This is a genomic window from Nostoc sp. 'Peltigera membranacea cyanobiont' 210A, from assembly GCF_002246015.1.
In the GTDB taxonomy this organism is placed as follows: Bacteria; Cyanobacteriota; Cyanobacteriia; order Cyanobacteriales; family Nostocaceae; genus Nostoc.
This window is the reverse complement of record NZ_NOLJ01000005.1, coordinates 355,813-471,155: the sequence shown is the minus strand read 5'-3', so window position 1 is coordinate 471,155 and position 115,343 is coordinate 355,813. Positions and strand designations below refer to the sequence as shown.

Annotated in this window: 82 protein-coding genes, 1 other RNA gene and 1 pseudogene; 46 read left to right on the top strand and 38 right to left on the bottom strand. The window is 41.2% G+C overall.

Features of this window, described 5'->3' with window-relative positions:
• Nucleotides 1-110: 110 nt before the first annotated feature.
• Nucleotides 111-6,776 (top strand): HAMP domain-containing protein, encoded by a 6,666-nt coding sequence (locus CDG76_RS18095; protein ID WP_094350344.1) that lies wholly within the window; start codon nt 111-113, stop codon nt 6,774-6,776.
• Nucleotides 6,777-6,922: 146 nt separating this feature from the next.
• Here CDG76_RS18095 and CDG76_RS18090 read toward each other — a convergent pair whose 3' ends face one another.
• Nucleotides 6,923-14,047, bottom strand: a complete 7,125-nt coding sequence (locus tag CDG76_RS18090) for an AAA family ATPase (RefSeq protein WP_094350343.1) — start codon at nt 14,045-14,047, stop codon at nt 6,923-6,925.
• Between the two features lie 182 nt (nt 14,048-14,229).
• On the opposite strand from CDG76_RS18090, the gene CDG76_RS18085 reads away from it, so the two are divergent.
• From CDG76_RS18085 to pstS, 3 genes are all read left to right on the top strand, one after another.
• Nucleotides 14,230-14,970, top strand: a complete 741-nt coding sequence (locus tag CDG76_RS18085) for a cytochrome c biogenesis protein CcdA (protein WP_094350342.1) — start codon at nt 14,230-14,232, stop codon at nt 14,968-14,970.
• Nucleotides 14,971-15,000: 30 nt separating this feature from the next.
• Nucleotides 15,001-16,398 (top strand): cytochrome c biogenesis protein, encoded by a 1,398-nt coding sequence (locus CDG76_RS18080; protein WP_094350341.1) that lies wholly within the window; start codon nt 15,001-15,003, stop codon nt 16,396-16,398.
• Nucleotides 16,399-16,625: 227 nt separating this feature from the next.
• Nucleotides 16,626-17,705, top strand: coding sequence for a phosphate ABC transporter substrate-binding protein PstS (gene pstS, locus CDG76_RS18075; protein ID WP_190240888.1), 1,080 nt, complete (start codon nt 16,626-16,628; stop codon nt 17,703-17,705).
• 37 nt (nt 17,706-17,742) lie between these two features.
• Here pstS and queF read toward each other — a convergent pair whose 3' ends face one another.
• From queF to CDG76_RS18050, 5 genes are all read right to left on the bottom strand, one after another.
• Entirely contained in the window at nt 17,743-18,156 is a 414-nt protein-coding gene (queF, locus tag CDG76_RS18070) for a preQ(1) synthase (RefSeq protein WP_094350339.1), read from the bottom strand.
• A 205-nt stretch (nt 18,157-18,361) separates the two neighbouring features.
• Nucleotides 18,362-18,763 (bottom strand): hypothetical protein, encoded by a 402-nt coding sequence (locus CDG76_RS18065; RefSeq protein WP_094350338.1) that lies wholly within the window; start codon nt 18,761-18,763, stop codon nt 18,362-18,364.
• Nucleotides 18,764-18,919: 156 nt separating this feature from the next.
• Entirely contained in the window at nt 18,920-19,306 is a 387-nt protein-coding gene (locus CDG76_RS18060) for a phasin family protein (RefSeq protein ID WP_094350337.1), read from the bottom strand.
• A 25-nt stretch (nt 19,307-19,331) separates the two neighbouring features.
• Nucleotides 19,332-19,428: signal recognition particle sRNA small type (gene ffs / locus CDG76_RS18055), an RNA gene on the bottom strand.
• A 37-nt stretch (nt 19,429-19,465) separates the two neighbouring features.
• On the bottom strand, nt 19,466-19,732 hold the full coding sequence (locus CDG76_RS18050) for a YciI family protein (protein ID WP_094350336.1): 267 nt from the start codon (nt 19,730-19,732) through the stop codon (nt 19,466-19,468).
• Nucleotides 19,733-19,845: 113 nt separating this feature from the next.
• Between CDG76_RS18050 and CDG76_RS18045 the strand changes: the two genes are divergently transcribed.
• Nucleotides 19,846-20,397 (top strand): 2'-5' RNA ligase family protein, encoded by a 552-nt coding sequence (locus CDG76_RS18045; RefSeq protein WP_094350335.1) that lies wholly within the window; start codon nt 19,846-19,848, stop codon nt 20,395-20,397.
• Between the two features lie 266 nt (nt 20,398-20,663).
• On the top strand, nt 20,664-21,494 hold the full coding sequence (locus CDG76_RS18040; protein ID WP_094350334.1) for a peptidoglycan-binding domain-containing protein: 831 nt from the start codon (nt 20,664-20,666) through the stop codon (nt 21,492-21,494).
• Between the two features lie 293 nt (nt 21,495-21,787).
• Here CDG76_RS18040 and cobO read toward each other — a convergent pair whose 3' ends face one another.
• The 3 genes from cobO to CDG76_RS18025 form a co-directional block, all read right to left on the bottom strand.
• On the bottom strand, nt 21,788-22,465 hold the full coding sequence (cobO, locus tag CDG76_RS18035) for a cob(I)yrinic acid a,c-diamide adenosyltransferase (protein ID WP_094350333.1): 678 nt from the start codon (nt 22,463-22,465) through the stop codon (nt 21,788-21,790).
• 341 nt (nt 22,466-22,806) lie between these two features.
• Nucleotides 22,807-23,262 carry a GFA family protein gene (locus tag CDG76_RS18030; protein ID WP_094350332.1) on the bottom strand — a complete coding sequence of 152 codons (456 nt, stop codon included), beginning with the start codon at nt 23,260-23,262 and terminating at the stop codon, nt 22,807-22,809.
• A gap of 138 nt (nt 23,263-23,400) precedes the next feature.
• Complete coding sequence (locus CDG76_RS18025; protein ID WP_094350331.1) at nt 23,401-24,669, bottom strand: plasmid pRiA4b ORF-3 family protein; 1,269 nt, start codon at nt 24,667-24,669, stop codon at nt 23,401-23,403.
• 296 nt (nt 24,670-24,965) lie between these two features.
• Between CDG76_RS18025 and CDG76_RS18020 the strand changes: the two genes are divergently transcribed.
• The 3 genes from CDG76_RS18020 to CDG76_RS18010 all read left to right on the top strand — a co-directional run bounded on the left by CDG76_RS18020 (nt 24,966) and on the right by CDG76_RS18010 (nt 32,214).
• Entirely contained in the window at nt 24,966-25,502 is a 537-nt protein-coding gene (locus CDG76_RS18020) for a nucleotidyltransferase family protein (RefSeq protein WP_094350330.1), read from the top strand.
• 185 nt (nt 25,503-25,687) lie between these two features.
• The gene (locus CDG76_RS18015; RefSeq protein WP_094350329.1) at nt 25,688-31,114 is read left to right on the top strand and encodes a trifunctional serine/threonine-protein kinase/ATP-binding protein/sensor histidine kinase; all 5,427 of its coding nucleotides are present in this window, start codon (nt 25,688-25,690) and stop codon (nt 31,112-31,114) included.
• Between the two features lie 437 nt (nt 31,115-31,551).
• Nucleotides 31,552-32,214: a nuclear transport factor 2 family protein gene (locus CDG76_RS18010; protein WP_094350328.1), complete on the top strand. Its 663-nt coding sequence runs from the start codon at nt 31,552-31,554 to the stop codon at nt 32,212-32,214.
• Between the two features lie 127 nt (nt 32,215-32,341).
• On the opposite strand, the gene CDG76_RS18005 is transcribed toward CDG76_RS18010, so the two are convergent.
• Nucleotides 32,342-32,758 carry a (2Fe-2S) ferredoxin domain-containing protein gene (locus CDG76_RS18005; RefSeq protein ID WP_094350327.1) on the bottom strand — a complete coding sequence of 139 codons (417 nt, stop codon included), beginning with the start codon at nt 32,756-32,758 and terminating at the stop codon, nt 32,342-32,344.
• 222 nt (nt 32,759-32,980) lie between these two features.
• On the opposite strand from CDG76_RS18005, the gene CDG76_RS18000 reads away from it, so the two are divergent.
• On the top strand, nt 32,981-33,373 hold the full coding sequence (locus tag CDG76_RS18000; RefSeq protein WP_094350326.1) for a carboxymuconolactone decarboxylase family protein: 393 nt from the start codon (nt 32,981-32,983) through the stop codon (nt 33,371-33,373).
• 55 nt (nt 33,374-33,428) lie between these two features.
• Nucleotides 33,429-34,244: an alpha/beta fold hydrolase gene (locus CDG76_RS17995; protein ID WP_094350325.1), complete on the top strand. Its 816-nt coding sequence runs from the start codon at nt 33,429-33,431 to the stop codon at nt 34,242-34,244.
• Nucleotides 34,245-34,248: 4 nt separating this feature from the next.
• On the opposite strand, the gene CDG76_RS17990 is transcribed toward CDG76_RS17995, so the two are convergent.
• From CDG76_RS17990 to CDG76_RS17975, 4 genes are all read right to left on the bottom strand, one after another.
• Nucleotides 34,249-35,814, bottom strand: a complete 1,566-nt coding sequence (locus tag CDG76_RS17990) for a hydantoinase B/oxoprolinase family protein (RefSeq protein ID WP_094350324.1) — start codon at nt 35,812-35,814, stop codon at nt 34,249-34,251.
• A gap of 187 nt (nt 35,815-36,001) precedes the next feature.
• On the bottom strand, nt 36,002-38,095 hold the full coding sequence (locus CDG76_RS17985) for a hydantoinase/oxoprolinase family protein (RefSeq protein WP_094350323.1): 2,094 nt from the start codon (nt 38,093-38,095) through the stop codon (nt 36,002-36,004).
• A gap of 237 nt (nt 38,096-38,332) precedes the next feature.
• Complete coding sequence (locus tag CDG76_RS17980; protein ID WP_094350322.1) at nt 38,333-41,986, bottom strand: leucine-rich repeat domain-containing protein; 3,654 nt, start codon at nt 41,984-41,986, stop codon at nt 38,333-38,335.
• Between the two features lie 167 nt (nt 41,987-42,153).
• Nucleotides 42,154-44,964, bottom strand: coding sequence for an ATP-binding protein (locus tag CDG76_RS17975; protein WP_190240886.1), 2,811 nt, complete (start codon nt 44,962-44,964; stop codon nt 42,154-42,156).
• Between the two features lie 331 nt (nt 44,965-45,295).
• On the opposite strand from CDG76_RS17975, the gene CDG76_RS17970 reads away from it, so the two are divergent.
• A complete protein-coding gene (locus CDG76_RS17970; protein ID WP_094350320.1) occupies nt 45,296-47,932 on the top strand; it encodes a sensor histidine kinase in 2,637 nt (878 codons plus the stop codon).
• A 244-nt stretch (nt 47,933-48,176) separates the two neighbouring features.
• Here the strand turns inward: CDG76_RS17970 and CDG76_RS17965 are convergent, their stop codons facing one another.
• From CDG76_RS17965 to CDG76_RS37415, 4 genes are all read right to left on the bottom strand, one after another.
• Nucleotides 48,177-48,881: a helix-hairpin-helix domain-containing protein gene (locus CDG76_RS17965; RefSeq protein WP_223265270.1), complete on the bottom strand. Its 705-nt coding sequence runs from the start codon at nt 48,879-48,881 to the stop codon at nt 48,177-48,179.
• 21 nt (nt 48,882-48,902) lie between these two features.
• Complete coding sequence (locus tag CDG76_RS17960) at nt 48,903-49,301, bottom strand: NINE protein (RefSeq protein ID WP_223265269.1); 399 nt, start codon at nt 49,299-49,301, stop codon at nt 48,903-48,905.
• A 619-nt stretch (nt 49,302-49,920) separates the two neighbouring features.
• The gene (locus CDG76_RS17950) at nt 49,921-50,316 is read right to left on the bottom strand and encodes a hypothetical protein (protein WP_094350316.1); all 396 of its coding nucleotides are present in this window, start codon (nt 50,314-50,316) and stop codon (nt 49,921-49,923) included.
• Between the two features lie 625 nt (nt 50,317-50,941).
• Nucleotides 50,942-51,100 (bottom strand): hypothetical protein, encoded by a 159-nt coding sequence (locus tag CDG76_RS37415; RefSeq protein WP_190240885.1) that lies wholly within the window; start codon nt 51,098-51,100, stop codon nt 50,942-50,944.
• A 169-nt stretch (nt 51,101-51,269) separates the two neighbouring features.
• Between CDG76_RS37415 and CDG76_RS17940 the strand changes: the two genes are divergently transcribed.
• From CDG76_RS17940 to CDG76_RS17930, 3 genes are all read left to right on the top strand, one after another.
• Nucleotides 51,270-51,626 (top strand): hypothetical protein, encoded by a 357-nt coding sequence (locus CDG76_RS17940; RefSeq protein ID WP_094350314.1) that lies wholly within the window; start codon nt 51,270-51,272, stop codon nt 51,624-51,626.
• A 391-nt stretch (nt 51,627-52,017) separates the two neighbouring features.
• Nucleotides 52,018-53,370 carry a histidine phosphatase family protein gene (locus tag CDG76_RS17935; RefSeq protein WP_094350313.1) on the top strand — a complete coding sequence of 451 codons (1,353 nt, stop codon included), beginning with the start codon at nt 52,018-52,020 and terminating at the stop codon, nt 53,368-53,370.
• Between the two features lie 238 nt (nt 53,371-53,608).
• Nucleotides 53,609-55,003, top strand: coding sequence for a dihydroorotase (locus CDG76_RS17930; RefSeq protein ID WP_094350312.1), 1,395 nt, complete (start codon nt 53,609-53,611; stop codon nt 55,001-55,003).
• Nucleotides 55,004-55,127: 124 nt separating this feature from the next.
• Here CDG76_RS17930 and CDG76_RS17925 read toward each other — a convergent pair whose 3' ends face one another.
• Both CDG76_RS17925 and CDG76_RS39410 read right to left on the bottom strand, forming a co-directional pair.
• Nucleotides 55,128-55,985 (bottom strand): ATP-binding response regulator, encoded by an 858-nt coding sequence (locus tag CDG76_RS17925; RefSeq protein ID WP_094350311.1) that lies wholly within the window; start codon nt 55,983-55,985, stop codon nt 55,128-55,130.
• A complete protein-coding gene (locus CDG76_RS39410; protein ID WP_094350310.1) occupies nt 55,969-56,286 on the bottom strand; it encodes a response regulator transcription factor in 318 nt (105 codons plus the stop codon). The genes CDG76_RS17925 and CDG76_RS39410 overlap by 17 nt, the downstream gene beginning before the upstream one ends.
• 47 nt (nt 56,287-56,333) lie before the next feature.
• Between CDG76_RS39410 and CDG76_RS17915 the strand changes: the two genes are divergently transcribed.
• Entirely contained in the window at nt 56,334-57,413 is a 1,080-nt protein-coding gene (locus tag CDG76_RS17915; RefSeq protein ID WP_094350309.1) for a hybrid sensor histidine kinase/response regulator, read from the top strand.
• A 249-nt stretch (nt 57,414-57,662) separates the two neighbouring features.
• Here CDG76_RS17915 and CDG76_RS39645 read toward each other — a convergent pair.
• From CDG76_RS39645 to CDG76_RS17895, 3 genes and pseudogenes are all read right to left on the bottom strand, one after another.
• Nucleotides 57,663-58,921, bottom strand: a pseudogene (locus tag CDG76_RS39645) (DUF6745 domain-containing protein).
• A 63-nt stretch (nt 58,922-58,984) separates the two neighbouring features.
• Complete coding sequence (locus CDG76_RS17900; protein WP_094350308.1) at nt 58,985-60,022, bottom strand: DUF6745 domain-containing protein; 1,038 nt, start codon at nt 60,020-60,022, stop codon at nt 58,985-58,987.
• Nucleotides 60,009-60,302, bottom strand: a complete 294-nt coding sequence (locus CDG76_RS17895; RefSeq protein ID WP_094350307.1) for a hypothetical protein — start codon at nt 60,300-60,302, stop codon at nt 60,009-60,011. Before CDG76_RS17895 ends, CDG76_RS17900 begins: the two co-directional genes overlap by 14 nt.
• Nucleotides 60,303-60,822: 520 nt before the next feature.
• Here CDG76_RS17895 and topA point away from each other — a divergent pair.
• The 7 genes from topA (at nt 60,823) to CDG76_RS17860 (ending at nt 69,346) form a co-directional block, all read left to right on the top strand.
• On the top strand, nt 60,823-63,474 hold the full coding sequence (gene topA, locus CDG76_RS17885) for a type I DNA topoisomerase (RefSeq protein ID WP_094350305.1): 2,652 nt from the start codon (nt 60,823-60,825) through the stop codon (nt 63,472-63,474).
• A 562-nt stretch (nt 63,475-64,036) separates the two neighbouring features.
• Nucleotides 64,037-64,177, top strand: coding sequence for a hypothetical protein (locus CDG76_RS37410; RefSeq protein ID WP_012410890.1), 141 nt, complete (start codon nt 64,037-64,039; stop codon nt 64,175-64,177).
• Nucleotides 64,178-64,199: 22 nt separating this feature from the next.
• Nucleotides 64,200-64,649: a type II 3-dehydroquinate dehydratase gene (gene aroQ / locus CDG76_RS17880; RefSeq protein ID WP_094350304.1), complete on the top strand. Its 450-nt coding sequence runs from the start codon at nt 64,200-64,202 to the stop codon at nt 64,647-64,649.
• A gap of 79 nt (nt 64,650-64,728) precedes the next feature.
• A complete protein-coding gene (locus CDG76_RS17875; RefSeq protein WP_094350303.1) occupies nt 64,729-65,673 on the top strand; it encodes an ADP-ribosylglycohydrolase family protein in 945 nt (314 codons plus the stop codon).
• A gap of 229 nt (nt 65,674-65,902) precedes the next feature.
• Nucleotides 65,903-68,599 carry an HD family phosphohydrolase gene (locus CDG76_RS17870; protein ID WP_190240884.1) on the top strand — a complete coding sequence of 899 codons (2,697 nt, stop codon included), beginning with the start codon at nt 65,903-65,905 and terminating at the stop codon, nt 68,597-68,599.
• A gap of 99 nt (nt 68,600-68,698) precedes the next feature.
• Nucleotides 68,699-69,121 carry a putative toxin-antitoxin system toxin component, PIN family gene (locus CDG76_RS17865; protein ID WP_094350302.1) on the top strand — a complete coding sequence of 141 codons (423 nt, stop codon included), beginning with the start codon at nt 68,699-68,701 and terminating at the stop codon, nt 69,119-69,121.
• Between the two features lie 6 nt (nt 69,122-69,127).
• Complete coding sequence (locus tag CDG76_RS17860) at nt 69,128-69,346, top strand: toxin-antitoxin system HicB family antitoxin (RefSeq protein ID WP_094350301.1); 219 nt, start codon at nt 69,128-69,130, stop codon at nt 69,344-69,346.
• A gap of 93 nt (nt 69,347-69,439) precedes the next feature.
• On the opposite strand, the gene CDG76_RS17855 is transcribed toward CDG76_RS17860, so the two are convergent.
• The 3 genes from CDG76_RS17855 to CDG76_RS17840 all read right to left on the bottom strand — a co-directional run bounded on the left by CDG76_RS17855 (nt 69,440) and on the right by CDG76_RS17840 (nt 71,770).
• A complete protein-coding gene (locus CDG76_RS17855) occupies nt 69,440-70,129 on the bottom strand; it encodes a DUF4145 domain-containing protein (RefSeq protein ID WP_094350300.1) in 690 nt (229 codons plus the stop codon).
• 474 nt (nt 70,130-70,603) lie between these two features.
• On the bottom strand, nt 70,604-70,966 hold the full coding sequence (locus tag CDG76_RS17845; RefSeq protein ID WP_094350298.1) for a DUF2442 domain-containing protein: 363 nt from the start codon (nt 70,964-70,966) through the stop codon (nt 70,604-70,606).
• Between the two features lie 147 nt (nt 70,967-71,113).
• Complete coding sequence (locus CDG76_RS17840; protein ID WP_094350297.1) at nt 71,114-71,770, bottom strand: TetR/AcrR family transcriptional regulator; 657 nt, start codon at nt 71,768-71,770, stop codon at nt 71,114-71,116.
• A 300-nt stretch (nt 71,771-72,070) separates the two neighbouring features.
• Between CDG76_RS17840 and CDG76_RS17835 the strand changes: the two genes are divergently transcribed.
• Both CDG76_RS17835 and CDG76_RS17830 read left to right on the top strand, forming a co-directional pair.
• Entirely contained in the window at nt 72,071-73,024 is a 954-nt protein-coding gene (locus CDG76_RS17835; protein WP_094350527.1) for a Rieske 2Fe-2S domain-containing protein, read from the top strand.
• 70 nt (nt 73,025-73,094) lie between these two features.
• Complete coding sequence (locus tag CDG76_RS17830) at nt 73,095-74,459, top strand: cytochrome P450 (RefSeq protein WP_094350296.1); 1,365 nt, start codon at nt 73,095-73,097, stop codon at nt 74,457-74,459.
• On the opposite strand, the gene CDG76_RS17825 is transcribed toward CDG76_RS17830, so the two are convergent.
• The gene (locus CDG76_RS17825) at nt 74,450-76,855 is read right to left on the bottom strand and encodes a hypothetical protein (protein ID WP_094350295.1); all 2,406 of its coding nucleotides are present in this window, start codon (nt 76,853-76,855) and stop codon (nt 74,450-74,452) included. The genes CDG76_RS17830 and CDG76_RS17825 overlap by 10 nt on opposite strands.
• Before the next feature lie 420 nt (nt 76,856-77,275).
• On the opposite strand from CDG76_RS17825, the gene CDG76_RS17820 reads away from it, so the two are divergent.
• Together CDG76_RS17820 and CDG76_RS17815 are read left to right on the top strand one after the other, a co-directional pair.
• A complete protein-coding gene (locus CDG76_RS17820; RefSeq protein WP_094350294.1) occupies nt 77,276-77,851 on the top strand; it encodes a Uma2 family endonuclease in 576 nt (191 codons plus the stop codon).
• Between the two features lie 97 nt (nt 77,852-77,948).
• Nucleotides 77,949-78,740, top strand: a complete 792-nt coding sequence (locus CDG76_RS17815; RefSeq protein ID WP_094350293.1) for an Rpn family recombination-promoting nuclease/putative transposase — start codon at nt 77,949-77,951, stop codon at nt 78,738-78,740.
• A 212-nt stretch (nt 78,741-78,952) separates the two neighbouring features.
• Here the strand turns inward: CDG76_RS17815 and CDG76_RS17810 are convergent, their stop codons facing one another.
• The 3 genes from CDG76_RS17810 to CDG76_RS17800 form a co-directional block, all read right to left on the bottom strand.
• Nucleotides 78,953-80,188 (bottom strand): DUF445 domain-containing protein, encoded by a 1,236-nt coding sequence (locus tag CDG76_RS17810; protein WP_094350292.1) that lies wholly within the window; start codon nt 80,186-80,188, stop codon nt 78,953-78,955.
• A 162-nt stretch (nt 80,189-80,350) separates the two neighbouring features.
• Nucleotides 80,351-81,055: a bifunctional demethylmenaquinone methyltransferase/2-methoxy-6-polyprenyl-1,4-benzoquinol methylase UbiE gene (gene ubiE, locus CDG76_RS17805; RefSeq protein ID WP_094350291.1), complete on the bottom strand. Its 705-nt coding sequence runs from the start codon at nt 81,053-81,055 to the stop codon at nt 80,351-80,353.
• Nucleotides 81,056-81,137: 82 nt separating this feature from the next.
• Nucleotides 81,138-82,082: a response regulator gene (locus CDG76_RS17800; RefSeq protein ID WP_094350290.1), complete on the bottom strand. Its 945-nt coding sequence runs from the start codon at nt 82,080-82,082 to the stop codon at nt 81,138-81,140.
• Between the two features lie 309 nt (nt 82,083-82,391).
• Here CDG76_RS17800 and CDG76_RS17795 point away from each other — a divergent pair, with 309 nt between their 5' ends.
• From CDG76_RS17795 to CDG76_RS17780, 4 genes are all read left to right on the top strand, one after another.
• Complete coding sequence (locus tag CDG76_RS17795) at nt 82,392-83,480, top strand: RuBisCO accumulation factor 1 (protein WP_094350289.1); 1,089 nt, start codon at nt 82,392-82,394, stop codon at nt 83,478-83,480.
• Between the two features lie 502 nt (nt 83,481-83,982).
• Nucleotides 83,983-86,400, top strand: coding sequence for an ATP-dependent helicase (locus tag CDG76_RS17790; RefSeq protein ID WP_094350288.1), 2,418 nt, complete (start codon nt 83,983-83,985; stop codon nt 86,398-86,400).
• A gap of 277 nt (nt 86,401-86,677) precedes the next feature.
• A complete protein-coding gene (locus CDG76_RS17785) occupies nt 86,678-87,400 on the top strand; it encodes a hypothetical protein (RefSeq protein WP_094350287.1) in 723 nt (240 codons plus the stop codon).
• Between the two features lie 266 nt (nt 87,401-87,666).
• Nucleotides 87,667-87,993 carry a hypothetical protein gene (locus CDG76_RS17780; RefSeq protein WP_094350286.1) on the top strand — a complete coding sequence of 109 codons (327 nt, stop codon included), beginning with the start codon at nt 87,667-87,669 and terminating at the stop codon, nt 87,991-87,993.
• Between the two features lie 283 nt (nt 87,994-88,276).
• Here CDG76_RS17780 and CDG76_RS17775 read toward each other — a convergent pair whose 3' ends face one another.
• Complete coding sequence (locus CDG76_RS17775) at nt 88,277-88,516, bottom strand: GrpB family protein (RefSeq protein ID WP_094350285.1); 240 nt, start codon at nt 88,514-88,516, stop codon at nt 88,277-88,279.
• A 115-nt stretch (nt 88,517-88,631) separates the two neighbouring features.
• Here CDG76_RS17775 and rpmI point away from each other — a divergent pair, with 115 nt between their 5' ends.
• The 6 genes from rpmI (at nt 88,632) to CDG76_RS17745 (ending at nt 93,585) form a co-directional block, all read left to right on the top strand.
• Nucleotides 88,632-88,829, top strand: a complete 198-nt coding sequence (gene rpmI / locus CDG76_RS17770) for a 50S ribosomal protein L35 (protein ID WP_094350284.1) — start codon at nt 88,632-88,634, stop codon at nt 88,827-88,829.
• A gap of 19 nt (nt 88,830-88,848) precedes the next feature.
• Nucleotides 88,849-89,205: a 50S ribosomal protein L20 gene (gene rplT / locus CDG76_RS17765; protein WP_094350283.1), complete on the top strand. Its 357-nt coding sequence runs from the start codon at nt 88,849-88,851 to the stop codon at nt 89,203-89,205.
• A 12-nt stretch (nt 89,206-89,217) separates the two neighbouring features.
• Nucleotides 89,218-90,033: a transporter substrate-binding domain-containing protein gene (locus tag CDG76_RS17760; RefSeq protein ID WP_094350282.1), complete on the top strand. Its 816-nt coding sequence runs from the start codon at nt 89,218-89,220 to the stop codon at nt 90,031-90,033.
• An 83-nt stretch (nt 90,034-90,116) separates the two neighbouring features.
• Nucleotides 90,117-90,641 carry a tetratricopeptide repeat protein gene (locus CDG76_RS17755; protein ID WP_094350281.1) on the top strand — a complete coding sequence of 175 codons (525 nt, stop codon included), beginning with the start codon at nt 90,117-90,119 and terminating at the stop codon, nt 90,639-90,641.
• Nucleotides 90,642-90,913: 272 nt separating this feature from the next.
• The gene (locus CDG76_RS17750; protein WP_094350280.1) at nt 90,914-92,896 is read left to right on the top strand and encodes a primary-amine oxidase; all 1,983 of its coding nucleotides are present in this window, start codon (nt 90,914-90,916) and stop codon (nt 92,894-92,896) included.
• 119 nt (nt 92,897-93,015) lie between these two features.
• On the top strand, nt 93,016-93,585 hold the full coding sequence (locus CDG76_RS17745; RefSeq protein WP_094350279.1) for a peptidylprolyl isomerase: 570 nt from the start codon (nt 93,016-93,018) through the stop codon (nt 93,583-93,585).
• A 72-nt stretch (nt 93,586-93,657) separates the two neighbouring features.
• Here the strand turns inward: CDG76_RS17745 and mutS are convergent, their stop codons facing one another.
• From mutS to CDG76_RS36260, 6 genes are all read right to left on the bottom strand, one after another.
• Entirely contained in the window at nt 93,658-96,279 is a 2,622-nt protein-coding gene (gene mutS / locus CDG76_RS17740) for a DNA mismatch repair protein MutS (protein ID WP_094350278.1), read from the bottom strand.
• A 250-nt stretch (nt 96,280-96,529) separates the two neighbouring features.
• On the bottom strand, nt 96,530-97,000 hold the full coding sequence (locus tag CDG76_RS17735) for a tellurite resistance TerB family protein (protein WP_094350277.1): 471 nt from the start codon (nt 96,998-97,000) through the stop codon (nt 96,530-96,532).
• 268 nt (nt 97,001-97,268) lie between these two features.
• Entirely contained in the window at nt 97,269-98,660 is a 1,392-nt protein-coding gene (locus tag CDG76_RS17730; RefSeq protein ID WP_094350276.1) for a hypothetical protein, read from the bottom strand.
• Between the two features lie 307 nt (nt 98,661-98,967).
• Nucleotides 98,968-99,345 (bottom strand): hypothetical protein, encoded by a 378-nt coding sequence (locus tag CDG76_RS17725; protein WP_094350275.1) that lies wholly within the window; start codon nt 99,343-99,345, stop codon nt 98,968-98,970.
• Nucleotides 99,346-99,348: 3 nt separating this feature from the next.
• Nucleotides 99,349-103,857: a CHAT domain-containing tetratricopeptide repeat protein gene (locus CDG76_RS17720; RefSeq protein WP_094350274.1), complete on the bottom strand. Its 4,509-nt coding sequence runs from the start codon at nt 103,855-103,857 to the stop codon at nt 99,349-99,351.
• A 402-nt stretch (nt 103,858-104,259) separates the two neighbouring features.
• Nucleotides 104,260-104,508, bottom strand: coding sequence for a hypothetical protein (locus CDG76_RS36260; RefSeq protein WP_143854111.1), 249 nt, complete (start codon nt 104,506-104,508; stop codon nt 104,260-104,262).
• A gap of 177 nt (nt 104,509-104,685) precedes the next feature.
• On the opposite strand from CDG76_RS36260, the gene CDG76_RS17710 reads away from it, so the two are divergent.
• From CDG76_RS17710 to CDG76_RS17690, 6 genes are all read left to right on the top strand, one after another.
• On the top strand, nt 104,686-105,123 hold the full coding sequence (locus tag CDG76_RS17710) for a hypothetical protein (protein WP_094350272.1): 438 nt from the start codon (nt 104,686-104,688) through the stop codon (nt 105,121-105,123).
• Between the two features lie 84 nt (nt 105,124-105,207).
• Nucleotides 105,208-105,342 carry a hypothetical protein gene (locus tag CDG76_RS39115; RefSeq protein ID WP_262984342.1) on the top strand — a complete coding sequence of 45 codons (135 nt, stop codon included), beginning with the start codon at nt 105,208-105,210 and terminating at the stop codon, nt 105,340-105,342.
• Between the two features lie 95 nt (nt 105,343-105,437).
• On the top strand, nt 105,438-106,304 hold the full coding sequence (locus CDG76_RS17705; protein ID WP_094350526.1) for a DUF4351 domain-containing protein: 867 nt from the start codon (nt 105,438-105,440) through the stop codon (nt 106,302-106,304).
• A gap of 8 nt (nt 106,305-106,312) precedes the next feature.
• Complete coding sequence (locus CDG76_RS17700) at nt 106,313-106,573, top strand: DUF4351 domain-containing protein (RefSeq protein ID WP_094350271.1); 261 nt, start codon at nt 106,313-106,315, stop codon at nt 106,571-106,573.
• A gap of 376 nt (nt 106,574-106,949) precedes the next feature.
• Nucleotides 106,950-108,242: a hypothetical protein gene (locus CDG76_RS17695; RefSeq protein ID WP_094350270.1), complete on the top strand. Its 1,293-nt coding sequence runs from the start codon at nt 106,950-106,952 to the stop codon at nt 108,240-108,242.
• A gap of 1,198 nt (nt 108,243-109,440) precedes the next feature.
• Nucleotides 109,441-110,628, top strand: coding sequence for a PAS domain S-box protein (locus tag CDG76_RS17690; protein WP_094350269.1), 1,188 nt, complete (start codon nt 109,441-109,443; stop codon nt 110,626-110,628).
• Between the two features lie 30 nt (nt 110,629-110,658).
• On the opposite strand, the gene CDG76_RS17685 is transcribed toward CDG76_RS17690, so the two are convergent.
• The gene (locus CDG76_RS17685) at nt 110,659-111,348 is read right to left on the bottom strand and encodes a CPBP family intramembrane glutamic endopeptidase (protein ID WP_094350268.1); all 690 of its coding nucleotides are present in this window, start codon (nt 111,346-111,348) and stop codon (nt 110,659-110,661) included.
• A gap of 663 nt (nt 111,349-112,011) precedes the next feature.
• On the opposite strand from CDG76_RS17685, the gene glpK reads away from it, so the two are divergent.
• From glpK to argC, 3 genes are all read left to right on the top strand, one after another.
• Complete coding sequence (gene glpK, locus CDG76_RS17680) at nt 112,012-113,547, top strand: glycerol kinase GlpK (protein WP_094350525.1); 1,536 nt, start codon at nt 112,012-112,014, stop codon at nt 113,545-113,547.
• A 105-nt stretch (nt 113,548-113,652) separates the two neighbouring features.
• A complete protein-coding gene (locus CDG76_RS17675; RefSeq protein ID WP_094350267.1) occupies nt 113,653-114,255 on the top strand; it encodes a hypothetical protein in 603 nt (200 codons plus the stop codon).
• A 71-nt stretch (nt 114,256-114,326) separates the two neighbouring features.
• A complete protein-coding gene (gene argC, locus CDG76_RS17670; RefSeq protein WP_094350266.1) occupies nt 114,327-115,301 on the top strand; it encodes an N-acetyl-gamma-glutamyl-phosphate reductase in 975 nt (324 codons plus the stop codon).
• The last annotated feature ends 42 nt before the right edge of the window (nt 115,302-115,343 follow it).

Here is a 115,343-nt window from a genome sequence, read left to right as displayed (position 1 = left end):
TCTATTCCCTGCTCTTTATTGTGATACGCATTGGCTAAAAGTACTCTAAATAAGTACGGGGTGCAAAAAATACAAAAAATTATTCAAGGATTAAGATTAAGGATAAGGCTATGACAACCGAACAGTTAACTAGAGACAGCGACAATCTAGATTTAAATCAGCTACTAAGAACGCTGAATGCTGTTAAACAGGGTGACTTCTCGGCTCGGATGCCCATAGATCATACTGGTGTAGCAGGTAAAATAGCTGACACGCTCAATGATATTATTGACCAGAATGAGCGGATGGCGGCCGAACTACAACGGATTGGTAACGTTGTCGGCAAAGAAGGCAAAATTGCCGATCGCGCCTCTCTCGGAGATGTTCGAGGTTCTTGGTCAGATTGTGTTATTTCTGTCAATACTCTAATTACAGATTTAGTTCAACCAACAGCTGAAACAACCCGTGTAATTCGGTCGGTCGCCAATGGTGACTTATCCCAAACGATCGCCACAGAAATTGATGGCAGACCCCTCCAAGGTGAGTTTCTCCAAACTGCTAATATCGTCAACACGATGGTAGAACGGCTTGGTTCCTTTGCCAGTGAAGTAACCAGGGTTGCCCGTGAGGTGGGAACCGAAGGGAAGTTGGGTGTCCAAGCTGAAGTGCAAGGTGTGGCTGGTACTTGGAAAGATTTGACTGATAACGTTAACTTGATGGCGGGTAATCTCACCGGACAAGTTCGCAACATTGCCGAAGTTGCCACTGCGATCGCAAATGGTGACTTATCCAAAAAAATCACCGTTAATGTTAAAGGCGAAATTCTCGAACTAAAAAACACCGTCAACACGATGGTGGATCAATTGAATTCTTTTGCTAGTGAAGTGACGCGAGTTGCCCGTGAAGTCGGAACTGAAGGGAAGTTGGGCGTACAAGCAGAAGTTAAAGGAGTGGCAGGAACTTGGAAGGATTTAACTGATAACGTTAATTTGATGGCAGGGAATTTAACTGCCCAAGTCCGTAATATTGCTGAAGTAACAACGGCGGTAGCGAATGGCGACCTTTCCAAGAAAATCACTGTTGATGTCAAAGGCGAAATTTTAGAGTTGAAAAACACCGTCAACATCATGGTGGATCAACTTAATTCTTTTGCATCGGAAGTAACAAGAGTTGCGCGTGAGGTGGGTGCTGAAGGTAAATTGGGCGGTCAAGCAGAAGTTCGCGGGGTAGCGGGTACGTGGAAAGACCTTACCGATAGTGTGAATTTCATGGCGGGAAGCTTGACGGCACAGGTGCGGAATATTGCCGAAGTGACAACGGCTGTGGCAAATGGCGACTTATCTAAGAAAATCACTGTCGATGTCAAAGGCGAAATTCTGGAACTCAAGAATACCATTAACACAATGGTGGATCAGCTTAATTCTTTTGCAAGTGAAGTGACAAGAGTTGCGCGTGAGGTGGGAACTGAAGGGAAGTTAGGCGTACAAGCAGAAGTGCGGGGAGTTGCGGGTACTTGGAAAGATTTAACGGACAACGTTAACTTAATGGCGGGTAATCTTACCGGACAAGTGCGAAATATTGCCGAAGTTGCTACTGCGATCGCAAATGGCGATCTATCCAAAAAAATTACCGTCGATGTCAGAGGTGAAATTCTGGAACTCAAGAATACCATCAATATAATGGTGGATCAACTCAGTTCCTTTGCAAGTGAAGTAACACGGGTTGCGCGTGAGGTGGGAAGTGAAGGTAAACTGGGTGTGCAAGCCGATGTGCGCGGTGTGGCTGGAACTTGGAAAGATTTAACTGACAGCGTGAACTTCATGGCAGGAAGTTTGACGGCACAAGTGCGGAATATTGCCGAAGTGACTACGGCAGTTGCAACAGGCGACTTATCCAAGAAAATCACCGTCGATGTCAAAGGTGAAATTCTGGAACTCAAAAATACCATCAACACAATGGTGGATCAACTTAATTCCTTTGCATCAGAAGTAACAAGGGTTGCCCGTGAAGTGGGAAGCGAGGGTAAACTGGGCGTGCAAGCAGAAGTACGCGGTGTGGCTGGCACTTGGAAAGATTTAACCGACAGCGTGAATTTCATGGCGGGAAGTTTGACGGCACAGGTACGGAATATTGCCGAAGTGACTACGGCGGTTGCAACAGGCGACTTATCCAAGAAAATCACGGTTGATGTGAAAGGTGAAATTCTGGAGTTGAAAAACACCATCAACACGATGGTAGATCAACTTAGTTCCTTTGCAAGTGAAGTGACGCGAGTTGCCCGTGAGGTGGGAACTGAAGGGAAATTGGGCGTACAAGCGGAGGTGAAAGACGTTGCCGGCACTTGGAAAGATTTAACCGACAGTGTGAACTTCATGGCGGGAAGCTTGACGGCACAGGTGCGGAACATTGCCGAAGTTACGACTGCGATCGCAAATGGTGATTTATCTAAGAAAATTACTGTTGCTGTCAAAGGCGAAATTCTCGAACTCAAGAATACCATCAATATAATGGTGGATCAACTCAACTCCTTTGCAAGTGAAGTAACGCGGGTGGCGCGGGAAGTGGGAAGCGAAGGTAAATTAGGCGTACAAGCAGATGTGCGTGGCGTGGCTGGAACTTGGAAAGATTTAACTGACAGCGTAAACTTCATGGCGGGAAGTTTAACGGCACAGGTACGAAACATTGCCGCCGTGACAACCGCCGTAGCTAATGGCGACTTATCTAAGAAAATCTCTGTTGATGTTAAAGGTGAAATTTTAGAGTTGAAAAACACCGTCAACACAATGGTAGATCAACTCAATTCCTTTGCAAGTGAAGTAACGCGGGTTGCCCGTGAGGTGGGAACTGAAGGTAAGCTGGGCGTACAAGCCGAAGTTAAAGGTGTAGCCGGAACTTGGAAAGATTTAACCGACAGCGTAAACTTCATGGCGGGAAGTTTAACGGCACAGGTGCGAAACATTGCCGAAGTTACCACAGCCGTAGCAAATGGCGACTTATCTAAGAAAATCACTGTCGATGTGAAAGGCGAAATTCAGGAACTTAAAAACACCATTAATACAATGGTGGATCAGCTAAATTCCTTTGCATCGGAAGTTACAAGGGTTGCGCGTGAGGTGGGAACCGAAGGGAAATTGGGCGTGCAAGCTTACGTCAGAGGAGTTGCAGGCACTTGGAAAGATTTAACAGACAATGTAAACTCGATGGCGGGGAACCTCACCGGACAAGTTCGCAACATCGCGGAAGTTACGAAAGCGGTAGCTAATGGCGACTTATCTAAGAAAATTACCGTCGATGCCAAAGGCGAAATTTTAGACTTGAAGAACACCACCAACACAATGGTGGATCAACTTAGTTCCTTTGCAAGTGAAGTAACGCGGGTGGCGCGGGAAGTGGGAACTGAAGGGAAGTTAGGCGGACAAGCGCAAGTCCAAGGTGTCGCGGGTACTTGGAAAGATTTAACAGATAACGTGAACTCGATGGCGGGTAACTTAACGGCACAAGTACGGGGTATTGCCAGAGTTGTAACGGCAGTTGCTAACGGTGACTTGAAACGGAAACTAATGTTAGATGCCAAGGGAGAAATTGAAACCTTGGCAGAGACAATCAACGAGATGATTGATACCCTGGCAACCTTTGCCAATCAAGTAACCACAGTAGCGCGGGAAGTGGGAATTGAAGGGAAGTTAGGCGGACAAGCAAGAGTCCCTGGCGCGGCTGGAACTTGGAAAGATTTGACAGATAACGTGAATGAACTTGCTGCTACACTGACAACTCAGTTGCGAGCGATCGCAGAAGTTGCTACAGCTGTAACTAAGGGTGATTTAACTCGTTCAATTGCCGTCGAAGCACTAGGGGAAGTAGCGATACTCAAAGACAACATCAACCAGATGATTGCCAATCTGCGGGAGACAACGCAGAAAAACACCGAACAAGACTGGTTGAAAACTAACTTAGCCAAGTTTACCAGAATGCTCCAAGGGCAGCGAGACTTGGAAACCGTATCTAAACTCATTCTCTCAGAACTAGCACCCTTGGTAGGAGCGCAACACGGCGTATTCTTCCTCATGGAGTCTGTTGAAAATACACCGTATTTGAAACTAATCAGTAGCTACGCTTACCGCGAACGCAGACATCTAGCTAACCGCTTCCAATTGGGTGAAGGTTTGGTGGGACAATGCGCTTTAGAAAAAGAGCGAATACTGCTGACGGAAGTACCGAACGATTATGTCAAAATTTCCTCTGGTTTAGGAGAAGCCACGCCACTCAATGCCGTAGTCTTACCTGTACTCTTTGAAGGACAGGTGACAGCAGTGATTGAATTAGCATCCTTCCGCCGCTTTAGCGAAATTCATCTGACATTCTTCGACCAGCTTACCGAAAGTATAGCGATCGTCCTCAACACGATCGCAGCATCGATGCGAACTGAAGAATTACTCAAGCAGTCGCAATCTTTAGCTGAAGAACTCCAAACCCAGCAAAGTGAACTCCGCGAAACCAACAAGCGTTTAGAACAACAAGCCCAATCACTCAAAACTTCCGAGGATTTACTTAAAGGACAGCAAGAGGAACTGCAACAAACCAACGCCGAATTAGAAGAAAAAGCAGAGTTGTTGGCGATGCAGAAGAAAGAAGTCGAGCGCAAAAATCGCGAAATTGAGCAAGCAAGACTGTCTTTAGAAGACAAGGCTGAACAACTCGCCCTTTCCTCAAAATACAAGTCAGAATTTCTCGCCAATATGTCCCATGAACTGCGGACACCGCTGAATAGCTTGTTAATTTTGGCGAAATTGTTGACAGATAATATCGATCAAAATCTCACCAGCAAGCAAGTCGAATACAGCCAAACAATTTATTCAGCCGGTACTGATTTGTTGACGTTAATCAATGACATTCTGGATCTCGCTAAAATTGAATCTGGAACAATGTCCATTGACATGATTCCAATGCCATTGGCAGAGTTGGGTGATGTGATTGAGCGCACCTTCCGGCAAATTGCTCAGAGCAAAGGACTTGCCTTTACAATTGAATTCACTCCCGAATTGCCAAACACCATCTACTCAGATGTCAAACGCTTACAACAGGTATTGAAAAATCTCCTCTCCAACGCTTTTAAATTTACAGAACATGGGGAAGTACGCTTACGGATTGCGGTGGCGAAGCTAGGATGGAGCAACGACAACGAAACCTTAAATCGTGCCCAGCTTGTAATTGCCTTCTCAGTCAGCGATACAGGCATTGGTATTGCCCCCGAAAAACAGAAAGTGATTTTTGAAGCATTTCAACAAGCCGATGGCTCTACCAGTCGCAGATACGGCGGTACCGGATTGGGCTTATCAATTAGTCGCGAAATCGCCCGTCTCTTCGGCGGCGAAATTAAACTAATCAGTCAACCCGGTGAAGGTAGCACCTTTACATTCTACTTACCACAATTGAGTCCTGAGTTCCGAGTGCTGAGTGCTGAGTCAACATCAAAACCACTCCCCACTTCCCACTCTTTATTCCTCACTCCCCACTCCCCACGGGCTGAACGCCCCGCTACCGCTAACAGCACTCAGCACGGGCTAAACCCTAGCTATCCGCTAACAGCACTCATAACTGACGATCGCACGACTATAGAAAGAGGCGATCGCGTGTTATTAATTGTCGAAGATGATGTTAATTTTGCCCGTATCCTTCTAGAGATGGCGCAACAACAAGGATTTAAGGTGATAGCTGCCCAAACTGGCAGTACAGGTTTGATGCTAGCGCAGCAATTCCAGCCTTCAGCCATTTTGCTAGATATCCGGCTGCCAGAAATGGATGGTTGGACGGTATTAGATCGTCTCAAACATGATCCAAATACCCGTCACATTCCCGTACATATCATGACTGTTGAGGAAGGCAGACAACGCGGTTTGCAACTAGGTGCGATCGCATATCTGCAAAAACCTTTAACCAGCGAGACAATATCTGAGGCATTGACCAAAATTAAAGGTTTTGTTGAGCGCCAAGTGAAAAATTTATTGGTAGTCGAAGACGATGATACTCAACGGCTGAGTATTGTTGAGTTGATTGGTAACAGCGATGTTTCGACCACTGCTGTGGCTGACGGTGCAACTGCTCTAGAAGCTATTCGCACCCAGCATTTTGATTGCCTCGTCCTCGATTTAGGGCTACCTGACATGACCGGGTTTGAACTGATCGAGCAGATAAAACTTTTACCTAACGGCAAAACTTTACCAATTATTGTCTACACAGGTAGAGAAATTAGCAAAGCTCAAGAAACAGAACTCAGACGGATTGCCGAGACAATCATTATTAAAGATGTGCGATCGCCCGAACGTCTCCTCGATGAAACAGCATTATTTTTACACCGAGTCCAAGCAAATTTACCTGAACCCAAGCGCCAAATACTCGAACAACTGCATTCACAAGACTACTTACTCACTGGCAAAAAAGCCCTAATTGTAGACGATGATATGCGGAATATCTTCGCCCTGACCAGTATGCTGGAGCGTTATCAAATCCAGGTTTTATATGCTGAAAATGGCAGAGAAGGAATTACCCTGTTAGAAAATACACCAGATATTGATGTGGTGTTGATGGACGTAATGATGCCAGAAATGGATGGTTACGAAACAACACGCACGATCCGCCAAAACGAGCAATTTAAGTCTTTGCCGATTATTGCACTCACCGCTAAAGCTATGCAAGGCGATCGCGAGAAGTGTATTGAAGCCGGTGCATCAGACTACATTACTAAACCCGTAGATACTGAGCAATTGCTGTCACTGTTGCGTGTTTGGCTATATCGTTGATACTACTGTAAAACCTTTACTGCATTTTTGAATTAACAGCCAACGGTCAGAATAAAGAATAAAGACGCGATAAATCGCCGTCTCTACAATATCTTTTGTAGAGACGGCGATTCATCGCGTCTCTTGTCTTAACCTATATTTCACCATCATGCCAAATCGGGAACCAATGACGCGATCGCTTTCACCAATTCCTCTGGATCTACAGGCTTAGAAATATGCTGTTGAAATCCGACAGCGATCGCTTGCTGATGATCCATCTCACCAGCATAAGCAGTTAAAGCGATCGCGGGAATTGTCCCTCCTTGCTCTGGTTCCAAACTTCTCACCTGTCGCATCAGCATATAGCCATCCATTTCTGGCATCCCAATATCGCTGATAATTAGATTTGGCTGGGATTGACTCAAGGCAGTTAAAGCTTCAATGGCTGAGGCGACAACAGTAACAGTTGCACCATATTGCTCCAGCATGAAGGGCAAAAATTCTCGCATATCTGCATCATCATCCACCACCAGAATCTCTAAGCCAGACAGGGGCGAGGACTGAGCCGCCACCAGTGAAGAATTATCTTTTGCATTCTTGATTTTTTTGCTTTCATCCTGTAAGCATGGAAGTCTGACGATGAAAGTTGCTCCTTGTCCTTCGCCCAGACTTTCTGCTTGCACAGTTCCCCCGTGAAGTTCGACGAGATGGCGGACGATCGCTAATCCTAGACCTAAACCGCCAAATTTTCGAGTTGTCGCACCATCTGCTTGACGAAAATAATCAAAGACATAAGGTAAGAACTCAGGTGCAATTCCCTTCCCTGTGTCAGTGACGCAGACTTGTACCTGTGAGCCAACTTGCTCTAATTTAATTTTTACCTGTCCACCGATGGGAGTAAATTTAATCGCATTAGAAAGGATATTCCAAATGATTTGTTGTAGTCGATTGGCATCGCCTAAAACTTCCCCAACACCAGATTTAAGAATTGTCTGAATCTGGATAGACTTAGCCTCCGCCGATAAACGCACTGTCTCAATGGCAGCTTCAATGACTGATACCAAATTAATCCGGTAAAAGTTGAGGTTAAGTTTACCCTGAAGGATGCGGGAAACATCGAGCAAATCTTCAATTAATTGGGTTTGTAACTTGGCATTACGCTCAATGGTTTCTAGGGCGCGGGCGGTTGTTGCTTGATCGAGCTTGCGGCTTCGCATTAGTTTTGCCCAACCCAGAATCGGGTTGAGTGGTGTTCTCAATTCATGAGACAGCACAGCTAAAAATTCATCTTTAATGCGATTTGCCCTTTCAGCAGCACTTCGTGCTGTTCGTTCGGCTTCGTAGAGATGGGCGCGAGCGATCGCTTGGGCGCATTGTTGAGCAATAGCCAAAATAAATGCTTGATCTTCTCCACTAAGTTGTTGAGGCTGGGTAAATCCCAAACTTATACCGCCAACTGCCCAACCTTCTACCATCAATGGAATAGAAATCCAGGCATTAAAATCATATTGGGCGTAAATTTCTGCTAAATGTGGGTAACGAGCTACTCGATTTTCTGTTACTTGTGCCCAAATAGGTTTCCCAGTCCGCACCGCTTCTGCTAGGGGAGAGGGTGAATCGATGGCAAAAGTACGCCAAGCGTCTATCAAATCCTGCTTATAGCCAACCGCCCGCACAATTTCCAGTTCAGTTTTACTTTCATTCACCAAGGCGACAAGGGCAGAACTGGCTCCCAAGGCAGCCATGCTCTGCTCTACAATCACATCAGAGACTTGGGCTGGTGTTAGGGATTCTGAAAGAGCAGCCGTGATCGATTGAAGACGGGCAATGCGCTCCAATGCTCGTTCTGCCGTTTTTTGTGCTTGTTGCGCCTCTTGGTAAAGGCGGGCATTATCAATGGCGATGGCCGCTCGATGCGCAATATCCTCCGCTAGTGACAAGTCAGCCGTGCTGTAACGACGTTCTGATTCAGCGTTTACAAAGGAAATAGCACCAAAAATTCTTCCACGTGCCATTAAGGGCAAAATTATACAGGAATTCAAACCAAGTTCACGTACAATACGCAGATGTTCTGGATCTGGGATGGCTTCTGCTAGAAGTGCGTCTGAAATTTCAGCGATGATTTCAGTTTGTCCGGTACGCAAAACTTTAGGCACGCCTTCATCTGCATTTAACTTTCTCGGATAACGTTGATAAAGTTCCCAGCCTAGTTTCACTTTCTCTGGATCGCGGTGAGCAACTGCTACCCGATTAATTGATTGGTTGTCTTGCAGCAGATCAACGCCGCACCAATCGGCGAAGTAAGGCACAACCAGGTTGGCCACGCTTGCTAGGGTGCTTTCGTAATCAAGGGAAGAAGCGAGTGTTGCACTGACTTGAGCTAAAAACCCGGCTCGTTGTTGATTGGCTTCTGCTTCCAGGCGGGCGGTTTGCTCTTGAATCAGTTGAATACGTTCAGCTTCAGATTGTTTGCGATCGGTGATATCAAGCACAACACCACTCATGTGTGTAGCTTTACCAGCTTCATTGAAAAAGGCTTTTCCCCGACAGGCTGCGTAGCGAATACTGCCGTCATCTTGAATAATTCGATATTCTAAATTATGCTCCACGCCTTGGTTAATCGCTCGACTCAACGATTGAGCCAGCAATCCCCGATCGTTTGGATGCAGACGAGCGAGGATTGCTTCAGAAGTGCCAGCAAAGGTTTCCGGTGTTAACCCAAATAGTTGATAAATCTGCTCATCCCAATCAAAGCGATCGCTGGCAATATCCCAACTCCAAACACCGATTTGAGAAGATTTTAACGCCAAGCTGAGTTTTGCTTGGCTGTCTTCTAAACCTTGATAAAGACGAGCATTTTCTAGAGAGATGGCAATTTGAACTGTCAATATTTCCAGTACAGAAAGTTTTTCCTGTGTAAAGGCACTGGAGATCAGATTGTTTTCTAAATATAAAATACCAAGTAATTTTGACTGACGAGCGATCGGCAAACAAAGTACAGATTTAGGTTGCTTTTGAATTACATATTCGTCTTTAGAAAACAAATTTTGCTCAGTGGCATTCTCTAAAATCACTGTCTCGTGAGTTCGCTGAACATAATTCAGTATTGATTGAGGAATTACCTGTGAAATTTCACCCTCTAATACAAGTCGAGAAACATTGAGCTTTTCTGCTTGGGGATTAACTTTAGCTTCTACTTCAATCACCAGATTTTCATCGTGTTCCAGCAACAAATAACCAATTTCTGCTCCTGCTTGCTCGATGACAATTTGCATTAATGTCTTCAACAAACGCGAAAAAACAATTTCACTAGATATAGTTTGAGAGGCTTTAACTACTGACAAAAAGTCTAAATGCTCACCTGTGGTAATAAACGTTCCGTTAGAGACAAGCTGTTGTTGTGGCAATAGCTGAGGATAGGATTCTTCTAAGTGCTTGACTTTAGCAAATGCCTCCCAACGCATATAGGCATTTTTAGCTGCTTCCAAGTAGGTTTTGGCAATTAGTTCAAAATCTCGCTCTAAGTAAAACTTAGCAGCTAGTTCATTAGCTAAAGCTTCGTATTGTACAAATCCCTGCTCATGGGCTGAAGCAATTGATTGCTCATACAGACGCATTGCTTCCAATTCTCTACCTTCGATGCAAGCTATTTCGGCAGCTACTAACTGAGACTTATGTAAAAAGTTTTCAGGGCAATGATTAGACCAATATTGCAATCGCTGCTGATGACATTCTAGGGTTTGCAAAAACTGTTCTTGCTCTTGAAAAGATACTGTTGGATAAAGAGCCGTTAGAGTTAATGAGTAATACAAAACATAATCTGTTTCAATTGGTAATGCCAGTGTTGTCACCGGAAAATTTGTTAATTCTAAGGCACAATTCAGCGCCTCTGTATACTGTCGATATGTAAAAGATATGATTAACTTGATAATATGATAAAAAATAATTCCACTGACAAAACCTGCATCTGTAATAATAGATAACGCCTGTGATTCATCAAACTTATCACTACTTAGAGTCATATTATGGTGAGTCAATCCCCGCAGATTCATCAGTAGCATTTGCTCTAGTCTGATTGTCTGATAGACGGCATCATGTTTAGACTGACGGGCGAATGCAGTGTATTTTTCTAGAGATTTGTATGTTTCTGCAAGTGGATAGCCTAACTGGATAATTTGCCACGAGCCTTGATAGCCGTTATAGTTTGCCATCGTCACATCACCCGCTTCCACGCAGCCGATAAATCCCCGCTCTAAAAATGGAATATCGGTAGCAATATGGTTACACCAAACGTTAATATGACTTCCATGAATGTGTAGAACAACTCCTCTAAGTTTCAAGTCATGCAACTTTTCATTCAATTGAATTGTCATCTCAGAAAATGCGTAACCTGTAGGAATATCATGAAAGATGGAAACCAATAACATGGCATACATACTATAGGCAAAACAGGAGTCTTCCGTATTCCCAAATTTGAGTGAGTAGTTAACTGCTTTAAGTACGACTAAGGGAAAGAGATCGGGTCTACCGAGATAAGTAGGTGGCCCCAAAGTTGTCAACAGACTAATAACTGTTTTAATATTTGGATCTTGGATTACTATAGAATTAATTAAATCCGAGACTTGTCTATTACCTAGATTGGTCAATACTTGTTTTTTTTCAATTGCGATCGCACCTTCTACTTCCTCATTTGTATCAGGTAATATCACCCCAAAAAGTTTTAAAGCTTTTAATCCTAATATCAGTGCCTCTTCATATCTACCTGCAACTTGGTAGAGTCTGATTTGCAGCATATAAATATTTGATTTTTCTAGATGAGATTTTGCTTTCAGCAATAATAACTCAAATAATTCTTCGGCTTGTTCTAAATTCCCTGTTAAAAATTCACACTCAGCCTGTTCCCTAAATAAAGTAAATGTTTGGTGATATTGTTCCATCCAGGCATTTTCAGCCAAAAGATTTATGGCAACACTAAAAAATATTTTCGCAGGAGTGTAAGCTGTGGAAGCTTTTGCCTTTTTGCCAGCGATTAAATTTAATTGTACTAATTCATCCTTTTCTGTTTGTTCAATAATTAGATCCACGGCGAGATTTAGTTGATTCACTAGATCAAAAATTTGCTCGTTCACTTGTTCAGCATTCGCATTCTTCAGCAAAAGCTGCCCAATCTTCAGATGAACAGCCGATTTTGATTCATCGACAATTAAGGCATAAGCCGCTTGTTGAACTCGGTCATGGTAAAAACGATAGTTTTTATCAACACTTTCATCTGACTCGATAGAAATAATTAATCCTCTTAAAATTGCTTCAAAAAGTGCATTTGCCGTTTCTTCAATAGATTGTTCGCCAACAAGTGCCAAAACTTCTAAATCAAAGCGATTACCGATGCAGGAGGCTAATTTAAGCACCTGTTGAGTTGCAAGTGGCAGTTTTTGCATCCGCTCAATTATTAGACTGACAATATTATCTGTAATCCCTTGGGCTTGAATCTCAGGTAGATTCCATTGCCACCCTCCTTTTACCCCCCTCTGTCCCCCCTTACCAAGAGTGGATAGAAGAGGGTCAAAATTCAGCAAATTCTCTTGATGGAGTGTTTTGAGAAATTCATTGACAAAGAAAGGATTACCATCAGTTTTTTGGATAATCAATTGAGCAAGGGATTCTACTTGCTCTGCTGAACTATGTAAGGTATCAGCAATCAACTGATTGACATAAACAAGATTCAACGGTGTAAGCAGAATTTCAGTCGTTCTTGCTCCATACTGGCGAACCTTCTCTATCATTAAACTAAAGGGATGTACAACATCTACTTCGTTATCTCGATAGGCTAAGATGAAGCAGAGATATTGGATATTAGAGCCAGCAATAATAGTTTGAATTAAATTCAAAGTAGCGGTGTCTGCCCACTGCATATCATCTAAAAAAACAGTGAGTGGATGCTCTTTTTGAGCAAAGATGCTGATAAAGTTTTGAAACACCAAGTTGAAGCGATTTTGAGATTCGGCAGGCCCCAACTCTGGTATAGGAGACTGTTCTCCAACAATTAGTTCAACTTCTGGAATTACATCTGTGATTAGCTTACCATTGTTCCCTAATGCTGCTTCTATTCGCTTTTTCCAGCTAGCAAGTTGATCTTCCGGCTCAGTTAAAATTTGTCGTGCGAGTGTTTGAAAAGCTTGAACAATTGTGGAATAAGGAATATCTCGTTTATACTGATCGAATTTACCAGAGATAAAAACCCCACGTTCTCTAACAATGGGCTTGTGAATCTCCTTCACAAGAGTTGATTTACCAACGCCAGCATAGCCAGAAACTAACACAATTTCTGCTTTACCTTGATTAACAACTCGCTCAAATGCTTGTAAAAGCTTGGCAATCTCTGGTTCTCGCCCATACAATTTTTGAGGAATTTGAAAGCGTTCTGAGATATCTTGCTCACCCAAAATAAAGGATGGGATTTGTCCAGTTGTCTCCAATTGTTTTAAGCATTTTTCCAAATCAAATTGCAAACCTAAAGCGCTCTGATACCTCTGTTCTGCAACCTTCGACAGCAATTTCATGATAATCTCACAGAGCGTTTGGGGAATATCAGAGTTTAGCTTGCTTGGGAATAGTGGAGATTTGGCAATATGACAATGCACCCACTCTAAGGGGTCTTTGCCTTGAAATGGTAGCTGACCTGTGAGCATCTCATAAAAGGTGATTCCCAGCGAATACAAATCGCTGCGATGGTCAATTCCTCGATTCATCCGCCCGGTTTGCTCAGGTGACAAATAAGGTAGACTTCCTTCAATGCGACTGGAACTGCTAACTATTTGCTGCTGGTATGGAATGAAGGCAGCAATTCCAAAATCGGCAATTTTGACCTGATTAGTTTCGAGGTTAATTAAAATATTTTGCGGCTTAATATCCTTGTGGACAATGTGATGAGTGTGGATTTGTGCAAGTTTGCTAGTAATTTCAATCGCAATCTTCAGAAACGGCACAGGCTGTTGAAATTGGTCTAGCAATTGGTCTAGCGATCGCGCCTGAAAATCCTCCATAATTAAATAAGGGATTCCCTGGTGTATCTCTAAGGCGTAGGCTTTGACTGCTGCTGCGGTATTTAACCTTTGTGCGATCGCATACTCATGTTTGAGTTGTTCGATATTATTGGGTGTACACTGTTCTGGACGTAGCCCTTTGATAATTACCGGATACTGGTCTTTAACCTTAATTCCACGGTATATGACTGCTTTTATCCCTGCTTTTAACAAAGTGACAATCTGAAATCCGGGTAATGCAATCATCATGCCAAACACTCCAGCCGTGCATCTTCAGGGATAATCCGAGCTTAATTGTATTTTAAATACATTTCTTTGGGCAGATGAAATTTAGATGATATTAAGTTTGGATAATTTGGTTATCCTGACTCAAAAACCAAAACTAAGCTACAATTCAAGCAGAGTAAGCATTTCCCGCTCAGAGACTCCCCATGTTTGATAACCTGCAAACCCAAATTTACCAACTAGAACAATTTGCCAATAGCCTCGTTTCTAACCAACTGACACATCTTAGCGTAGTAAGCGTTGGTATTATCTTTGCCGCTGGCTTGCTCACCAGTCTCACCCCCTGTATGCTTTCGATGCTGCCAATTACCATTGGTTACATCGGTGGTTATGAAGCTAAAAGTCGCTTGCAAGCTGCTGCCCAATCAACTTGGTTTGCTTTAGGTTTAGCAACTACATTGGCGGGGATGGGTATTATAGCAGGTTTAGTTGGAAAAGTCTACGGTCAAGTGGGAATTGGTTTGCCGATTATCGTCAGCATTATCGCTATTCTCATGGGGCTGAACTTATTAGAAGCACTGCCTATACAATTTCCATCCTTGAATGAAACGAATTGGATTTCGCCAGATTTGCCAACAGGATTGCGTTCCTATTTGCTGGGGCTGACTTTCGGCTTAGTCGCATCCCCTTGTAGCACACCTGTTTTAGCGAGTTTGTTAAGTTGGATTGCTAGTACACAAGACTTAATTTTAGGTGCTGTTTTGCTACTTTCTTATACAGCCGGTTATGTAGCACCATTGATTTTGGCGGGTACTTTTACAGCTTCAATTAAAAAATTACTAGAATTGCGTCGCTGGTCTGGTTGGATTAACCCAGTTAGCGGGGCGCTATTGGTAGGATTCGGTGTATTTTCCTTAATTTCTCGAATTCCCCTCGGCAGTCTTTAATATCAATAACTTTGTTAGCTTTTACACATAATGACTTTAGAAGATTCAGCTGCAAAAGAATTAAAATGGTGGGCGATACCTGGGCAGTTCTTACGCCAAGAGCTTTTGCCTATACTGACTAACTTACGACTAGCGATCGCACTACTGCTATTGATTGCAATTTTTAGCTCTACTGGTACTGTCATTGAGCAAGGTCAGTCACCCGCATTTTACCAAGCCAACTACCCAGAACATCCAGCTTTATTTGGTTTCTTAACTTGGAAAGTAATTCAAGTAGTTGGATTAGACCACGTATATCGTACCTGGTGGTTTCTGGCATTACTGATCTTATTTGGCACTAGTTTAACTGCTTGTTCATTTACCCGTCAGTTACCAGCCTTAAAAGCCGCCCAACGCTGGAAATATTACGAAGAGCCACGGCAATTTCAAAAATTAGCTTTAAGTGCAGAACTAGATACTGGTTCCCTAGATTCTTTAAACCAGATATTACAGAAACACCGCTATAAAATTTTTCAAGATCAAGAAAAAGAAAATCTCCTTTACGCCCGCAAAGGAATAGTCGGACGCATCGGCCCAATTATCGTTCATATTGGCATTGTCGGTATTCTACTAGGGGGAATTTGGGGAGCGATGACTGGGTTTCTCGCTCAGGAAATGGTTGCCAGTGGCGATACATTTCAAGTGACAAATATTGTCGATGCTGGGCCTTTAGCCGCAAAAATCTCGAAAGATTGGTCTGTGCGAGTCAATCGTTTTTGGATTGATTACACTCCATCTGGCGGCATCGATCAATTTTATTCAGATATGTCTGTCTTGAATAATCAGGGAAAGGAAATTGACCACAAGAAGATTTTTGTCAACGAGCCTCTGCGCTATCATGGCATAACTTTCTATCAAACTGATTGGGGAATTGCAGGTGTTCGCGTCCAATTTAACAACAGCCCAATTTTTCAGCTGCCGATGGCGCAATTGAACACCAACGGTAACGGGCGCATTTGGGGAACCTGGGTTCCGACTAAACCGGATTTGAGTGAGGGTGTCTCCCTGTTAGCCAAAGACTTGCAAGGGATGGTATTAATTTATGATGCCACTGGCAAACTTGTTGATACAGTCCGCGCGGGGATGTTCACCGAAGTTAATGGCGTGAAGCTGAAAATTTTGGATGTTATTGGTAGCACTGGCTTACAAATTAAAGCCGATCCAGGTATACCAATTGTTTACACAGGGTTTGGTTTGCTCATGCTGGGTGTGGTGATGAGTTACTTTTCCCACTCGCAAATCTGGGCATTGCAAAAAGGCGATCGCCTCTATGTGGGTGGCAAAACTAATCGTGCCCAAGTTGCTTTTGAACAAGAGGTTTTAGAGATTTTAGATCGGCTGAGTTCACAGCCACAAGGTGAAGAGAAAGAGACGGCGATTGAAGTTTAAACGCAGAGGGGCGCATTCGCATTAGCGAAGCGGTAGCGACGTTAGGAGCGTCAGCGTCTCGCAGAGAAGGAAATCGCAGAGGTACGCAGAGGATTACTTTGCGTACCTTTGCGTTAACCTCCGCGTCCCTCTGCGTTTCAAAGTTATTTACAATTAATTACGCCCACACGCCTACAAATTAGGAAATTACTAGAGGTATTTATTAAACATTGGAACAAAAAATTTCTATGTCTGCTAAACTTCAATCTCAGGGACGGGTTTGCCTTCTACCTTTAATCGCTATCTTGTTGAGTATTGCTTCTTGCACTGCCGAGCAGACAAACATAAAGCGTGTTTCCCTTGTTGGTACTGGGGCAAGTTTTCCCGCACCTTTGTATGAACGTTGGCTTTCAGATTACAACCAGCAAAATCCCAATATAGAAATTAACTATCAAGCTATAGGAAGCAGTGCTGGAGTGCAACAACTCATCGACGGTACTGTAGATTTTGCAGCTAGTGATGTGGGAATTACAAGAGAACAAGCAGCCAAAATAAAACGGGGAGTCATTGCTTTGCCAATAACTGCCGGTTCTATTGTGCTGGCTTATAACCTCACACCAGTTTCACAGCAATCGCCTCAAGTGAATGTGCCACCTGCTCTCAGGCTACCACGCCAAGTTTACGTAGATATCTTTCTCGGAAAAATTACGAATTGGAATCATCCTAAAATAGCCGCAGCTAATCCAGGTGTAAATTTGCCCGATTTACCAATTCAAGTTGTACACCGAACTGATGGTAGTGGAACTACAAGCGTGTTCACGCAACACCTAAGCTCCATAAGTCCAGAATGGAAAAACAAAATTGGGGCTGGTAAATCGATAGCATGGCAAGTGGGAGTTGGTGGAAAGGGTAACGAAGGTGTTACCGCCCTGATTCAACAGATACCAGGAGCTATTGGCTATGTAGAATACATTTACGCCAAACAAAATAAGCTTCCTGTGGCTGCTTTAGAAAATAAATCTGGTAATTATATTACGCCGACACCAGAATCTGTAGCACAAACTTTAGAAGCAGTGAAATTACCAGGTGATAACTTGATTGCTTTTATCACCGATCCTACAGGTGCCCAGTCTTATCCCATCGTCACTTACAGCTGGCTTTTAACTTATCGCCAATATCCAAACCGAGTCAAAGCTCAAGCACTGAAAAACTTTGTGAATTGGGCTGTGATTGACGGGCAAAAATCCAGTTTGGAACTTGGATATATTCCTTTATCAAAAAGAGTTGTGCTTCAAGTGCAATCTGCCGTGCAGAAAATTGCTGAATGAAGCCGATTAATCCCATCTGCACTTATCAGCAATGATGTTACTTTTGGTGACGCACTTCAACTACAGTATGTACATTACCGCGAGGCGTGAAATCTGCTTTCACCGTGACTTCCAACGGATCGCAAGCAGCCACAAAATCATCTAAAATTTGATTGGCAGATTCTTCGTGGGAAATGTAGCGATCGCGGTAACTATTAATATAAAGTTTGAGCGCCTTCAATTCCACTACCCGTTCATCAGGCACATAGCTAACATAAATTGTTGCAAAGTCAGGATAGCCGGAAAACGGACATTTACAAGTAAATTCCGGCAAAGTAATGTTAATGTCATATCGCCTCCCCACACGCGGATTCGGAAAGGTAATTAATTTACCTTCTGCAATGTCGCGTTCGCCATACTTCATTTCTTGGTTTGACTGGGATGCACTTTCAGGTAATTTATCAGTTGTCATTTCTTATTTGTCACTTGTCACTTGTCACTTGTACTGAGCGTAGCCGAAGTATTTGTCACTTGTACTGAGTTTCGACTGCGCTCAACTACCGCGAAGTCGTTGGCGTAGCCTCTCGTAGAGAAGTATTTGTCATTAGTTATTCTACTTATCTTTACGTCCTTTTAGTAATTTTGTAGCTTGTTAACTCCTAACTCCTAACTCCCACTCAATACTCTTCCTTCTCCCAGTCTGGACAATTTTCATCTTCACAACCGTGGGGATGCATAGCACAAACTAATAAATTACCACCATAAACTTGACCGTGGTAATGACTACAACCAATACAGGCAGGATTTTTTTCAGATGTAGGTTCAACTGAATAAGGAAAACCCGGATCGACATCTGCTACAATGTCTTCCAGTTCCCAGTAAGCTTCTAACATCGGTTCAGCCAAATCCTGTAGATACTGATCGACTTCCGTAACAATATTATTGTGTACTTGCTCGCTGACTTCTTCCGTTAGCTCAAAAAATGCGTCTACTACTTCACTCATTCCCAGGAAGAAGCGCTCTACTTCATCAGCCACTGTTTCGACGATTTCTACTAAATCTTTTTGCCACTGTTCCATAAACTTGACACCTTTGCAGGCTATAAACAGGACGCTTTGTGTTATCTGGCTTGAAGCACTAAAATACACACTAGGCAATGTATCTTATCAAGTTTTTATCCAAAGTGTCATGTCAAAATGCCACTTTTTCCTGATATGTCGATCAAACAATGCTTTTTATCTATCGCGTTGCAATCGTTTTAACTCGTCTTGCAGCTTTAGCACTTCATCGCGCAATTTATCTACATTCTCATCATTTGACGCCTCTTTGACCGTTGGCTCTTCATCATCCTCTAAAATTTCAATGCGGCGAGGTTGAGAAGGGGGCGTTTCTGGTGAGGTTTCAACAGATGGTTGGGCTTGTTGGGCTTGCTTCATCATATCTTCAACGAAGCGGCGGGCTTCTTCTGTGTTCATTTCGCCCTTTGCCACCATTTCATCTGCCAGTTTTTGGACTTGCGATCGCACTTCGGCTAATTTTCCCCCTGCTTTCTCACCCGCGTAAGAAGCTAACCCAACACCGAGGTAAAAAGCTTTTTGAACAATATCTCCAAAACCAGGCATGGTTGCTAACGGCTCCTAAAAATAGGGCGACCCGGAGACTACGCCTACCACAAGCCTCCCGTGTTGCTGCTACCTTCCGGTTCTGACAAGATTTGGGTGTTGCGATCGCATAGATCCAGGTCTTCAATAACCATAACATGAAAAGTCAGTAAGTGTGTGTCATTCCATAACAATTCGCCATTCATAAAGCTGATAGTTGACGCAGCCGTGTTTTACCAAGGGATCATCAGCTACAATCGTTTCTGCTTCCTCCTTTGAGGCAGCCTCAAATAGTAACATTCCGCCTCTTTGTTCTACCCAATAGCCTGTTCGCGCTTTGTGTCCTTTAGTAATTAATTCCCGAATGTAGGCTTTGTGAGCAGGTACATATTGGTCAAAGGTAGGTTTATCAACTTTCCCCTCTTCAATTTTTACAAACCACGGCATTGGCTTCTTAACTCCAGTTACAACAACATCCTGCTTTAGTTATGACTATTTTTGAGTACCATTTGAGTAGCAATATACACGAACTATAGTGATTTACTAATTAATATAGATATATGAGTCGTTTTTTTGTCGCCCTCATACCACCGCAAGATATTCAAGACTACGCCAACGAGATTAAGCAGTATTTTGCCGATCGGTATACTAGTAGCGGAGCGCTAAAGTCTCCGCCTCATATTACCGTGCAACCGCCCTTTGAATGGGCAGATGATAACTTGCCAGTGTTAGAAGCATCCTTGAAGGAGTTTGCCAGTGAACAACAGCAAGTAGCAATTACACTAAAAGGGTTTAATGCCTTTGCACCTCGTGTCATATACATTAATGTCGTCAGAAGTCAAGAGCTTTTAACTTTGCAAGCTGATTTAATGGCTTATACAGAAAGCAACTTGAGAATTGTTGACAAGGTTTCTAAAACCCGCCCTTTTGCACCCCATTTAACGGTTGCATTTCGGGATTTAACAAAGCAGAATTTTAAAGCTGCTTGGCCAGAATTTGAAAATCGTCAGTTGCATTTTGAGTTTACTGCTGACAAATTAACCTTGCTGCTTCACGACGGGAAGCGCTGGAATATTAAACGGGAGTTTGCTTTTTTCTCTGGTAGTAATTGAGCGATGTTTTTGCGATGGTCGCTGGCGCTGTTTGATATTGGAGCTACCTTGACGATAATATCCAATATTATATTTACCTGAACCCTTTTGTAAAATTGTCTGCGCACATCTGTGTGTCCCTAACACGTAGTATCATTAATAGTTGAGAATAAGCGATCGCATCTCTTTCTTTTTGACTCTCTGTAGTCGCATACATCGAACGTCTCAAAGAGTTGCAGCTTGTCGTCACACATCGCTTAAGCTTCGGAACGCCTTGCAAATAAGAAATGTTAGATTTATTTATTTCTACTTACCTAATTTTTGTAAAACAAGATACATTAAATGGTAGTCTAATCGCAAAGGAACCAAAAAGTATGGCCGTTAGTAGCCCTGAAGCGATCCGTCATATATTGATCGGATTGGGATATTTAGCTCCTGAGATTGATCCTAAGCCGGATCTCACTAAATTTGCTCCCTGGAAGCGGAATAACAACTCTTTGACAGATGATCCTACTGAAGAAGCTATTAAAAAGTTTCAGAAACAGTACTCACAAAAACTTGTGGTTAATGGTAATGCTGATGCAGAGACTCGAACTGTCATGGAAGATACAGTGAAAGGGCTTCAGAATAGATTGAAGTTTCACGGTTTTGCAACCAATGCCGAAATTCCAAAAGACTTGCCTTTTTATGGGCCAGCTACTTATACAGCAGTCAAGAAATTTCAGAAATCTCAGGGTTTAACTGAAAATGGGATTGCTACTATTGAACAGCGGCAAATTCTACAGCAACCAAGTCTCACAGATAAACCGCAGACTCCTCCTCAGTCACAACTAAAGCTGATAGATTTGTGCTTTCAATTCAAAAAAAATCCTCAAAATCCTTCTTACATTGCAGCGTTAAATAACTTACAACAAAATCTACCCAAGGACGTTTTACACAAAGTTACTAACAAATGGAGGGGGACAAACGATCAAAATCCTGAGATTGTGAAGCTGACGAATCTTTTTACTTATTATGATGACAATAATGCAAACCATCGTGATGCACTAAATCACTTACAAAGTCAGATTACCCCAGCCATCTCTCAAGCATTTTTAAGCCTTTGGAATAAGAAGTAACAAATGGAACTTACAGCAGAATTCAGAATTCAGAATTCAGAACTAAAACTTTGTCTCTCATAATTAGTTATGCTAACCACAGTCATTACACCCCACCCCCAACCCCTCCCCGCTTGCGGGGAGGGGAGACAAAGCGTAGCTTTGGCGGGGTGGGGTTCTTTGGGTTTAATAAGCAATCAAGCGGACATGATATGACATACGAGAATTAAAAACCACGTTTCTGATCTCTGCTGAGTCGGAAACCTGGTTTTTTAACAATTCTGAGTTCTGAGTTCTGAGTTGTGAATTCTGATTTAATATTCAATTCCCGGTTGTGCTTTCACACCTTGATCGCGGAAAGGGTGCTTAACTAGAGTCATTTCAGTTACTAAGTCAGCACGCTCAATTAAAGCAGGTGGTGCGCCTCTACCTGTGAGAATAACGTGTTTGTTAGCGGGTTTTTGTGCCAAACCGGCTAAAACGTCTTCTACTGGTAAGTAAGCCATTTTGAGGGCGATATTGATTTCGTCTAACAACACTAGATGAAAGTCTGGGTTGCGGATGTATTCTAATGATTTCTCCCATGCGGCGCTAGCTTTGTCAAGATCGCGATCGCGATCTTGAGTCTCCCAGGTAAAGCCTTCGCCCATTGCGTGAAATTCTATCTGGTCTTCCCAATAACTAAAAACTCTTTTTTCGGAAGGTTCCCAGCTACCTTTGATGAATTGAACGATCGCTACTTTATACCCATGACCGAGCGATCGCAACACCATCCCCAAAGCCGCAGTGGTTTTACCCTTACCGTTACCAGTATTTACAATAATTAACCCTTTTTCTGGTACAGCTTCTGCTATGCGCTTGTCTTGCACTTCTTTGCGTCGCTGCATCTTTTTGCGGTACTGTTCATCAGTCAGAGATGAAGACATTACCTCATCAATCAAGCGTCCAATTTCTTGGTCTGGTTTCAATTCTTGCGGTGTATCGTTTTTCATCAAGCTTGTCTAGAAATAACTGTTAAAAGTGTTGAAAATGAACCAAAATCGCCTTACTTATCCAATTTCACTTACATTACTTGATTGAAAATATCCAGTAAGTTTTCATGTGAAATATTAATAGTGTGTTAGCTTTATTAATGATTCTCAGACAAGTGGAACTATATATGATACACAAGCTGAACTTATAATTTGAGTTTACTATTACTGTTTTAAATAATTTAATATGTTTATTAAAGCACTTTACCACTAAAAATTTATTATTATCTCCTTTAATACAGTCATGAGTTCGATAATTTAAGTGTTAGGTGTATGATGTCTAAATATCAGGAGTTATGCATTTATGGATGTTGTTGTTTCCATTTTTCCCATAAAGCCTGCGTATCCTCTGGTTGCCCATCATAGTTGAGCAATTGGTCTGAAATTATCACCCATGATTGGGCACTGCGTGTCCAAATGTTACCCACTGGGCGTAACCAACTTGTATCATCTAAGGTTCCAGCTTTGACATTGATAGTATTTGAATTGTAAGTCCTTTCATGGAACAATCGCGTTCCGCAGTCGCCACAGAACAGGTTATTTACTTCACGCCCGCTATCATTTTTTCGAGTCCAAGCTTTCGGTTTTCCCTGAACAATCACAACAGCGTCTCTTAATACTGTAAGAGACATACCAAAGGCACTAGACGATTGTTTCTGACACTCCTTGCAGTGGCATAGATAAAGTGTTAACGGTTGGGCATTAATTTCATAACGAATCTGTCCACATTGACAACCTCCAGTATATGGAATATTCACAGATTTTATCTCCTAACAATTTGTATTGTTTTATTGTAACTAAAACTATCTCAATCTTAAAGCTGGTTTTAATATACACAAACAGAAGACATGAGAATACGAGAAACTTTTGATTATCTACACTTCCCTAAATCTCCCTCATCCCTCATCTTCATCCGATTCATCATCCTCACTCCAATACTGTTGAGGTGCATTTCCGTGAACTTCTAAAATCTTCGGTTTTTTGATTTTGTTATCAGGTGGATTAATTGCTTCTAACTGCAAATCAAATTTCCAGTTGTCACCAAAATCATAAAGATAGGTCATTTTACCACCCGGTTCTAGAGATAAATCACCAATCTGCACTTGGTCGGCAAATGGGGGAGTTTCCATGTAGGCATGACCGATTTTTATGATGCGACCAAAATGGTCTTTATAACTAAACTCGTACAGGTGATCGTAATCAAAGTCAAAAGCATCGAGAATTATCTCTGCTAGCCAGCTTAATGGTTTTTTTGCTGGTATGGCAATGCGTCGCCAAGCCTTAAAAAGGGATACTTTAAAAATATAAATACCATCAGTGAAGCCTTGCTTGGGAACAAGTAAATTATGCTCCCATTCTGGAAAAAATGGTTGGAAATGTGACTGCAATTTTCCAAAAGTCACATTCACATCATCCTGTAATTCTCCTCGTATACCCAGTGGAAAAAGTAATTGCAACAGAGCATCACCAAAGGGCAAGCGTTGTAAACCAGTAATGCGCCACCCCTTACCTTCTTGTGGTTTACCATGTTTGATAGATAACAATCCAAATAACTCTAACAGTGCAACATTATGCAGTCCGGGGTAATAACTAATATTGTTTTGATCTTCATATTTAGGAAATTTTAAACCTTTATCTGGGACGCGGGGCCAAAGTTGAATACATCTAAATAAGTTCCCTAATGAATCTTGATGTTCGCCCAAAACTTCGTTATTTCCCCAAATCAACCAAGCTTCTAATAAGTTGAAATAGCGTTCTGTTAGATTGAGGCTTAACCATGATTGCAAAGTTGCTGCATCTAAAACTAAAACCTGCTTCTTCCCTTGGGATTTAATTTGGGCTATTCCAGAACTGCGTAATAACAGATATAGTCCATTAATGTAGGGGTATGATTTCTGTACAGGGCGTTTGAGTTTGGTTTCAATTGGGTGACTTAACCGAGAATTAACTTCTGATAGGACTTTTAGCGGTAGAAGGTTATTAATACTACTAACTTCCACTCCGTTTGGTTGTAAGAAATCTATCAGGGTTTGAAAGTCATGCAAAATCGTACCGGGTTGATTTTCCTCAATAGTGAGTTCTTGGAGGAGTTGTTGTTGTGACTCTGCAAGAGTTGGCAATTCAGGATTGAGTGTGCGTTCTAGTCGCGCAAATAAATCTTCCATAAATAAAAATTCTAAATTCTAAATTCACAATTTAACCTTCTGTTTAACCTGTTTTCTTTATACTATGACTACAGAAGTTCTCCTGATAAACATTGACCTGCCAAGTGTCACAACAGGACTATAGGAATCCGGTTTGAATTTTGAAAACATACTGAGACTTAAATGCATATCCAGCAAGGATTTATCTCTAAAATCCGTTCAAAAATCAAATAGGAGTCCTATATCAACACCGTAAGTTTAATGAAATGTGAATGATAATATTTTCACCTTCTACTTGACAATCCCAGAAATTTGATATGAATAGTAACACTCGCCTACAGATGATTTTAGCTGATACACGTATTAATACAGTATTACCTGCGATCGCTCAACTAAATCTACCTAACTGGTGGTTAGCAGGGGGTGCAGTCCGAAACACCGTTTGGTCTTCAATTTTTGGCAATGACTGTGGCTTAGGTATTAAAGATTTTGATATTGCATTCTTTGACATAGAGGGGAACCGTTCCCAAGAACTAGCAGCAAAAGCTACTCTCACAGAACAATTTCCTGATGACGAGTTTGATGTTAAAAATCAAGCCAGTTTTGCTCGTTGGCGTCTTGGTAGCAGACCTTATACTAGTACAGAGGATGGCATCACACATTGGCTGCACACCGCTACTGCTGTGGGAGTTCGACTAAATGCTCAAGGACAATGGCAATTTTTTACACCCTACGGGTTGGATGACCTATTTGGTGGCATTATTCGACCTACGCCAACGCATACTCATAATTTGGATGCCCATAACAAGGCATCTGGATTTTTACAGAAGTGTCCTTATCTGCGGTTGGCGTAAAAGTTACAGTCAGATTTTAGCCGCTAGTTTCCGTTACCAGGAAATAATCGCTTTTTAATTTACAACCCTTGAATACTGAAGCGCAATGTTAATAATTTTCTACGTACTGGGAATAATTAAACTAGAATCCCTTTCACGATAGAACAGGGATGATGCTAATTTTATAACTTTATAATCAAAAATCAATGCCAAATCGTACTGGATACCAAATCAACTCGACTCTCCACGAAGGAATCCAAACAATTATTTATCAAGCACAAACGCCAAAGACGCAACAGCGAGTTATCCTCAAGCTGCTTAAAAATGAATATCCGACCCTTGAAGCCTTTACTCGCCTTAAAAATGAGTATCAAATTCAGCAAGGTTTAGACCATCCCAATATAGTTAAAGCTATCAGTCTAGAAACCTTTCAAAACCGTGTGGGATTATTGTTAGAAGACTTTGGTGGTCAGTCTTTATCTCAAATTCTAGAAACAAAAAAACTTGACTTAATTAACCATCTAAAGATTGCTATTCAACTAACTAAAGCTTTAGATTATTTGCATAATAATCAGATTATTCATAAAGATATCAAACCAAATAACATCATAATTAACTCCCAGACAGGTATTGTTAAACTCGCTGACTTTGGTATAGCCTCCCGTCTCAATAAAGAAAATCCCCAATTTAATAACCCTAACTGCGTTGAAGGCACACTTGCCTATATGTCTCCTGAACAAACTGGGAGAATGAATCGCATTCTTGATTATCGTACTGACTTTTATTCACTTGGTGTGACTTTATATGAAATGCTCACTGATAAAACACCATTTGTTAGCCAAGACCCCCTAGAAGTAGTTTATAGTCACATTGCAGTTCAAGCGAGAAACCCGCAATCATTAAATTCACAAATTCCTACCGCTATCTCTGAGATTGTGATGAAGCTGATGGCAAAAAATGCGGAAGACAGATATCAGAGTGCTACAGGATTATTAGCAGATTTAGAATCATGTCTCAAGCAGTTAGAAATTAAGGGAATCATTACTGATTTTGTGCCAGGTCGTTTGGATATATTGAGCCAGCTATTAATACCTCAAAAATTATATGGTCGTGAAGAACAAGTTAATGAACTTTTAGCTGCATTTGAGCGAGTTACATCTGGAACTAGTGAAATGATGCTAGTTTCTGGTTATTCTGGGATTGGCAAATCAGTTCTAGTCAATGAAGTTAATAAACCCATTACTCGCAGACAAGGGTACTTTATCTCTGGTAAATTTGACCAGTTAAAACGCAATATACCTTATGCTTCTTTAATTCAAGCATTTGCGTATTTAATGCGGTATTTGCTGACCGAGAATAATGAGAAAATAGAAACATGGCGTAATAAAATATTATCAGCTTTAGGAACAAATGGAAAAGTCATTACTGACGTAATTCCAGAAGTAGAATTAATCATCGGGACACAGCCGGAAGTTGCCCAAATTGGGGCAACAGAATCACAAAATCGTTTCAATCATGTTTTTAAAGAATTTATTCAAGTTTTTACTCAAAAAGAACACCCATTAGTCATATTTTTAGATGATTTACAATGGGCAGATTCAGCTACTTTAAATCTAATTCAACTGCTCATAACTGATACCGATAGCAAATACTTTTTATTTATTGGTGCATATAGAGATAATGAAGTTAGTTCAACACATCCTTTAATCCAAAAGATAGAAGAGATTAAGAATAGTGGCACGGTTGTTAATAATCTTGTATTGCAACCCTTGAATTTAGGCAATGTAACTCAGCTAGTTGCCGAAACTCTTCAAAAAATAGAGGTGAAGCAGGATGAACAAACAGGAGTCTTTAATCAAGAAATTATTAAACTAGCTGAGTTGATTTGTAACAAAACAGGTGGAAATCCATTTTTCATCACACAACTAATTCAGGCACTTCATCAAGAAAAACTGTTAACCTTTGACTTTGCTAATGCTAAATGGCAATGGAGTCTAGAGGATATTCAAGCGATTGGAATTACCGACAAGAATGTAGTTGAATTAGTTGCCAGCCGAGTTGAAAAACTACCACAGTTCACTCAAGATGTTTTAAAATTAGCAGCTTGTGTGGGTGACAGATTTAGTTTGGATGTTTTATCGATAGTCAATGAAAAATCACCTTCTTTGACAGCAAATGATTTACACTCAGCTTTGCAAGCGGGATTAATTCTGCCTTTAAGTGAAGCTTACCGCATTCCTTTAGTTTTTAATCAAGAAGAAGCGGTTAATTTAAATTTTGACACTTCACGGGTGGGTTACAAGTTCTTGCATGACAGAGTACAACAAGCAGCATATTCGTTGATTCCAGAAGAACTAAAGAAATCTACTCACCTGAAAATTGGGCAATTGCTTCTCCAAAATATACCTAAAGAGGAAATAGAAGCTAATATTTTTGATATTGTCAATCAGTTGAATGTAGGTATTGTTAACCTGATAGAGCAATCTGAAAAAACTGAATTGGCACGATTAAATTTAATTGCAGGACGAAAAGCTAAAGCTTCTACAGCTTACGAAGCTGCTCTTAAATACTTCACAAATGGGATAGAACTTTTAAATATAGATGCTTGGCAAACTGAATATACCTTAACCATCGGTTTATATGAAGGAGCCGCAGAGGCAGCTTATCTGGGTGGTGATTTTGAGCAGATGCAAAAATGGGCTGATGTGGTGCAGCAAGAAGCCAAAATTCTTTTAGATAAAGTGAAAGTCTATGAAGTACAAATTATCGCTTCTATCATTCAAAGCAAACAACTGGAAGCCATTCAAAAAGCAGTATCAATTCTGCAATTGTTAGGAATAAGTTTTCCCGATGAACCAACATCAACTGATATTCAACAGGGAATGGATGAAATTGCTGTTTCTTTGAAAGGGAAAGCCATCGCAGATTTAATTAATTTACCATTAATGACCGATCCTAACAAGATTGCAGCGATGAGAATCTTAATGGGAGTTCTCCCTGCGGCTTTTCAAACTGCTCCTGCAATGATGCCAATTATTGTCTGTAAAATGGTCAATTTGTCCTTAAGCTATGGAAATACAGCTGTATCTGCTTATGGTTATAGTCTTTATGGATTACTTCTTTGTGGAGTTCAAGGAGAAATTGATTCTGGCTATAAATTTGGGAAATTAGCTTCACGTCTGGTGTCACAATTTAATGCTGAAGAACTCAAGGCGAAAATTCTGACGGTTGTTAGTGCCCATGTTATGCATTGGAAAGAGCATATTAGAGAGACATTAACATCATCAATGTCAGGATATTCTAGTGGTCTGGAAACTGGAGATTTAGAATATGCTGGTTATTGTGGTTACATTTATCCCTATCATTCATTTTGGATGGGTAAGGAACTTTGGGTTTTAGAAAAAGAACTGATAGCTTATTGTGATTCACTGAAAAAAATCAAGCAACAAGTAGCCTTCACTTGGAACTCAGTGTATTTGCAAACAGTTTTGAACTTGAAAGGAAGTTTTGAAAATGTGGATTGTTTAATTGGAGAAGCTTACGACGAACAAAGTATGTTGCCAATTCATCAGCAAGTAAATGACCTTTACACAATTAACCATTTATTTGTTAATAAGTTAATGCTCTCTTATCTATTTGGGGAGTATTTTAAAGCTGTAGAAAATGCTGCGATCGCAGAAAAATCTTTAGGTGGTGTTACAGGCTTGTTTGTTGTTCCAGTGTTTTATTTTTACGATTCTTTAGCCCACTTAGGAATTTATCATACTGCTAAAGAGTCTCAGAAGCAAGCTATTCTAGAAAAAGTCCAAGCTAATCAGCAAAAGATGGAACTCTGGGCTATTCATGCTCCCACAAATCACTTACACAGATTTTATCTCGTGGAGGCAGAACGGTATCAGGTTTTGGGTCAAAAGCTAGAAGCAATGGACTATTATGAAAACTCGATTGCCAAATCTCAATTAAACGGTTTTCTTCAAGAAGAAGCTTTAGCATACGAGTTAGCTGGAAAATTCTATCAATCTTTAGGTAAAGAATTAATTCATCAAACTTATATAACTAAAGCTTATTATGCCTATATTCGTTGGGGTGCGATCGCCAAAGTTAAACACTTAGAATCAAAGTATGTATTTCTAGTAGGACAAACTACTACCATAGAGAACACTAGTTCAAAAATTGATACCACTCATATTACTACTAACACTACTACCAATAGTAGCTTGAGCGATTTTCTAGATTTTAATGCATTCATCAAGTTTTCACAAGCGATTACTAATGAAATTGTTTTAGAAAATCTATTGGGTAAGCTGATCCAAATTTTACTAGAAAATGCTGCCGCACAAAAAGCAGCACTACTCCTACTTAAAGATAATCATCTATATATTGAAGCTTCTGGAAATGCTACTGACGATGTGGTGACGGTTTTACGTTCTATTCCTGTTGAAACATATCAAGATTTACCGCTGTCTGTAATTAATTATGTTCTCAGAACTCAGCAATATATTGTGTTAAATGATGCAATAGCTACAGAGCCTTTTAATTTTGATATCTATATCCAAAAATCTCAAACAAAATCAATCTTTTGTTTGCCCATTATGTACCAATCACAGCTAACTGGTATTATTTATTTAGAAAACCAGTTATCATCAGGAGCTTTTGTTTTAGAAAGGGTAGAGGTATTAAAAGTCTTAGTTTCTCAAATGGCTATTGCCATAGAAAATGCCAGCTTGTACACAAAGGCGCAAGACAAATCTAAGGAATTAGAACAATCGATAACAGATTTACAAGAGGCACAACTACAACTTATCCAAAGTGAAAAAATGTCTTCTCTAGGAAATTTAGTTGCAGGCGTAGCACACGAAATAAACAACCCCATTGGTTTTATTACAGGTAGTATTGTCCAAGCAAAAGATAATGTTAAAGATTTAATAGACTATCTGCAACTGTACCGAGAAAAATTCCCCAATCCTGGCACTGAAATTGAAGAAAAAGCTGAAGAGATAGATATAGATTTTCTGCTAAAAGATTTACCAAAAATGATTGATGGCATGACGGTAGGCACACAGCGCATTCGTAATATTAGTACGTCTCTTCGTACTTTTTCTCGTGCTGATACTACCTCTAAAGTATTAGCTAATATCCATGAAGGTATTGATAGTACTTTGATGATTTTACAACATCGTCTGAAAGCCGATCATAATCGTCCTGCCATTCAAATTATTAAGAATTATGCAGATATCCCATCAGTAAAATGCTATTTGGGACAATTAAATCAGGTTTTTATGAATATTATTGCAAATGCAATTGATGCTTTAGAAGAAGCAAATATCGGTCGTGATTTTTTAGAAATTCAAGAAAAGCATCCGAATATTATTATTATTGAGACTTGTCTACAAGTAGATAATGACAAGGTGGTAATTAAGATTCAAGATAATGCCAAAGGAATGCCTGAAGCAGTTAAAGAATGCATTTTTGAAAATTTGTTTACTACCAAATGTGTAGGAAAAGGTACGGGATTAGGATTATCTATTAGTCGGCAAATTATAGTTGAAAATCATGCTGGAAATTTGACTTGTGAATCAGTTTTGGGACAAGGAACACAATTTATAATTTCTATTCCCATTTTGGGAGAATAAGGAACTTTTGATAGTTGTGGCCGCAGATACTCATCTCATCTTCTCTAAGAAGTTGAGTAGCTTATCATGAATCTTCCAGGATTGCTAGAGTAATTTTATTTAATTTCTGAAAATTGGCAAACTGAAATTCATTTTGCTGTTAATCAAACTATGTAAGTAGTAACTTTATTACTTAATCAAATCAACACAAACTTAGTTACAATTAACACTTGTATCTTATTAATTAACTGTTATAACTAATTGTATACATCAAATCTTGTACATACTAGCTTTGTTATTTACTAGAAAAGAGCTTTTCTAGCGGATATAAAACATAATTGCTAGCAACATCTGCAAGCATATTGCCAGTTTTCATAAGCTAAAAATGATTAGCCTAAACTTTAGTTTGTGGGAAAGTACAAGATGCGAAAATTGTAAATAATTAAGGAAGTCATCTTGTGGAAAAAAGAAGAGAAAATGGGGGAATAGTTTCAAAGGCTATTTCGTTTCTGTTAAATCGTATAACTTTGATTGTGCTTGCAGTTGCTCTTGTGCTGTTTATTGGAGGTAGGTTTGAAATAGCAAGTGCAACTCAACCTAATGCAGAACTAGAAATTCAAAAATTAACATCCTGTTACGCTCTGGGAACTGACGCTATTGGTAGAGGAAATCTCCAAGAAGGAAAGAATATTTATCGGGATTGTTTTACTCAAGATTCAGTTCTCACTGCCATTTTTCCTGATGGGGCAACTCAAACAAATTATGGGACAGATTCTTGGGCAGATTTTGTCTATTCAGTATTCCAAGGAAATGGTTATACAGCTACTCAACACTTGATGGGTACAATAAACATTTCAGTTCAAAATAATCAAGCAACGATGACTTCTTACCTCCATGCGACTCACAAACGCTCAGAAACCAGCATTGATGTTGCTAATGGCACTTATGAAGATCAAGTCGTTAACAGGAATGGGCGCTGGAAAATTCGTAATCGTACCCTTAAACTCATTGATTTCTTGAATCTCAGTTCGCCAACTACTGCTTCTTCAAGCACTAATGCTCGAAGTGCTAATTCCTCAGCCACCTTTGTCAGACCAAATATACCTCGTTTAAAAGAATAATTCTTTAGGTTGGATAAGTATTCTTTACCTCCCTGATGCCCTGAAAAAAGGGGTGAATTAAAATATTCACCCCCTTTTTTATTTGCCACTTGAGTAAAATATAGTGCAGGATAAACAACCTTTGGAGTCAGTCTTTATTCTGCTTGATATATGAATAGAGAAGTTCGCGATCGCTTCGAGGATTTACAATTAAGCATGGACTATTCCCGTGACTTCCATTACCTACAATAAATACGGTAATGCCCATGCGGGGACAAACTCCTAAACAACTGGTGCTAACCACCCGAAAATCACCCCATAATCCCTCAAACTTTAAACGAGATTTCAACCAATTCTCTAAATCTTCGGAAGCCGTTGAGCCTAACCGCTCGTTTGCACATTGCGAACACACAAGCACTAAACCAGATTCCCATCGGGGAGAAACGGTTGGAATAGAAGTTTCTAATCGAGTATTTATTAGAGGCGATGGTTGATGAGAATTGGATGCAGACTTCTTGAGGATACGTTTGAGTAATGCTTTAATACGCTGTAGGAATTTTTTCATGGACTACTCCACCTATTTCTCTGACAAGATAGTGTAAATTTCCTGTTTAGTCTGTTCTAGTAGAACGCCCAAGAAATGCTAGTCTATGCCAAGTCGTTTGTAGACGATGTAGAATTTTCACCTATGGACGCCAAGAGGACATGATATTACTATCTTTAATTGCAACTCAGTATTACAATCTAGGGGTTCCCACTCGCTGGGGAAACTATATGGAATTAAAACATGACTAAGCTGATCGAATACGAAGAAGCCAGCGACGAAGTACGTGCAGTGTATGACGACATCCGCGTTACACGTCAGAATGACTACATCAATAACTTCTGGAAAGCCATAGCCAACCATCCCCCCACTTTACAACGAACGTGGCAAGCGCTAAAGGAAGTGATGGTTAGCCCTGGTGAGATTGATCCACTGATGCGCGAACTGATTTATATTGCTGTGAGTGCAACCAATGGCTGTGAGTACTGCATCGCTTCCCATACAGCGGCAGCACGTGCCAAGGGTATGAATGATACTATGTTTGGGGAACTAATGGCGATCGCAGCCACTGCCAATATGACCAATCGCCTCGCCAATGGCTATCAGATTCCGGTGGACGAGAAATTCAAGACGTAGGAGTTGAGCCTTGTCTATCCCTACTTAAAAATAAGGTTTAGCCGAATTATTTACTATGCCCAAGGTTCAGATTAACGGGATTGATTTGTTCTACGACATTAAGGGAACGGGTGAGCCTTTGCTATTAATAGCTGGCTTTCTTTGCGATCATGCTTATTGGTCGCTAATTATGCCATCGCTGGTTTCGCAGTATCAAGTCATTCGCTTGGATAACCGAGGTATGGGGAGAAGTTCTGCTCCCGAAAACCCCTATAGTTTGAAACAGATGGCTAGTGATGTTGCAGCATTGCTTGATTGCATCGGAATTGATCAGGTACATCTAGCAGGCCATTCAATGGGTAGTCAGATAGCTCAAGAGTTAGTGTTAGCGCACCCTGAAAAGATAAAAAGTCTGATGCTACTCTCATCTTTGGCAAAGGGTGATGCATTATTCAACAGCATCATTGAAACGTGGGGCGAACTTCCTAGTAATGTAGACCTAAAACTTTACGAAAAAGTCATATTGCCCTGGATATTTACAGATGCCTTCTACTCAATTCCTGACATGATCGAAGGGCTGATTGAATTTGCGATCAGATATCCTTTCCCACCTGCAACTCATTCACTCTATCATCACAGCCAAGCCATCCTTAATAGTGACACAATAGACCGCCTCCAACAAATTCATTGTCCTACCTTAGTTATGGTTGGTAAACAAGATATTCTCACCCCGCTAAAGTTTTCCCAACAACTTGCTCAAGGTATTCCCAACGCTGAACTTGTAGTCATCGAACGTGGAGGTCACGGCTTCTTGATTGAGTCGCCGGATGCTGTGGTTTCGGCGATGCTCAATTTCCTGGGGAAGTTGAAGCTAGCTTATAGCAATTTTTGATTATTTAAGGGCATTTCCCAAAACCACCGCCACCAGGAGTTTCTATCACAAAAACATCTCCAGTTTTCATCTCTGCTGTTGCTGTACTATCTAAATTTTCTTCAATTCCATTCTGACGTTGTATCCAGTTGCGTCCTACTTTTCCTGCTTCCCCACCATTTAATCCAAAGGGAGGAACCAGCCGATGACCAGAGAGAATATTAGCTGTCATCGGTTCTAGAAATCGAATGCGGCGGACAACTCCATTACCACCCGAATATTTTCCTTCGCCACCGCTATCGGGACGAAGACTAAAGCTTTCTAAAAGTACAGGATAACGGGTTTCTAAAACTTCTGGATCGGTCAAACGGGAGTTAGTCATATGAGAATGAACACCATCAGTACCATCAAAATCAATTCCTGCGCCAGAGCCGCCGCAGATAGTTTCATAATATTGATATTGCTCATTACCAAAAGTAAAATTATTCATCGTTCCTTGAGAAGCAGCCATAACACCCAAAGCACCATATAAAGCATCAACAATAGTTTGAGAAGTCTCTACATTACCTGCGACTACTGCGGCTGGATAGGTTGGGTTGAGCATACAACCAACCGGGATAATAATTTCTAGAGGATTAAGACACCCGGCATTGAGAGGAATATTATCATCAACTAAAGTACGGAAGACATATAAGACTGCGGCTTGAGTTACACCTTTGGGAGCATTAAAATTACTATTTAGTTGTAGAGAAGTACCTGTAAAATCGATGGTAGCACTGCGGTTTTCTGGATTAATAGTTACTTTAACTTGAATTTGTGAACCATCATCCATTTTATAAGTAAATGAGCCATCCTTGAGAACTGCGATCGCACGTCTAACAGACTCCTCAGCATTAGCTTGCACAAATTTCATATAAGCTTGAACAGTATCAATCCCGTATTGTAAAACCATTTTACAAAGTTCTTGAACTCCCCATTCATTTGCGGCAATTTGGGCTTTGAAATCGGCTATATTTTGAGCGGGGTTACGAGCAGGATAAGTATGATTTGAGAGGTGCTGTCTGACTGCGGATTCTTGAAAATTGCCCTCTTCAACTAAGAGAAAATTATCAAAGAGAATTCCTTCTTCTTCTACTGTGGTACTGTGGGGAGGCATTGAACCGGGAGTAATTCCACCAATATCTGCTTGGTGTCCGCGAGAAGCAACGAAAAAGAGGGGAGCGGGAAATGGAGTATTTTCATAACTCTCTAAAAAAACAGGGGTAATTGCAGTTACATCAGGAAGGTGGGTTCCGCCGTTATAGGGGTTATTAGATAGATAAACATTTCCCGGTTTTAGGGTGTCGCCTTTATCGTTAATTAAACTGCGGACACTTTCACTCATTGAGCCTAAATGTACGGGAATATGGGGGGCATTTGCTACTAATAATCCCGATGAATCAAAAATAGCGCAGGAGAAATCCAGCCTTTCTTTGATATTCACGGATGTGGCTGTGTTTTGCAACACAATTCCCATTTGTTCGGCGATAAATTGATAGAGGTTTTTGAATATTTCTAAGCGGATGGGATCGGGTTTAGATGTTGTGTACATATTGAGATTTTATTTATATAGATGATTTCATAGCTAGATTTGCCCTATCAACAACAAATTTATTCATTTAAGGAAGGGTTTTAATAACCGGATAAACGTAAGGTGACATTTAACTTTTATTTAGGTTTACTACAAGGTACTTGATATTGATTATCCTGTAAATTACAGACTAATTCTGATAAATTAATTAATATTTACGGTCTAAAATTAGATGATTTTTTGTAGTTAATCTCGCTTGCCAGTTAGGCTCAACTACAATTGTGCTAATTTTTTCGATAATAATCGCAGGTCCATTAATACTATCTTCTGGTTGTAAATCTTCCCTTCGATAAACAGGAGTATTATACCATCCATCAGCAGTAAATATCCTTACTGTCTCAACAGATATGGGGTCTTTATCTAAAGGTCGAGTACAAATAATTAAAGGTTCTTCAGGAGTATCCATTTTCTGAATTACTTCCACTGAAGCAGATTCGACAATTAAGTTTTTATCTAATTGAATGAAACCATAGCGTGATTTATGTTCACTCTCAAATTCTTGTCGCATCACTACCACATCATCGGCAAAATTAACGGTCAAGATAGAGTTAGTACCCTCGTATTTTAAGTTAGCTTTTCGGATTACTTCTACTTGACTCAGTGCCTCATCTATTTGGCTTCTAGCTTGGGTTTGTAAATATCCCATTAAATGCTGGAGTTGAGGGATTAATCCTTGAGTTAAAGGTTGTTCAACTCCTCCTTCTCTAATCGCTCGTACATCAGCTAATCCCATTCCATAAGCAGATAGAACTCCAGCATAAGGATGTAAGAATATTGTTTTCATTCCCAAGGTATCGGCAATTAAACAAGCAACTTGCCCACCTGCACCGCCAAAACAACAAAGCACATATTGACTGACATCATAACCACGTTGCAGACTGATTTTTTTAATTGCATTCGCCATATTTTCCACTGCGATCGCAATAAATCCAGCAGCTACTTGTTCGGGAGTACAATCATTTAATGTAGCGGCTTGAATGTCTTGAGTTAATTGGGTAAATTTTTGAATAACAATATCTTTATCTAAAGGTAAATTCCCATCAATTCCAAAAACCGAGGGAAAATATTGTGGGTGGATTTTGCCTAACATCACATTGGCATCAGTAACCGCTAATGGCCCGCCACGTCGATAACAAGCAGGCCCAGGATTTGAAGCAGCAGATTTAGGGCCAACACGATAACTGGAACCATCAAAAAAGAGAACTGAACCACCACCAGCAGCAATAGTATTAATTGCTAATACAGGAACTCGCATCCGCGCCCCAGCAATTTCCGAATCTAGTTGTCGTTCATACTCTCCTTTAAAGTGGGCAACATCTGTACTTGTCCCTCCCATATCAAAGGTAATAACTAACTCGAAGCCTGCCCTTTTACTAGTTTGAACTGCGCCAACAATACCGCCAGCCGGGCCACTTAAAATACTATCTTTTCCTTGAAATTGTTCGGCTGCGACTAAACCGCCATCAGATTTCATGAACATTAATTTGACGCTGGGTAACTGATTCGCTACTTGGTTAACGTAGCGGCGCAGAATAGGAGTTAAATAAGCATCGACTACTGTTGTATCTCCTCGGCTAACCAACTTCATTAAAGGACTAACTTGATGTGATACGGATATTTGCGTAAAGCCGATTTCTTGGGCAAGTTGGGCTATTTGTTGTTCATGAGCAGGATAGCGATCGCTGTGCATAAAAACAATAGCGCAACTCCGAATTCCTGTGTGGTAAACTGCTTGTAAGTCAGTTTTAACTTGTTGAATATTTACAGGTATTAATTCATTTCCATGAGCATCGTAGCGTTCGTTTATCTCAACAACCTGCTCATAAAGCATCGTTGGTAAAATTATCTGGCGGGCAAAGATATTAGGACGGTTTTGGTAACCAATTCGCAGCGCATCTTTAAAGCCTTTGGTGATCAGAAGAACGACGCGATCGCCTTTCCTTTCTAACAGCGCATTTGTTGCTACTGTTGTCCCCATTTTTACAACTTCTATCGCTTCAGTAAGAATGGGTTCGTTGCTAGCAATACCCATGATATCTCGAATACCTTGGATGGCTGCATCTTGATATTGTTCGGGATTTTCTGAAAGTAGTTTGTAGACTATAATCCATTGCTGATTAGGCAGAGTCACAATTAAAAAACGTTCAGGATGTTTTGAAACTCCATCGATAATTGCTTGATTATTAGTAACAGCAACAATATCTGTGAATGTACCACCACGGTCAGCAAAAACCTTCAACATTACTCTGTTTCCTGTATAATCATGAAAAATTACGAAATAGCTCTAAGAGGATGTTTTAAAAGTCGTGATTGATGTATCAAATATTTTTTACCCCTCCCTAACCCTCCCCGTATGTATTGGGGAGGGAACCGGATTTTTCTTGTTTCCCCCCTTTACAAGGGAGGACTAAGGGGGGTAACAACGCAATTAAAATCACAGCCAAACACTTTTCAAACATCCTCTAATACCCGTTGTCAATTAATATTCATCTACAAATTGAGGATGAACCCACAGAAATTCACGGCGTTTGTTCTGCACCCGCACTAGACCACCAAAAGTAGGATCTTTTTCTTTCAATAAGGCGTGTAATTCTCGCAAAATCGAGCCTTGAGCGCGGATTGCATCGCCTTCCAAGAATGAGGCATCGCTCTTGGACTTTCCAGCCAAAGCCATATCACTTCCCTTTAAAGTAGACTCGATACTTTTCTGTCCCAAATCGAGTTGTTCTTCAATGGCTTTGTAGGTGGTATCATCCAGTATAAATTTAGTTGCCGAACCTGCCACAGGTAAGACTAGGCTCAGGGTTCCGGTCAAAATTCTGAGATAGGGGACTGCCTTGGTGAACCACTCACGCGGTAAGTCTAATTCATAGACTCCCTTTTTCTTGTCGTTGGGATTTAAAGCTGGAAGTGGCTGACGTGCGTGTTCGCACCAGAGGGTGAGTTGAAACTTGGCACTGATCCATTTGGGGCGATCGAAAAATTTCGGATCGACAGGCTTAAAGCTGAACAGGCGTGGGCCGTCTTTTGCTTCATCGGTAAGCATTTGCATTAGTTCTGCAAACTGCTGATCGACTTGGCTTAAAATGGTGCGTTGCTCCTGAGATAATACCTGAAAGCGTGCTTGATCTAGGCGATCGTACATAACCAAATCTTTGCGGATGACGTTTAACTCGTCTTTTACAATGCCTCGAAGCTGCCCAATGATAATTTCTTGGGATGGGGGTTGAGCAGTCGGTGCGTTATTCAGCAGTCGATCTATGTTTTGCCATTCGCCACACCCCGAAATGGGACACGGGAACTCATGACGATTTTTCTTTTTACTTTCAATTAGTTTTTGTACCTCAAACAGTCCGTTTCCAGGGGCATTCATACCGCAAGGCTCAATGCAAGGAACCATAACGTTACAACGCAAACCTTTGAAAGAATAAGGATTCTTGGGGTTTTCAACTAGCCATTTAATCTCTTCCGTGAGATAGGACAGGAACCGTTCAGGATAAGCTGCCCGCACTGTGATTTTTACATCGGTATTAACATACTCCAGCAATGCCCGACCGTTGTAGTCATTATCAAGCATCAAGCCCCGTTGCCAGTGGATGCTGTTTTCGTAATTTGCCCGCCCCAGTGAGTATTTGTGCAACCGGACAATCAACTGGTAAAATAATCCTTCTGCGACTGCAAACTGTCCACGACTGTCCACAATGCGGCAGATTTGTACCTGTTGTCTATCTCCGGCTTCCGGTTGCTCTCCCCAATTGGGTAATGTCTCCGAGCGTGTGTCGGGAACGAGTTGAGCAATGAGGCTGGTATTGCTAGTTTCTGATGGATCGAAAACTACTTTGTAGGATAGATCAAAGCGTTCCATCAGCCGCAGAAAGATTGGATGCAATTTTGAGGGGTAGCCTTCTTCGCCTGCAAATGGCGGATGGCTCCACAACTGGCTGAGATGCTCAAATTCCACCAAACCGTTGCGTTTGCGTGTCGTTTCATCATCTAGCACGAAACTGATCGCCTTTGCCAGCCAGTCGGGTTTGAGGATGACGATATCGCGTAGTGTTGGGTCGTAATGGTAATGGATGAAATGTCCTAATATATGGGAGATCCGAAGGAACAGTTCTGCTTGCTCCTCATCGATTCCCTCTTTAGCGCAGATGGCAATGACATCATTGTAGGGAAGATAGGCTTTGTCACTTGTCTGTAAGGTTTCCCGAACCCGTTGCCACTTTGCGGGAACGGAACGCCCCATTTCGGGAAGAGATGCAGCGACACGAGCAATAGTATCTTTTAATTCTGCAAGACCAGCGCAATCCGTCGTATCCTGGTTGGGTTTGCTGTCTACATGGAAGAAATCGATTACCGTATCTTGGCCGAATTGATCGAGAATTTCTTGTCTGTCAATATCCGGTTGTCGCTGTCCTGGGCCGCCGTGGGTTGCGACGACTAACACCTTTGCATCTGGTTCTCGATTTTTGATCAGCGTAATCCACTCTTTGACAAAGCCCTGCTGGGGGCCTTCCCGTGGTTTCCAGATAACGAGATACACGGCTGGCGCACTGAAAAACAACTGGTGCGTCGGTCGATAAACCCGTTGACCGCCAAAATCCCAACCATTGAGTGATATCTTTGTGCCACTATTGGGATCGGTGACGATTACAGATTTAATTTCAATCCCGTGAGTTGTGGGGCGACCATCCACCCATTCATCTCCCCGCAAAGCTCCCAACAGACAACTTTTGCCCACCTCACCCTCGCCAACTAGAATCAGTTTGGCTTCATTCAGAGTTATCTTTTCTTGTGCCTGTGCCCGCAGGTATTGCAAGACTGCTTTAGTGCCTTGTTTGTATGCAGCAGCTAGGTTAGGGTTGAGGGGGTTTTCTTCGAGTTCGAGTATCTTTAAGTGAGAAAGTTGACTTAACGAAGTCGATAAGTCAGTCAGGTCGTTTTTTTGTAAGTACAGTGAATCTAGTTTTTTTAATTCGCCTAACCAGTTAGGTAAGCATTTCAACTCGCATTCCCCAGCCCAAAGTGTCTCAAGTTGTTGGAGCCGTTGGATGCAACAAGGAAGATTTTTCAACGGTATCTTGCCTATAAACAGTTCTTTTAGCTTTGATAGTTTGCCTAAAAACTGCGGTAAATTGGTGAGGGGATTTACGCTAATAACAAGTGTTTTTAACAATACTAGGTTGCTAATTACTTCCGGTAATGTCGTTAATTGGTTCTCACCGAGGTAAAGTGATTGCAAATGCGTGAGGTTAGCGATCTCTTGTGGGAGTATTGTTAATTGGTTGCTGTTGAGGTCAAGATTTTGTAACTGAGTCAGGGATGCGATCGCCTCTGGCAGTTGGGTCAATTGGTTGCTGGAGAGGTCAAGTGTTTGCAACTGAGTTAGGGATGCGAGCGCTTCTGGCAGTTCGGTCAGTTGGTTGTTGCGGAGGTAAAGCCGTTGCAACTGAGTCAGGGATGCGATCGCCTCTGGCAGTTCTGTCAGTTCATTGCTGGAGAGGTTAAGCGTTTGCAACTGAGTCAGGGATGCGATCGCCTCTAGCAATGCCGTCAATTGGTTTCTGGAAAGGTTAAGTGTTTGCAACTGGGTCAGGGATGCGATCGCCTTTGGCAGTGCCGTTAGTTCGTTGTTGGAGAGGTCAAGCTGTTGTAACTGGGTCAGGGATGTGATCGCTTCTGGCAATGCCGCCAGTTCGTTGTTGGAGAGGTCAAGCTGTTGCAATTGAGTTAGGGATGCGATCGCTTCTGGTAGTTCCGTCAGTTCGTTGTGAGAGAGGTCAAGCTGTTGCAACTGAGTCAGGGATGTGATCGCCTCTGGCAATGCTGTCAATTGGTTTCTGGAAAGATTAAGTGTTTGCAACTGGGTCAGGGATGTGATCGCCTCTGGCAGTGCCGTCAGTTCGTTGTAGGAGAGGTCAAGTTGTTGCAACTGGGTCAGGGATGCGATCGCCTCTGGCAATGCCGTCAATTGATTACTGGAGAGGTTAAGCGTTTGCAATTGAGTCAGGGATGCGATCGCCTCTGGCACCTCAGTAAGTTTCATATTGCTGAGATCGAGTTCTATTACTCCCTCTCGCCGTGCCTTTTCAATGCGCCGCTCTGCTTTTTGATAAGCTCTATTTCGTGCCATCACCAATTCCTTCTTCTCTCTAAGTATCAAAATCGGAGCAATAGCCAGATTTTTTCTAGCTAACAGCCTATACAGGTGGTTTAGCCAGAAAATCTCAGCCTAACATTCTAATAAATAGCAAGCAACGCTAAGGGTGAAAATTTAACCACGTCAAATAATATTGACAATTAGATAGTTTGCTGGTTTAGCGGAATTACAATTACAAATTCTGTTCCCTTTCCAGGAGCAGAAATACATTCTAATTTTCCCTGATGTTTTTGGGTGATAATTTGATGACTGATAGATAAACCTAACCCAGTACCTTTATTAACTGGTTTAGTCGTAAAAAATGGTTCAAATAATTGTTTTTGTACCTTTTCGGGAATGCCTATACCATTGTCGCCAATACGAATAACTACCTTATTTTCGCTAGTGAGTTGAGTCTGAATACGTATCTGGGGATTAGAGAACGCTTTTTCCCCTACTCCCCACTCACCATTTTCCACTGCCTCTTCTAAAGCATCGATCGCATTTGCTAAAAGATTCATAAATACTTGATTCAGTTGTCCAGCATAACATTCTACTAATGGCAGGTCGCCGTATTCTTTAATCACCTCAATTGTTTGATTGTTAGATTTAGGTTTGAGGCGATGTTCTAGAATCATCAACGTATTATCTATACCCTCATGGATATTCACAGCTTTCATCTCTGCATCATCTAACCGGGAAAAGTTTCGCAGGGATAAAACAATTTCTGTGATTCGTTCCGCACCAACTGTCATAGAAGTTAGTAAGTTCGGCAAGTCTGCAATTAGAAAATCTAAGTCGATTGCTTCTGTTTGTTTTTGAATTTCCGTTACTGGATTAGGATAGTTTTGCTGGTATAGTTGCAGCAGTCTCAATAAATCTTGGATATATTGATTGGCATAGCCGACATTGCCATAAATAAAATTGATTGGGTTGTTGATTTCGTGCGCTACACCTGCTACTAACTGCCCTAAACTGGACATTTTTTCACTATGCACTAGTTGAGATACTAGCTGCTTGGCCTCTTGGCGCAATTGTGCTTCTGAATATCGCAATATCTGCTCTGCTTGTTTGCGCTGGGTAATATCGTGGAGAATGACGACATATTCTTGAAAATCCTGATGGGGTCTATCTGAGATGGAAACTTCCAGAGTTCTATTTTTCCCGTTACCGATTAGAATTTGTTCGCTACGCTTTGTCCACTGCTCTGGATAGTAGACTAATGCAGGTAGCCATTTGTTGAGGTGATTTCCTGGTAACTCAGATGGGTTGACACCAAAAAACGATTCGGTGGCTGGGTTAGCTTGCTGGATAATGCCTTGATTATCTACTACTAAAATACCATCCTGGGCGACAGTAAACAGGTGTTCGGCAGCTTCTCTTGCTTCTGCGATCGCCACCACTTGCGGTAAACTTGTCCAACAAGCGATCGCGACTCCCACAAATGCCACACTCATCAGTAGCACCACAAATATATTCTCACCGCCCGCAGTCGCCACTTTATTGAGTTTGACACCAAATAACCAGCCAACTGCCACGGCGCTGCACAGTAAAAAAATCAGGATACTCACCTGAAGAATTACTGAATCTTTGATAATTACTACAGGGCGCGTGCGATATCGCCGCATCCACCAATCAGGATGGAATGGAGGGAAATTCACACGGCGAATCACTGTATCTATTCCCAGGACACCAATGGGAAATAATAGCCCAATCAGCAAGTTGAGCCAACCCCAGGCAAATCCGCCCACGAACAGCACTACAACTTCTAACAGCAGAATGCCCAGAGATATGCGAGGAAACAAAACTTCCGGGCGATCGCGCCGAAGCCAAAGCCCCAGATGCAGTAACATAAAGGAGACAAACCAACCGATGTTGCCAACAGCGACGATTCGCGCCACATCTCCCCAAATCAGATAGATTAAGCACAATAGCAGTGTCAATGTCAATGCTGGGACAAACACACCCCGACGGGAGACAACAGAAAATACTGGTGAAATATGGTTATCTAACGCCAGTTGATACAAAATTCGCGGGCAATTAGAAACCACCGTTGCCGAACCGAGTAGACAAGCAGCTACTAGCAAAAAAGAAATACTTACACCAGCGAATCTTCCCCAAAATGGCTGGGAAGCTGCCACAAGATTTAGGAAAGCATTGTCTTTCAGGTTGGGATTTGTTGCCAACCGCATCACTACCCAAGACCCTCCCAAAAATATGGGTGGCATCATCCAGGCGGCAACGTCTAGAAACCGCAGCGTTTGAGCGGGGTTGCGGCTATCGGCAACAAAGGAAGAAGCTGTTTCACAGCTGTAGGTTGCATAGGTGACGAAAAAAAACCACTTTGCCCAATCCACGAAGCTCAAAGATGACCAATTGCTAGGAAAAAACCCAGGACTAACAGGAGAAAACGCCAACCAGCCAAGACCTTGCACACAGAAGGTCATGAGCAATCCAAAGGCTGGAATGACAAAAAACAAATGTAAAATACTCAAGGCGCGAGTCCCACTAAACGCCACGATAAAGGGTAACAGTGTAAAGCTAATATCCAGAAATATGTCTGGACAGGCAATACCCAGCGGCTCCAAATTTACTTTAATTAAATCTCTGAGTACGATTGTATTCACTGACAGGTAAGAAACCCAATTGAGGAGGTATCCAATTGCTGCATAACGAGCTAGTCCTGGGTAGTTTTGCAGTAGCTTGGTAGCATAGTTAGGTGTTCCTCCAGCTACATTGATGAAACGCATACCTAAGCGTTTTACCTGGTAGTTGAGCAGCATTCCGAAAATCACCGCAGGTATCCAGACAAAAATAGCTTGGGAACCCAGAGCAGCATGAATCGCTGGAACCAATGCTGTCCAAGAAATATGAGCTGTCAAACCAAAGCCCCAACTTTCAACAGCACTCAAGCTTCTAGTTAAGCGAGGGTAAGAAGATTGGCCCAATGTGGAATGAGCAGGATGGGACATGATTGGCAGTGTTAGATGGGATACTTTAATTAAGCTTATTAGCTAGAGTTCCCATCTCGTAAATCTTCTGAACAAAAACTTTCTGTACGGAATCATAAATAATCAGTTCTTTGTAGAGACGGCGATTTATCGCGTCTTTGTCTTTGTGATGGACGTTAGTCATATTTTGGCTGGTAAAATCTACAGTGCAGTTAAGTAACGTTTTGTTCTTTTACCAGAAGTGGTATATTGGCACTTGACCCGACCGAGTACAAACTATGCATAAGCCCACAGGACAGCAAACTAGAGGTGTTGTACTCAGTACTACAGGACAGGAAGGGAAAGTGGGCAAATGAATAAAAATACTGGGCAAAGTAATGTTTTTTCCCTGTTTAAAGGTGTACCTCTAAGTCGCATTTTGGTAGCGTTGTTTTTGCTGCAAATCTTGCTAGCTGTGGGATTGAGCGCATACTTATCAATCGGCAACGGGCAAAAGGCAGTCAATGAGGTAGCTAGCGAATTACGTCATGAAGTTGGCAATCGAGTTGAGCAGAATTTACAGACTTATTTGGCAACGCCGCGTCAGGTACTACGCAGTAATCAAAATGTAATTAACATGGGGTTGCTGAAGATAGAGAATCTGACAACCTGGGAGTCATACTTAATAGAGCAGTTAAAGATTTTTCCAGATGCGTTGGCAATAACTGCAAGCAATGAACAGCAAGAATATCTAGCGGTAGAGAAGCTCAACGATCGCCAATCTTTACTCAGAAAAGCCGGAAAGTCAACTGGGTACGATCTCTACACTTACAGAATTGACTCTCAAGGTGAACGTACTCAATTACCAGAGGTGATTAAAAACTATGATCCGCGATCGCTTCCTGATTATCTCACAGCAGTTACCGCTAAAAAATTCAGCTTTAGTCAGATTTTTACACCCCGCGCTGAACCAACACTCCTGATTAGTGCTTCTCTTCCCATCTATAACTCCCAAGGGGAATTACTCGGAGTCAACAGCACTCTCACTCACTTATCCCAAATTGGGGATTTGCTGCAAAACATCAAAGTTGGCAAGTCTGGGCAAGTTTTTATTATGGAGCGATCGGGGCTATTAGTTGCAAGTTCTACAACCGAAGAACCATTCCGCTTCCAAAATGGTAAGCCCATTAGGTTGAAAGCTTCCCAAAGTGGAAATTCTTTGACTCAAGCAACCGCTAAATACTTAAAAACTAAATTTAATAACTTTGACCAAATTCAAAGTTTACAACAACTAGATTTTTATTTTGACGGCAAACGACAATTTTTAGAAGTTAGACCATTACAGGGCGAACTAAATGTCAACTGGTTGATGATCGTGGCTGTCCCAGAAGCAGATTTTATGGGACAAATTAATCGCAACATTCAAACTACCATTTTTCTCTGCTTGGGAGCGTTGGGACTAGCGATTATATTAGGGATTGTCACCGCTCGGTGGATTACTCAACCAATTTTGTACTTCAGCACGGCGACAAAAGATTTAACTGATTTTAACAACAGCGAAGACTCAGTGGTGAAAGTGCAGGGCATTCAAGAACTAGAGGTGCTGGGTAAATCTTTGAATGAGATGGGGCAATATTTACGCAAAACTTTTACTGCATTAATTAGCAAAAATGAAGATTTAGAACTGCAAGTTAAGCAGCAAACTCAAGAATTACAGCAAGAGATTCAAGAACGCATTAACAATGAGCAAAAACTGGGGCAGCATTATCAAGTACTCACAGAATTGGCAAATCACAAAGCGATTTTTGAAGGAAATCTGGAAACAGCATTCAAAGTTATCACAGAAAAAGCAGCCAATGCCTTAGAAGTAGAACGAGTGAGTGTGTGGTTATTCAATAGCGAGCGTACCAAGCTACAATGCATAAGTCTCTATGAACGTAGCAATCAGAAACATTCGGCAGGTTTAGAACGCAACCTTGCAGATTATTTAATCTACTTTAGAGCTTTAGTAGCTTCTCGTACCATTGCCGTCTCTGACACTCGTACCGATCCACGGGTACAAGAATTATCGGATAAATTGCTCGAACCAAATAATATTGTATCCCTAATTGATACCAGTCTTTGGGTTGGGGGGAAAATGGTGGGAACAGTATTATCTGAACAGGTTGATATTCCCCGAAAATGGGAACTGAGCGAGCAAAACTTCGTTAGCTCAATTGCGGAAATTGTCGCTTTGACTTTAGAAGTATGCGATCGCAAACGCGCAGAATCCGCGCTACGTGAGGCTCAAGAAATCGCCGAAGTCGCAAATCGTGCTAAAAAAACCTTTTTAGGAAACATCAACCACGATCTGAGGACTCCTTTAAACTCAATTTTGGGAATCACAGAGGCACTCAAAGAGCAAGTATACGGCCCTGTAAGTGAAGAACAGCGCCAGTCTTTAAATATGCTCGAATCTAGCGGTAAGAACCTACTAGAATTAATTAACCAAATCCTTGACATTACTGACACCGAATCCAGCAAAATAGAACTGCAACTAGCTGCTACTTCGATTCCGGGAATATGTGACTTCTGCTTGAGTTTTGTCAAAGATTTAGCCTTCCAGAAAAATATTCGGCTGAGGGCACAAATACCTGAAGAACTCGAACCCATCCAAGTCGATGAACGCCGCATTCGCCAAGTATTTATCAACTTATTGACTAACGCGATCAAGTTTACTAAAGAAGGAGGCGAAGTCTGGATTGAAGCCCAGCCAAGTTCCACCAATGAATATATCTTTATCAGTGTGGTAGATACTGGTATTGGGATGCTTTCTGATGACCTTTTTAAATTATTTCAACCTTTTGTGCAAGTTGAAACTGCCTCTAACCATCGTTCTTCGGGAACTGGTTTAGGATTAGTAATGGTGCAAAAAATTGTCGAGTTGCATGGTGGGACTGTCCACGCCGAAAGTCAGTTAGGCAAAGGTAGTCGATTTACTGTGAAGCTTCCTTGCAAAAAGGCGGGATAATCGACAGTCTCAGAGGATGTTTGAAAAGTGATATGTTGTGATTTTAATCGAATTATTACCCCCCTTAATCCCCCCTTGCAAAGGGGGGAAACAAGAAAATCGGGTTCCCTCACCTTTATAAGATTTTAATATTCGTTTGGTATGTGCATTTCAATTGGGGAAACAAGAAAATCCGGTTCCCTCCCTTTTATAAGGGGAGGATTAGGGTGGGGTAAAAAATATTTGATAACTTTTCAAACATCCTCTAAGCTATGTGACGATAAGTATTAAACGGTAATCCAGTGCGCTGCTTCACATCAATCAATGATTTATACTCACCTCGTTGCTGCCTTTCGGCAACAATTTGTTGTGCGATCGCGCCATCCAATCCACAGGTAATTAATTCATCAGTTGAATATGTGTTTAATCGTTTCCAAGAAAAATCAGCTTCTTTTTTGTAGTTGTAGCTAAAAGTAATCAGTGGTGTAATTCGATTTACCTGCTTTTCGGGAATTCCGGCTATTTCGATTAATTCTTCTACATGAGTAAAAACGTATCCCTCATTCATCAATGATTCGATGTTATTTGCATAAACTATCGGTAGCCCTAAATAGTTAACTAGTTCATGTTTTGAGCATTCATTAATATCTACTTTATCACGAGTATTCGCAACTAAATTTGCTAACTCTTGTTCTTCTGGAATTGGTAAATTTTTCGGATAAGTTTTGATTAAATAAGATTTCTTGAGATAGAACGCAATGCCAATTTGAGCTATCCAGACAGCAACAGCTAAACCATTTGCAGATAAAGTTAAAGCTAAAATAGAGATGCTAATTCCTAGAAGAACCCAAGTTTTCGTCTTAGATTTGTAACCTGCATAGACAATCGCAAATCCCCCCAATGTCGGAATTAATGATAACCACACCCAAGCAGGAGTTTGTTGAAACCAAGATTTAGATTGTGACATCATAAATCGACTAATGATTTTAATTTATAAATATTTCAGAAGGTTTTGGCGCTTTTCTTCATACTCTTCTGCGGTAATTATCCCAGAATCGAAAAGAGTTTTTAAATCAGCTAATGCACTGGTTGCATCTTTTGCAGAGACTGCTCTACCTGTGCTTGCGATAACTTGATTATATTTTGTATTGAATTCGGTATCTGACATCAAAACTAGGATGAAGAACTCAACAAAGGCTATTAAAGATGGAATACAAGTCCAAAAAAACAATAAGTACAAAATACCTGCTACATTTTGTCCTAAATAAAATTTGTGGATTCCCAGCCACCCGCCAAAAAAGCAAAGTATAATTGCTGTAGATTTAGTCTTCATAACATTTACTTCCTTAATTAACTCTAATAAATATCTATTGGCATATAATACAACCAAACTTTTTGACCTTTTTTTAATTATTTATGTGTTTTGTTAGTAATTTTTGCCGTCAAAAAATAAATAACGATTATACATAACTGACATTCCATTAAGACTAAATATCCTTTAACTATGTAGTTTAAATCTAGGTTGGAATTGAAATAAAAAATCAGAGAACCAATCGCTAGATATGGAACTAAACGCAACTGATGGAATTTGAGGTTTAGTTTTTGGTTATTTAAGTCGCTCATCAGTGGATAAAGTTATGTTGAGCAATATTTGCTGATAAACAATCCATCGGTTATTACAAATTTGTTTGGTTTAACAGATATTGACTGCTATTTAAAGCTAATCTTAGTTAATTTCTATCTGTTAAACCTCACGAATTTTACCGACTTTACTTATAGTTACATCAATAGAGTTACGTAAAGTTTCTGATGACTAAAGTAAAATGCACAGCCGAAAAAATTACTTAAGTTTTGCCTTCTTTGCTGTTTTAGGCAAGAGAACAATCTAAAATTAAAGCATGACAGCGATTAGCAGTTCTTGTTCTACTTTGCATAACTCCTGTTCGTGCCTAAAAAGCTGCTAAAAACAGGCTTTGTTTCAATAGTGCAGACTTAAGTCTGAGGCGCTTTTATACAGTTGTAGCACTCTTAGTATTTGCTTCCTCTGAAGTCGCTTTCAAGCGTGTTGCTGTGCTTTTACGGATGCGATCGCTTTTGCGAACACCACCCGCCATCTGATATTCATAGCTGTCTTTGCCGTACTTAAAGGCAACTCCAATGAGCATTTTCTCAGTTAGATCGCTTAAATTTTTGTCCAATTCGTCCATCTCAGTTTTAGAAGAGTCGATCGTGGCTAGAGCAGTATTATAAGCATCTATCTTGGTACGATATTGCTCAATTAGTTGTGTCATACTTTCCAAGTTGCGCCCATCGCCAAAATCCATAGTCGGATCGATGGCTTTAAGTCCCGCCGTTCTGAATTCAGCTTTTTCGAGAACGCGGTATGTACGTTTTTGACGAGACATAAATGTATCCTTTTTATCTGCTTTAGAGCTAGTTTGCCTCACTAAAGCTGGATCTTAGTTCAGTAAAGTCCTCAAAAATTAGTGTTTAATATAACTATTAATTCAGTATTTAGCGCAAAAATCATGACTTTGTTAATGAAAATCATGATTTTGTCAATGAAACTCGTGAGTTTGTTAATGAAAATCATGATTTTGTCAATGAAACTCGTGAGTTTGTTAATGAAAATCATGATTTTGTTGAATTTATTGGAGTTTGGCTGTCGCATCTTCTACAAAGATTTGATAGGGAATCTCTCTAGCAACGGCTACGGTGTACACACAAAATCAAAATCGTTGAAGATCCCCCTAAATCCCCCTTAAAAAGGGGGACTTTGAAGGGCTTTTTCCCCCGTTTTTAAGGCTACCGTGTATACACAAGTCTGTTATCCCAGAACTACCCCCCTTAATCCCCCCGTTTATTGGGGGGAACAAGAAATCTAGTTCCCTCCCTTTTATAAGGGGAGGGTTAGGGTGGGGTAATTCGACAGACTGGTGGTGATTCGATAACTTGTGTATACACCGTAGCTTTTTAAGGGGGTTGGGGAGATCAAAAGCTTGCGGGGCAAATGTCTACAAGGGGCTACGCTTAAGCAATCTTACCGCTTTCTGTGCTGAGTGCGTTGGCGTAGCCCGCCGTAGGCATCGCTCTATTGCGACTGTTAAATATCGCTGATTTTATCCTGGCATATTTCAACAAACTTAACTGCGATCGCAAAAAAACTGAACCAGATAATCTAACTTCCAAAGAGATGCCAAAGCTATAACTTGTTAATGCCTAAAACAGCCAAAATCATTGACACGCTAAGTATCTATGCAATACCATTATTATAGTTGAACCTAACCATAGAGTTGATTAAAATACTTTTTCCAGAGAATAATAGACAAGCAATATTAAAATAATTTGGATAAAACAAATGAACGCCAAAATTATTGCTTTCTTAGGGATTACGGCAGCCTTTGCAAGCTTAGGAAGCCAAGTCTACGCTCAATCGCCAGCATCAAACTCAAATACCGGACAATATAGATTAACTGGTGATTCTCTACTTGGAATCGAGAAGAAAACAGCCCAAGATGACTTTAGGAGTTTTTTTGAGCAAACTAATCCAGCAACTCTTTCTAACCGTAATAATAGAAGAGAAAATAAAACTCCAGCCACAATCCGCTTTAACGAATCATTATCACAGCCAGACACTTCAGTTTTCTTAACACCGGCTCAGTCAGACAGTGACAATGATGGATTGCAAGTACATTTAGATATAGGAAGAGAATAAGCAAGTATAAAGGCTGACGTTGTAGTTTTAATTAATTATGCCTTGCCCAAAATGTTTGCTGATAATCTGTCAAGTTTCAATTAGTAAGGTAAACAAGTTCGTAGTAAGGACTTTAGTCTTTAATTTTCTAAACACTAAAGTTCTTACTATAAACTTTTCTTTACTAGCTTAAATATTGCACTAAGCACAATATTTTCACTCTTGTATTTATACTTAAATCAAAACAGCTTTATTAGAAAATATCGTTAAGACAACGGCAGTTTTAGCCAATCGTCCTGTCTCCTCTACCAGAATAAAATTTTGCACCTGACTCAATCCGCCTTCCTGAGTCGATAATTATGCAATCGTTTTGCAGTAAAATTAATCGTCAAGATAAGAGGAGGGCTTTGAGATGACTCGTGTCATCATTGTGCGCCACGGTCAAAGCGGTTATAACACCGAGCGGCGTATCCAAGGACGCACTGATGCGTCAACATTAACCGAAAAAGGTCGTAACCATGCCAGTAAAGTAGGCAAAGCCCTCAGCAATATCTTATTTAATGCGATTTACAGCAGTCCCTTACAACGAGCGAAACACACAGCAGATATTATCCATAGTGAGTTAGCGGCTCATGCTGAACAATCTGCTGTAGTTCAAGCTTCTGATTTGCTGCTAGAAATCGACCTACCTTTATGGGAAGCACTGCTAACTTCTGAAGTCAAGCAAAAATTTGCCGAAGACTACCGCACTTGGCATCAACGCCCCGACGAACTGCGGATGCTGCTTAATGATGCACAAGGGACAAGAGAACACTTTCCCGTTCTTGCTTTATACGAACAAGCACGGCAGTTTTGGCAAGAAATTTTGTCTCAACATCAAGGCGAAACTATTCTCATCGTGGGACATAACGGAATTAATCGCGCCCTGATTAGCACAGCGCTAGGAATTCCTCCCAGTCGCTATCATTCAATACAGCAATCTAACTGTGGCATCACCGTACTAAATTTTGCTGGAGGATTGGGCGAACCAGTCCAGCTAGAATCCTTAAATCAGACGCAACACACCGGAGAATCTTTACCCTCATTGCGACCGGATCATCAAGGAGTACGATTGTTGCTAGTGCGTCATGGGGAAACTGACTGGAATCGCCAAACCCGGTTTCAAGGTCAAATTGATGTCCCCCTCAACGACAACGGTAGACAACAGTCGCAAAAAGCAGGCGAATTTCTCCAAGACGTAGAGATTAATTTTGCTGTAAGTAGCACAATGCTGCGCCCTAAAGAAACAGCAGAGATTATCTTAAAACAACATCCTAATGTAAAGTTAGAATTGCAAGATGGTTTAAGAGAAATCAGTCATGGTCTCTGGGAAGGAAAATTAGAAACAGAGATAGAGCAAGAGTTTCCGGGAGAGTTGCAGCGATGGCGGCTGATACCAACGCAAGTGCAAATGCCTGAAGGGGAGAATTTGCAACAAGTGTGGGAGCGCAGTGTTGCAGCTTGGCAATCAATTCTGCAAGCAGCATCAAATAATCAATTCAAAACTGTATTAGTAGTAGCTCATGACGCTACTAACAAAACCTTGCTTTGTCACATTCTGGGTTTATCGCTGGAAAACTTCTGGAGTTTTCGTCAGGGTAACGGTGCAGTTAGTGTTATCGACTACCCTGCTGGAATCGATGGTTTACCAGTACTGCAAGCGATGAATATCACCTATCACTTTGGTGGAGGCGTACTAGATAAAACAGCAGCGGGAGCGTTGTGAGTGCTGAGTGAGGAGTGAGGAGTTAGGAGTGAGGAGTGAGGAATAAAGTTAGAAGCTAATGACTGAAGAACAAATAACTCATAAGTAGCTAGACGTAAATAAATTAAAGTTTGTAGTCAGGACTTTAGTCCTAATAATCCTTGCTTTGAGCGATGAATCGCTCACTATGAACTAGGATTTTACTTTATGTTTAATTATGCCTACCTACTTAACTCCTAACTCATAACTAAAAACTTTTATGACTGAACTGCTGCAAAAAGTACGAGTGATTGACCCTGTTTCTGAAATCGACGAACTCTTTGATGTGCTGATTGCTGATGGTTATATCCGAGAAGTGGCTTCGCACATTTCTGACATCAGTTCTGATACTCAAATCAGAGATTGTCAGGGATTAGTTCTCGGCCCTGGATTAGTGGATTTGTACAGCCACTCTGGTGAACCTGGCTTTGAGGAACGGGAAACCCTTTCGTCTTTCTTACAAGCTGCTGCTGCTGGCGGCTTTACCAGAGTTAGCATTTTACCCGATACATCCCCAGTTATTGATAACCCTGCGCTTGTGGCACAGTTGCAGCAGAAGAGGGCAGAGGGGCAGAGGGGCAGCACTTCTCTACGAGAGGCTGCGCGTAGCTTGCTTCCACGAAGTGGTACGGCTACGCTCAGTGACCGAGGGTCAGAGGGGCAGAGGAGCAGAGGAGCAGAGAAGAGTTTGTCTCCCCAGATTCCCCACTCCCCTGCCCCCTTGCTTCATATCTGGGGTGCGATCACCGTAGATGTTGCTGGGAAGCAGATGACGGAATTGGCAGATTTAGCGTCTGCTGGAGTTGTGGGTTTTACTGATGGTAAACCTTTAGAAAATTTGGCGCTGGTGCGGCGAGTGTTAGAGTATCTCCAGCCATTGGGCAAACCAGTCGCATTTTGGCCTAGCGATCGCCAGTTAACAGCAAATGGTGTAATGAGAGAAGGGACAAATGCTCTCCGTTTTGGTTTACCCCCAATCCCCGCCAGCGCTGAAACAACTGCGATCGCAGCCATGCTGGAATTGGTTGCAACCATCGGCACACCAGTTCATATCATGCGTGTCTCTACAGCTCGCAGCGTGGAATTAATCGCTTCAGCTAAAGCGGCTGGTTTACCCATCACCGCCAGCACCACCTGGATGCACCTTTTACTTGATACCAAAGCAGTTAAGAGTTATCACACAAGCTTGCATTTAGACCCGCCTTTAGGAAATCCTCGTGATGTGGCGGCGTTGCGTGCAGGGGTACGTGCCGGTGCGATTGATGCGATCGCGATCGATCACACACCCTACAGCTACGAAGAAAAAGTCCAAGCCTTTGCCGAAGCACCAGCTGGGGCAATTGGTTTAGAGCTAGCATTACCTTTACTGTGGCAATATCTCGTTGAAACTGAGGAATTTACAGCTTTAGAATTATGGCGGGCATTGAGTACCAATCCAGCAGAGTGTTTGGGGCAAAAAGTAAGTGCGATTCTACCTCATCAACCAGCGGAACTTACTTTATTTGATCCCCAGCAAACTTGGAAAGTCGAACGGAAAAGTCTTTATACACTTTCACAGAATACACCTTGGTTAGGACAACAGTTGAAGGGTCATGTTCTGCAAACCTGGTGTTAAAAAAGCGTACTTAAAACTACGGAATATAACTAATCCCTTAAAAGATTAAGATAGATTCCCCTTGCTCCCTGAATTCCTCTTTTGTAAATTTCTATTTTACTGTAGTTAGATTTGTAAGTATCCCCTAGCAAGGCAAACTAACACTTACAGTAGTTCCTTGTTCAGGAATGCTAGCAATTGTCAATTCACCACCATATAATTTAACTATATGTTGAACAATAGCCAGCCCTAAGCCAGAGCCTTGTTGTTCCCATAACTTTCGATTAAATTGTACAAAAGCTCCAATTGTATTAATCTCTTCAATTGCCATACCTTTGCCATTATCAATTACATATAAATTAAATTTATTACCTTCTCTCTTACTCATAACTTTAATTTCGCTGCTTGGTAAAGAAAACTTAAAAGAATTCTCCAGTAATTCTTCAATCAGAATACTCAAATCTTCTTGTGGTAATTGCACTATAGATTCTTGGATATCTAGCTTTAAATCTTTTTGTCTAGAGTTTTCTATAGCTTTTTTGAGAGCAATTTCACTAATAATTTTTTCAGCAAGACATCTATCGTTTTTTTCTTTTATTTGACGAGTTTTTTCGGGACTTTTAGTTATTAATTCCAGATTACTATACAATAAAAACCTTTGAACTAGTGCATTCAAGCGATTAGCGGATCTGTAAATTAATTCGGCAATTTCGACTTCTTCAGACTCAGGCATGATGCCACAACTTTCTATTAACAGCTGTGACATACCGAGAATACCATTTAAAGGCGTATTTAGTTCGTGAGGTAATGAGTGAGCAATATTCATTCTGAGTTCGTCTAGCTTGGCTTGAGTTTGGCGCTCAACCAAAGCGTGTTTATCAAGACGAGAAGCGATCGCATTTAGTAGTTCTTCAGGAGTAAACGGTTTAGTCAAATAATCATCAGCCCCAAAATCCATTCCCTGACGGAAATCTGAACGCTCTGCTTTAATTGCGCTCAACATCTGATTGAGCTTTTTTAAGCATATAGATTGCCATATTGATATTTGAAAGCGGATTCCCTAAATCTTGTAAAAGCTTTTGTAAAACCTCGTTGCATATTTCTGCTAAGTGTTGGCTCTCTTGTAGTTTTTCTGAATTTATCTCTATCTCCTGCTTCAACTTGGTATTTTCTTGATGTTCATGTTCGTATTGTTGTTTGATTAAAGTTGGTTTTTCCACCCAATCTAATCTGACCTTAATTGCCTTCAAAAGTTCTTCCATAGAAAAAGGTTTTGTCAGGTAATCATCGGCTCCTAACTCCATGCCTTGGCGTAAGTCACCACGGTCTACTTTTGCAGTCAGAAAACTCGATGGATAGTCAACTCTCTATTTTAGCGATCGATGATGAACCCGATAACTTTGATGTTATTGAAACCTTGCTGGATGGTGAAAACTACCAGCTATACTACGCTCCTAGTGGTCAACAAGCTCTAAACCGCCTCGATAGTTTTCAGCCCGATCTGATTTTATTAGATGTGATGATGCCCGATCTTGATGGGATGGAAGTCTGCCGACGCATCAAAGCCGATCCACAATGGCAAGCAGTGCCGATTATTATGGTGACAGCATTAACCGATAAAGAAGATTTGGCTCAATGTCTGGCGACGGATGCAGATGACTTCATTAGTAAACCCGTTAATGGTGTGGAATTACGAGCCAGAGTTCATTCCATGTTAAAGATTAAGCAGCAGTACGACAATATGCAAGTATTGCTCAAACTGCGAGAAGACATGGTAAACATGATTGTGCACGATTTGCGAAATCCACTTACCAGTATTGTTTTAGGCGCAGAGATTCTGCGGTTGCCAGATTTGTCACCAAAACAACAGCAAGGCAAAGTCGATCAAATTTTAGTTGCTGGGCAACAACTGCAATCTTTAATCGATAGCTTGCTGATGGTGGCAAAGCTAGAATCTGGGAAAATGGTTCTCAAATATACAGAAGTAGACCTTTGTACCCTGTGTATGTCAGCATTGGCAGGTATTGAGGCGATCGCTAATCAAAAGAACCTGACCCTGATACGCGAACTACCCGAACTTGGTGGCATTGTTGCAGTAGATGCAGTTATCTTTCGTCGAGTGCTGGATAATTTGCTCTCCAATGCCATTAAGTTCTCCCCGTCCAAGTCTCAAGTTACCCTACGGGGAGAGTATTTAGCAGCAGGTGGTGTAAAAGTGCAAGTCGCTGATTCTGGTTCTGGAGTAAGCCTGGAGTTACGACAAATCATTTTTGAGAAGTATGAAATTGGAACTCCGATACCAGAAATTTCGCAAATTGGTTTAGGATTGGCTTTCTGTAAAATGGCGATCGACGCACATTCTGGTACAATTAGCGTCGAAGATAATTATCCAAATGGTAGTATCTTCACTGTACTACTCAAAAATGAATAATTAACTCTCAATTTACTGCATTTAAAAAATATAGTATGCCCTTTCTGCTAATGTGACATCTAGCATGAATGGATTGTCATTACCTTTTTGAACAATTTCTAAATGGGGAAGTCCTTTAAGCAAGGGACTGACAAATAAAAAAATATACAACTATTTATTGTGGGGTGGGCGTCTCGCCCGCCCATAGTCAAAGGCGGGCAAGATGCCCACCCCACAAGATTGGATAATTTATTTCTTGGAAGTCCCTAATTATGTTTGCACACCAAATTCTTCTGGATCAATTCCCCAATTTACCCAGCTAATTGCTTCACGCGCTGAGTTTATATGTGGTGGAACTCGCAAGGCGTGAATAAAGCTTGTGCTAGGGCAAATCATTTTTAATAAATAAATCGGCTCGATATCCACATTTTTATCAATTCTTAATAGTGTATATTCTTGCCAGTTGTCTAATTCAATCGCTTGTAGTTCTTGGCAGATTCTAGCGTAACCGATACCCTCAATTAATACTCGGCTTAGTTCGGCGTTTTCCTCTGTTAAAAGCCATTGAGATTGCCATTGCTGCGGGTGGATTTTACCATATTTTTCAGGCAAGGTTACACCGTGGTAGGAGTAGAGGCTATATCCATCAATAAATTCAATGGCTGGTTCGCCTTCTGCGTGAAGGAGATTTTGATTGTCGAAGCGCAGGTGAAGCGGGCGATCGCAGATAATTGCTACTTTTTCAAAAGCAAAAATCCAGCCACATTCTGTAATTAATGATTGATAGTGCTGGAATTTTTTCACATCATAATCAAAATTTAATACTCTAAAACAAAAATCTAATACACTAGTTAAGGTAGCCCTTATATTTGGTTGCCAACATTTATAATAAACGTCCGTTATATCAGATTCTAAACGTGTTTTTAGAGAAGCCCTTAATCGCTTTCCAATCCGGTTCAGTAATTTTCTCCAATATTGATTTTGTAACTTTTCGTTGATTTTGATTAGGAGTTCAGGCTTTAGATGTCTATAGAAGAGTCTATGTCCGCCATCCCAATGGTTACTATCTAATTCCAAAAAAAGACTGTTGTACATATTATTATCTGGTATATTTGGTAATCCCTGAAATATTGATGATTCTATTAATTCATGAGAAAAAATATTTGTTTAACGAGCGGTTCTGGGAGAGGCTGAAATACTTTTTGCTGTTTTACTCGGCTGCTTATAAATGATTTTTTGCGGCTTATAAATAATTTATTTAATCTACTAATAATTGAGAATTCAAGTTTCTGTTTCAATTGGTCATTCTGATGGTCAATTTTATCCAGAAATATCTTACTGAAAGCAGCATAAGGACTATCACAAAAAACAATTTCAGGTACTTCAAAGCCAAAGGCAGCATAAGCAACTTTTAAGGCTTCCGCCGCTTTTTCACGATCAATTCGCTCAGTTGAAAGTGCGATCGCTCTCCACTTTTCCCGATAAACTGGAATCAAAGCCTCTTGCTGAGGTGTTAGCGTGTAAATCATTTTTACTAATCAAGAATTTTTCCCTACTTGAACAATTTCTAAATGGGTAAGTCCTTTAAGTAATTATGTTTGCACACCAAACTCTTCTGGATCTACGCCCCAATTTACCCAGCTAATTGCTTCACGTGCTGAGTTGATATTTGGTGGAACTCGCAAGGCGTGAATAAACCCTGTACTGGGGCAAGTCATTTTTAATAAATAAATCGGCTCGATATCCACATTGTTATCAATTTTTAATAATGTATATTCTTGCCAATTATCTAATTCAATAGCTTGTAGTTCTTGGTAAATTCTAGCGTAACCAATACCCTGAATTAGTACTCGCCGTAGTTCGGCATTTTTCTCTGACAAAAGCCATTCCGCTTGCCATTGTTCAGGGTGGATTTTACCATACTTTTCAGGTAAGGTTACATCGTGATAGAAGTAAAGGCTAAATCCATCGGCATACTCTATTGCGGGTTCACCTTCAGCGTGGAGGCGATTTTGATTGTCTAAGCGCAAGTGAAGGGGGCGATCGCATACTATGCAAATATTTTTATAAGGTAAAACCCTACCACAATATTTGAATAAAGATTCAAGTGCTTGCCATATTTCTTGATTGTGAGAAAAGCTGAGGACGGAAAAATCAAAGTCATAACAAATAAAGAAGCAACGAATCCATTCTATAGGTTGAATGAAGTCAGGCACTGAGTCCCACTCATCAGGATCACCGCCCATATAATCTGGGATCATGTAAAGACTGAAAGTTTCTTTTTGAAACTCGTCGAATTCCATTCCGAGTTTGCTACTCAGTTCGCGGCTGAATTGTGTATGAAAATCATGTTGATTTTCAAAGTCTTGCCGCAAATCACATATTTCGTCAATTAGTGTATAGCCTGACGGTATATCTAATTGATTCACACATTTTATTGCCCCATAAAGACTATCTACAAAAATAATTTCAGGATCTTCTTTGCCCATAGCTGCATAGACTAATTTCACCGCTTCAGCCGCTTTTTCACGATCAATTCGCTCAGTTGAAAGTGCGATCGCTCTCCACTTTTCGCGATAAACTGGAATCAAAGCCTCTTGCTCAGGCGTTAACTTTTCAATCAGCGACATAACGCCAACCTTCAGGCTCGTATTCCCGTTGAATTTTCACCATCCAGTCACCTTGGGGAATAGAAATAGCTTTATGCTCCTCATGAGCTAGCAATGCCGACTCTGAAAACACACGTAAATAAAGTGTGCTATCTTTCTCGTATAATTCGGCGTTTCCCTCAGTAATGCGATGCTTATGCCCCGTAACTTCGCCTTCTGCCAAAGTTAAATGAGGTATTTTTTGTCCTTCAACCTGCTGCACAGGTAGTAAGATAACATCACCCTGACGAATTGGTTTCATGGTTTTGCTTTCCTGACATGGGTACAAATCCCACTTCGCTTTTGCTCTCAATTTTGATTTAATTTTGGCACAAGCTCTATTAAAGTGGGGCATTGGGAATTGGACATAGGGCATAGGGGATTGGGCATTGTGAAGAGGACAAGGAGAAAGACTTGTTACAAGTACTCACTCAAGTCACCTTGTCCCCTTGTCTCCCTGTTCCTTGCTTTCTCATCTTCCATACCCAATGCCCCATCCCCCATGCCCAATTCCCCAATTAAAGGATATTTTGAAAACTGTAGTCGCCAATTATGCGTTAGATAAGTTAAAGATTGAAATAGCTGGAAATTCAGACCCAGCGTACCCTCATTTATCCTCTGGGACAGACTGGGCATTAAGTTCAGCGGATTTTCTCCCAAGCAGGCAGTTTATGTGAGGATTAAATCACCGCCCTAAGCGTGATCATTTATCTTGACAATTTGCAAAAATTACCTCAATTTGACTGTTTAGCTTACTAGCTCTTCTTTTTATTGAAATTTCCATGTCAACTCTCGTCATCGTCGAATCTCCAACCAAAGCTCGTACCATTCGCAACTACCTGCCAGCAGGCTATCGGGTGGAGGCGTCTATGGGTCATGTGCGTGACCTACCCCAGTCGGCTAGTGAAATTCCTGCTGCCGTCAAAGGGGAATCATGGGCGCAGCTAGGGGTAAATGTGGACGCCGACTTTGAACCGGTATATGTTGTCCCGAAAGACAAAAAGAAAATTGTCACCCAGCTTAAAGAAGCCCTCAAGGATGTAGATGAACTGATTCTGGCAACGGACGAAGACCGGGAAGGTGAAAGCATTAGTTGGCATTTATACCAATTGCTCAAGCCGAAAGTTCCCACTAAGCGGATGGTGTTTCACGAAATTACCCAAGAGGCAATCAAAAAAGCTCTGAAAAACTGCCGCAATATTGATGAGCAGTTGGTTCGTGCCCAAGAAACGCGGCGGATTTTAGATCGACTGGTGGGTTATACTCTGTCTCCCCTGCTGTGGAAAAAAATCGCCTGGGGATTATCTGCTGGGCGGGTGCAATCTGTCGCTGTGCGACTTTTAGTCACCAGGGAACGTCAACGCCGCGCTTTCCATGAGGGTACATACTGGGATTTGAAAGCTAGTTTGTCAAAGGAAAAAACCCCCTTTGCTGCCCAACTGGTAACATTAGCAGGAACCAAAATCGCTAACGGCAGTGATTTTGACGCAACGACCGGAGAAATTACCGCAGGTCGCAATGTCTTATTGCTCAACGAAGACCAAGCTGTAGCCCTCAAGGAACGCCTAACTGGGAAAACCTGGAGTGTTAACGACATCGAAGAACGCCCAGTGACGCGCAAACCGTCGCCACCGTTCACCACTTCGACGTTGCAGCAAGAATCTAACCGGAAACTGCGTCTCTCAGCCCGTGACACAATGCGGGTTGCCCAGAATTTGTACGAGCAAGGGTATATTACCTATATGCGGACAGATTCAGTGCATTTGTCAGATCAAGCGATCGCAGCTGCTCGGAGTAGTGTAGAAAAGCTCTACGGTCAACAATACCTCAGTCCCCAACCCCGGCAATACACCACCAAATCCAAAGGCGCACAAGAGGCGCACGAAGCAATTCGTCCAGCAGGTAGCACCTTCCGCACCCCTCAAGAAACTCCTTTGGGCGGTCGAGAACTTGCTATCTACGATTTAATTTGGAAGCGTACTGTAGCTTGTCAAATGGCTGATTCCCGGCAAACTCAAATTACCGTGCAATTGCAAGTTGAGGATGCTGGATTTCGTTCTTCTGGCAAACGGATTGAATTTCCTGGGTACTTACGTGCCTACGTCGAAGGTTCAGACGACCCAGAGGCAGCACTGGAAGACCAGGAAGTAATTTTGCCAAATCTGAAAGTGGGCGATCATCCAAATTGTACAGAACTAGAAGCAGTTGGGCACGAAACCCAACCGCCAGCTAGGTACACCGAAGCAACTTTAGTGAAAACCTTAGAAAGCGAAGGTATCGGTCGTCCCAGTACCTACGCCAGCATCATTGGCACAATCATCGACAAGGGTTATGCCCATTTGGTGACTAACGCTCTCATTCCCACCTTTACCGCTTTCGCCGTCACCGACTTGCTGGAAAAACATTTCCCGGACATTGTTGACCCCAGTTTCACCTCGAAGATGGAGCAAACCCTTGATGACATTGCCACAGGTGAAGTGAAATGGCTGCCCTACTTGCAGCAATTTTATCTGGGAGAAAAAGGGTTAGAAACCTTGGTAAAAGAACGAGAAAGTCAGATTGATGCCACCAAAGCGAGGACTGTAGAACTTGAGAATCTAGATGCCAAAGTCCGCATTGGTAAATATGGCCCTTATATTGAAGTCGAAAATGGTGAAGGAGTTATCACCGCTTCAATTCCCAAAGACCTGACACCATCTGACCTCGACCCCAAACAGGTAGCAGTATTGCTGCGGCAAAAAATCACAGGTCCTGACCAGGTAGGCCGCCATCCCGAAACTGGGGAACCAATTTATGTGAAAATTGGTGCTTATGGGCCTTATGTGCAATTGGGTGACAAAACCGACGAAAACCCCAAACCGAAACAAGCCTCCCTACTCAAAGGTGTCACCCCAGAAACCGTTACCTTGGAAATGGCTGTTGGTCTGTTGGCGCTACCCCGGACATTAGGGGTTCATCCAGTTACTGGCGGCAAAATCCAAGCAAGTTTGGGACGCTTTGGCCCTTATGTGGTTCACGACCAGGGTAAGGAAGGAAAAGACTACCGCTCCTTGAAAGCTACTGATAATGTATTGGCAATTAGCCTAGAACGTGCATTGGAATTGTTATCCGAACCCAAAAAGGGACGCAGTTCTACCAACAGCAAATCCAAGGCAGCGTTACGCGAATTGGGTACGCATCCAGAGGACGGGGAAACAATTAACATCTACGATGGCCCCTATGGCCCTTACATCAAGCATGGCAAAACTAATGTCAGTATCCCAGAAGGTCAAACGGTAGAAGATATAACCCTGGCCGCGGCGCTGAACTTATTGGCAGCTAAGACATCGACTGGGAAATCGACTCGCAAAACGAGTAAATCAACGACTTCCAAATCTAAGTCAACAGCTAAATCCTCAACGACCGCTGCAAAGAAAAAGGGTACAGAAGGCTAGTACCGCAAAGCGGAATTCAAAATTCAAAATGACGCTCTCTACGAGACGCTAAAAGCGAACGCGGACTCGCTAACGCTGCGCTAACAAAATTCAAAATTAATACAGCGTAAGCGTTTCATTGATTTTGAATGTGTGGTTTATTTACGCCGTGTTGTGCTAGTGACAAGTCAAACAATTTTGGATTTTAGATTTACGCTAGCGTAGCATTAGCGACGGAGGAGTGTTTTTTAGATTTATTTCGCTCATAACGGGCGAGGCATGAATCTCAAAATTCTCTTAATCCAAAATCTAAAATCTAAAATTCCTACTCAATAGTCTATCTAAAGTCCAATTTTTAACTCTTGACCCTTGATATCCATCCTTGATAGGATACAGTTCAGTAGGTTCAAGTGTGATACTCTAAAAAGTAAGGGAAAACACAACACTAAATTTTAGAAGTGGCTTATGTCCCAAATGCGGGATTGTGTATCGGCCCGATTGGAAGCCAGAGGTGCGAAAGTATGTTTTTTTCTGCGTACCTGTTAATCAAAAATTGAGGTAGTATCTCAGGAGCGGTCAGTTCATGGACTATATAGAAAAGGTGCTGGAAAAGCTTAAGGAATTAGCTCGTAGGCTAATTGAAAGCCTATTAGGGCCAGAGGCTGAACCGGAACCGGAACTGATTCCGATTCCTGTGAACGATCGCTCGCGCCGTCGCCACTAACCCCAAAGTGGTAAATTCGACGTTGCAACCCTTAAGTATTCTGGCACTGCATGGGCCAAACTTAAATTTACTAGGACAGCGAGAACCAGGAATTTATGGTTCGTTGACCCTAGCTGAAATTAACCGCCTGTTAGAAGAAGAAGCATTCAAATTACAGGCGAAAGTTTTTCCTTTGCAGTCAAATCATGAAGGAATTTTGGTAGATACTATTCATGGCGCGTTAGGGCAACATCAGGGAATTCTGATTAATGCCGGAGCGTATACCCACACAAGTGTGGCATTGCGAGATGCGATCGCTGCTGTTAATTTGCCCACCGTGGAAGTACATCTGAGTAACATTTATCGCCGGGAAGATTTTCGCCATCATTCGTACATCGCCCCAGTTGCGATCGGGCAAATAAGTGGTTTTGGCGTTCAAAGTTACTTATTGGGCTTGCAAGCTTTGATAGATCATTTAAGAGTTAGGAGTTAGGAGTTAGGAATTGGTAGTTGGTAGTAAAGTTAGGAATTAGTAATATTTCATTAACTCCTCACTTTTAACTACATAATTTATGCGTTACTCTCCTATAAGTCGGTTTAAAGGAACTTTACTCGGAGCATTACTGGGGGGAAGTTTAGCTCCTGGTGGTAAAGTACAGTTTGAGAGTTACCCAGATTTAGGCAGAATGGCGGTTCTGGGCATCCAGAGTTTGATTGCGCTAGGTAGATTAGATTTAGATGATTGGATAGAGCGTCAGCAAAAAAAATCTCTTCATTCAGCAGCAACTGATGACATCTCGATAAAAATAATTATTGCCACATTACCAGTAGCACTTTTTTTTCACGAAAATCCAATTAAGCTCCGACAAAACTTGCTGCGTGTGCTGAAAATCTGGGAGGATGATCCAGTAGTCAGGGATGGAACACTAGCAGTAGGATATGCGATCGCTCTTGCCCTAACTGAAAAACTTGACCCTCTAACTCTTATCCCACAAACAATTTCTTTTATCGGAGAAACACCGACATCAATACCAAAAAAATTATTAAGAGTCCAGAATTTATTAGAGCAAGGGGCTGGATTATCAACGACGCAAGCTGAGTTTGCTAAAGAAGAAAAACTTAGCAACACTATTGCTATAGCATTTTACTGCTTTTTGAGTACCTTAGAAGACTTTCGGCTGACAGTTTTACAGGCTACTCATAATGACAATTCTCAAGTGCAAGATGCTACGCTTCTAAGCTCACAAGCTACAGGTGCAATTACTGGTGCTTTATCAGGGGCATATAACGGTACAGGCGGAATTCCTGTAAATTGGCAAGTCTTGCTCTTGCAGAGGAATTCTCCAGTATGGGGACTAACTAGCTTTTCCCAAATGTTAGAATTGACCGATGCATTTGTGGCGGTGTGGTCAGGAGTGTATAATCTTACTTTAAACCCAAGGGAGTTAACAGAGGACGGATGTGAAGTAGCTCCGCTTTCAATTTACGCAGCTCCTCGCGTTATTCGATCGCGTTAATCTTAATTAACCAGATAAGGGGTTAAAAGTAGGCAAACTTCCGCCACAGTGTATTAGTCTCATATACTAGAATTTTTCAGTAAGCCCTCGGACTGATTCTGTAGCTAGCTATTGTGGCAAATCAGCAATAAAAAAGCCCCCGCTACCAAGTTGCAGCAGCCGCAGATCGAACTTTCCTGATAATTGTCTTTTTTTGAGCTATCAAAGTCGGCAATTGCAGGTATAGATAATGAAAATGCATCAATTTTTGCAGTTCTTGAACCAGCAATTGACTCACTGGCGGCGACAGTACAAAACACTACGCCGTAAGGGAAAGTTAATGAGAAGTCCCAAAGGTAAAACCCATAGAAGGGAACTTCTAAGGACTATGCTCAAGAATGTATTCCTGTTTTTATCAAAAACCAATGAGAAAAGCAAACGTCGAAAACAAGAAAGAGCGCTAAGGGCAAAGGTAAAATCGGTTAAAACTAAGAGTAGTATTTGTGTAGTTGGTTTAGATTGGGCATATAAACAGCGTTACTCGGTGATTTTAGCGATCGCTGTAGTGTCCCTCACAGGTATTATTGGGTATAAATTATACAATCAGACTCAACTCCAACTAGGACATCCCGCACCCCAAACGATTACAGCGCCTTACACAGCTAGCATCGAAGATCAGAAAAAAACCGAAGCCGAGCGCAAAGCCGTCAGCACAAGCTCCTTACAGGTGTTGATGCTTGATGCGCGAATCAACGAAAAAATCAACGAAAATTTGCAACAACTTCTAGATGATGGCAACGAAATTCGCGCTGTTGCTGGAGCTTTTCCTTTTTTTGATCCTGTAGTTTTATCTATCTCTACCCAACGTTATCTCCGCTCTTGTTCTGAGTCAGAATGGCAAGCATTGCTATCGGCTGTAGAAAATAATAAAAATCAGCAGCAGAAGAGAATCGGACAAACCACCCCAGCTGCACCCAATCAGAAACGCCAGCCGCGCATCATATCCAAATCTGATTCCCAGAGTCTAGAAAAGACAGAGCCGGTAGATTTTTCTCAAAACACTGATTTTACTCAAGCTGTAGCAGAACTAGAATCTTACCGCCTCACAACTTCTGAGAAAAGCTTGTCTTTAGTAATTGCCGAAATTTCCCAAACACGTCAAAGATATATCCAAGCCACTGCCAAACTTTTAAAGTTAGAGACTTTTAGCTCCCAAGCAGTATATGAAGAATCTCTACTTTTGGATTTATCAGATGTGGAATGGGAAAAAACCCAAATGGGAATCCATCAAAGTATAGAGCGGATTCTCACCCAAGGCATCCCACAAGGACTGCCAAAAAATATCTTGCAAGATGCGGTGAGTTTACAATTACAGACCTTTGTACCAGAATCCGCTGAAACTTTGGCAAAAAATCTGTTGTTAGCTGTACTCAAGCCGAATCTGCAAAAAGATGAAGAACAAACCAGACAAAATGCTCAAAAGGCGGCGGCTGGCGTGCCACCCGTGATGGTGAAGGTACGGCATGGTGAGGTAATTGTCAAAAAAGGAGCGCAGATTACTGCATGGAACTTTGAGGTGCTGGAGCATTATCACCTGATTCGTCGGGAGGTAAAGTGGCACGAGTTGGTGAAGTTAGGAGGCGTGATTGCGATCGCTATTGGCATTTTTGTCTGGGTAGAACGCCATATTGATTACGAATTGCGACAACGCGATCGCCTGTTGGTGTTATTGCTAACTCTGAGTGTGCCAGGAGTAATCGTCATCGGATTGCCCTATAGCACCTGGAGCGCCCTTGGTTTATTGTTGGGAAGCTTTTACGGCCCCACTTTGGGGTTGACAGTTGTCGGGCTGCTGTGGCCGATATTAGGCATTAGTTTGGATATGAGCAAGGCTGCGCTTTTAGCTGGTGTTGGGGGAGGAATATTAGGTAGTTACATTGCCCAACGATTGCGATCGCGTGAAGAATTGGCATTATTAGGCGTTGCGATCGCCTTAACTCAAGGCGGTATTTACCTTCTTGTTAAAATCTTAATTGGTCAAATATTTGGTTCAACCTGGTATATTGTCTTCCAAGAAGCGGGATTATTTGCTTTATCCGGCTTAGGCTGGAGTGTTGTCGCCTTGGGTTTGAGTCCTTATCTAGAAAAAGTTTTTGATTTAGTTACTCCAATCCGCCTAGCAGAATTGGCGAACCCTAACCGCCCTTTATTAAAAAGACTTGCGACTGAAACTCCTGGAACTTTTCAACATACGTTGCTTGTGGCTACCCTTGCTGAAGCTGCTGCCAAAGAATTAGGATGCAATGTTGAACTAGTCAGGGCTGGAACATTATATCACGATATTGGCAAAATGCACGACCCCCTTGGCTTTATTGAAAATCAAATGGGGGGGCCGAATAAACACGATACAGAGATTAAAGATCCTTGGAAGAGTGCAGAAATTATTAAAAAGCACGTAACTGAAGGGTTGGTGATGGCACGTAAACACCTTTTACCTACGGCAATTCAAGCTTTTATTCCAGAGCATCAGGGAACGATGCTGATTGCTTATTTCCATCATCAAGCCCAGCAAATGGCTCAGTCAGATCCAAGTTTAACTGTAGATGACGCAGACTTTCGTTACGATGGCCCAATTCCCCAATCACGGGAAACCGGAATTGTCATGTTAGCAGATTCTTGCGAAGCGGCGCTGCGATCGCTGCAAGCATCGGCTAAATCTGTGGGAGAGAAGCGATCGGTTAAAGATGTCTCCACTGAACAAGCTTTAGCAATGCTGAATAATATTCTACGTGCCAAATGGCAAGACAATCAACTCGTTGATTCAGGACTAAAACGGGAAGAGATGTCACAAATTGCTCAGATATTTGTGGATGTTTGGCAGCAATTTCATCACAAACGGATTGCTTATCCGAAGTTGAAGGCTAGTAGCACTGTACGGAATTTGTAATGCGATGTCTAAGAAGGGCTACGCATATCTGTTGATAATCTTGTTAAGAGGTTTTTTTGACTGGGGCAGTAATGATAGCATATATGCTACCATGTAAACATGGCGATTAAAATTGTAGTTGATACCAGCGTTTTTATTAGTGCGCTTATTAGCTCTAAGGGTTCGAGTAGAGAACTCATTCGACGCTGCTTGAAAGGCGAATATCAGCCTTTGATGGGAAACGCTTTATTTACTGAGTATGAGTCAGTTATTGGGCGAGAAGAAATTATCGCCAAATGCCCTTTAACAAGTGTAGAAATTTTTGCTTTACTCGCATCATTTATGAGCGTAAGTCAATGGATTTATATTTACTACTTATGGCGGCCTAATTTAAAAGATGAAGCTGACAACCACTTAATTGAATTAGCGGTTGCTGGTAATGCTCAAATTATTGCCACTCATAATATTAAAGATTTCCAAAATGCTGAATTGTTATTTCCTAACTTATCAATCTTAAAACCCGAAGAAATTATTAGGAGTTAAACAAAAATGGCGACTTTAACTATTCGTTTACCAGACGAAAAACACAACAGATTAAAAGAACTTGCTCAAGCTAAAGGCATAAGTGTAAATAAGCTGATTGAAGAACTTTCCACCATAGCTTTAGCAGAATTTGATGCCAATACCAGATTTAAAGCAATGGCTGCAACTAGCAACCCAGAAGAAGGCTTAAGAATACTGGCTAAACTTGATGCTCTGACTGAATAGAAATACCAGTTTTTCTAGGGTAGCTCTATTAATTTAGAGATCGCTTTCATCTTCTCATCCACTGTTACCTCGACTTACCCCAAAAAATCAAGATTATTTCTCTGTCGTCGGTTCAGTATCGTGAGTGGGTAAGGAATTTTTAGATTTTTTCCTTTCTATAAATAAAATAAATTTTTCTCTATAGGTAAAAACATATTCAATTATGGCATACGTAAATTCAATAATATCTTCAGCATCTTCCAAAGAAAAAGTAACATCTAAATCATGAGCAGCATCGTTACCAGAAAGCCTTAAAGCATCCGCCCAATCAAAAATATTTTGGTCTATTATTCCCTCTTTTTTCATTAAAATTAGTTTTTCTTTAAGATTTCCCTTTTCAATTTTATGTTCTTTACATACACCTTCGATAGCTTTTCTACACATAATCACACATGCTGTAAATATTTTGTTTTCAAAACAGCATAGAGCTTCATCGAATGCTTTTTTTATAGAGATAGATACCTTTGAATTAATAGTTTTATCAGATACGGGATACAAAGTTATAAATTTTAATTGTCTAAAGTCATGCCCATGCCCATAATCATTATTGTAAATTAAATAAGTAAGAAAAGGTTTCAAACATAAAGGACATTTTAAAAATGTATATTCTTCATATGTACTAAGCAATTGATTACAATCATAAGAAGTACTTTGGTAATCATCAATATCAGTTATGTCGTTTTTATAATTAGATATTTCTTGGGCATCTACAAGAGCTTTACAATTCAAACAATTTAAAATCATTTGGATTAAAACCTAAAATTATTGAAAATCTGTATCAAATTGCCTTTGCTATTCAAAAAACATATAACAAAAAGCATCAATATAAAAGCAAAGATTAAACTTTTCTAGCCAATATCGCCATCTTTTATATTAATTAGAAAAACTTAGCTATAGCTATAATATAATTTTTTTATACTTAAAATAGCTAGTGTTGTCATCTGAATATTTACTGATATTGAGAATTGTTTAAATCTCTAATCCCATCTCACTTGACACCCCAACTTTAGATGCGATCGCTTTATGGTGAGTTGATAGGTCAAGCTTCATCAGTAGCCAGTAGAATTTCTTTTCGGGGGCGATCTGTACCATTTAGTCGAGATGCCTCAGATTTTGCAGCAGAAGTAGAACTTCCACCTTTTCTAGCAAGTTCAGCCATCCATTTTTTATAGGACTTACGCAAAGGGAACGGAAAACGAACCACAGAGGACGCAGAGGTCACGGAGGAATGAGAGTTTGGGAGGGTTTTTGCGTAAGTCCTATTTTAGTTCCGAATACTCCGTTCATCAAAGCAGGAATACTCAAATCTACATCTAGGGTTTTCCAGTGTAATCCTTCACCAGAAGGTGTTACCTCTACTTCTGCTAAGTCCTTGATTGAAGCACCCGCCAGTCCTTCTCCTACCTCTGAAGGGAACCCAAACATACATTTGTTAGACAAGAAAACTATAATCATTCCTAAATAAGCGTCATAAAAAGCACGAGTAGCCCGTGGTTCAGATGTGGCGATCGCATCTGACTTTGCTCTCGCATTGGCTAGCTTTTCTTTTAATTCTTCTGTAGCCGCAATCTTTTTAACCATGATATTCTCGCCACTTTTTTAGTAGTTCTAATTGGTGATCAGCAACTAACTGTAAAGCTTTCACTGCATCTTTATCACTCATTTCTGAGGATACCCAAACCCACTCTGGAGGTAGGTTTTCATCTCCTATATTGATTTTTGCCTCCCCTAATTCTCACTACGTCGCACCCCAGCCAAAATAAAATTAACTGCTGCTTGAGTATGCTGCTCAATCATTTCTGGACTTAGCAGTTGCAAATCGGGTCTAGTATGCTTAATGTTTTCGTAAGCGTTGAAGTATAAATTACAAACTCCAATAATATGCAGGGTGGTGAAAAATGGATCGAGTTGACGGAAACAACCTTCCGCCATCCCCCGCTCTAAAATCTTGATGAGATAGCTAAAATTTTCTTGCCAATTCCCCTCTTTAAAATACTTTCCCTGATTTTGGTTTGCTTCTTGGAACCAAAGCATTCCTCTATGCGGGTGAGCAGCTTCATAAGCGATCGCTTCTTTGACAAGCAGTTTCAAGGCTTCCTCTGGTGGGAACCGATCCAGATTTAGCTGCCCAAACCCTTCGTGCATTTCCACCGCAGGACGTTGCAAAACCGCTTGATATAGCCCTTCCTTGCTCTGGAAGTAGTAGTAAATCATCGCTGTAGTGACACCAGCACCTCTAGCGATCGCCCCTGTCCGCGCCCCTTGAAGTCCATTTCTGGCAAACTCCGCTTCCGCCGCATCGAGAATCTGCTTTTTCGTCGCTTCTGCATCGCGCACCTGACGCGGCTTTTTAGATGAGAATTTTGACTGCGTTGAACGACTCACATTGCTCCATCAGCATAACGAAAATATATTAACTAAAAACTTGGTTAGTAGTTGACATAGAAGATGAAATTTATTAAATTAATATCCACTAACTAAAAAATTAGTTAATTATATAACTTGTCCAGACAGTAGCCGAAGTTAGCCGAGCAAATGCCCGGTAGTATTAGTTCGTCCATTGCAGACAAGACTTTAGTTATCCCAATTTACATTCAAAAGAGTGATGTAGAACAGGCGATTGCGTTACCTTTTGCTAACGCATCTAGCAACTTTTCAAAAAATTATCAAGATTTTGGAGGAAAAATGGAACCAATTTTACCTGGTGCGCCTTGGTTAATCGCGCACAAATTTATATTGGGAGTCAATAAACCAAATAAAATCACATTAAATGGACAGGATTATGTTATTTGGCAAAACCAAAAAGGCGAAGTGTTTGCCCTTGATAACATCTGTCCGCACATGCAAGCACCATTATCAGGCGGCTGGGTTTGTCAGGAAAGAGATACTATTACTTGCCCTTTTCATGCACTAGAATTTGATGGGCAAGGCAGACTACAGCAAGGAGATAAAAAAGACACTCAGCCAATTACCAAAGCATTAGAGTTAATTATTAGCAATGACTGCATCTGGACTTATGCCGGATTTGAGCCAAGATTGCCCATCCCAGATTTGCATCAGAAAATTGTCGATGAATACGAGTTCATTGGAGTAACTGGGGAAAAAAGTATTCAAGGTGAATTTTTGAGTAACCTAATGGTTAACTATGACTATAATCACCAAAATGGTACTCATAAAGAACTATTTAAAATTACATCTTGTAATGTAAGCCATTTTGAAGAAAAAGGATACTCTGCTACAGTCAAACAAGAACTGACAAGAGCCAACAACACATTAGGAGAAATTATCAAAAATCCTATTTTGGGAATCTTTCCTAAAACGCTTGCTAACAGACTCGAATACGCTTTTCCTTCAACTACAGCTTTGTTGGCTAAAACCCCTATTGGTGATATTGCTCAAATTCATATTCTCTACCCGGAAACAGAAAAAATCACCAAGACGTTTATTTTGATGTATGCCAAAGTCGTCAATCCTTTAATGAAATTTCTGTTTAAGAATTCAGTTTTACAAGCAGCAGCCACTGTTATTGAGCAAGATACAAGTGCTGTAGAAAGTTTATATCCTCGACAAAAACCAAAAATTAGATTGCCAAATGAAGAGATTATGTTCTACGCAGAAAAACTTTACCACAATTGGTAATTTTGATTTGCAAAGCCTAACTGCCCTTTACAATTAAACTGTAGCTAATTACTGCTGGAGGTACTCAAATATGCGGCAGCTAAAATCAGCCGAGGAAATGCCTGGTAGTTATGGCTTGCCCATCTTGGGGGAGACTTTAGAAATATTTCGGGATTTAGAACTGTATCTATGGCGACGATTCCAGCAGCATGGTTCAGTTTTTAAGACGAGCGTCATGGGATACAAACGTGCTTATCTAATTGGCCCTGATGCTAATCGGCTGGTGCTGATAGAACAAGCTGAAAATATGTCGTCGCGGATCGGTTGGTATTTCTTAGAATCAACATTTGGCAACAATATTTTATTACAAGATGGGGAAGAACATCGCTTAACTCGTCGCTTGATGTATCCAGCATTTCACGGAAAAGCGATCGCTACATACTTCGATACCATTCAAAATATTGTGCAAGACTTCCTCAAAGATTGGGGAGAGCGAGGAACGATTCCCTTAAATTCTAGTTTCCGTCAGCTTACCCTAATGGTTGCGACTCGCCTGTTCTTGGGAAGTCAGAACAAGAGCGAAGTTGAGCAAACCAGTCAGTGGTTTACACAACTGCTAGATAGCAGTATGGCGATATTGAAATGGAATGTCCCTTTTACCTTATATGGTCGCGGTCAAAATGCTAGGGGTAAGTTAGTGGCTTTCTTACGTGAAGCAATCGCCCAACGTATCGAGCAGGGTAACTTAGAAGAATCAAAAGATGTTTTGGGATTACTGCTAGCCGCTGTTGATGAAGACGGCAATAAATTGAGCGAAGCACAGATAATCAATGAGGCACTATTATTGCTATTTGCTGGACACGAGACGACAGCCTCCTTGCTGACTTGGGTAATCTTTGAATTAGGTAATCATCCAGAGTGGCAAGAGCGACTGCGCCAAGAACAATTAGCAGTTGTGGGAAATAATCCCCTTAACCTATCCCATCTCAAACAACTTCCACTGTTAACCAACGTCCTAAAAGAAGCAGAACGGCTCTATCCGCCAGTGTACGCCTATAATCGTGGCGTCCTCAAGGATATTGAGTATGGAGGTTATCGTATCCCTGCTGGTTGGTTTGTGACAATCTCGCCGATGCTGACTCACCGTTTACCAGAACTGTACACCGATCCCGATCGCTTCGACCCCGATCGCTTTGCACCACCTCGCGAAGAAGATAAGAAACATCCTTTGGCGCTAATGGGTTTTGGTTATGGTTCACACAGTTGTTTAGGCATGGAATTTGCCCAGATGGAAATGAAAATTGTGCTTTCTACACTGCTTCGCCATTACGACTGGACAGTAAAACCGGATTATTCTGCGATCGCTCCAGTTCGTCAACCTTCTAAAGTTAAAGATACTCTACAAGCATATATTGAGCCTTTGGTGATAAAGCATCCCTTGAAGAGTCAAACATAAATCTTTGATGAAACAAATCGATTTTCCGCATCTAGCATGAAGTCGTAGGTATTTAGAAAATCAGACTGCCACTTTTCAGGCTTTTGGCAAATTGCGAGTGGAAATCCGGCTAAATCAAACCATTGAATATCATCCCCAATTTCTACTGGTACTACTCTCCAATTTTTACTTGGAGCCTTACTGAAATCTTTCAGCAAATTGACATTAATTCGGTTCGGAGGTTTGGGAGTTGGTAAATGTCGTTCAACACTGGAATATGATTGTTCTACCCAATTTTTGATATTCACTGCATTAAGATATTCATTTGGTTCCGATTCTCTTTCGCTAATGTAGTGATAGTAAGTTTGCGCTAGTTCTTCAGCTTGTTTACGAGTTGTTACATCTTCCACTTTAGCAAGCAAGTATGCGGCTACTGGGTCTAAAGTTCCCCATACAATAAGTTCTTTCATCCAGAAAACAATCCAAGGTAGCCCAGTTTGTGACCAGTTTTCCAATGATGATTCAACTAACTCGCCACCAAAAGCTTCATCTATTGCTAGTGCAATAACACTTCCTAACCCCCAGTTAAATCGATAACCAAAATTTTGGCTAATGTATGAATGCCATTTTGAAATTTGGCTTACGCTCGGTTTTTTAGGTGCTGTATGATGATCAAGCCACCAACGTAATATTTCATTCCAAGTAACATTTACTGAGGTGTCGCTCAGTTGGAACTTCGATAAACTAGTTAAAATACTAACTATATTTTGAATATAATTAAAGCGCTCTTCCACTGTCCAAATAGCATAATCTCTACCCACTGTTAATTGTTCTTTAAGTCTAGGATAGAGAGTTAAAAGCTGATTTCCATCACGTGGTGGTAAACTAGTGCGATACAAGCGCCGACGCTGTGACATATCTTTATAAATTTCTGTTTTCAGTGCCCTACCTCGCCTGATAAATAAATTTTCTAATCTTTCTTGTTCACGGCTGGCGTAATGAGCAAAGCTTCTTTGCCAAATTTTTTGCAGTTGCTCCTCCAATTCATTAGGGCTTAAATCTTTAGCTGCTAACTGTTCAATTTCAACAATGGCAGATAGTAAAATACTATCCAGCGAATCTAAAGTTTCAATAGCTGATAATTGTGCATCAGAAAGATTATTGCTATAAGAAAGCGGCGCAGTTTGTTCCAGCCAGCTTACAAAATTATCGTCAGAAAGGTTATTTTCAGTAGAATAGTTTCTTGTTAACTCTAGCGAGTTTAGCAAAATACCTTCTGAATTAGGAAGAAAAATACGCCGCCATTGTTCTTCTAAATGAAGCAGTAATTGGGCTAAAGGGCTGAGAGAATTTACTTGTTGGTTATTTGCTTGATTTTTATTCTCTAACTCTCCTATTAGAGATATATATCTCCTATTGGCTTGTTTATCACTCCAATCAGAGTTTGCTTTTGCAACCTCTGCATCATCTGGTTGTTGAACTGTCTGGGTAGGGATATCTATTGAAATTGTAAAAATTTTCTGCTGGATATAGACAGTTTTAACAATATTTTCAACTTCATGAAGATGAATTTCAACTGCTTCGAGTCTTCTTTCTATTGTATATTTTTCGTGTACTTTATTAGGAGATATCCAAGTTAGCTTTTTGACAGGATGCTGACCACATATGTAACTAATTAAATAACAGCTCTCATAATTTTTATCAACTTTATTTAGCTTTATCTTTAGCTGTAAAACTTGTAGAGCATTTTTCCAGTTAGAAGATAAATCATCATTATAATCTTGCAAAATATCAATAAGTTGTGGAATATCAACTGGATATCCACTTGATTTATTTGCTTTTATATGTGCTTCAGATATCATGTTTGTGTCATGATTGGCTGTGCATTTTGCTTCGCAAATTAAAGAAGCAATAATTACTCCTTCACTATTACGCCGAAAGGCAAGACAATCATCACCTGTACGTCCAGGTTGTGGCTTTGCAATTTCTCCAGTTTGCTTTAGAAATTCTAAATGCTGAAATGCAACTGGGTGGAATCGAAAGAGAAAAGCGGGAACTTCCCAGTTATCTTGCCCAAAAGGAGCAAAATTTTCAGCAATAATTCCTGCAAATATCTCTCCAAAATAACCTTTGAGTGTCTGAATATGAAGACGATCAGGATAGCCTTCGCTTGGATCGCTTTCTGAAAAATCTCCAAATGGAGCGAGAGAATTTCCTGCTAATTTACGAAGACGATATCGAGCATCTTCATGGGCTTTTTGAACGATTAATATTAATTCATTGATAATTATATCTCGTTGGCTTTTATCTTCTGTGAGCAGACGATGTGTGTACCGCTTATCCTCAGATTCACTAACTGAGTTAGATAACCACTTTGATATTCCGTCAAACCTAGTGATTTTTTGTCTTTCTTTCATTTAATATACTCTCTAATATTAATCAGATTTACAATATAAGCCTTTAACTAAGATAATTTTAAACTATATGTAAAATTTAATACTAAAATAGTAATAGCATAGCAAAATGATGCCATAAGCATTGAGCCAGAGCTATAACATTTACTCTGTCTTGCTTTTAGGCTAGGGCAGGCTCTGAGATTTAGACTAAATGGGCTAATTCAACAGAACAATAAAAGGGTGTAATTGAATACAGCCCCCTGATAGTAGAAGCTGAGAGAAAAACATCAACTATCATCTGCTGTTATCAGATAAATAACGGTGAAATAAATTTTTGCATGACTGAAAATAGCTTTCTAGTAAGCATGGAAATTATTTAGATGGTCAACCTACTATGTCAAGCAAGTGCTACGCTACAGTTAGCAAGATTAAAAGGCAACTATGACTGCCCTAATTCTGAACCTCAGCCCCACCATTGAACTAACAGATGAGCAGTTCTTCCAACTGTGTCAGAATAATCGAGATTTGCGACTTGAGCGCACCGCAGACGGAGAATTAATTATCATGCCACCAACTGGATGGGAAAGCGGAAATCGTAATAGTAGACTGACACAGCGCTTAGGTAATTGGGCTGACGCTGATGGCACAGGTTTGGCTTTTGATTCTTCAACGGGTTTCAAACTCCCTAATGGTGCAAATCGCTCTCCAGATGCGTCTTGGGTGAGCCGACAGCGATTAGAAGCTGTGAATCCAGACCCCCACAGATTCCTACCACTCGCTCCAGATTTTGCGGTAGAATTACGCTCTGCTTCAGACAGCTTAAAGACTGTGCAACAAAAAATGCAGGAGTACATTGAGAATGGTCTGCGTTTAGGTTGGCTGATTGATCCGCAGAACCAACAGGTAGAAATTTACCGCCCAGGACAGGAAGTTGAGGTTTTGCGAGCGCCTACCAGCTTATCAGGTGAGGATGTATTGCCTGGGTTTATACTGGATTTAACACAGATTTTGAGTTAAGCGATCGCTCTTTCAAAATTCCAATTTTTGCGTGATTAAAAATGGTTTTTTAGTGACTACGACCCAGTTTAAAGCTTTGGAGTGGTAGGATTTTTGGATGTTTGATAACATCTGCAAATTCCTTGCCGAAAACTTTTCTACCGACTTTGCCACTTGGCTGTTAGGAGAACCCATTTCTCTCACCGAGTTAAGTCTTTCTGAACTTTCGCTAGAACCCATTCGAGCCGATGCACTAATTTTATTGGAATCGGCAGAACTAGTGCTTCACCTAGAGTTTCAGACTCAACCCGATGCTAATATCCCATTTCGGATGATTGATTATCGCTTGCGAGTGTATCGCCGCTTTCCCCAAAAGCAGATGCATCAAGTGGTGATCTATCTTAAAGAAACAAGCTCAGAACTCGTGCAACAAAATACTTTTACCATTGCTGGCACTCGCCACGAGTTTGAGGTGGTTCGACTGTGGGAACAGCCAACAGAAGTATTTTTGCGCTATCCAGGTTTATTTCCATTCGCGGTGTTGGGTGGGACAGATGACCGTGAAACTACATTACAGCAAGTAGCACAGGAAATTATCAAGATTCCTGACCAACGGTTGCAGAATAATGTCGCAGCTGCCACAGCAATTCTAGCTGGTCTAGTATTAGAGAAAGGGTTAATTCAAAGAGTATTACGGAGAGACAATATGCGCGAATCTGTAATTTATCAAGAGATTGAGGCTGAAGCTCAGGCAAAAGGTAGAGCCGAAGGTTTACAAGAAGGAATTCGGCAAGTTGCAGTGAATCTCCTCAAAAGCCAAATGCCTTTGCAGGAAGTGATAAAATTGACTGGGTTATCAATTGAAGATGTACAGTTGTTGCAAACAGAGATAGAAGATAGATCAACATAATTTGTAATTATTACCCTATGGATGAATCTGAGTGACTCTGAATAAAAACAAGAGCGATGTCTATGACGGGCTACGGCTACGCTTTTTACTCACATCCCTTCTCAAAAGGCGTAGGCGTAGCCCGTCGTAGACATCGCTCAATTCCCCTCACTTCATAATTTGACGAAATTGCAACTATAATTTGACAAAAATTTACAGTTACAAAGAAACAATTAATATTGACTTAATATTAAAAATACCGTCTGCAATAACCCGATAACAAAACCTAAAACACCACCTAAAGTCACAATTGCCTGCAATTCATTTTTCACAATTCCTTCAATGGCAGCTTCCAAATCAGCCGGTGAAGTTGATTTTACACGGTCAACTATCACTTCATCTATCGATAAAATTGGAATCGCCTGTGCCACAATTGCTTCTAAATCTTTTTCCAAATACTTCTCTAAAATTAGAGCCAACTCTTGACTCATGACTTCTAAAGAAGTACTGACAACTGGTGAAGCACTAACACGATTCAGCAGCACGACAGCAATATTTTCCCAATCAACAGAATCAGTTAATCCTTGTAAAAAATCGCTGCCACTATTTTGCAGGTAATGGCGGACACTTTCGCGGGTGGTTTTTCGGAGTTGACGAACCGTACCCATTGGCAAGTTTTGTAATGATAAATTTTGCAGCAATTTCCGAATGCGATCGCGGATCTGCAAATCTTGAGTCAATTCCTGCAAGCGACTATTAGCAGCCTCCTTTTCATCCAAACAAAAAGTTCGTAGGCGTGTAAGAGTATTACGTAAGCCAAATAAATTTGCTACTACCCAATAAGTCCCACTGGTTTTTTCGCGGAAGCCTTCATCGATAATTTGAATGGTGCGATCGGTCAAAAAATCAACTATCGTTTGGCGGAGCAGATCCGGCGGTAAAACTATTTGCAACAACCAATCAGCAAGCCGCGTAGCTTGTTCTTCACTCAGTTGAAATTCCAGCAATATCTGGTCAAAAATTTGATTGATCTGCGCTTCCAAAAAATCTTCACGCCGCGCTAAAACTTTAAGCAATCGTGGCAAAGATTCCCCTAGTAAATCCCGCAAAATTCCAGCTACAATTTTGGTACTTTTCTCGTTTTTATCTGTTTTGATTTGTTCAATTGCTAACCGCAACAACCAAAGAATTGCTGATTGCACGCGTTCTGTTTGCAACAAACGCCGCGCCAGATTTTGCAATTCTTGCGGTGTCAAAAGTGACCCCATGATTGTCTTAGAAATGTTTAAAGCCAAACGTTCCTGGTTGCGGGGAATCAATCCAGGGGTGAAGGGTACTCTTCGTCCAGCGATATAAATTGCTCGGTAAGGACGGAACAACATTTTGATGGCTATATCATTTGTGAAATAGCCAATAATTCCACCCAGTACCGGGGGAGACACATAAAGCCAAAGATGAGACCAGTCCAAGGGAAGAATTTAAAAAGTTAGGAGGTTAGAGCTTAGAGTTAGGAGTAGAGACGCGATTAATCGCGTCTCTACAAATGCGATTAATCGCGTCTGTACAAGAGTTAGGAGTTAGGAATGATAAATTTTAAATGAGAATTTATCACTACTCATAATTCATAACTTTTAACTAATAACTCCTAACTTACTAAGCACTAGCACTCCCATCATACCGTTCGCAATGGGGTAGTGTGTGGCAACTGCAAAACCAACTTGATGAGCTAACTCTATTTGCTCTTTGCCAATGGGAAAGCGATCTAAGCTGGGACTGATGTAAGCATATTCTTCTTTTAAGCCTAAATAACTGGCAACTGGCACTACAAAACTGTCCAGATACAACTGCTGAAAGGCGCGTAGCTGAGGATTACTCGGTCGATGAAAGTCTAAAATTGCGGCTTTAGCTCCCGGCTTCAAAACCCGGTGTAGCTCTTGGAGACTGCGGGGAATATCTTTAACATTTCTTAAACCATAGCCCATTGTTGCGGCATCAAATTGGTTATTGTCAAAGGGTAAATTGAGGACATCAGCTTCTACCCAGGTGATAGCAGGTTGCGGGTACTGCCAACGTGAGCGTTCTTTAGCGTTTTCTAGCAGGTTTTGGGAAAAATCCACTCCATACACCTGTCCTGTTGCTCCGATACGCCGTGCCAAACGTAAAGCTAAATCACCACTACCGCAACATAAATCTAATGCAGTATCTCCTGGTTTAGCTGCACTCCATTTTACGGCCATTTCCTTCCAGATTCGATGCTGTCCCAGACTCAACCAATCGTTCAACTGGTCATAAACTGGAGCAATACGGTTAAAAATGGACTGAATTTCGTTAGTCATTGGTCAATAAGTCATTGGTCATTAGTCATTCGTCATTTGCCAAGGATAAAGGACAAATGACTAATGACAACTACACAATACCTTAATGAGAGCGACTACTAGTCAAAGCGATCGCTACCAGTTGCGCTGATAAATTAATTAGCACCAATTCATCTTCTCGCAAGGTGCAAGGTTGTTTCCACTGGAGCGACAATACACCCAAAAGTTGATTGCGGTAGCTAATTGGGATGACTAAATGTGCTTGCACACCCGTATTTTGGTAGTGAATCGCATCAACTAATTTAGTGTCTTTAAGCACATTTAAGGAAACTTGCATTTTTCCCGTAGCGATCGCTTCCCTGGTTAGTGGGTCAAGAGATAGCCAATTTTCTATTGTACCTATATCGCTGTAAGTTCCTTGAGTTGCAACCAGAGTATTTCCATCTGTAAGTTGTAAAATACAGCCGTCTGCCCCAAAAGTTTCACTCACAGCCCTAGCAATGGGAGCGAGAGTTTCTTCTAAGCTAGAAGCGGCTTGAGTTACCTGTACTAAAACACTCAGCAGCGCCATTTGAGCATGAGCACGGCGTAATTCTTCTGTACGTTGCTTGAGCAAGTCGTAGGTTTCGGCTGCTCTTTGCACCACTGCCTTCAGTTCTCCTGGGTCCCAAGGCTTGGTGATATATTTGTAGACTTGCCCAGCATTAATTGCTTCTACCAAGTCTTCTATATCAGTAAATCCAGTGAGAATTATTCTTACTGTATCGGGAAACTGAGGTACAGTCTTACTGAGAAACTCAGTCCCTTTCATTTCTGGCATCCGTTGATCGGAGATAATCACGGCTACCTCCCCTTCTGTTGCCAAAACTTGTAGAGCGTTCACCCCACTATCAGCTTTCAGAACATTAAAGTCACGTCGAAATGTGCGATAAAGTAAATCGAGATTATCTGGCTCATCGTCAACTACTAGGATTTTCAGCTTTTTTGGTCGTTCGAGAGTCATAACTTGAGATTGGACTTTATCAATTTCGAGATTGGGTTTATCCATAAGATTTTCCTTTAAATATTCACTCTCTTGTTATATTCCATACCAAGTTTAGTTGAGAATAGCCGAAGAGCGCCAAGGGTTTATACGGAGTTATTTTGCATATTTGAGAACGCTAATAGTGAGCGCTACAGAGGAAATTTGTCTGCCCAAATATCTGAATTAAAAAATGTTGCGCTATAAAAACTAACTAAATCAGCAAAACTATGGCAGTTTTAATCGTGGATGAGGTGTAGGTCTGGGTATAGATTAGAATAATACTTGCTCATGAGGTGTTAATTGACCTCTCAAGTTGAAGCTTGCACTCCGATTATGACTGATTTACCACCCAACACTCAGAATCCCGAAGACAATGCTAACAATGATGTAGCACAAGAGTTACTCCGAAAGCTGAGGCAAAAACAAGGCAACTGGGTGGAATGGGGAACCGCGATCGCCTCGTTGCTAAAAATCGGTTACAACCCCCAAGAAATTTTTGAGGCGACTGGATTTGAGCCGATTCAACAAAACCAGGTGGTTGTTGGTTCTCAAGTTTACAATTCTTTGGAAAAGTTTGGAGTATCGGCAGAAACGCAATCGCACTATACTACACGCGGCAGCGATGTTTTGTACGAGCTACGTTTACTTACTCAAGAAGAACGCGCCGCCGCCGCCGAACTAATCTTTGTCCACAAGGTTGATGCTGATGAGGCACGGGATATAGCAAAAGCCCTGAAAGAGTTCTCCTATTTCCGCACTTTACCAGAAGGGTTTTCTGCCCATCCTGGGGATGCTGTTGCTCACCAAGTTTGGAAACTGGCACGCCAAAATGCAGATTTACAACAGCGATCGCGCCTAATCGCCAAAGGTTTGCGTTTTGCTCATACGCCGGGTGCAAGGCAAAAAATCGAACAGTTACTGACTGATTTTACTACCGTTCCCCAGCGTCCAGCGCCAATTTTACCGTTTTACCGCCTGGAATTTGAAGAACAGTTACCCCGAATTTTGCCCGTGGTAGGCGAGTTGCCATTATCACGCCAAGACTTGCAAGCTGTGCCCATACTGACAGAAATCGAACCATTTCGGATGGTCAAGTTTTCTGGAGAACAAGCTTGGATACCCTTACCAGGTTGGCAAGTGCTATTGGCGGCAGAAGATCCAGTGGTGATTTTAGCGAATAGCGATCGCTTCCCCATCCAAACCCAAAGCCAAATAGGGCCAGTTGTAGTAGTGATAGATCGTGCCCAACGAGAATGGGATGCCTCCAGCTATTTTGTCGTTGAAAATGGTGGTGAATTAGATTTTCAATGGTTTGAAACTGAGCCAGAAATTCCTCTACTAGGACAAATTATTATCATTGTGCGTCCTAAGAAAATTCTGGATGAAGAATTAACTAAAGATTCATGGCAGATTGACGAATAAATTCAATTTTAGACGAGCTAACTGCGTAACACTCCCACGCCAAAAGGTGTGGGAGTGTTGAAGATTAAACTAACTGGAGCAAAAATATCAACACGGTTGAGTTAATGAAAATCGGAGGTTGGGTTCAAGAACTAAATCCAACATTTTTGGTCATTTGTTGGGTTTGTCTTGATACCATTACTAGATAAGCAAGCTACGCAGTTTATGGTTTTTGAAGCTAAGACCAAGCGTTATATAGCGGTTCCCGATCTGGTGAGGTACGTTTTCAAAGCTACTAACCTTGCTCACAAAGATTTGGGTGTACCTCAGTTGCTTAGGAAACGCTATATCTTCAGTCAGGGGATTGACATAATATTTCTGATATAGCTCGTGTTCTAGAATAATTAGGGCAAAAACAGTGGAGTAATTTATTTAATAATTTGGTATTAGAATCACCGAAGATTATTCATATCTGTGGTTTGGGAATTAAATTCAATATCTATTTAAAATATATAATTTGATAATGTCCGACTCTAAATTTACTGCTCCTGTTGTTCAAGAATTACTTGACTCAGAATTGTCTGAGCGATCGCCTATTCCTTCTTTGCAGGAAAAGATTCTCGCAATCCGCAACAGTCTCCGCCCTGGACAGCAGCAAATGGCTGATTGGCAATCTGGGCCTTTGGCTATTTCAGCCGTTCCTGGTGCAGGCAAATCTACTGGGATGGCGGCGGCGGCAGCGATCGCGATCGCCCGTCAATATGAGCGTTCATCTTCTCGCCGTCAGTTGGTAGTCGTTACTTTTACTCGCTCCGCTGCTGCCAATATTAAAGCGAAGATTCGTAAATTTTTAAGAGATGATTTATCTTTACCTCAGACAGGATTTTTTGTCTATACCCTACATGGTCTAGCGTTGAACATTGCCAACCGCCATTCTGATTTGTCGGGTTTGCAGTTAGAAAATGTCATATTAATTACGCCAACCCAAAGTCACCGTTTTATCAGAACTGCTGTAGAACAATGGATTGTAAATAATCCAGATGTATATTTGCGGTTATTGGAAGGTCATCAATTTGATGGAGAAGAGACAGAAAGGCTGCGTCGTCAATCGGTGCTGCGAACAGAAGTATTACCAGAATTGGCTAATACAGTAATTCATGAAGCAAAAAGTTCTGGGATATCGCCAGAATTGTTGCGGGAGTGGAGTAAGCAAACCACAGATGAATATGCAATTTTGAGCGTAGCGGCGGGATTGTACGAGCAATATCAAAACTTGATGCGATCGCGTGATTTTATAGATTACGACGATATGATTTTAGCCGCACTGCGCGTTTTAGAAAACGACAGTGCCCGTCACATCGAGCAAAACCAGATATTCGCCGTCTTTGAAGACGAAGCCCAAGATTCTAGCCCTCTTCAGACGCAGCTATTAGAAATTTTGGCAAGTAATCGGGAATATCAGCGAGATAATTCTTCACTCCCCACTCAGCACTCAGCACTCAATTTAGTCCGAGTTGGCGACCCTAACCAGGCGATTAACTCTACCTTTACTCCAGCCGATCCGATTTATTTCCGGCAATTTTGCGAAGAGTGCGATCGCATCGAACGATTGGCAACGATGGATCGAGCTGGTCGCAGTACTAGAATTATCATTGAAGCCGCTAACTTTGCCCTCAAATGGATCAATAATCAGTGGTTAGCAACAACCAAAACTAACAACAAACAACAGATTCCTGACAACCGACAAGTACCATTTCGCTTGCAGACAATTCGCCCTGTGGAAGTTGGCGATCCGCAAGCTAATGCCAATCCCGCACCCGTAGGACAAGGATTAGAACTTTATACACCGCGCGATATTCATCACACTGTTGAATTGTTATCTCAAAGAGTAATTGAGTTATTTGGTGAAGATCCAACAAAAAATAGTGCAGCGATTTTAGTCCGAGAAAATCGTCAAGGACGATGGTTAGCAGAAGCTCTAACACCTCTGTGCAAAGAGCATAAAATTACACTTTACGATGTGGGAGAACGCGATCGCCGTTCTCATGTCCCTCAAGAAATTTTGGCATTATTGCAATTTTGCGATCGCCCCCACTCCCCTGATTACCTCAAAGCCGCCCTAGAAGCATTAGTCCAGCGCCAATTAATTCCTACCCAAGACCTCAACGCCCTTGCTAGTCTGCCAGAAGAGTTTTTGTATCCTGGCCCCCTAGCAGCACCCCAGCCAGAAACAGTACAAAAAGCTGCGCGATTGTGTCGCAATTTACTTCGCGCTCGTTTGGAATTGCCTCTTTACCAGCTAATTTCCTTTCTCGCCTTGACCTTAAATTATGACCAGGCAGAATTGGCAACTGCTGATAAACTCGCAGAACGGGTAAACCAGCAGATAGCTGGCAATAGTTCGATGGGAGGAATGCTGTCAGCTTTAAGTGAAATCGTTAGTTCCGAACGGTTTGAACCCGTGGAAACCGAGGATTCGGAAGAACGTTATACCCGTCGCGGTCAACTGACGATTATCACCATGCACAAAGCTAAAGGGCTAGATTGGGACTATGTGTTTCTTCCCTTTCTCCACGAAAACTTAATTCCTGGCAGATTTTGGGTTCCTCCCCAAAGCCAATTTTTAGGCGATTTTACCTTATCAGAAGTAGCCCGCGCCCAAATTCGCGCTACTCTCCACGAAGAATCTGTCATACCGGATGTTAGTCAGGCATGGGAGGTGGCAAAAAATTTGAAAACATCTGAAGAGTATCGTTTACTCTATGTGGCCATGACACGAGCAAAGCTTCTGCTGTGGATGTCTGCGGCGCAGAAAGCCCCCTTTACTTGGAGTAAACCGGACAATTTACAAGAACAAGCGCCTTGTCCGGTGTTTCCAGCATTAAAACGTCAATTTCCTGAATGTGTGGTGAATTTAGCGGCAATGAGCAAACAAGTATAAGGGGTGGGGTAAAACCTTAGTTAATCAGCTATTTCAGACTTGTGTGTACACCGTAGCCCACTCTTTATAAGGAAACTGAATTAAAAGTGCAAGGTCAAACAAATTATGATTCAATTGCGATATTATCCCAATACTTCTTGGTTAGGCATCTTTAATTCGGAATTGGGTTTTCGGGAAAGGTTACTGAGTTTGGGTTAAAGCTTTTTTCTTTTCCCTTTCCCCTTAACCGAGAAGTATGGGATATTATCCGTTCAATTTTTAACAATCAATATATATTATGAAATCAATCATCCAAGCATCTGCTGTAATTAAAAGCACCTTCCAGTCACCCAGAGGAATTTTCTTGACGCTGGTGTTGACAAGCTTGCTATCTTGTGGATTCGGACTCATTGAAAACAATTCTGCTGGTGCTATTCCTTACCCAGACGGTACTCAAGTATCCCAATCCCAAGCAAACGAGTTGCCGAAAGCGATCGCTAATAAAATTTTACGAGATGCTTCTAGGCATTCCGGCTTGCGTAAACGGGAATTAAAGATTACCCAAGTCACATCGCAAACCTTTGGTAATCCCTGTGTGTTCAAATTTGGAGAAGTTTGTACTAGGGAATACAACCCCATTGAAGGCTGGGAAGTAGTTGTCAAAGTCCGCCAAGATTCGTGGACTTACCATGTAGATAAATCTGGAAAGCAAATAATTTTAGATCCGAAAGTGATTACTTTACAAACATTGCCGAAGGCGATCGCAGATGCAATTTTGAGCGATGCCTCAAGCCGTTCTGGGGTAGAAATTGCTGATTTAAAAATTACTCAAACTACACCAAAAACCTTTGGAAATCTCTGCCAATTCAACTTTGGCGAAGTCTGCACCCAGCAGTACGACCCCGTGGAAGGGTGGGAAGTGATTGTCAAGGTTAAAGAGCAATCTTGGACTTACCATGTAAATAAATCCACTTCGCAAATAATTTTAGATCCCAAAGCCAACGCCACTGAAAAAAGTTAAATAATCAATGGCTTTGGTTTTTTCCCATATCCTGATTCCGTGCTTTGACCATCAAAGCACGGATATAGTCATTTTTCCCATTGGTATAAGCTTCGCGATTGCTCTGAAAACTTGCCGCCAAATCGCGTTTTAGGTTTTTCTAGCGTTTTCGCTATTTCGTTAGCGTTATCTGAATCCTTAGCTTTTACTTTTCATATCGTAAAAACACTGATGACTTGGAAATTAATAAAAGCTAACCTCAATTACATATTAACTACGTAAAAATCATGTCTATACCTACAGTTAAACCAATTCCCTCTAATTATCTTAATTGGTCTTTAGAGAGACTGAAATTTGAAATTGAAGAATTAGATAAAGTAGGGAATGAACTTAATAGACTTTGTGAACAAGCAGACATTAAAATGGAAAATGCGTATGACTTAGATAGATATCCTGACCCTGCAAAACCAATTTGGGAAAGAGAACAATATGAAGAATATAGGCATTCTGCTGTCGTAGAAGCTAAAACAGAAGTTGAAGCTATTTTAAGTCAAATTTCATTATACAAAAGCACAAGAATTATACTTACTGATATTTTAAGAGATAAACTGTAAGGTGAATTAACAACTATTAATTTAGTTTTTATTACAATAAAAACTAAATTAGAGTCTATTTAGAATAATTTAATCAAAATTAAATATATAGGAATCATATTTAATTTCTAAAAAAGGTTACGAGATAATACGGAGGAACGTATCTGTTTAATAGCGGACAATGATAGACCAAAGTTTACAAGCTGCGATCGCAAAACTATACTCTCTTCTGTCACTCTCCAAAAACATTTGCAATTTATGAATTCTAGAGCTTTTGTATAGCAAGCGATCGCGCGATTATTTTTTAATAAACGTATCCTAAAGATTCTAAAGCTGGAATAGCAGATTTTGCATCTACTAAGGAACGCACTCTCACCATGATGTCAATAACTGGTTTGGCTGCCATTCCTAGTACTGCGGTACTACCAATATGTTCAATTTCCAGAACTAGATCATTACCTAGTGCCTGCCAAATACGCTCGGCTTCTTCTGCAAACAAAATCGCCCAACGTGGGTCATATTCAACTATTTTGACCTCATCCATAAGTGAAGCTAAGTTTATCTACAGCGATCGCCGTTGGCTAAATCCTTTATTTAATTGCAGTTATAGCAATTTTAATAGTATATAATAATGGATCGTGTCGAATCAAAGCTAGACCATGCCTAAACTAAAGACTCGTAAAGCCGCGGCAAAACGATTCCGTGCCACCGGTAGCGGTAAAATCGTCCGTCGTAAAGCGTTCAAAAGCCACCTTTTAGAACACAAATCCTCTGACAAAAAACGTGGTATGCGTAAGAGTGCGCTTGTACACGAACGCGACGAACTTAACGTGCGCTTGATGCTCCCATATTTGTAAGTATTTTAGGAAATAAGTTATGACTCGGGTAAAACGCGGTAATGTAGCTCGCAAACGCCGCAATAAAATTCTCAAACTAGCTAAAGGTTTTCGCGGTTCCCATTCAACTCTGTTTAGAACTGCCAACCAACAAGTGATGAAGGCGCTACGGAGTGCCTACCGCGATCGCAAAAAGAAGAAGCGCGATTTTCGTCGCCTTTGGATCGCTCGCATCAACGCTGCTTCCAGGCAACACGGCTTGAGTTACAGCCAGTTGATCGGTAACTTGAAAAAAGCTGATATCCAACTAAATCGTAAGATGTTGGCGCAATTGGCAGTCCTCGATCCAGCTAGTTTCGGCAAAGTTGCTGAATTGGCACTTCAAGCTAAAGGATAAAGGTGGTGAGGGATGTATAACAGATGTAACAGACGGCAAGCAATTACTCGGTTACATCTGGTATTATCCGCCACTATCTTTTGGCTTTTTTGCTTTTCTCTAGTAGGGACAGGATTAACTGCATCTGCTGCCGAAATGTCAGAAATTCAGCAGCGGGGCTATTTAAATGTTGCCGTGAAAGATAACTTGCGTCCCTTGGGATTTAAAGATGCCAACGGAAATTTGCAAGGCTTAGAAATTGACTTGGCCAAGCGTTTGGCAACTGACTTGGTTGGTAAAGCCGAAGCAGTAAAATTTCAACCTGTAGCGAATCGCGATCGCCTGTCTGTAGTTTTAGACAAGAAAGTTGATTTTGCGATCGCTAGAGTCACAGCAACCGAGTCACGCGCCCGCATAGTTAGTTTCAGTGTTCCCTACTATTTGGATGGCACTAGATTAGTTACAAAAGATCCCTCTGTGCAGCAGTTGAGCGATTTGTCAAAACAAAAGATTGCCGTACTCAACAACTCCAGTACCATTGCTCAAGTGCGGTACTATCTGCCAAACGCCGAGTTAGTAGGAGTAGATTCCTATAATGAAGCGCGAGAGAAAATAGAAAATAATGCCGCCGTAGCCTTTGCCGCAGATGCTAGTGTTCTAAGCGGTTGGGCGCAACAATATCCTCAATATCGGTTACTGCCGACTAAGTTATCAACTGAACCCTTATGTGTAGTAATGCCCAAGGGATTGCAGTACGATGAGTTTAGACGAAATGTGAATCACGCGATCGCTCGTTATTTAGAAAAAGGTTGGCTCCAGGAACGCTCTCAATATTGGGGTTTACCGTAAATTGGTCATTGGTCATTAGTCATTAGTGAATAACAAATGACTAATGACAAATAACAAACTTTATAATATTTGTATTTGCAGTAATGGATAACAGTCTAGCCGTTGTTTATCTTTCAATTTTGGTGGTTATACTCACAATTGCAGCCGTGAGTGTGTTTCGCCAGATTTTCAAAACTCGCAAGGTTGAAGGCTCTTTTGCAAAATTGCGAAAGAAATTAGAGAAAGAAAAGGGTACGACTCAAGAATATTATGAGTTAGGCAGTATTTATTCAGAGAAAAAAATGTACTCTCAAGCGATCGCGCTACTTCAAAAAGCTCTCAAAGCTGCCCAAGAAGAGGGAGAAGAAGATATCGCCCCCATTTACAACGGACTCGGCTATATTTATTTCACCCAAGAGCAATATGACTTAGCAATTCGTCAGTACAAAGAAGCTCTCAAGTCTAAACCAGACTACGTAACAGGATTGAATAATCTCGGTCACGCCTACGAAAAGAAAAAATTAACGACTCAGGCGTTACAAAGTTACGAAGAAGCACTCAAATTGGCTCCAAATAACCCTATTGCTAAACGTCGTGCTGAATCTTTACGCCGTTTAGTTTCTGCGTAAGATAATGTCCAGGTAATTAAGCATAATACCCGGAACCCGACCCCACCCTAACCCTCCCCTTATAAAGGGGAGGGTTCTAGATTTCTTTCTTGTTTCCCCCCTTGTAAAGGGAGGATTAAGGGGGGTAATTCGATTTGTGTGTACACTGTAGCCCCGCAAGCGGAAAGGGGTTATTTTATTATAATTAATTTTGCTTTAGCCTTTTAATTTATCGGTTTTCAATCTTAGGTTTGGAAATAGATAACTATAAGTCTTTTGTAAAAATCTAAAAGATGATTAAGCGGCTAAAGCGTTTTTTATGGCTATCTATTGCGATCATTTCCGTCATTTCTATCTCAATCGGATTAATGGAAAAATTGACGGCTCAACAGCCTTCGATTTCCCATCCTCTCACTTCACTAACTGAGGTAGAAATTAGCACAGCTGTTTCGGTCATCGAAAGAGAAAAAAAATTGAGCGAAATGGCAGCTTTTCCTCTTATTGCTTTACAAGAACCAGATAAAGAGGAAGTTATAAATTTTACACCTGGGAAAGTCTTCCAGCGAAAAGTTTTTTTGGTAATCTATGAACGTTCAGATAACAAAACCTTTGAAGGTATCGTTGACCTGAGAAGCAAAACCTTAAGTTCTTGGAAAGAAATACCGTCAGTTCAACCTGCGATCATTAATTCAGAATATGAACTAGCAACTCAAGTTGTCAAAGCCGATCCCCGATGGCAAAAAGCGATGCAAAGGCGGGGAATTACCGATTTTGATCAGGTCAAAATTAGTTGGTGGTCTCCAGGAATCCTCAGTCAGCAGGAAGAAGCAACAGGTAATCGTCTTTGTCGCGGCTTATCTTACTACAAAGGCAAAGGCTGGAACTATTACGGTAGTCCCATTGAGGGAGTCTTAGCAACAGTGAATTTGAACACAGATAAAGTTGCCAGTTTTATTGATAGAGGAAACGTCCCTTTCTCTAAAGAAAACTGGAACTACGATGTAAAGTCCTTGGGCAAATTGCTGTCACCACTTAAAGCATTAAAGATTCTCCAACCGAATGGTAGAAGTTTCCAGATCGAAGACAATGAAATTAGCTGGCAAGGTTGGAAGTTTCGCTATTCAATGCATCCTCGTAATGGATTAATGCTCTATCAAGTGACGCACAATGACGGGGAAAATATTCGACCAGTTTTATACCGCGCTAGCCTCTCAGAGATGGTAGTACCTTATGGTAATCCTGAGCCTACTTGGTCGTTCAGAAATGCCTTTGATGTTGGGGAATACAACTTAGGTTTACTAGCAAATACGATGGAATTAGGTAAAGAAATTCCCGAAAATGGCTTGTTGCTAAATGCTGTATTTGCTAATGAGCAGGGAGAACCTTATCAAATACCAGGGGTTATTGGTATCTACGAACGCGATCGCGGAATGCTGTGGAAACACTATGAGTATAATACTCGGCGTAATGATGTCCGTCGCAGTCGAGAATTAGTGATGAAGATGACGGTAGCCATTGACAACTATGATTACAGCATCAATTGGATCTTTCACCAGGATGGGACTTTGGAAGTCCAAAATGAGTTAACGGGTATCGTACTGGCGCAAGGAACGGCTGCTCAAAAGCAATCTGAGGATGATTCCTATGGTCGGCTAATTGCTAAGAATATCTTCGGAGTAAATCATCAGCACTTTTTCAACTATCGCCTAGATTTCGATGTCGATGGTCAGGCTAATTCTGTAATGGAAATGAACGTGAAAGCTTTGCCGATGAATGAGAAAAATCCTTTAGGAAATGCGATCGCACTTTCAGAAACTCCGCTAGCTAAAGAAACCTCTGCTGTGCGCGATTTGGATATGAAAAGCAGTCGGGAGTGGATGATTGTTAGCGCAGACAAAAAAAATCCTCTCGGTGCTGCGCCTGGATATATGCTGATGCCTGAAGGAAACTCGATATTTTTCCCTGTGGAAGGTTCAAAAATCCGGGAAAGGGCAGAATTTGCGACTCATCACGTGTGGGTAACAAAATATAAACCTAGTGAACTTTATGCTGGGGGAGATTATCCCAACCAAACTCAACCTGGACAGGGTTTGCCAAAATACATCTCAGACAATGAGTCTTTGCTGGGTGAAGATATCGTACTGTGGTACACAATGGGCGTAACTCATATTCCGCGATCGGAGGATTGGCCTGTGATGCCTGTTCATCAAGTTGGCTTTAAGCTAGTCCCTAGAGGATTCTTTAGCCGGAATCCAGCGATAAATTTGCCAGAGTAAAATATTTGTTGGCTTAAGTTTCCTGCCTTCAGGTTTTTTGTCATGTCTAAAGGCGGGAACTTGAATGCTGATAAACTTATATAGTTCAAATACTAGCACTTGTAAAAATAGGATACCTCATGAATTTTCCAGAAATTAATATTCCCGGTGATGGTAAGCTGCACGCTCGTTTAATTACTTCCTTGGGTGAAATTGTAGTTCGTTTGGAAGAAGAGCGAACCCCCAACACCGTCAAAAATTTTGTCGGTCTAGCAACTGGAACAATCGACTGGAAAGACCCTAAAACGGGTCAATCTGGTAAGGGAACTCCAGCTTACGATGGGGTTCGCTTTCACCGGGTTATCCCTGATTTTATGATTCAGTGTGGCGATCCTCTGAGTCGTTATCTAGATACAGCCAACCGATGGGGTACTGGTGGCCCAGGATATCAATTTGAGGATGAGTTTCATCCTGAATTGAGACACACTGGTGCAGGTATCCTGTCGATGGCTAATGCCGGACGCGGTACTAATGGTTCGCAATGGTTCATTACAGAAGCACCAACGCCTCACCTTGACAACAAACACAGTGTTTTTGGTGAAGTTGTCCAAGGTCTAGATATAGTCAACAAGATCGCTAATGTGCCTACGACTAGAGATCGTCCGAATCAAGAAGTGGTGCTACAAAAAGTAGAAATTTTTCGGCAGTAATTAACATTTCGGTTTGTAGTAAGCACTTTAGTGCTTAGAAAATAAGGACTAAAGTCCTTACTACGAACTTGCTTACCCATCAAGATTTTGCAGTCCCATCGCAATCTTACTGTGTTTTTCAATTTGCCCCATCACTTGTTTTGCACGTTGAATAACTACGGCTGGTAAACCTGCCAATCTTCCCGCTTCAATTCCATAAGACTTATCAGCACCTCCTTGTTGAACTTGGTGTAAAAAGATAATTTGGTCGGGTAATTCTTTCACTGTCACCTGATAGTTAGCCACATTCGGTATAATGCTAGCCAATTCATTCAATTCATGGTAATGGGTGGCGAAAATTGTGCGCGATCGAATATCCACTGCTATATATTCTGCCACCGCCCAAGCGATGGAAAGACCATCAAATGTTGCTGTCCCGCGACCAATTTCATCTAATAGTACCAACGACCTAGATGTGGCATGGTTGAGAATATTTGCGGTTTCATTCATTTCCACCATGAAGGTAGATTGACCAGTCGCTAAATCATCTACTGCACCGACACGGGTGAAAATGCGATCGCATATTCCCAATCTGGCAAACCTAGCTGGTACAAAACTACCAATTTGCGCCATTAATTGAATCAATCCCACCTGACGCAAATAACAACTTTTGCCACTGGCGTTTGGCCCGGTCAGAATAATTAAGTCAGGTGCGGGAAAACTCTCCTCCTTCTCCTCCTTCTCCTCTGCGTCCTCTGCGCCTCTGTGGTTCGTTTCCTCACTTCCCAATTGCGTCGAATTCGGCACAAAGAACCCCGCAGGTAAAGACTGTTCCACCACTGGATGACGCCCATCAACAATGTTTATCTCCCTTCCTGACAACATTTCGGGACGACAGTAACCTTGATGCACCGCCAACTCAGCCAAACCACACAACACATCCGCCGCCGCCACTGCGCGAGATAAATTGCGAATTACTTCCGCCTCTTGTGCTACCTCTTCCCGCAACGCCGTAAAAATCTCATATTCCAACTGATTTAAATCATCTCGCGCCGTCAGAATCCGGGCTTCCCGTTCCTTCAAATCAGGGGTGATGTAACGTTCCTCATTAGTCAGGGTTTGCTTGCGGATATAGTTAGCGGGTACTTGGTCGGCTTTGGTGCGAGAAATACTGATGTAATAACCAAAGGTTTTGTTAAATCCTACCTTCAGTGTGGAAATTCCTGTTTTAGCTCTCTCATCAACTTCCAAGTTGGCAATCCATTGCTGGTCTGCTTCTACAGTCGCCTTCCTTTCATCCAACAGGGGATTTACACTAGGGCGAATTAATCCGCCTTCTTTAATTAGTATGGGTGGCGACTCTACAAGATGTGCGTGTAACTTTTGTGCCAATTCTTCCAACACACTTGGGACTTTCTGCAAAGCTTTCAGGAAAGGAGAACGCGTCTCAATTACTAAGTTGGATAATTCCGGTAAGCGTGAGAGGGAATCTGCCAAAGCTACTAAATCTCTAGCATTCGCTGTACCAGAACCCGCCCTTCCTGTAAGACGTTCCAAATCATAAATTTGGCGTAATAAATGCCGCAAATCTTGACGCAGGGGTGTATTTTCCATCAATTCTTGGATGGTATCTTGCCGCGCCCGAATGCCTTTAATATCAAGTAGCGGTTGCAACAACCACCGCCGCAAAGCCCGCCCACCCATCGCGGTACTAGTTTTATCTAACGCCCAAAGTAGGGAACCGTGAAAAGTGCCATCCCGAACGGTTTGGGTAATTTCCAAGTTACGGCGGGTTTGATTGTCAACAATTAGATAGTCGGTGACAGTATAGCTGCGGAGTCTCTGAAGAGTGACAGGGTTTTCTTTTTGAGTATCTTCCAGGTATTCTAGAAGACCACCTGCTGCACGGACGGCGAGGGGAAGATGATCGCAACCAAGTCCTTCGAGCGATCGCACCTTAAATTTCTGCAATAATCTAGGTCTAGCTTCGCCTTGGGAAAAGGGAAGCTGCGATCGCAAACTATAACAAAATGATGGTGGCAAACACTCCGGCAGATGTGGCGAAGTTTCTCCCGGACGCAGCAAACTACCCAAATCGGGCGCATTTGTCGGAACTAACACCTCTGAAGGTTGCAGGCGCATTAATTCTTGGGTCAAATGTTCTAAATCGCTACCTTGAGTGGTGAGAAATTCACCTGTAGAGATGTCTGCATAGGCTAAACCCCAATGATTTACGGCAATTACTACTGCTGCTAAGTAATTATTGCGACTGGATTTGAGCATTCCTTCTTCTAGCAAAGTGCCGGGTGTAAGAATGCGCGTTACTTCTCGCCGTACCAATCTCCCAGCAGCTTCAGAAGCATCTTCAACTTGATCGCAAATTACTACCGCGTAGCCTTTTTCTACCAGCATCGTCGCGTAACGTTCCCAAGCGTGATGCGGAACACCAGACATCGCCACCCGTCCCTGTTCTCCAGCTTGCTTACTAGTGAGAACTAATTCCAATTCTTGCGCTAGTTTGACAGCATCTTGGAAATAGCATTCAAAGAAATCTCCTACCCGATACAGCAATACCGCGTGAGGATATTTATCCTTCGTCTCGACATAATGCAAGTACATTTGACTTAGCTTACTGCGATCCACCTGTAGATGGTCAGAAATAAAAGTACTTGCATCGGGCTTGTTAGATGGAGTTTCGGAGTGAGAGGCGGTCATAGATGCTATCGAGTTACGCACGGAAATTCCACAATATCCGATGATAACGTGATGTGAAAGTTGAATGGCGATCGCTCAAGGATATTTTACCTTTCTCTGAAAAATGTTAATTTTGATACAATGTAAAATTCCCAACTTCTTCATGAAGCTGGGAATCTGAACAACTTAACCCAAACAAAATTATTTCATATTCTAAATTAGCAACCCCAAATTAAAGATGGTAGATGACTGAGGTTGCAAGTCAAAAAATTTACTCCTCTTCTTCCTCTTCTTCCTCTTCTTCTTCTCCGAACACTGCGTCTATAAGTTCTTGTGCGCGTTCGTCTGAAATATTTAACGCTTCTTGAAGTTCAGAGATATAATCTTGTTCAGCTTCGGGTACTTCTTCGTCAATCCCTACTACTAAGATAGCTGTGATGTATGCAGCTTCGCGATAAGCTTTATTGGGTAAGGATTCGATAGACTGGGCGATTAAATCTTCTGGTTCTTCTTCTTCAATCAAGCTGACGACTTTTTCAGTCAATTCTTCAAAGTCTTCTTCAGAGTAATCTTCAAATAAGTCAACCCGACCGAGAAATTCACTCAAAGCATATTCTTCTGTGGAAGAAATACCTTCACCATCAGCCGCAGCGGAAAATAACCCCAGAATTGCGATCGCAACTTCTGGTTCTATAGCAACTGAACTAACACTACGGCCTTTGGGCAACTTGCGTTTAGACATAATTATCCTCTAAAAGTTACGTGATATTTCAGGAAGTAATATTTTGCGGTTTATCATGCTTCCTCGATTTATGATTCCCAAAATAATGCAGAAATATACATTGGGATGAATCTTTTTTTCATCAAAAATACGCAGAGAATATATTCATCTGCGTATAAAAACGGTTAAGTTGCTTTGAGCGATGAGATTTTGAGTACTTGTGTAAGCCACCGTAGCCTAAAGGGATAGCTATAATACCGTGTTTACAAGAGTTTTATCATTTCTCTATTTACTTCTTATCTCTAGGATGATATTGGCGCTGAGTTATCAGCCAACCTATGCCGATAAAAAAGAATGTAAATAAAACACTCAACAATAAAGATGCGTAAAGGGGATGCTTTTGTACTATCGGAAGATTAATTTTATCAATATGTGTTGTGAATACGCCAGAGGCGATCGCACCACCACCAAATCCTATACCTAATACTTGGATTGTACTTTCTAGCGAGCGATCACGCTCAGTTTGTTCTGTTTCTACTATACCTCGGATAGTATCAACTAATTGTCCAAACAATTCTTGACCTGGAGTCAGATAGTTAATATCTGTTTGTATTTGTTCTTGCCATTTCTTACAGTCTTTATTAATGAAATCTTGCCAAGATTGGGGGCTATTCCCGCTATCAATAGTTTGAATCTTCTCTAAACAAATTGTGTAATTAGTAATATTAGTAGTAATTGCTGTGTGGTGTGTTTGTAAATCTTGCAAACATCTGGTGTAATCAAAGCTTTTTTTGGGGATTTCTCCCATTAAGCTTTTTAAGCCAGATAATTGTGTTTGATTTTCAGATATCAGGCTGTTAAATTCTTGGATTTTATTTTCTAAATTACTATAAATCGTTCTCGCTTCTCGGTAGCGTTGACGCGCTAGTTGATAAATGTAAAGTATTTTGTGGTAGCTACATAGTAAATTTAGCAACCATTTATATGCTTTTGCTGCAAGTGTTGCTGTTGCAGCTTGACTATTATTAATGACTATTAAAATATGGCATTGTTTTGCAGAATTATCTGGTTCATCTGGATCAAGTGCTTGGTATTCAAATAAAAGACTACCAAACAGTTCTCCCTGTTGCGATCGTACAGGATTTAAATTTGTGCCAGCTACTAAGGCTATAACTAATTTTTCAGCTAGTGTATCACAATCTTCACTTGGATCTACTTCTCCATAAATCGATAATGTTTGTCCTAAAGATGCTTGAATATTCGATGGTAGTAGGGAACTTGGTTTAAAATGTTGCAGTTGTGGTATGTCTATGGAAATGTTTGGTGATTCTGCAACGAGAGTTAAATCAACTGCGTAAGTATCGTTAAGCAAGAAAGGCTGAAGATTAGCATTAATTTTAAAGCCTTCTGTTGTGGGGAGACTACCCAAATCTACGTCTTTTCCAGAAACACTTAACCATTCTGTTTTTCTTCCTACTTCCTGCTTGGGGTCGTATTTACCATTTTGATAACAAATTAATTTTGAGCGTAAATCTTTCAACCCAACAAAAGTTAGAGAACCTTCACCCACTTTCACCAGATTTTCCCACAAGAGATTAGCATCTGTCACAACTTCACCGGGAAGTTCAGTTAGGGTGTGGCGGAGATGAAAAGCATAGAGGCTGAGGCTGAAATTCTTCACTATTTTGGCTAATATTTTTATTGTAAATTGTAGCTTGGGTTAAGAAGATGTTTGAAAAGTCATGATTGATGTATAAAAATTTTTTACCCCACCCTAATCCTCCCCTTATAAAGGGGAGGGAACTGGATTTTATTGTTTCCCTCTTTATAAGTGAGCATAGCGAATCGATATCCAAACGGCACTATGGAGGGAACTGGATTTTATTGTTTCCCCCCTTTATAAGGGGGGATTAAGGGGGGTAATAATTCGATTAAAATCACAATATACTACTTTTCAAACAACCTCTAAGCAAAGCTACTAAAATTTTTCATGGTTTTGGTTGTGGTTTTTTATCGTCAGACAAAGGAGAGTTGTTTTTTATGGCGTTATCTACAAGTTCCTTTGATGATTCACTAGGTTGATTGACTGGAGTCTGTGATTTACTATTAGCTATTCCTATGTTTGTACTTACATTAATAGGTAATTTATCAGTGATTGATTCCAGGTTTTGCTTGTAAGCTTCTAGAACTTGATTACGGGATTCTGATTGTAACCAATTTTCTAGGATTTCTACAATTTCCTCATTGTCTTCTGGTAACTGACTTGATAGTTGCTGCAATTCATTCCAGTCTTGAGTAGGAATCAATTTTGATTGAGAGTCAAGCACTTGAATAAAAGCTTCGATGCTATTTCTATAAATTGACATTTTCTAAACTCCTTTACCTATATTACAAAAAGCAGCCCAATAAAAAGGTGATTCAAACGGTTTGGTTAAGGCATTTTCATGATTAGCAGCAAAGTATTTATTTAAATATATCTTGCAACCCCAACTTAGTGAGGAGTTAATCAGCCAATCTTGAAAGCCTTTGACTGTCGTATTCCTTAACCAACGTTGTGCTGTATTTAAAGCTAATACAATATTACTTTGCTGCTGTAGTTCTTCGTAAAATTTAATCATCAATAAAGCTGTAGCTGTAGCACTGACAGTCCAAAGGCTACTGACTACATTGGTGCTACCAGCTAACAAAAATCCACTGGGTAAACCAATATATTCATCACTCGTGCTTGTGAAGTCGGTCAAACCAGTTTCGCAAGCAGAGAGTGTGACTAGGCGACAGTTCTCTAGTTTGACATGAGTAATGATATCTGCCAAAGTTAGGCATTTTTCCAAGTCTACTGCTCGATCTTCATCTCCAGGTATAGGTATATAACGTTTAGGGTCTAGCTTAACTAACTCTGAAGAAACAAAACAATCAGCTAACTGTAAACCAGAATCTAGGGGAGAATTAGAGTTAAAGTATCCATGACAGAAGAAAAAGACAGAGTTAGCTTTCAGCAATTTTTCATGTAGTGTGACATTGTGAGGATTTTCATTAATGCAGAGAATTGCTGACTTTTTGGCTTGGTCTTGCTTCAAAATATTAGCATCAGTGAACTGTTTCGTGATGGCTGCAACTGCTCCTAAATCTTTTTCGTAGCCTTGATATAAATCTTCTGTAGGGTTTTGGATGGCAAATAAAGATTCAAAATTAGGGTGTTGACGCAGTTGGACTTGTTGCAGAAGTTGGCAACTAGGTGCATAGCCTACGCCGTTGGGGAATAAGTCAATTAGGTATGATTCTTTGACAGGTAAAGCATGGAGAGGTAACAGGTGTAGGAAGAGATGAGGAATGAGGATTAATCTGTCGCATTGGTTAGATAATTGGTCTAAGATTTCCTCAATATGCAGAATTTCTGCTAGCTTTTTCAGGCGTTCTTCTAGTTGATTTTGCCATTGAATTTTATTTTGGTCTTCCGGGTTGTAGTAATCATCAAGATATTCATTTGTCCAATGGATTAAGTCATCCAAGTCTTGTTGATCGGAATACCAGATTATTGGCTTGCTGTTGCAGGTGATGATAAAAGCGCGAAAACAATCTTCAAAAATGTACCACTGGATAATTGCAGTTTTGTTATCTAAGAGCTTTTGAATTTCTCCAAAGTGGATGCTGCTACCAACTGAAGGTAAATTTTCTGGATTTGTTAATGTTGCTTTGGTTAACAGTTCTACTAAATTGCGGGTTTTGCTACGTTCAATATATTCTATTGCCTCGGTATCTCTTTTTAATTCCAGGCAAATTTCCACCATGCGTCTATAAAGTTGATTCCATTCTTCTGCTTGTTTACGCTTGGCTTCTTCGCCAGAAACAATTTCACCCCGCAAAGCTTCCACTGTTTCTATTGCCGCAACAAATTTTTTATAAGCTAAGTTAAACTGTTTTTCGTCTTGGTATAAGATACCGAGATTTAACAAAGTTTCTGCATGGTTTTGGGGAAAGGCGCTGCGGGTTCTAACTTCCAGAGCAGCAGAGTAAGCCTTGATCGCTATTTCAATATTATCGGCTCGTTCTCCTAATATTCTCTGACTGTAAGCATTCCCCAGATTATTTTGCGTCATTGCCCAATATTCAGGAAAGGCGCTCTTGGTATAAACTTCGAGTGCAGCAGAGTAAGCCTTGATCGCCATTTCAATATTATCGGCTCGTTCTCCTAATATTCTGTTACGGTAAGCCTCTCCCAGATTATTTTGCGTCCTTGCCCAATCAAAAGGAAAGGCGCTCTTGGTTGATACTTCAAGTGCAGCAGAGTAGGCCTTGATCGCTATTTCAATATTATCGGCTCGTTCTCCTAATATTCTGCCAGCGTAAGCAAGCCCCAGATTATTTTGCGTCATTGCCCAATCAAAAGGAAAGGCGCTGCGGGTTTTAACTTCGAGTGCTTGATTATAAGCAGCGATCGCCATTTCAATATTATCGGCTCGTTCTCCTAATATTCTGTTACGGTAAGCCTCTCCCAGATTATTTTGCGTCATTGCCCAATCAAAAGGAAAGGCGCTCTTGGTATAAACTTCAAGTGCAGCAGAGTAGGCCTTGATCGCTATTTCAATATTATCGGCTCGTTCTCCTAATATTCTGTTACGGTAAGCCTCTCCCAGATTATTTTGCGCCATTGCCCAATCTACAGGAAAGGCGCTCTTGGTATAAACTTCGAGTGCAGCTCTAGAAGCAGCGATCGCCATTTCAATATTATCGGCTCGTTCTCCTAATATTCTGTTACCGTAAGCAATGCCCAGATTATTTTGCGTCATTGCCCAACCTTCAGGAAAGGCGCTCTTGGTATAAACTTCCAGTGCATCAGTATAAGCAGCGATCGCCATTTCAATATTATCGGCTCGTTCTCCTAATATTCTGTTACCGTAAGCAATGCCCAGATTATTTTGCGCCATTGCCCAATCTACAGGAAAGGCGCTGCGGGTTGTAACTTCGAGTGCAGATCTAGAAGCAGCGATCGCAAATTCAATATTCTCGGCTCGTTCTCCTAATATTCTGTCACCGTAAGCAAGCCCCAGACTAATTTGCGCCATTGCCCAATATTCAGGAAAGGCGCTCTTGGTATAAACTTCGAGTGCAGCTCTAGAAGCAGCAATCGCAAATTCAATATTCTCGGCTCGTTCTCCTAATATTCTGTTACGGTAAGCAATCCCCAGATTATTTTGCGTCCTTGCCCAATCAAAAGGAAAGGCACTTTTGGTTGATACTTCAAGTGCAGCAGAGTTAGCCTTGATTGCTATTTCAATATTCTCGGCTCGTTCTCCTAATATTCTCTGACTGTAAGCATTCCCCAGATTATTTTGCGCCATTGCCCAACCTTCAGGAAAGGCGCTCTTGGTATAAACTTCAAGTGCAGCTCTAGAAGCAGCGATCGCACTTTCAATATTCTCGGCTCGTTCTCCTAATATTCTCTGACTGTAAGCATTCCCCAGATTATTTTGCGCCATTGCCCAACCTTCAGGAAAGGCGCTCTTGGTATAAACTTCAAGTGCAGCAGAGTAAGCCTTGATCGCACTTTCAATATTCTCGGCTCGTTCTCCTAATATTCTCTGACTGTAAGCATTCCCCAGATTATTTTGCGCCATTGCCCAACCTTCAGGAAAGGCGCTCTTGGTATAAACTTCAAGTGCAGTTCTAGAAGCAGCGATCGCAAATTCAATATTCTCGGCTCGTTCTCCTAATATTCTGTTACGGTAAGCCTCTCCCAGATTATTTTGCGTCTTTGCCCAATCAAAAGGAAAGGCGCTCTTGGTATAAACTTCAAGTGCAGCAGAGTAAGCCTTGATCGCTATTTCAATATTCTCGGCTCGTTCTCCTAATATTCTCTGACTGTAAGCATTCCCCAGATTATTTTGCGCCATTGCCCAACCTTCAGGAAAGGCGCTCTTGGTATAAACTTCAAGTGCAGTTCTAGAAGCAGCGATCGCAAATTCAATATTCTCGGCTCGTTCTCCTAATATTCTGTTACGGTAAGCCTCTCCCAGATTATTTTGCGTCCTTGCCCAATCAAAAGGAAAGGCGCTCTTGGTATAAACTTCAAGTGCAGCAGAGTAAGCCTTGATCGCTATTTCAATATTCTCGGCTCGTTCTCCGAATATTCTTTTACCGTAAGCAAGCCCCAGATTAGTTTGCGTCATTGCCCAATATTCAGGAAAGGCGCTGCGGGTTGTAACTTCGAGTGCGTCATTACAAGCCTTGATCGCTATTTCAATATTCTCGGCTCGTTCTCCGAATATTCTGTCACCGTAAGCAAGCCCCAGATTAGTTTGCGTCATTGCCCAATTTTCAGGAAAGGCGCTGCGGGTGTAAACAGTTAGGGCAATTTCGTAGCCAGCGATCGCAATTTCCATGTTGCTGGCTTTGCTACCCAAGGGAAACTGCTGAATCAGATTACTGAATATAACCATCACGTAGGCGATGTCTGCTGCTGTATCTGGTTCCGCTTCTGCTAGGTTATTTGTTGCCCAATGACGTAACAACTCAGCAAAAATATGATTGAGTTTATCGGTATTTGCTGCCAGCAATGGGTAAATTACTTGAGCATCGCCGTTGCTGTCTGCTGTTGCTTGCAGTATTTCTAGTAAAAATTGCCCGTAAGTGTCTATATCTTCTTGAGTGATGGGGGTAGTTTCTGGGGTAGTGAGATATGTTGCTAAATTTCTCAACCGCTCGGCAGTATTTTCCTCTCCCTGCTGGGCAAAATGCTCTGCTGCTGCTACAATAACCTGCACAAAGTCAGCATCTAGCAATTCTGTATTCGCTGCTAATATCTCTGGTTCTTCCCCGCTAGGGCAATCTAGCAGGGTTTGAATTAGCTGATTATAAGCGTGTAAACGCAGTTCGTTCATGAGCAAGTGTGAGTTAGATGCATCTTGATGAAGCTTCAACAGTATTATCCTCAATTTCTGAAAAATGAGGGGATGAAAAGTTTTAGATCCTCCTTAAAAAGGCTACGGTGTACACGCAAGTTATTGAATTACCCCACCCTAACCCTCCCCTTGTAAAGGTTACGGTGTAACACACAAGTTATCGAATCACTACCAGTCCTCGGATTACCCCACCCTAACCCTCCCCTTTACAAGGGGAGGGAACTGGATCTATTTTTCCCCCCTTTCCAAGGGGGGATTAAGGGGGGTAATTCGACTTGTGTGTACACCGTAGCTTATAAAGGGGAGGGAATTCGATGTTCTAGTTTCCCCTTTTTAATGTTATTTTAGCGATCGCATTTGTTGATTTGGGGTTCGCATTTGTTATTTTAGCGATCGCATTTGTTGATTTGGGGTTCGCATTTGTTGATTTGGAGTTCGCATTTGTTGATTTGGGGTTCGCATTTGTTGATTTGGAGTTCGCATTTGTTGATTTGGAGTTCGCATTTGTTGATTTAGCGTTCGCATTTGTTGATTTAGCGTTCGCATTTGTTGATTTAGCGTTCGCATTTGCTGATTTAGCGTTCGCATTTGCTGATTTAGCGTTCGCATTTGTTGATTTAGCGTTCGCATTTGCTAATTGCACTTATTCTCAAACAACAAACAGATATGAAAAATGAGTAAAAATACAGATAAACTCGTAATTATTTCGTTGAAGTTTTAATAAAATAAATCCACAAAACTACCCATCTCAGGCGAAAGGATACTCCACTATGTTGAAAAAGGAATTATTAAATAAAAGGATATCTCATGTCTTTAAGAACTCGTAGTTCTGCTGCTGTTGACAAAGCCCAACTTCGTCTCGCCTTGCTTAAATCCGTTGATGAAAATCTGGATTTAGGATATGGATTAAGCATTGAAGCCTACAACCACCTCATCAATACTACTCGTGCAACGTTAGAAGCTCATAACACCCTTGTGTCTAATCTTGAAGAATCGCGTAAAACAATAATCCAGATGGATAAAGCCCTCTCTGAAATGTCTGAACGAATGCTAAGTGGAGTTGCAACTGTCTACGGCAGAAATAGTATACAGTATTCCAAAGCTGGCGGCTCTAATGGAAAAAGAAATAAAAAATCTAGTTCAAAAGTTGCTCCAGCTGTAGCGGTTCTTCCCACTCAACCTGCTCAAGCTGTAATTGCGAATGCGTTAACTAACGGTAACGGCACAACTCCTGTGCTGCAATAATCCACTTTTTGCATAAATCTAGTGGCGTGTCAAGTCTAAATTTGTGCATTAAATGTAAGTTGGGTTGACGTAAGGAAACCCAACATGGATCTCACCAGTACGATTCACTATTTGCAAGTAATTGGCTATGCAAGTGTTGGAGACTGGAGTCAACTACTACCAACTGCTAACCCTGGCGAAGTAATGAGTATTTTAAGCCGTCAGATTTTAGTTTCATAGAAAACGGCGGAAAACTCCATTCACTTATGGGTGGAGTTTTTCATAATTCCATACCCAAATATGCAATTAGACCACAACATATCAAATATAAGCCCTTGAGTTACGATAACACCTGCAAATACCTTGCCGAAAAATACCCTGCCGATTTTGCCAGATGGTTACTTGCATCTGACACCTCAGATATCCAAGTACTAAAAACCGAACTCAACCTCGAACCCATTCGCGCTGATTCAGTAACATTCCTGCAAATCGCCAACCAAATCTTACATTTAGAGTTTCAGACTACACCAAAATCTAAAACCCCACTTGATTTTCGGATGCTGGATTACTACACCAGATTAAAACGAGAATACTGGTGTGATATTGAGCAGGTGTTGATTTTCTTACAACCCACCTCCTCAGAAATTGTTTTTAATACCCAGTATGTAGATAAAAAAACCAGACACGAGTATCGAGTGATTCGTTTATGGGAAGAAGATCCCACACCACTGCTAGCCAACCCTGCACTCTTACCACTGGCGACATTAGCCAGAACCGACTCACCCGCAGACTTGTTAACTCAAGTCGCTGTTAATGTCGATATGATTGAAGAAATAGACGAGCGACAAAATATATCAGCTTGTGTTCAGGTTTTAGCTGGTTTGCGGTTTGATAAAAGTTTGATTACACAGCTTTTCAGAGAGGAAATTATGCAAGAATCTGTGATTTACCAAGACATTCTGCAAAAGGGATTGCAACAGGGAGAAGAACGAGGAAAGAAACAGGAGGCGCTACAACTGATTATGCGTCAGTTAACACGTAGATTTGCTGCAATCGAACCAGAGATAGAACAGCAGATTCGCACATTATCTATTACTCAACTAGAAGATTTAGCCGAGGCGCTATTGGATTTCTCCAGTCAAAGCGATTTAGTGAATTACTTAGGAAATATTTCTTTACCTCAACCTAATCAGGAAGATTAGAGGAAATTATGCAAAAATCTGTGATTTACCAAGATATTCTGCAACAGGGAGAAGAACGAGGAAAGAAACAGGAGGCGCTACAACTGATTATGCGTCTTTTGACACGTCGGTTTGCTGCAATTGAACCAGAAATAGAACAGCAGATTCGCACATTATCTATTACTCAACTAGAAGATTTAGCTGAGGCGCTGTTAGATTTCTCCAGTCACAGCGATTTAGTAAATTACCTAGAAAATATCTCTTTAGCACAACCCAATCAGGAAGATTAAGAAACTAAGCTACCGATAGCATCTCATAAATAAGCGATCGCGCTTTTTAGCACAACCCAGCAAACTAACGTAAATCTTGGGTTTCGTCTCTAGTCCCCAATAAAGAGTCCATTTAACTGAGAATTACAGCCTCTCCACCACCCCGCCTAACAGTGCGACTTAGACGGGGTGATTTGTCGTAAACATTTTTGTATTATTAGTTGTATTGTATAAAAACATACTTTGATATAAGCGATGAGAAAGGCGATAAGCTAGGATTAAAATTTCTGGCTAACAGTGGAATTTTGAGAGTGTCAACCAAATCCTTTCTGTTGTTGCCAAAACCGGATGCTCCCCACTCACACCCCCTATTTTTCTTGAAAATATCTGAAAATATATGAAATTTAGAACCTTCAAATATCCTTTCGCACTCATCCTAGTCAGCTTCGGTTTTGTGCAGATAGCTGATGCTCAAACTCGTGTAGCTGAAACCTCCAAGCTATCTCAAGAAGTTTCTGTACTTCGGAAACAAGGCCCAAAAGGGTTAGAAGTATTTCTTAAATCCCATGCTAATACATTAAATACCTCTTCTTCAGGAGCAGTTCTACCTTCCCCTGCACTTCGGGTAGCTTTAGACGAACTTTGTCAACAACGGGACTGTTACGCCTCTCGTTTGTATTGGTACACTGATATAGAACAAGCCAAAGCTGCTGCTAGAACCAGTGGTAAACCCATTCTATCTCTGCGGTTATTGGGTAGGCTGGATCAAGATTTGAGTTGTGCTAATAGTAGATTCTTCAGGGTAGCGCTGTATCCGAATGTTGAAATTTCTAAACTGCTTCAAGACCGCTTTATTTTGCATTGGCAATCAGTGCGCCCTGTACCCAAAGTAACTATTGATTTTGGCGATGGACGCAAGTTGGAGCGAACGATTACAGGTAATAGCATTCACTATATACTGGATGTATCAGGTCGTCCAATTGATGCTATTCCAGGGTTATATAGCCCCAAAGCATTTTTGCGACAGCTACAGCAGGCTGAATTAGCAGTAAAAAATTACAGTAAACTTACACCAAGCGATCGCGAGTCTTATTTAAGAAAATACCACAGCGATCGCTTAAATTCTATCCAAGCCCAATGGGTTGCAGATTTATCTCGCCTGGGTATCCAGTCTCCCCCTAAGTTGGTAGAAATTCCCAGCAATCCCAGTCAACCACCGACAGCAGAAATAGCAAGCTCTCTAGCTGTTTCTAAAATGAGAGTTGAAACGCCAATGCTAACTGCTCTCCAGTCTGGTGCTGAACGAAATCAAAACGCCTTAGCTGAAATTACTGACGAGAAAGTTTGGAACAAAATCGCTCAACTCTATGCCGCCGATGTCAAGCTAGATGGAAACAGCATTTCTTTAATCAGAGCTAAAAAGTCTCCATCTACCAACACTCAAGAAGATAATTTGCCGATAATAGTGAAAAAATTTGAAGCCACAATGGCTTTAGATACAGTCAGAAATGAATATATGCTGCATAGCCAAATTCATCAATGGTTTATGCAGGGTAGGCAAACAAGGAGTGTGGAAGCGCTCAACGAACAAGTATACGGACAACTATTTTTAACTCCTAGTTCTGACCCTTGGTTGGGGCTTTTCCCCAGCGATAGCTATAGCGCCATTGATAATGATGGCATTCGTTAGTAGCTGATAAACTGATGTAAGTAAAAAGGAGTGATGAGATTTTATAGCATTGACACCTCACCCATCACTCCTCATAACTTGCGCGTTGATTAGCTGTTACGCATTGTTAAATTACACCAGCTTACTACTTCATTTATCCTCTAACTAAAGAGGCGGATAATTATTAAGTTAATAGGTGCTTTGGTATACAAATATTTTTAACTTATTAATATCTATCTTTGCAATTCTAGATATAGTAGTTCGACTATTGCTTGTTCTGGGTAGTTTTACTGTAAGAATTCAGCACCCAGGAGTCAGAATTTATCAGGAATCTAGAATGATTGGTATATTTATTCATCAAATGCTCTGCTGATTCTTTAACTATTCTGAATCCTGAGTTCTGACTCCTGAATTCTTACGTTTTACTCTTGCCTATGCCAGATAGTCCCATAATGAATTTGAAAATCGAAAAGCTCAGATTCCGAACTTTTTTAAGAAGTTGTGAATTTTATTAATAGGCAACGTATTCAGGATCACAAACAAACTTAACTTATATTCTATGTCTTTGGTAGTAGTGGCTTGATTCTTGTGATGGAAGTTGGGGAAAGTCTTATCAGTTATTCTTAGTAACAATAGAAAGAATTATCATTAGCACTAAATCATTCATTGGGGGAATGACAAAACGGATTAAACAATGATGGTCAGAAATTAAAGTTGAGATGCAGGGTTTTCCGACTGTGATATCTTATCTAATTTCTTTGCTAGCGATCATTTTGACTGGCTTATCAGTTTAGTCAAAAATTAGCATAATCTTAGAACGGGAGATTCAGCACTCTTATTTAACTGAGTTTACAGAGTTTTCCCACCAAAGGTAGAAGTAATATTTAGTAAAACACCGTAAAATTTATTATAAAAAACATCTGCGTGGCAAAAGTTATCAATGGACACTTTATAATTTGCTAGATTCAATTTACTTTGAGCATCTAGGTTGAATGCTAAACGTGTCATTTAAAAACTAGCCCATCTGTAGCGACTGTGGGATATAAATTGTCGAAAACCTCAAATAAATGTAGTTTTATAAGTTCAATTGCACAAAAATTGCAGTTTACAACCAGTTAAATTTATCATTCAATAAAATTAGGAATGCTGCAATTTTTTTAAGGATTTACCTAGTAGATTTTTTTGCTCAACCTCTGCAAGCAAGTAGCGGGAATTTAAGGTGAACATAGAAAAATTTATCCAACGCGCAGAAGTATTGCACAAGCGTTTAGCAGATTTATACGAAACTGCTAGTGTACTACCTTGGATTTCCCCGGATCTTCTGCCACAAGCTTTCAAGGAACTCTATAACACCTCAAAGATAGTACAGTTAGCGGCGGAGGATCTTTATCAGCAAAACGAGGAACTAGTAAAAACACGAAATTGGCTAGAAGCAGAACGCCAACACTACCAAGACTTATTCGAGTTGGCGCCAGACGGCTATTTAGTGACTAATACAGAAGGAATCATCCAAGAAGCTAACCTCACCGCAGCTAAGTTGTTGAATGTTTCCAAGCATTTTTTAGTAGGCAAATCAATAGTTAACTTTGTCCTTTTAGAAGAACGTCAGCAAATTCGCAACGAACTGATGCAGCTATCGCAATCAGACAGAGTTAGAGAGTTATTGGTACGTTTGCAACAACGTTATGGCGAGTTCTTTGATGCGGCTTTGACAGTGGCAGTTATCCGCAATCACCAAGGTGAGGCAATCTCTTTGCGCTGGATGCTGCGTAATATTACTGAGCGTCAGCATTTAGAATCAACAATAGTCAAGGACGACGATAACATCTTTAGCGATGCCTACGGCGGTAAACTACGCCCCATACATAAATATGTTAAAGGAGAAACTATTCCCCTCAACCCATTGGTAATTTGGTATGTTTCTCAGGGTTTAGTCAAACTCACTACCTACTGTGAAACGGGTGAAGAAGTGCTGATAGGATTGGCAACCGCAGGAATGGTTTTTGGTTCTAGTTTGACATCTTTAAACATTTACCAAGCAACAGCCCTCGCTGATGTTGAGTTGGTGTCAATTTACGCGGCAGAGATAGCAGCTTCTCCCACACTGAGCCATACACTTTTACCAAAAATTAATCAGCGGTTACAGCAAACAGAATCTTTTTTGGTCATTTGTGGAAGACGGCGGGTACAAGAACGCTTGCACCACCTATTACAACTTTTGAAACGAGAAGTGGGTGAAACTGTACCAGAGGGAACTCGCCTAAGTGTTCGCTTTACTCACGAAGATTTTGCTAGCGCCTGTTGCACCACCAGGGTAACAATTACACGATTGATGGGTAAATTACAAGAAGAAGGTATAATCAGTTTCGATTTCAAAAAACATATTATCTTGAGAGATGTTGATTAATTAGTTCGCTGTAGATTGATTATATTTTTCTTAAGCAAAGATAAGTTGCCAGCCAATCAGGAAAATTGCTATATCTGCAAAAACATGGCTGATGTATCCGGGCCAGATTGAGGAATAATTTAAGTAGCACCATGACCAAATCGCCCCTGCTAGAAACACCCCCAATGAGCATAACGTTGTTGCGCGCCAGTCGAAGTAAGCTGTCAAACCAACAACGTGATGAATCGTAAAAAACAGTGCAGATAGTACTACAGCTAAAGGACTTAATACCAAAATTTCACATTTACGATAGACAAACCAACGCCAGACAAATTCCTCAAGTAAAGAGTTAACAAATATCCAATACACTGCACCTACTAAGTAAATTACAAAACTGTTCAATCCAACTTGCGTTGCTCGATCGCGAACATATTCAACATCTATCCATTTTGCTCCCAGCAGCCAATAAACAATCAAGATGATGCCTAGCATCAACAGCCCTAATCCGACTCCAGCCAATAAATCGTGTCTTTTAGGATATTCAACTTTTAAATTCTCTTTATCGACAAATAATAACCAAATAATGGGTAGTAACACCAACCAGATTTTAGATAATAAAGCTACTAAATGTCCTTGAAAGCCAGGGAGTATATATAGTTGAGTTGTAATACCAATGCTCGGAACTGGCACAAGTAACAACAGAGCTAGTAGTGCATTTTGATTTTGGTTAGCTTTTAGCATGGGAAAGTTTTATTATATTTCGATGGTTTTAACTTTTAAACCACATCTAGTTTTAAATCCATAGTTTTTATATCAAGTTAGGATGATTACTTGTAATAAAATCTATATTAACGAGGTTTACTCTCAATACTGTTCGGTTAAGCAAAAGACGCGATGAATCGCCGTCTATACAATAATTAGTCTTTTGAGAGAGGAGGATTTGCGTCTTTGCGATCTATAATTTTCATCAAAAAACCTTAACCAAACTGTATTGGTTTTACTGTTAATTTTTATATGCAAACTATAAAACATAAGTATCATAATCAGACTTAAATAAAGTGACAGTTTGGATATTGCCACATAAATTTAATACTAAAACTTGTATGAATTTGTGTGTAATATTCCTGCGATCGCAGCATTTTGATAATGATTTACTGTGCTGATATAATTACACATAATTAAAAGCAACGTTGTGAAGGTCTGGGATTTGAGGCGAACATCAATACCCATTGTACTAAGTAAAACTTTGCGTAAAAATGTAGCGTTTTTAAACTTACAGAGACGTAACGCTATGCAAACAGAGAATTCAAAATGTACCCAAAATAATGTATATGTGATTGAGGGCGTATTGCTAAAATCGGGATGTCTAGGTTGGGCTACGCCTACGCAACATTAAAAGCGGCTATGCACACATTTGGCAAAAAAACTCCATCATTGGGCCACATTTTAGCACTGGATTTAGGTACGACAGGCAACCGCGCCTTTGTATTTAACGCAGACGGCAAGATTGTTGGGCAAGCATATAAAGAATTAACTCAGTATTATCCTCACCCAGGATGGTTAGAACATGACCCTCAACAAATCTGGCAGGATACCTGTTGGGTGATGCAAACCGCAATTGCAAATGCCCAGATTACGCCATCAGCGATCGCAGCTTTGGGACTAACTGTACAGCGCGAAACCTGTATGATTTGGGACAAAACTACTGGTAAACCACTTCATAGAGCGATCGTCTGGCAAGATCGCCGCACTGCTCCCCTTTGCCACCATTTACAAGAACAAGGCTACGCTGATGAAATTTACGATCGCACCGGATTAATCATTGATGCTTACTTTTCAGCTACTAAGCTCAGATGGCTATTAGACAATGTTACTGATATTGACCTGAACAATGTGTTAGCAGGTACTATTGATAGCTGGGTGTTGTGGCATCTCACAGGTGGAAAAGTCCACGCCACTGACCACAGCAACGCCAGCCGTACAATGCTAATGAATCTCAAAACCTGTGAATGGGATGAGACTTTACTGGATCTATTTCAAATTCCGGCTCATATTTTGCCCCAGATTCAGCCGAGTTTAGGAGTATTTGGAGTTACTGATGCTACTTTGTTGGGTGCTGAAATTCCCATTACTGCCATCTTGGGAGATCAGCAAGCGGCTCTATTTGGTCATGGCTGCGATCGGCCCGGTTTGATGAAATGTACTTACGGGACTGGTAGCTTTTTAGTTGCTCACACAGGAACAAAAATTGTGCGTTCTCTACGAGGGGCTACGCCTACGCACCATCAACTCATTTCGACAGTAGCATGGACACAAACAAATACCAGCGATACTTTAGATGTCGGCTATGCCTTAGAAGGCAGTATGTTTACCAGTGGTGCTTGTATTCAATGGTTGCGCGATCGCCTGAAGCTGATTAAAACTGCTGCTGAAACTGAAGCAATGGCCAATCAGGTAAAAGATAATGGCGGAGTCTACTTTGTGCCTGCATTTAGTGGATTAGGCGCACCCTACTGGGATATGAGCGCCAGGGGAGCCTTTTTCGGCATTACCGCCAGTGTACAACCAGAGCATCTAGTTCGCGCTGTGTTGGAAGCGATCGCTTATCAAGTTCTGGAGGTGGTGCAAGCAATTAACGCATCTAGCAGTACTCCAGTTGGGCGATTAACCGTAGATGGTGGTGCTTGCGAGAATAATTTTTTGATGCAGTTTCAAGCTGATGTTTTAGGTATTCCAGTTGAACGTCCAATAATGCGCGATACAACCGTTCAGGGTGCAGCATTTGCGGCAGGTTTAGCTGTAGGATTTTGGGAGAGCTATGAAACACTCGTGGAACAACGGCAAATTGAGCGTGTGTTTGAGCCGAAGAGTGATTTCCCCTTGTCCAAATTTGGTACTTGGCAAAAAGCAGTGAAACGTACTCTAGCTTGGGAGGAGTAGCCCTTAACAAAAAACGAGTTAAAGCGAAATTCATATCCTGAAACGGGGAAGGCGAAGGAACAAACACTATTACAATCAAGCAAATTGATGGAGTATTGATTTATCATGCCCTACAGTCAATTCAACATTGACCGAGTGAAACAAGATTTTCATCTAAATACTGTCGAAGGAGTCCGCTTTTTCCCAGACTCGATTGAACCCATTACTCCAAGCTTCAGACTGCAAGGTATTTTAGAGGATTTACCGTGGGCGATTGCAGTAGATACAGAAAAAGCTCGTTCAGAGGCGATAATTAATCCTATCTTGCTAGAAGTGCGACGCATCTTCAATTCCACAATTAGCGTATTTTCAGGGGAAGAGTTTAACGTTGATGCGAGTATTGGACTCAACGATGTATGTGACTTCCTGCTTTGCCGTTCACCTGAACAATTAACGGTGGAAGCACCTGCAATTGTCATTGTTGAAGCAAAAAAATCAGATTTAAAATCTGGGTTGGGACAATGCATTGCAGAAATGGTAGCTGCACAGCGATTCAACCAAGCAAGAGTTCAACCCTTAACAGCAGTTTACGGTACTGTAAGCAGTGGAACCCAATGGCGATTTCTGAAACTAGAGGGACAAACAGTCACAATTGATCTAATGGATTATTCCCTTCCTCCTATCGAACCAATTCTGAGCTTTTTGGTGTGGATGGTGAAAGCAGGTTAATTCATTCCAAAATCGATCGTTAAAATAACTCTTACTTTGTCAAAATATCACTCTCATATAATAAAAAACGCATGACTACTAAACCAAAGATTTTCATTGATGGGGAATCGGGAACCACAGGCTTACAAATTTACTCACGCCTGAACCAACGGGATGATATCGAGTTAGTTAGCATTGAAGCATCTAAACGTAAAGATGCAACTGAGCGAACCAAACTAATCAATGCTGTTGATGTTATCATTCTCTGCCTGCCTGATGATGCAGCCCGCGAAGCTGTTAGCTTAGTCAGTAATACTAGGGTTAAGATCCTTGATGCTAGCACTGCCCATCGCACCGCTAAAGACTGGGTATATGGCTTCCCTGAATTAAATCCAGGACAGCGAGAGAAAATCGCCAAAGCCCAGTTTGTCAGCAATCCGGGCTGTTATCCCACAGGATTTTTAGCTTGTATCCGTCCGTTGATTGCCAAAGGACTCCTGAACAGTAACTTTCCCATCACCGTTAATGCAGTGTCAGGTTACTCTGGTGGCGGCAAGAATCTCATTAAACAGTATGATACCTTCCACGAACAGCAAGCCGGGGCAGAATCACTCTACCCTTATGGCATCTACGGTTTGCAGTTTGGGCATAAGCACGTCAAAGAAATGCATCAGTATTCAGGGTTAGCATCACCGCCGCTGTTCGTACCAGCCGTGGGAGATTTTGAGCAGGGGATGTTAGTACAGATACCTTTGCCACTGGGAAGTTTAAATAATCCACCATCAGGTAAGGTTATCTATGAAGCGATCGCTGACTATTACCAAAGTGAAAAGTTCGTGCAGGTTGCTCCATTTCAAGATTCTACACTGCTGAGAGACGGAACATTTCTGGATGCGATCGCACTGAATAATACCAATATTGTTCAGGTTTTTGTATTTGCCAATGACACCACCAAAGAAGCGTTGCTAGTTGCTCGTCTTGACAACCTGGGTAAAGGCGCATCAGGAGCCGCAGTCCAAAACCTAAACATCATGCTCGGTTTTCCAGAAGAGTTGGGATTGTCATGAAAAAGGGTTAAGGAGTAGGGAGCAGGGAGCAGGGGGCAGGGG

Bases quoted from the DNA above. Each gene is read 5' to 3' on its own strand.
- CDG76_RS18095 (WP_094350344.1), top strand. From the start codon at position 111: ATGACAACCGAACAGTTAACTAGAGACAGCGACAATCTAGATTTAAAT.
- CDG76_RS18090 (WP_094350343.1), bottom strand. From the start codon at position 14,047: ATGATGATTGCATTACCCGGATTTCAGATTGTCACTTTGTTAAAAGCA.
- CDG76_RS18085 (WP_094350342.1), top strand. From the start codon at position 14,230: ATGTTTGATAACCTGCAAACCCAAATTTACCAACTAGAACAATTTGCC.
- CDG76_RS18080 (WP_094350341.1), top strand. From the start codon at position 15,001: ATGACTTTAGAAGATTCAGCTGCAAAAGAATTAAAATGGTGGGCGATA.
- pstS (WP_190240888.1), top strand. From the start codon at position 16,626: ATGTCTGCTAAACTTCAATCTCAGGGACGGGTTTGCCTTCTACCTTTA.
- queF (WP_094350339.1), bottom strand. From the start codon at position 18,156: ATGACAACTGATAAATTACCTGAAAGTGCATCCCAGTCAAACCAAGAA.
- CDG76_RS18065 (WP_094350338.1), bottom strand. From the start codon at position 18,763: ATGGAACAGTGGCAAAAAGATTTAGTAGAAATCGTCGAAACAGTGGCT.
- CDG76_RS18060 (WP_094350337.1), bottom strand. From the start codon at position 19,306: ATGCCTGGTTTTGGAGATATTGTTCAAAAAGCTTTTTACCTCGGTGTT.
- CDG76_RS18050 (WP_094350336.1), bottom strand. From the start codon at position 19,732: ATGCCGTGGTTTGTAAAAATTGAAGAGGGGAAAGTTGATAAACCTACC.
- CDG76_RS18045 (WP_094350335.1), top strand. From the start codon at position 19,846: ATGAGTCGTTTTTTTGTCGCCCTCATACCACCGCAAGATATTCAAGAC.
- CDG76_RS18040 (WP_094350334.1), top strand. From the start codon at position 20,664: ATGTTAGATTTATTTATTTCTACTTACCTAATTTTTGTAAAACAAGAT.
- cobO (WP_094350333.1), bottom strand. From the start codon at position 22,465: ATGAAAAACGATACACCGCAAGAATTGAAACCAGACCAAGAAATTGGA.
- CDG76_RS18025 (WP_094350331.1), bottom strand. From the start codon at position 24,669: ATGGAAGATTTATTTGCGCGACTAGAACGCACACTCAATCCTGAATTG.
- CDG76_RS18020 (WP_094350330.1), top strand. From the start codon at position 24,966: ATGAATAGTAACACTCGCCTACAGATGATTTTAGCTGATACACGTATT.
- CDG76_RS18015 (WP_094350329.1), top strand. From the start codon at position 25,688: ATGCCAAATCGTACTGGATACCAAATCAACTCGACTCTCCACGAAGGA.
- CDG76_RS18005 (WP_094350327.1), bottom strand. From the start codon at position 32,758: ATGAAAAAATTCCTACAGCGTATTAAAGCATTACTCAAACGTATCCTC.
- CDG76_RS18000 (WP_094350326.1), top strand. From the start codon at position 32,981: ATGACTAAGCTGATCGAATACGAAGAAGCCAGCGACGAAGTACGTGCA.
- CDG76_RS17995 (WP_094350325.1), top strand. From the start codon at position 33,429: ATGCCCAAGGTTCAGATTAACGGGATTGATTTGTTCTACGACATTAAG.
- CDG76_RS17990 (WP_094350324.1), bottom strand. From the start codon at position 35,814: ATGTACACAACATCTAAACCCGATCCCATCCGCTTAGAAATATTCAAA.
- CDG76_RS17985 (WP_094350323.1), bottom strand. From the start codon at position 38,095: ATGTTGAAGGTTTTTGCTGACCGTGGTGGTACATTCACAGATATTGTT.
- CDG76_RS17980 (WP_094350322.1), bottom strand. From the start codon at position 41,986: ATGGCACGAAATAGAGCTTATCAAAAAGCAGAGCGGCGCATTGAAAAG.
- CDG76_RS17975 (WP_190240886.1), bottom strand. From the start codon at position 44,964: ATGTCCCATCCTGCTCATTCCACATTGGGCCAATCTTCTTACCCTCGC.
- CDG76_RS17970 (WP_094350320.1), top strand. From the start codon at position 45,296: ATGAATAAAAATACTGGGCAAAGTAATGTTTTTTCCCTGTTTAAAGGT.
- CDG76_RS17965 (WP_223265270.1), bottom strand. From the start codon at position 48,881: ATGATGTCACAATCTAAATCTTGGTTTCAACAAACTCCTGCTTGGGTG.
- CDG76_RS17950 (WP_094350316.1), bottom strand. From the start codon at position 50,316: ATGTCTCGTCAAAAACGTACATACCGCGTTCTCGAAAAAGCTGAATTC.
- CDG76_RS17940 (WP_094350314.1), top strand. From the start codon at position 51,270: ATGAACGCCAAAATTATTGCTTTCTTAGGGATTACGGCAGCCTTTGCA.
- CDG76_RS17935 (WP_094350313.1), top strand. From the start codon at position 52,018: ATGACTCGTGTCATCATTGTGCGCCACGGTCAAAGCGGTTATAACACC.
- CDG76_RS17930 (WP_094350312.1), top strand. From the start codon at position 53,609: ATGACTGAACTGCTGCAAAAAGTACGAGTGATTGACCCTGTTTCTGAA.
- CDG76_RS17925 (WP_094350311.1), bottom strand. From the start codon at position 55,985: ATGTTGAGCGCAATTAAAGCAGAGCGTTCAGATTTCCGTCAGGGAATG.
- CDG76_RS39410 (WP_094350310.1), bottom strand. From the start codon at position 56,286: ATGGAGTTAGGAGCCGATGATTACCTGACAAAACCTTTTTCTATGGAA.
- CDG76_RS17915 (WP_094350309.1), top strand. From the start codon at position 56,334: ATGGATAGTCAACTCTCTATTTTAGCGATCGATGATGAACCCGATAAC.
- CDG76_RS17900 (WP_094350308.1), bottom strand. From the start codon at position 60,022: ATGTCGCTGATTGAAAAGTTAACGCCTGAGCAAGAGGCTTTGATTCCA.
- CDG76_RS17895 (WP_094350307.1), bottom strand. From the start codon at position 60,302: ATGAAACCAATTCGTCAGGGTGATGTTATCTTACTACCTGTGCAGCAG.
- topA (WP_094350305.1), top strand. From the start codon at position 60,823: ATGTCAACTCTCGTCATCGTCGAATCTCCAACCAAAGCTCGTACCATT.
- CDG76_RS37410 (WP_012410890.1), top strand. From the start codon at position 64,037: ATGGACTATATAGAAAAGGTGCTGGAAAAGCTTAAGGAATTAGCTCGT.
- CDG76_RS17875 (WP_094350303.1), top strand. From the start codon at position 64,729: ATGCGTTACTCTCCTATAAGTCGGTTTAAAGGAACTTTACTCGGAGCA.
- CDG76_RS17870 (WP_190240884.1), top strand. From the start codon at position 65,903: ATGAAAATGCATCAATTTTTGCAGTTCTTGAACCAGCAATTGACTCAC.
- CDG76_RS17865 (WP_094350302.1), top strand. From the start codon at position 68,699: ATGGCGATTAAAATTGTAGTTGATACCAGCGTTTTTATTAGTGCGCTT.
- CDG76_RS17860 (WP_094350301.1), top strand. From the start codon at position 69,128: ATGGCGACTTTAACTATTCGTTTACCAGACGAAAAACACAACAGATTA.
- CDG76_RS17855 (WP_094350300.1), bottom strand. From the start codon at position 70,129: ATGATTTTAAATTGTTTGAATTGTAAAGCTCTTGTAGATGCCCAAGAA.
- CDG76_RS17845 (WP_094350298.1), bottom strand. From the start codon at position 70,966: ATGGTTAAAAAGATTGCGGCTACAGAAGAATTAAAAGAAAAGCTAGCC.
- CDG76_RS17835 (WP_094350527.1), top strand. From the start codon at position 72,071: ATGGAACCAATTTTACCTGGTGCGCCTTGGTTAATCGCGCACAAATTT.
- CDG76_RS17830 (WP_094350296.1), top strand. From the start codon at position 73,095: ATGCGGCAGCTAAAATCAGCCGAGGAAATGCCTGGTAGTTATGGCTTG.
- CDG76_RS17825 (WP_094350295.1), bottom strand. From the start codon at position 76,855: ATGAAAGAAAGACAAAAAATCACTAGGTTTGACGGAATATCAAAGTGG.
- CDG76_RS17820 (WP_094350294.1), top strand. From the start codon at position 77,276: ATGACTGCCCTAATTCTGAACCTCAGCCCCACCATTGAACTAACAGAT.
- CDG76_RS17815 (WP_094350293.1), top strand. From the start codon at position 77,949: ATGTTTGATAACATCTGCAAATTCCTTGCCGAAAACTTTTCTACCGAC.
- ubiE (WP_094350291.1), bottom strand. From the start codon at position 81,055: ATGACTAACGAAATTCAGTCCATTTTTAACCGTATTGCTCCAGTTTAT.
- CDG76_RS17800 (WP_094350290.1), bottom strand. From the start codon at position 82,082: ATGGATAAACCCAATCTCGAAATTGATAAAGTCCAATCTCAAGTTATG.
- CDG76_RS17795 (WP_094350289.1), top strand. From the start codon at position 82,392: ATGACTGATTTACCACCCAACACTCAGAATCCCGAAGACAATGCTAAC.
- CDG76_RS17790 (WP_094350288.1), top strand. From the start codon at position 83,983: ATGTCCGACTCTAAATTTACTGCTCCTGTTGTTCAAGAATTACTTGAC.
- CDG76_RS17785 (WP_094350287.1), top strand. From the start codon at position 86,678: ATGAAATCAATCATCCAAGCATCTGCTGTAATTAAAAGCACCTTCCAG.
- CDG76_RS17780 (WP_094350286.1), top strand. From the start codon at position 87,667: ATGTCTATACCTACAGTTAAACCAATTCCCTCTAATTATCTTAATTGG.
- CDG76_RS17775 (WP_094350285.1), bottom strand. From the start codon at position 88,516: ATGGATGAGGTCAAAATAGTTGAATATGACCCACGTTGGGCGATTTTG.
- rpmI (WP_094350284.1), top strand. From the start codon at position 88,632: ATGCCTAAACTAAAGACTCGTAAAGCCGCGGCAAAACGATTCCGTGCC.
- rplT (WP_094350283.1), top strand. From the start codon at position 88,849: ATGACTCGGGTAAAACGCGGTAATGTAGCTCGCAAACGCCGCAATAAA.
- CDG76_RS17760 (WP_094350282.1), top strand. From the start codon at position 89,218: ATGTATAACAGATGTAACAGACGGCAAGCAATTACTCGGTTACATCTG.
- CDG76_RS17755 (WP_094350281.1), top strand. From the start codon at position 90,117: ATGGATAACAGTCTAGCCGTTGTTTATCTTTCAATTTTGGTGGTTATA.
- CDG76_RS17750 (WP_094350280.1), top strand. From the start codon at position 90,914: ATGATTAAGCGGCTAAAGCGTTTTTTATGGCTATCTATTGCGATCATT.
- CDG76_RS17745 (WP_094350279.1), top strand. From the start codon at position 93,016: ATGAATTTTCCAGAAATTAATATTCCCGGTGATGGTAAGCTGCACGCT.
- mutS (WP_094350278.1), bottom strand. From the start codon at position 96,279: ATGACCGCCTCTCACTCCGAAACTCCATCTAACAAGCCCGATGCAAGT.
- CDG76_RS17735 (WP_094350277.1), bottom strand. From the start codon at position 97,000: ATGTCTAAACGCAAGTTGCCCAAAGGCCGTAGTGTTAGTTCAGTTGCT.
- CDG76_RS17725 (WP_094350275.1), bottom strand. From the start codon at position 99,345: ATGTCAATTTATAGAAATAGCATCGAAGCTTTTATTCAAGTGCTTGAC.
- CDG76_RS17720 (WP_094350274.1), bottom strand. From the start codon at position 103,857: ATGAACGAACTGCGTTTACACGCTTATAATCAGCTAATTCAAACCCTG.
- CDG76_RS36260 (WP_143854111.1), bottom strand. From the start codon at position 104,508: ATGCGAACGCTAAATCAACAAATGCGAACGCTAAATCAGCAAATGCGA.
- CDG76_RS17710 (WP_094350272.1), top strand. From the start codon at position 104,686: ATGTCTTTAAGAACTCGTAGTTCTGCTGCTGTTGACAAAGCCCAACTT.
- CDG76_RS39115 (WP_262984342.1), top strand. From the start codon at position 105,208: ATGGATCTCACCAGTACGATTCACTATTTGCAAGTAATTGGCTATGCA.
- CDG76_RS17700 (WP_094350271.1), top strand. From the start codon at position 106,313: ATGCAAAAATCTGTGATTTACCAAGATATTCTGCAACAGGGAGAAGAA.
- CDG76_RS17695 (WP_094350270.1), top strand. From the start codon at position 106,950: ATGAAATTTAGAACCTTCAAATATCCTTTCGCACTCATCCTAGTCAGC.
- CDG76_RS17685 (WP_094350268.1), bottom strand. From the start codon at position 111,348: ATGCTAAAAGCTAACCAAAATCAAAATGCACTACTAGCTCTGTTGTTA.
- glpK (WP_094350525.1), top strand. From the start codon at position 112,012: ATGCACACATTTGGCAAAAAAACTCCATCATTGGGCCACATTTTAGCA.
- CDG76_RS17675 (WP_094350267.1), top strand. From the start codon at position 113,653: ATGCCCTACAGTCAATTCAACATTGACCGAGTGAAACAAGATTTTCAT.
- argC (WP_094350266.1), top strand. From the start codon at position 114,327: ATGACTACTAAACCAAAGATTTTCATTGATGGGGAATCGGGAACCACA.